Origin of the sequence: Mucilaginibacter sp. RCC_168, assembly GCF_041355315.1 — a bacterium.
Taxonomy (GTDB): Bacteria; Bacteroidota; Bacteroidia; order Sphingobacteriales; family Sphingobacteriaceae; genus Mucilaginibacter.
This window is the reverse complement of the sequence record NZ_JBFUPN010000008.1, coordinates 119907-235249: the sequence shown is the minus strand read 5'-3', so window position 1 is coordinate 235249 and position 115343 is coordinate 119907. Positions and strand designations below refer to the sequence as shown.

Here is a 115343-nt window from a genome sequence, read left to right as displayed (position 1 = left end):
TCACCGGAAGCGAAAGAGGGAGTTGATTTTTTACCCCTTTCGGTTGACTACCAGGAAAAATACGCTGCCACTGGTCGTATACCAGGTGGTTTTTTACGCCGCGAAGCCCGTTTATCAGACTATGAGGTATTGATCTCCCGTTTGGTTGACCGTGCTTTGCGCCCTATGTTTCCCGAAGATTATCACGCTGATACACAAGTGATGATCTCTTTAATATCTGCCGATAAAGATATTATGCCTGATTGCCTTGCCGGTTTGGCAGCATCTGCAGCCTTGTCGGTTTCTGATATCCCTTTTAACGGCCCTATCTCTGAAGTTCGTGTAGCTAAAATTGATGGTCAGTTAGTGATTAACCCAACCCTGAGCCAGCTGGAGAATGCAACTTTAGAATTTATTGTTGCAGGTTCTGAGCATGACATCAACATGGTTGAAGGTGAATCAAAAGAAATTCAGGAAGCTGAATTGGTTGAAGCTATTAAATTCGCGCACACTGCTATTAAATTACAGTGTTTAGCTCAAAAAGAGTTAACCGCCGAAGTTGGTAAAACTCAAAAACGTGTTTACAGCCATGAGAACAGCAACGAAGAGCTGAAAAAAGCTATCTACGCTGCTACTTACGACCAGGTTTACGCTATCGCTTCTTCTGCATCGGCAAAAGACGAGCGCAGCGCTAAATTTAAAGAAGTACGTGACGCTTATATCGAAACTTTAGGTGAGATAGATGATGTGACTAAATTCCTGGCCAAAAAATATTACCACGATGTGGAGTATGACGCTATCCGTAACCTGGTATTAGACGAAGGCAAACGTTTAGACGGTCGTACAACTACTCAGATTCGCCCGATATGGAGCGAAGTTGGTTATTTACCATCTGCTCATGGTTCGGCAGTATTTACCCGTGGCGAAACACAATCATTAACAACAGTTACCTTAGGTGCTAAGGATGATGAGCAAATGATTGATGGCGCTTTCATCAACGGATACCAGAAATTCCTGTTACACTACAATTTCCCTGGTTTCTCAACAGGCGAGGTTCGTCCTAACCGTGGTGCTGGTCGCCGCGAAATTGGTCACGGTAACCTGGCTATGCGTTCATTGAAGCAAGTATTGCCTTCTGAGGACGAAAATCCATATACCATTCGTATTGTTTCTGATATTCTGGAGTCAAACGGTTCATCATCAATGGCAACAGTTTGTGCCGGTACATTGGCACTAATGGATGCAGGTGTAAAAATTAAAGAGCCAGTATCAGGCATCGCGATGGGATTAATCACCAACGAAATGGGTACCAAATATGCTATCCTTTCTGATATTTTGGGTGATGAGGATCACTTAGGTGATATGGACTTTAAAGTAACTGGTACCAAAAACGGTATTGTTGCTGTACAAATGGACTTGAAGATCAACGGCCTTTCATACGAAGTGTTAACCAACGCTTTGAACCAGGCTAAAGATGGTCGTTTACATATCCTTGGCGAAATGGCTAAAACCATTACTCAGCCACGTGAAGATTACAAACCACACGCTCCGCGTATTGTTACCATCAAGATCGACAAAGAATTTATCGGCGCGGTTATCGGGCCCGGTGGTAAAATTATCCAGGAAATGCAGCGCGAAACAGGTGCTACCATTTCTATTGAAGAAAAAGACAACCAGGGTATTGTTCAGGTATTTGCCGATAACAAGGCTTCTATCGATGCAGCTTTAACCCGTATCCGTAACATCGCTTCTAAACCAGAAGTTGGTGAGATATACGAAGGTAAAGTAAAATCAATTATGCCGTTTGGCGCATTTGTTGAAATTATGCCTGGTAAAGATGGTTTATTGCACATTTCTGAAATTGATCACCGTCGTATTGAAACGATGGATGGCATATTCCAGATTGGTGACGAGGTAAGGGTTAAATTGCTTGATGTAGATAAGCAAGGAAAACTAAAACTTTCAAGAAAAGTTTTATTGCCAAAACCAGAAGCCCCAAAGGCTAATTAATTATTGAATTTAGCATGCAAAACCCTCGTAAAGAGGGTTTTGTTATTTAGCCTGTTTTGTTGACGTTTTTTTGAAAAAAAATTAAAACAAAACAGGCTTATTTGAACTTTAGTAAAGTTGAGAGATAGTTGATAAAACCATACAGTCCGATCCTGCTTGATAAAAAACATGACTTCTTCTGCTAATGATCCTTTAGATTTTCTAAATAACAATCCGCATGGGATACAGTCGGGGGCGCAAACCGACCTTGTGCAGTTGTTGTTATATGAGATCATCAGGGTCAAAGATCTCATTGTATATTACGACTCCATCCCCAACGGAGGCGGTCAATTGGGCTCATCTATCCTGAACGAACTGGTATCCGAAGCATACAGCTCCCTGGTCAATTATGATACCGTGCTCATGAAAAAATACTACGACTTGTTGCTTAACTGCGATTAAGCCTCCCCGAGCCCCTAAAGAGGGAGGATTGATTATCCTTTGAATTTTCTTGTTCTATATTATTTGTCATTCCTCTCCACGCGTCATTGCGAGCGAAGAGTGGCAATCCCCAATTAGTAGGGGGCGCTCTGTAAGTAGGGGATTGCCACGCTTCGCTCGTGACGAATTAGTATACGAAATATCATAAATCGTAAAACTTTACATAAATTTTATAACTCAGCCTTCAGAGCCCCGGAGGGATTATTATATTTGCATATGAACCATCTGATAGCACCATCAATATTAGCTGCCGACTTTGCTAACCTGCAACGCGATCTGGAATTGATCAATAGCAGCGATGCTGATTGGGTGCATGTTGATATTATGGACGGTATGTTTGTGCCCAACATATCATTTGGTTTCCCGGTAGTTAGTGCCACAAAAAAACACGCCACTAAACCACTGGATGTTCATTTAATGATTGTTGATCCCGATCGGTACCTAAAAGCTTTTAAAGATGCCGGTGCCGATGGTATGACGGTACATTATGAGGCTTGTCCGCATTTACACCGCACCATACAGGCCATTAAGGAGCTGGGATGCAGGGCAGGAGTGGCCCTTAATCCGCATACCCCGGTTACATTGCTACAAGACATTATTGCCGATCTTGACCTGGTGCTGATCATGTCTGTAAACCCCGGTTTTGGCGGGCAAAAGTTTATTGACAATACTTATAAAAAGCTGCATGACCTTAAAGAGCTGAGCTGCGACAAAAATCCGAACCTGTTTATTGAGGTTGATGGCGGCGTTGATCAGCATAATATCCAAAAATTGGTTGATGCCGGCGCCAATGTGTTGGTTGCAGGCAGTTCTGTGTTTTCGTCGGCCAGTCCCTCGGCCGCCATATCTCACCTTAAATACCCCGAAAAGTTATTACAATTGTAATAAATTCTACGAAGTCAGTAGGATAAATTACAAATTTGCAATCAAAGGGCCTTTTGTTGATTAATTGTATATTTTTTCAAAAAATGCAAATAATCTCTATAAATTTTGTCAAATTAATTAACTTCGGCCCAACTAAATACGAAGTTCCTAATCGTGTATTCAGAACCTACAATTTGTTAACTATATGAAACATAATTTTGGTGCCGGACCAGGCATTTTACCTCAGGAAGTTTTAAAACAAGCTGCTGAGGCGGTAATTGATTTGAATGGTATAGGATTGTCATTATTGGAGATCTCACACCGTTCAAAAGAATTTGAGGCAGTTTTAGATGAAGCTGTTAGTTTGGTGAAGGAGTTATTCAGCGTTCCTGAGGGTTATTCGGTACTGTTTTTACAAGGCGGCGCCAGCACACAGTTTGCTTTGGCTCCTTATAACCTGTTGCCATCAACCGGTAAAGCCGCGTACCTGGAAACAGGCGTATGGGCCAACAAAGCTTTAAAAGAAGCTAAATACTTTGGCGAGGTTGAAATTGTGGCTACTTCAAAAGAGAGCAATTTTACTTACATTCCTAAGGATTATACTATTCCTGCGGATGCCGCTTATTTCCACATCACTTCCAACAATACTATTTACGGTACGCAATTACAGGAATTCCCTAAATCGCCAATACCGGTGGTTTGTGATATGTCCTCAGATATTTTCAGCCGTAAAGTTAACGTGGCCGATTTTGGTTTGATCTACGCCGGTGCTCAGAAAAACATGGGTCCTGCCGGTGTAACCCTGGTTATTGTTAAGGATGATATTTTAGGCAAAGTTGACCGTAAGATCCCGTCTATGTTTAACTACCAGACTCAAATTGAAGGTGGTTCCATGTACAATACCCCTCCATGTTTCGCTATTTACGTATCTATGTTAACGCTTAGATGGTTAAAAGCAAAAGGTGGTGTGGCTGCTATTGAGCAGGAAAACATTACCAAAGCACGCGTATTATATGATGCTATCGACGCTAATCCGTTATTCAAGGCGGTAGCTGCTCCGGAAGATCGTTCAAACATGAATGTATGCTTTGTAATGGAAAACCCTGAGCTGGAAAAACCTTTCCTTAAACTATGCGACGAAAGAGGCATAATAGGTATAAAAGGTCACCGCAGCGTAGGTGGTTTCCGTGCCTCAATTTATAACGCATTGCCTTTAAGCAGCATTTTAGTGCTGATTGATGTAATGAACGAGTTTGCAGAAAGTAATAAATAATTTAGTGAATAGTGAGTTGAGAATGGTGAGTAGTTTACTGCTATTTAACCATTCACTACTCACCACTCACCACTCACACAAAAGACATGATCAAAATATTAGCTAACGATGGTATAGATCCAATTGGAAAGAAACTTTTGGAAGATGCCGGATTTTTTGTTGATACCAACAATATACCTCAGGATGAATTGCCTGAAAAATTAAAAGAATATGATGCCATCACCGTGCGCAGCGCAACCAAAGTTCGCAAGGCTTTAATTGACGCTGTACCTAATTTAAAAGTAATAGGTCGTGGTGGTGTTGGTATGGATAATATCGATGTAGAATACGCCCGGGAGAAAGGTTTAAGCGTTTATAACACACCTGCCTCTTCTTCATTATCTGTTGCCGAACTGGTATTTGCCAGTTTATTTGGCGCTGTACGTTTTTTGCATGACAGCAACCGCAAAATGCCGGTTGAAGGTGCTGCAAAATTCAACGATCTGAAAAAAGCTTATGCCAAAGGTATCGAGCTGCGTGGTAAAACATTAGGTATTGTAGGTTTTGGCCGTATTGGCAGAGAGGTAGCAAAAATTGCTATCGGCGTTGGTATGGATGTGTTGGCTTATGATCTTTTTGAATTTAACCCTGAGCTGGATATCGTTTTAGGTGGCGGTACTACTGTAAAAGCAGCCGTAAAAAAAGCAACGCTTGATGAAGTGATTAAAACAGCCGACTTTATTACACTGCACACACCGTTCATCGATAAAGCTCTTTTAGGCGCCGAAGAATTGGCTCAAACCAAAAAAGGTGTAGGCCTGGTAAACATTTCACGCGGCGGCTTAATTGACGAACTGGCCCTGATTGACGCTTTAAACAGCGGACAGATTTCATTCGCGGCTCTTGACGTATTTGATAACGAACCAACTCCTCGCGAAGAAATATTAAAACATCCTAAAATTTCCCTTACCCCGCATATTGGCGCTGCCACTAACGAGGCCCAGGAACGTATAGGTGTTGAACTGGCCAATCTGATCATTGACCATTTCAAAAAATAAAAAGTAAATACGAGGTTTACAATTAACACAAATAGCCGGGATCTGTAAATGATTCTGGCTATTTTGTTTTATAAGGTATGATTTTAGCTTTCTGAAGCAGCATATGTGGGTAAGCCACATTCTGTCAAATGAAAGGGCGAATCAATATTAATAATGAAACTTGGCTTATAGTTGATAGGTTACATCCTTCTCTGGAATAGTAACCGTATAGCCACTCTGCTTTAGGTCGTTAGCCAGTAACTGCATGCTCTGGGTTTCGCCATGTACCAGAAAAACGCTTTTGAGTTTTGATTTGTCCTGCTGCTTTACGTTCTCCATCAGGTCGTTATGATCGCCATGGGCACTCAGTACGTCGGTCTGTTTAATGGTGGCATAAACGGCCAGTTCGCGATCTTTAATGTGCACAATGGAGTCGCCTCGTAATAAACGGTGACCTAAAGTACCTTTGGCACAATAGCCTATAAAGAGGATGGTGCAGTAGTAATTTTGGATATTATAAAAAAGATGATCCTGGATACGGCCACCCTCCAACATTCCTGCCGAAGAAATAATAATGCAAGGCTCATAATAATTGGAGATCTGGCGGCTATCCTTTAAATTCTCTACATACGTAAGGTTTTCGAATTCAAATTCATCGCCTTTATTCTTGTAAAAATCCTGGGCATCCTGGTTTACCAGGCTATGGTATTTCCTGAAAATGCCGGTGGCCATAGTAGCCATTGGGCTATCTACAAATACTTTAACCGGAGGGAGAAGTCCTTCACTGAAGATTTTATTGAGCGAATAAACCAATGATTGGGTACGACCGATACTAAACGCTGGTATAATTAACCGCCCTTGTTCTTTGACACAAGCCTTATCAATAACCTCTATCAGGGTTTGCTCAACAGACTTATCTTTGGTATGATAGCGACCGCCATAGGTTGATTCAGAAACCAGGTAATCAACTGGAGGTAATTCCTGCGGATCGTTTAACACTGGGTAGTTTTTGCGGCCGATGTCACCGGTAAAAGCGATAGATTTTTCTTCACCATTTTCGATAACACGCAACACCGCTGATGCAGCACCCAGTAGGTGCCCAATCGGTATAAAAGTAAGCTCAATATTGCCGTTGATGCGGAAAGGCCGGTTAAAACCTATAGTAACAAAGCGGTCGACGGTATCCATTACATGCTTTTGCAGGTAAAGTGGTTGAGGACCTCCACCGCTATTAAATTTACCTTTACCGCGCTTCCTGCTGCCTTTATTGGCCTTATTCATGAAGATACTAACTGAGTCAAGCAATAAAAGCTCAGTCAGGTCGGCAGTAGGTGGAGTACATAGGATCTGTCCATTAAAACCCATTCTGATGAGTGTTGGCAAATTGCCTGAGTGATCAATATGCGCGTGCGTTAATATCACTACATCGATCTCCTCCGGGCGAAACGGAAAGTTCTCGTTATCCTGTATGCTGCGGTCTTTCTCGTAATCTAACCCGCAATCCACTAAAATCTTATATCGGTCAACTTCCAGCAAATGCATGCTGCCTGTTACCTGCCGGGCTGCCCCGTGTATGGTTAATTTCATTTTATGTTATACGTTGTACGTATGACGTTGTACATTTTTGTGTGTAATATAATAATTGAAAAGGCTATTTAAAAAGTCTAACGTGTTATGTAAAACGTCTAACCTTTACCATACCAAATAAGTGGTCTGTTAGCCGTTCTGTGCATCAAACTGCAACTGATTTAAATAGCGGTATAGGCCCTGTTCATTGCTAATCAATTCCAGGTGATTACCACATTCAATGATCTCGCCTTTTTCCAGCACAATGATCTTATCGGCTTCGCGAATAGTTGACAGGCGGTGTGCTATAATGATGGATGTTCTGTCTTTCATCAATTCTTCCAAAGCCTCCTGTACCAGCCGTTCCGACTCGGAGTCTAATGATGAAGTAGCTTCATCCAGAATCAATACTGAAGGGTTTTTAAGTAATGCGCGGGCTATAGCTATACGCTGGCGCTGACCACCAGATAGTTTAACACCACGTTCGCCTACAATGGTTTCATAACCATCAGGAAAGGAAGTAATAAACTGGTGAGCGTTGGCGCGTTTGGCAGCTTGTATAATATCTTCTTTGGATGCGCTTAAGCTACCATAGGCAATATTCTCGGATATGGTTCCTCCAAAAAGCATCACATCTTGAGGTACAATGGCTACCTGGTTGCGGATATCGGTAATGGAAAAATCAGAGGCGGGTTTACCATCAAACAGAATGTTGCCACTTTGAGGATGATAAAATTGCAGTATCAAGGATGCCATAGTTGATTTACCCGAGCCGCTTGGGCCAACAATAGCCACTTTTTGGCCAGCCGCCGCATCAAACGAAATACCCTTTAAAACGGTGAGTTCTGAACGAGAAGGGTAGGCGAATACTACATTTTCAAAAGCCAGATTACCTTTGATCTTTTGATCTACCTGGTTGTTGTTTTCAACCATATGTATGTCTTCACCTTGCTCAGCCAGTATTTCCAACACGCGTTCGCTGGCACCAACTGCTTTTTGCAGGTTGGCATACAGATCAGGGAAGGTACCCATAGCGGCTCCTACAAATATGGAGTACATGATAAAAGTGGTCAAATCGCCTACCAGGATCTCGTGGTGGCTCACCAGTACCGAACCATACCATATGACACCCACAAAGGTGCCAAACAAGCAAAATACAATGAACGATGCGAATATGCCGCGAAATTTGGCGCCCTTTACGGCTATGTTCACTACCATGCGTAAAATTTTATCATAGCGGGTAGCTTCGTAAGCTTCGTTCACAAAAGCTTTGACATTGGCAATACCCTGCAGGGTCTCTTCAACAATAGTGTTTGATTCGGCCAGCCTGTCCTGCGCCTGACGTGATAGTTTGCGGATATATCTTCCGAAAAATACAGCGAAGCCCACCAGGAAGGGGAGGATTGCCAGCAAAGCCAGGGTTAGTTTTATAGATACTACGGCCAGCAAAATAACACTGCCCACCATGATCACCAATTGCCTGATGATCTCGGCAAAGGTGGTGGTCAACGTATCCTGGATCTGTGACAGATCGGCCGATATGCGGCTGTTTAACTCACCAACACGGCGGTTGGCAAAAAAGTTCATAGGTAGAGTGATCAGCTTAAAATAAGTATCGCGACGGATATCGGCCAGTGATTTTTCGGCCACCTGTACAAACCAAACCACCCGGAAAAAGGAAACAAAAGCCTGGCCAAATAATAACATGAAGCCGGCAAGAGCTATAGCATTAAGGCTGTGCGGTAAATAGCTGTTAGGATATTTGCCTTGCGCGGCATCTATCAAAGCACCTAATATTTTAGGAAAAGCAAGTCCTACAAGGCTGGATACAAACAAAAATACCAATCCGGCTATAAATTTACCCCGGTAAGGTTTGATGTAATTAAGCAGCTTACGGATGTTTTGTATACTCTGTCTGTTAATTTTTGCCTTGGGTAATTCTGCTTCTGCTTTAGCGCCACTATTCAGTCGTCCTCTTGCCATGTATATATTAAAATTCTAAACTCTAAATTCTAAATCCGAAGTGAAGCACCTGGATCTAACTGCGCAAAATTACACCTTAACTTTACTTTTTCTGCTTATCAGAAATAAAATTGACGCAAACATGAAAACAATGATCAAAATATAGATGTATTGCATGGTGTGGGCCTTTTGAACGCTGGTCTTTAATGCAGCATTTTGCTGCCTTAATTTGCTGATCAGATTGACATAGTTTTGATTGATAGCTTCGGCCTCTTTAGAGTGGCTTTGGATCTGCCTTTGCTGAAATGCCCTGTATTCCAGCAGGATTTTAAGTTCCTTGTAAATATTATCGTCTGTTTTAACAATATCCATCAAAATATCGTTCGACCGGCGGATATCACCTTTGGTTTGAAATCCAAATATCCCTGTATGCTCATTGAGGCTTTGGCTATACTGGCCAAAACGTACTTTGCGCATATCCAGCATACTGTTTATTTTTTTTCGCTGTAGCTGATAAGCGATGGAATCGGCACTTACCTGCGCATTTGTTTGCGCTTGTAGGTTTGCAGCCATAAAAAAGATGAAACAAAATAATATAGTTGTCTTCATAGCATTATTGAAATTCAATAATCACCTTATCATTTAAATTTAAACCCAATAAACCACTGGCGTTACCTTTATTAATGGCTATCTCCAGATGGTCGCTTATACCAAACAGGCATAGCTTTTCTCCAACGGGCACTTCATTATAATGCCAGCTCAGGTGATTAATAGTTTCGTTCCGTTTAAAGTTCAAAACAAATTTACGACCCTGCTGTACGCTGTTGAAAAATTCCTTGGTAATATTGGTGATCACGTTTTGAAACGAATCGATATAAATAACTACGCCCTTGATCAGGTTTTTTTCGATAACTGGTTGCAGGTTCATCTTGTTTTCGATATCTTGTACAGGGAGGCCTATTTCGCTAAGCTTACCGCCTTTAGCCAAATGGCATGCCGCCTTTACAAAAATATCGGCCAGTGGAAAGTGTAAAAACTTGAGATCCTGCATAATGTTTATTTCAACGATCTCCTCGGGCGTTTCCTTAAACATCAGCGAAAAAATGCCATTGTCGGCACCAACAAAGTAGTGATTTTTATATTTTACAGCCAAAAATTTGGTGTGGTCATTATAAACGGTGTCAATACCAATAAGGTGTACGGTACCATCGGGGAAGTAGTAAAAACTGTTTTTTAGGATGAAGGCCGCCTGCTGTACATCAAAGGCGGCAACGTTATTAGTAATATCAACAATATTCACTGTGGGCAACAATTTGTAGATGCTGCCTTTTAATGCAGCCTGGTAAATATCTTTATCGCCCAAATCAGTAGTTAATGTTATTATTGCCATTAATTTTATAATATTTATTGCTAATCTTGTAGTAGCATTTGAAGCTACAAATATTCAATTTTTAATTCATAAAAATCCGTAACTAAAAATCAAATTAGTATTGAACGAGCTAAAGCTATCTATTGAAAATGTAAATCCGGCAGTATTGTGGGGGCCAAATAATGATCATTTTGAGATCATTAAGAAACAATATCCTAAGCTTAAAATAGTTGCACGTGGCAGCGAAGTTAAAATTCTGGGTGATGATCACGAACTGAATATCTTTCAGGAAAAATTCGATCATCTGCTACAACATGTAGAGAAGTTCGAAAACCTGAATATTACCGACCTGGAGCGTATCCTCGGTTCAAAAAATATAAACGCACCATCTGCTGATCCATCGGCTGATAAATTTGCCAGCGGCGAAGTGATTGTTTTTGGGCCAAACGGTGTAATGGTGAAGGCGCGCACAGCCAATCAGCGTAAAATGGTTGACTGTATTAATAAAAGCGATATACTTTTTGCCATAGGACCTGCAGGTACCGGTAAAACTTATACAGCAGTAGCTTTGGCGGTAAGGGCGCTTAAAAACAAGGAGATCAAAAGGATAATCCTGACCAGACCGGCGGTTGAAGCAGGGGAGAACCTCGGCTTTTTACCTGGCGACCTGAAAGAAAAGATTGATCCGTACCTAAGGCCCTTGTATGATGCGCTTGATGATATGATCCCTGCAGAGAAACTGAAGTTTTACCTGGAGAACCGTACTATTGAGATAGCACCATTAGCATTTATGCGTGGCCGTACATTGGATAATTGTTTTGTGATATTGGATGAGGCACAAAACGCCACCGACATGCAGCTCAAAATGTTTTTAACCCGCATGGGGCCATCGGCCAAGTTTATTGTAACCGGTGACGTTACCCAGATCGATCTACCTAAAAAACAACAATCGGGCCTACATACCGCCCTGCGCATATTAACAGATATAAAAGGAATTGAAATTGTTTACCTGAGCGGCGAGGACGTGGTGAGACATAAACTGGTACGTAAAATACTGGAAGCCTACGGTGATATACAATAGTAGATATGAGATATTAGATGTTAGATATGAGACACTTTGCTATGCGTCTTGCCTCTCACATAAAGTATCAAATTGATAGATTGAGATTATAGATTTTTGACCGATTTTGGTCTCACATCTCATTATCTCACATCTCAAATCTAAATCAAAGAATGAACGCAATAAAAGAAACTCATTTTAACTTACCTGGCCAAACAAACTATTATAAAGGCAAGGTACGTGATGTTTATACTATCGATAATAAATACCTGGCCATGGTTGTTACCGACCGCATCTCGGCTTTTGATGTGGTATTACCAGAGCCTATTCCATACAAAGGACAAGTACTTAATCAAATAGCAGCCCGCTTTTTAGAAGCTACCGCTGATATTGTACCAAACTGGGTAATATCTGTGCCTGATCCGAGTGTTACCATTGGTCGTATCTGTGAACCTTTTAAGGTCGAGATGGTAATTCGTGGATATTTGGCCGGTCATGCCTGGCGGGAATATAGCGCCGGTAAAAGACAAGTTTGCGGGGAAAGCTTACCCGAAGGTTTAAAGGAGAACGACATACTGCCCGAACCCATCATAACACCAACCACAAAAGCATCTGTTGGACATGATGAAGATATATCCAAAGCCGAAATATTGAAACAAAATATAGTATCGGCTGATGATTATGCTAAACTGGAAACCTACACCCAAGCCTTGTATAAACGCGGAACAGAAATAGCAGCCAAACAAGGCTTGATCCTGGTTGATACCAAATATGAATTTGGAAAGGTCGGCGACCAGATCTATCTGATTGACGAAATACATACGCCCGATTCATCGAGATATTTTTATAAAGAAGGTTATGAAGAGCGCCAACAAAAAGGTGAGCCACAGAAACAGCTTTCGAAAGAGTTTGTTAGAAAATGGCTGATTGAGAACGGTTTCCAGGGGAAAGATGGTCAGGTAGTACCCGTTATGACCCCGGAAATTGTACAATCCATTTCTGAGCGTTATATAGAGTTATACGAGCAGATTATCGGTGAGCCTTTTGTAAAACCAGATAATGAAAGCGTGCTTAACCGGGTTGAAACCGGCATAAAAGCAGCCTTAACAAATTTGTAGTTTTTAATTACCCGTAAAATTATCATATCTTAGCTTTCTAATTATTAATAAGAATGAAATTTACTGTCGATAAGCACGAGAAATATATCTTAGTGAAACTTAATGAGTCAAAATTAAACTCATTGGTTACGCCTCAATTAAAGTCTGAGTTGATATTGATCAATACTGAAGGTCAGCGAAATATAATTCTTGATCTTTCACAGGTAAAATTTGCAGATTCTTCTGGTTTAAGCAGTCTACTGGTAGGTCACCGTTTATGTAAAAATGCTACCGGATTATTTATCCTGGCAGGCTTAAATGATGCGGTAGCCCGTTTGGTAACTATATCACAATTGGATAATGTACTGAACATTGTACCCACAGCCGAAGAAGGTATCGATCTTATTTTTATGGAAGAGATTGAAAAAGAGCTGAAAAAAGAAGCAAGATAAGCCTTATGATTGTTTACCCTATATGAAATTTGAGGTAACAATATTGGGGAGCAGCTCCGCGACACCCATTTTTAACAGAAATCCCACATCACAGGCGCTCAATATCAATGAGCGCCTATATTTAATTGATTGCGGCGAGGGTACCCAGCAGCAAATGCTGCGTTTCGATATTAAAGCCAGCCGTATCGATCATATATTTATCAGTCATCTTCATGGTGATCATTATCTGGGACTAATAGGCTTATTATCGTCTATGCATCTTAACGGACGCAAAAAAGCGCTTTATCTTTTTGGCCCGGCTCCTTTGAAGGAAATTATTGATCTGCAGTTCAAATATTCGGAAACAACCCTGCAGTTTCCGTTAGAATTTACAGCCATTGACGCTCAAAAACCAGAAGTGATTATCAATAACAGCGATGTCATTGTGGAGACTATTCCGCTTGATCACCGTATTGCCTGTACTGGTTTCTTATTTAAAGAAAAGAAGCGTTTACGCAAGCTGATAAAGGAAAAACTGGAAGATCTGAATGTGCCTGTAGAGTACTATACAGCTTTAAAAAGGGGAAATGATTATACTTCGGCAAGTGGCGAGGTGTATAAGAATGATACCTTAACTATCGATTCTCAAACCCCGAAATCGTATGCCTATTGTTCAGATACGTTGTATAACGAGCAATATTTTGACCAGATCAGTAACGCTACGCTGCTTTATCACGAAGCTACATTTTTAAATGATATGCTTGACAGGGCAAATGACACACATCATACCACTGCATTGCAAGCCGGGAAGATTGCCTTAAAAACCCATGCCAAAAAACTGTTGATCGGTCATTTTTCTGCCCGATATAAAACCTTAAACGAGTTGCTCGATGAAGCCAGAAGTGTTTTTCCAGATACGGAATTAGCTATTGAGGGAAAAACATTCGCTATAGAATAGAATCAAGATATTAGAGTCAAGGATTAGGGCGACTCAGTGGGTTTACATGTAAACCCACTTTTTATGTAAAAGGCTATTTAATCACTTGATTCTAATGATATTCTTCTATCTCGATTCTTGACTCTAATCTCTTGATTCTAAAAGTTAATCTTTTTTGCCGCCAAAAACCGAGAAGCTTACATAGCGTTTTGGATGTGCTTTCAGATCAATGAACAGGTTATTGAGGTTATTGGATGCATCAGTAAGGTTTTTGTACATCTTATCGTCATTCATCAATAAGCCTAATGACCCCTGACCGTTGTTGATCTTGGCAATGGTTGCCTGCAGATCAGCCATGGCTTTATTGGCATTGTCTAAAGTTTGTTTAATGTTTGAGGCTGCTATATCGTTGCTAACTTTTTCAAAGTTGGCAGTCACACCGTTTAAATGAGCAGTACTGGTTTTTAAACTGCCTGATACTACCTCGGCATTGGTCAAAATGCCATTGATATGTCCTGATTGAGAAGCTACCAGGTTATCGATCTTTTTAGTAGTACCCTCCAGGGTTTGCAATGAGTTAGCAATACTTACAAAGCTGCGATCCACATTTTTTTGAAAGTTCGGATTCAAAATTTTATTGATAGCCGCCAATGAGGAATCCATTTTTGTTATTAGCATCTCGGCCTTTTTCTGGATTGGTTGCAAGCTTTCGGCCAGGCTTCCCTGTATGTCGGCTTTTAGCGTATCTTTATCTTCAGCAGCAATTTTACTGTTGCCCAGCTCAAAAACAATGGCCTTACTGCCTAAAAGATCGGTACTTGATAATTTAGCGAGTGTATTATTAGGTATAACATAATCCGGATCGATCTTAAACTCTACGATGGTGTGGCCATCAGGCTGCAATTTCATGCTGGAAACGCGCCCTATCTGAAACCCGTTAACCAATACCGGTTTTGCTAAGGCAAGACCTTCCACACTTCTGTAAACCGCATAATATTTATTGGAGCCCGAAAAAACATCATTGCCGCGCAAAAAACTATATCCTAATATCAATATAGTAATGGCGATGGCTGTAAGGGCACCTATTTTTGTTTCGTTTGAGATTTTCATTAAGTAGTGGTTTTCAGGTTAAATTTCTTCTGTTTTGAATCGTTGGTTGTTTTGTTTTACGTTATATTATATAACAGGCAAAGCTAAGCTATATTACTTTGAAACCTGCTCAACCTCGTTTTTAAAATTTGTTAAAGCCCTTACAATAGAATTGACGATCGCGTTTTGCCCATCCTCCGAATTTAAATACGCCTCATCATCAGGGTTATTAATATATCCTGTTTCTACTAAAACAGATGGCATAGAACTATGACATAATACATAAATGCTCTGGTCTCTTATGCCTTCACTTGGCCTGCCGTCTGTTTCTACAAACTCTTTATTAAGTAACGTTGCCAGATTTATACTTTGCTGCCTGAATTTTCTTTTATACTCGTTTGTTAAAATAATAGTTATTGGATCGTTAGGGTCTAAAGCTCCTCCATCAAGTTCAGATTCACCTTCAACCTGGTTCCTTTTGATCTCATTTTCTGCCTCTCTTGTACGCTTTAATGCATAAACCAGTAACAACACACCCTTACCTGAACGATCTGGAACCAAACTTGTTTTATAAACCGGTTTATGATGTTTGGTGCCTACCCTTCTGCTTACGCGTCTATCCGATAAAGAATTACAGTGTATCGAAATAAAAACATCTCCTTTATTCTCGTTGGCTATTTCAGCACGTCTTTCAAAAGAAACATCATCTTCAGTGCTGCGCGTGAGTACGGCTTTTACACCTGCCATATCTTTTTCTACAGCTTTTTGCAATTTTAACGCAATTGCAAGCGTTACATTCCTTTCAGTAGAATATTCGCCTGATGCACCATGTGAAAAGTGACCTACATTACTGGATGGTTTGCCTCCGTGACCGGCATCAACAATAATAGTTTTGATCTTGAAACCTGTGTTATTTATAACCGTATCTTTTTTTATGAAACCATAAGATGTGACCGGAAAATATGAAAGGAGTGCCAGCAATACCGATAAACTATAAATCAATCTTTTCAATGCCCTATTTTTCATTATTTTTGAACGCTGTTAACTTTATCTGCAAAAATACTATTCATAATCAATTTTGAAATCCACAACCTTCTTTTTTCTGCTTGCGATTATTTTAACGGTGAGTGTATTTTCTGCCGAAAGCAAAAATACATATAAAGGCTATAGCAGCAAACCTGTTAGAGATACTATTATTAAATTGGATACTATTAAGGACAAGAAACTGCTTAAAGGCAAAAAAAACACGCGTAACCCATCGCCCAAAAATTCCCCTGCTACAAAAACTGATACTACACAAAAGAAGGGTGATATCGAATCCGAAATAAAAGCTGTTGCCGAAGACTCTACCCATGTAGATAATGAACATGATATTTTATATTTATATGGTCGTGCCCGCGTTACTTATGAAGATTTCGAACTTGATGCCGACTATATTCGCGTTGATCGGAAAAATCACGTGATGTTCGCCCGTGGGAGCATTGATCCGCGTACACATCGTTATATAGGTAGGCCAATATCCAAACAAAAGAGTGAGAAACCGGTATCTTCTGATTCGCTGCTGTTTAATTATGAAACCAAGAAGGGAAAACTATATAACCCAGCATCAGAACAGGAGGGGAATTTTATATCCGGTGGGCAGGCAAAAAAACTCAATGAAACCGAAGTCGCCTATCGCAATGTCATATTCAGTACTTGTGATCTCCCATATCCGGAAACCCATTTTGGTGTTGTGATAACCCGTGGTATTGGCGAAAAAAACAGGATCATATCCGGCCCTGCATACCTGGAGATAGAGGGAATACCTTTACCGCTGGCAATACCATTTGGCTTTTTTCCGAAACCCAACCAACGAACATCCGGTGTTATACTACCCACTTTTGGTGAAGATCAACAACTTGGATTTAAACTCTCCAATTTTGGATATTATTTAGGGTTTAACGACTATATAGATCTGACGACCACAGCTACTGTATACTCCAAAGGATCATATGAATTAAATAGCGTTATGCGTTATTTAAAACGATATAAATATACCGGTAACCTGGCACTAAGCTTTGGATCGCACAATTATGGCCTGCCCGGTGATCCATCTACAAAAGACGTTCACATTGACTGGACACACTCCCAGGATCCGAACGCTAATCCCGGATCTACTTTTAGCGCATCGGTAAATGCCGGTACATCAGGGTTTTTCAGAAATACAAGGGGAACAGTCAACGTAAATACTATAGCTACAAGTAGTTTACGTTCGAGTATATCTTATGGCAAAACATGGGCGGGTACACCATTTAATTTAAGTGTGGGTTTGTCTCATAGCCAGCAGATAGACACAAAAACCATTACTATAGAATTACCAACAGTGGCCTTTGGTATGTCGTCTATAAACCCGTTTGATTCTAAGGACAGAGTTGGCGAGCAAAAATGGTATCAGAAAATTACCGTAAGCTACAACATGACAGCCACCAATAAAGTAAACAATATTCCGGAGGCTGAACTTTTTAAAAGCGAGACCCTTTCAAAACGTTTACAAAATGGTTTCCAGCATCAAATACCGGTGAGCTTAGGCCTTAACGTGCTGAAATACTTTCAGTTTAACAGTAGCATTAACTATACCGAGCGTTGGTATTTTCAAAGTATAACTAAAAGATTTGAACGCGGGAGTATCAGCAACTCCGATCAGTTGATCACGGACACTATCCCTGGTTTTAAACGTGCCGGTGAATACAGTGTAAGTACAGGCCTATCTACCAAATTGTATGGGCAGATCAACTTTAAGCATGGTAATTTAAAGGCTATCCGGCATGTGATGACACCATCCATAAGCTTTGGTTACCGCCCGGATTTTTCTGATCCAAGTTTTGGATATTATAAAACAGCGGTAAGCAATGCTACCATACCGTATCCTTACTCATCACAAAAATATTCTATTTTTGACGGGGCGGTTTACGGGGGGCCTTCACCAGGCAAGCAAGCCGGGCTTAATTTTAGCTTAGATAATACCATTGAAGCCAAGGTAAAAGCGAAGAGTACGGATACATCCGGTACCGATCGAAAGATAACCATTTTGCAGGGTCTGTCGTTTTCAACCTTTTACAACTTTGCTGCCGATACCATGAAGCTTTCGCCGATTACGTTTTCGGGGCATACCGCTATTTTTAATCAAAAATTAAGTATTAGCTTTCAGGGCAGTTTTAATCCATATGTGACGGTTGTTCGTGACTCTATCCAAAATAATAATATTGTAAGATATAGCCAGCCTATCAACCGCTATACATGGCAAGATGGTAAGTTTCCGCAATTGTCAAATGTAGGCATATCTATGAGTGGTAGTTTAAATTCAACAAAGGCGGCTGCACGCGGTACCCCAGGTGCGGTAAACGGCCTGGCTAACCTTACACCAACCCAATCCCAGCGTTTGGCCCTGGTGAACAGCGATCCAAATGCTTATGTCGATTTTAACGTGCCATGGAACATTAACTTTAACTACAGCTACAGTTATACCAACTCGTTAAACACGATTAGTACGAGTAATACGGTACAGATAAGCGGAGACGTGAATGTTTCGCCTAAGTGGAAGGTGCAATATTCCACTAACTATGACATCAAAGCGGGGAAACTGGGAAGCGCCACGTCGTTTTCTATTTATCGTGACCTGCACTGCTGGGATCTTTCCATTCAATGGATCCCTTTTGGTTATTTGAAATCATATAATGTTACCCTGAAGGTAAAATCGACTATATTGCAGGATCTGAAACTGAGTAAGCGAAATGATTATACCAATAGTGGAACTTTTTATTAATTGAAATGCTGGCAGAAATTATAACTATAGGCGACGAAATACTTATAGGCCAAATTGTTGATACCAATTCAGCCTGGATGGCTACCGAATTAAATCAAATTGGTATACGGGTAAAGCAAATATCTTCGGTATCTGATGATCGGGAACATATTTTGAAAGCTTTAGCGGAGGCTGCTAACCGTGTGGATATTGTTTTTATCACCGGAGGCCTTGGGCCAACAAAGGATGATATTACCAAAAAAACATTAGCAGAATATTTTAATGTTGAACTGGTTGAAGATCCTGATACGCTTGAACATGTAAAGGGGATTTTTGCCCGTTTTAATCGTCCTTTGCTTGAGGTTAATCGTTTACAGGCTTCAGTACCTGCTAATTGTAAAGTGATCTTTAATCAAAATGGTACAGCGCCAGGTATGTGGTTTTATGAAAATAATGTCACCTATATATCTATGCCGGGAGTGCCCTTCGAGATGATGTATATGATGACCGAGCAAGTACTGCCGAAAATTAAAGAGTTATTCAAGCTGCCTGTTATTATTCATAAAACCATTTTAACCGTTGGCGAGGGTGAGTCTTTTTTGGCGGAACGCATAGCTGATATCGAAGACGATCTTCCTGCACATATCAAATTGGCTTATTTGCCCAAATTGGGAATGGTACGTTTACGCTTAAGCGCGTTTGGTGAACATGAAGCGGATTTGCAGGAGCAAGTTGATCAATTTGCCAAAAGAATAATTGAAAGGATAGGAGCAGTTTTTGTAATAGATGAAGATATAGCCCTTGAAAAAGCTATACTGGATAAAATGGAGGCACAGGGTTTTACTTTATCTGTAGCCGAAAGTTGCACTGGCGGTTATCTGTCTCATTTATTTACCCAGCATCCAGGTTCTTCAACAGTGTTTTTAGGTGGCGGAGTAACTTATGCTTATGAATTAAAGGAGAGTGTTTTGGGAGTAAAACACCAAACACTACTGGATTTTGGAGCTGTAAGTGAACAAACTGTAAAAGAAATGGTGGAGGGCGCATTGAAAAATTTTAAATCGGATTTTGCCATAGCCATAACCGGTATTGCCGGCCCTGATGGAAGTACTGAAACTAAACCTGTTGGTACTGTGTGGATTGCAGTTGCTAACAAGCAAAAAATGTTAATAAAGAAATACACATTCGGTAATAAACGTCGTCAAAACATTGAAAGGAGCGCGGTAGCTGCATTATCAATGTTGAATACTTTACTCACATAAATTGTAAAGTACTGATCGAAATTCCTAATTTTGGGAGAGAAACTATAATTTTAGAATGGCCAAATACCAACTATTATTGCCAAAAATGGGTGAGAGTGTTGCAGAAGCAACTATAATTAAATGGACAAAAAATCCAGGAGATCATATAGACGCAGATGAAGCAGTAATGGAGATAGCAACAGATAAAGTTGATTCTGATGTTCCATCTCCCGTGGCTGGTAAACTTGTAGAACAGCTTTACAAAGAGAACGATGTTGTTCAGGTAGGATCGGTTATCGCTATTATTGAAACCGGTGAACCTGATTCAAACGAAGCCGAAACACCAGCAGCTGTACAACCTGTAGAAGAACAAAAAGCCGCCGAAGAACCGGCTCATATACTAACACCAGATCCTGTTGCAGAAACAGTGCAAAATGAAGAGTCATCTGTTTCGCCTGAATCCATAGCCATACCAGGCCTGGATCAACTGGAGAAAAAGAATATTTCTGCTGATGCCCCTGCATTTAAAAGTGAAGGACGTTTTTACTCACCATTAGTACGAAACATAGCCAGTCAGGAGGGAATCAGTACCGACGAACTGGATAAGATACCTGGAAGTGGTTCCGATGGACGCTTGACCAAAGATGATCTTTTAAGCTATCTTCAACATAAACAGAAGCCAGCTGCTGCTCAAAAAACAGAAGAGCCGATACAGCAACAAGCTCCGGTATCATTTAATGCTCCTGTCACTGCTTCTACAGGTACTTATACACCTCCTCCGGTTGTAGCTCCAATTGCTGAACCAGCTAAAGCGGAAGAAGCGCCGCCAAAGCCCGCTGCTTCAGTATCCGGTGCTGATGAAGTTATTGAAATGGACAGAATGCGTCGTTTAATAGCCGATCATATGGTGATGAGCAAGCAAACCTCGCCACACGTGACTTCATTTGTAGAGGCGGATGTGACCAACCTGGTATTATGGCGCGAGAAGGTGAAGAGCAGCTTTGAAAAACGCGAAGGCGAGAAAATAACCTTCACACCGATATTTATCGAGGCCGTTGTAAAAGCTATCAAAGATTTTCCGATGATCAATATTACCGTAAACGGTACCCAGATCATTAAAAAAGCAGCTATTAACATTAGCATGGCTACCGCTTTACCCAGCGGTAACCTGATAGTTCCTGTGATTAAAAAAGCCGATGAATTAAATTTATTGGGAATTACGAAAGCGGTAAACGATCTGGCCAACAGGGCCCGTATTGGTAAGTTGCAACCTGATGATGTAAAAGATGGCACTTTTACAATAACCAACGTTGGTTCATTTGGAAATGTAATGGGCACGCCTATTATTAATCAGCCACAGGTCGCTATTCTGGCTGTTGGGGCTATCAGAAAAAAACCTGCGGTAATTGAAACTAAAGAAGGGGACATGATCGCTATTCGCCACATGATGTTCCTGTCATTGTCGTATGATCACCGTGTGGTTGATGGCGCTTTAGGCGGATCATTTGTGCGCCGCGTTGCCGATTACCTCGAACAGTGGGATCCAAACAGAGCAATATAATTTAACTCATATATTATAACAAAGAAGCCGGGCAGTACCTGGCTTCTTCGTTTCGGTTAAGATTCGATTTATTCAGCGTTATATATTTACTTTATCAATTCAAAACCCCAGTCTTTTCCTTTATCAACGGCGGGCACCCCTTTAGCCATCCAAACGGGCATTGGTGCGCCTTTTAAAAAGTGGTCAAAAAACTGTTGCTCACGTATGGTAATATCCTTGCGATTTTGCCTTAGCACCAGGTTATGTGCTTCGCCATTGTATTGCAAAAGCCAAACCGGTTTACCCAGGCGGCGCAAAGCGGTAAACATTTCTATACCCTGGTACCATGGTACAGCGCCATCGGCATCGTTGCTCATGATCATTACCGGTGTTTGTACTTTAGGCAGCTGAAATAAAGGTGAGTTTTCTATATACAGCTCTGGTTTTTCCCATAAAGTCGCGCCAATACGGCTTTGTGTTTTTTCATATTGAAACTGCCTGTTTAAACCCGATTCCCAGCGGATACCACCATAAGCCGATGTCATGTTGGCTACTGGTGCACCCGCCCAGGCGGCAGCATACATATTGGTTTGTGTTATCAGATAAGCCACCTGGTAACCTCCCCAGCTTTGCCCCTGAATGCCGATGTGGGCTGCATCAACCCATGAGTTCTTTTTAAGCGATTCTACACCCGAATTGATATATTCTACCGCAGAAGCACCCGGATGCCCGGTTTGATAGCTGATATCTGGTGCAAAAACCAAATAGCCATTACTTACAAAAAATGATATAGGCAAACGGGAGGGAGTGGGAGCCGGAGCGATGTAATTAAAAAGCCCTTCGGATAGTTTTTCATAAAAGTACACGATCATCGGATACTTTTTACCCGGGTCAAAATCTTCTGGTTTATACAAAATACCTTCTGAATGATAGCCTTTAGGGGTTGTCCATTTTACCAGCGAGGCTGTTCCCCAGTTGTATTCGGCTTGCTGAGGATTGATATCGCTTAGTTTAGTCTCTTTCTTCAGATCAGTTGATACATACAGATCGGGAGGCAACTCATAGCTACCTTTAGTGTAAATGTAGGTATTGGCATTTTTAGCTTTTAACAGATCACCATAGCTCATCGGGATCATATTTACCTTTTCCGGAACTGAACTGCTCTCCGGATACTTGGTGTAATACCCCCATTGCTTATTTACCTCATTTTGTACTTGTAACCACATTTGCTGTTTTAGCGGAATAAACTTCTGTTCCGGATCAGTAATATCATAACGGATGATAAATTTGTTCTTGCGGCCTATGTCATTGGTAAAGTTGGTAACAGCACCTGTGGCCGGATCGATCTTCCAGATATCATAGCGGTCGTATATTAAAACTGCCTTGTCGCCTTGTAGCCAGCCTGCAAGTCCATAATCAGGGGCAAAATCCGGAACATCATTCAGCTCGTCACCCATTTTTGTTCCGATAGTAGCTGTAAGATTGCTTTTTTGACCATTGGCAATAGTATAACAAAACCAATTCTGCTGCTCCATATCAAACCAGATCACATATTTGCCATCGGGAGATATCCGGTACCTTGCCCTTGAGCTTGCATTAATAAGTCGTTTATTGCCACTTTTGGTATCTATCAGAATAGCCTGTTGCTTGGTGCCGCCTTGCCATTGGGCTTGTATGCGGGCACCTGTATCAGTTACCCCTAAAACGTAACGGGCGTCTTTGTTTTCGGCAACAAATACTTCCTGTATAGCCTTACTGCCCAATTGTAATGGTTTCGGTTCAATTTCATTCGGTTTTATAACGGCCAAGTAACTGCGTTTTAATTCCGTTTGCAGGTTTTTTAGTTGCTGAGGTTGCAGATAATCATCTTTGTAATTCCAGATATCCAGTTTAGCCACTTCAAAATCTACAATAGTAGTATCAGCCGGTTTTGGGATAGGAGCGGTTCCAAAAAACAGGTTGCTCCCGCTTTTACTAAAATAAACCTTGCCATCGCCGCTTATTGTCCAACGCTCCGGAATACCTTTTGATCCGGCTTCCGCTATAATTACCGCGCTGTCGCGGCTATTGGTATAATAATAAAGTTTAAAAGGCTTAACCAGCGCTTTTTCAGGGTTCTTCTCGGCTGTGAAAGCCAGTTGTTTACTGTCATCGTCGATGGTGATATTGCGGTAATTGCCGCGACCGGTACTAATAGTCTTGACAGTGTTTTTATCAATATCATAAACGTACATGCCCGATTTGACGTCTTTTTGCTTTGTTGGAGCTGTCACGGCAAACGCTAATAACTTTCCGTTTTTACTCAACTGATAATCGGTAGCGTATTTGAATGTGCGGGTTGTGTTTGTACCTAACTTGCTTACAGTTAAGTTGGAACCCTCATGTGTTGTGGGAGCTATGGTTGCACTTACGGCTTTTTTTGAAGTATCATTAGGTAGTGGTTTTTTTATGGTATCAGCAGCGGCGAGGTAGGCTACAACGGGTGCATTCGCTGAGAGCTTGAACGACCGGATAGCGGGCACTTTTGTAACGGATTGTGAGCCGAGTGTAATGATGCCCAGCGTATCTTTGGGGAAATCGGCCTGTTTTTTCTTTTTAATTTTAGCTTCACGAATGGCTTTATAAAAAGGCCTGATCAGGAACGTAACAAATTTGGAGTCGTTACTGAAACTGGCAGTATCAGCACGGGGGATCCTTACTTTAGTAGTATTAGTGGCATTGGTAATCACCAGCTCAGCATCTCCTTGCTGTGGTTTTACTACATAAAATATCCATTTACCATTATTGCTGATGTGTTGATTGCTGATACTTTGCCATCCGTCAAAAACGGTATTATCTAAAGGTTTTTTGGCTGTTTTTTGAGCGGATACATTAAGAAAAATGAAAATCGAAAATAGCAGGAGTAGGGTTTTGTGCATAAGTAACTTAAGTAAGAGTTAAATATGCTAAAAACAGGGCATTTATAAAAATTAAGCCACAGGAAAGTTACAATAAAGCTGAAAGCAGAAGGCCCAAAGCGTAAAGTGATAGACAATTATCCCCTCCGGGTCCCTTTCAGGAGTTCCGGTGAGTGATAAGGCCAATATTTCAGCGTTCTATGCGAGAGACCCTGAGGGAACTGTGAAAATTTAGATCATCGCTTTATTCAAGGCTTTAATAGCTTCTTTAAAATCTTCGCGAGCTATCAGGAACTGGATGTTAACCTTGCGTAGGGCGAAACCACAGCTTTTGATGTTGATGCCTTTCTGAGCCAAAGCCGTTGCAGATTTAGCCAGCAAACCGGGTTGATCCATATTGGAGCCTATAAGACAAACCATCGCCATTTTTTCCACAGTTACTTTCTCATAATCGTTTTCAAGCTCCTGTATTAGCTTTTTATTAAAATCCTTATCCCATATCACAATCGAGATACTATTGGCGCTGGTAGCTTTAAAAGTATAGCTTACACCGAATTTATAGAACAGCTGCATAATGTGGAAATCAGTGCCTACGTTACCTACCATGGATGGATCGTAAATGTCGATCATCATAACACGTTCTGTGCCTGTAATCACCTCAACCCGTTTTTTGTCGCAGATATATTCGCGGGTTATCAATGTACCCGGGTGCTCCGGCTGAAAGGTGTTTTTGATGCGAAGATCGATGTCATGGATCTCCAATGGTTTTGATGCTTTGGGATGGATAGCTTCCATGCCCACGTCTGCCAGCTGATCGGCCACATCATAATTGGTATTACCTACCGGGAAGCAGTTTTCGACCCCAACCAATTCCGGATCGGCTGTGCACAAGTGATATTCTTTATGGATGATGGCTTCCTCCGGTTTAACGGCTACCGCTATCTTACTAAAAGTAACCTCCGAATAACCCCGGTCAAATTCCCGCATAATACCTTCTGTACCTTTGGTATAGCCGGTTACAATAGTTATAGTGTTCTCAAAATCAATATGCTGCAGATCTTTCTTAATGCGTTGGTCGATGGTGAAGGAGCGATGGTCATGAAAGCCGCTCAGGTCAACAAACGTAGCATTGATACCCATGTTTTGCAGGATATTGGTAAAGTTAAAAGCTGAATGGCTTTCGCCGATAGATGCCAGGATCTCGCGGGCGGCCAGCAAAACATCGTCTTTATTTACATAACCCGAAGCCAGGATATTAGCTATGTTTTCCAGATAGGTTTGTGCATCCTTAAGGCGTTGCTCAATAAATTTATCGGCCTCGGCGATATTCAGTCCCAGGCTCTCGTAACTTTTATTGATCTGTTTTAGTTTTACGATCAGGGCCTTAAGTGGTTTGTGAAAATCTTTATAAGTAGCCAGTTTATGATAAACGCCCGGCGCACCGGTTTTTTTGTTTTCGAGCAGGAGATTGGTTACCCCCGAAAAGGCCGATACAACAAAGATGCGGTTATACAATTGCTGTCCGGAACGTTCAAATAGGATGATGTTTTTGATCACATCATTTAAGGCGGTCATAGAAGTGCCGCCGATTTTTTCGACTGTTAACATTTTTAAAAATAAACGCTTTTAGCGCACGAGTGCCAAAACTGTACCACCCATAAAATAATGGCTTTTTAGTTTGATATGGCGCGTTTAAGGAATTGGTTTTTAGGTTATTATATTTATGTAAGTTATTTAAGCAGGTATATCAATATGATATACCTGTTATCAAAATAAAATATGTTTTATGAGGGGCTATTCGTCCTTCTTGTAAAGATCGCCAGCTTTTTCGGCCGAAAGTTTAATACCCTTGATCATGGCTGAACTGAAGCCATTATGCTCCATTTCATTTAAACCTGCAATAGTACAGCCACTTGGTGAGGTTACCTTATCAATTTCCTGCTCGGGGTGGGAAGCCAATTGCAGCAGCAGATCGGCAGCGCCTTTGGCGGTCTGAGCTGCCATTTTTAAGGCGTCATGAGCATGGAAACCTATCTCGGTACCGCCTTGCGAGGCCGCACGGATAGAGCGCAGGAAGAACGCTATACCACAGGCGCAGAGTGCGGTTGCTGATGTCATGAGCTCTTCATTGATCTGGATACTCATGCCCACCGTATCAAAAAGGGATTTTACCAGGTTTATATTTTTATTGGTGCCGTTATCCGTAGCAATGCAGGTCATAGAATGACCAATAGCAATAGCCGTATTAGGCATTGCCCTGATTACCTGTACATTCAGATCAAGCTGTTGACGGATATCGTTACAAGTAACCCCGGATATTACAGAGATGATCAACTGCTTTTCGGCTTTTATAACGGGCCTTATTTCATCCAGCAGTTTATTGAGCTGTTGAGGTAATACCGCTAAAACAATAATATCGGCTTTTTTAACGGCCTTGGAATTATTATCGGTAGTGTGGTACCCTAATTGGGTGTACTCTGCCAGGGCCGATACATTCCGGCGTGTGAGGGAAATTTGCTGGGGCTTGCAAATATTTGCTTTTACCAACCCTTTGGCTAATGACAGCCCGATGTTACCAGAGCCTAAAATGGCTAAATGCTGTGATGAATTCATGCGTTTTTACTTAAACGTGTTCCAAATGGTTTATTTTCTTTTAATTGTCCCAGGTCGTCTGATTTGCCTATGATCACTGCCTTTACGCCACATGCAATGGCGGTAAAAGCATTATCAAGCTTAGGCAACATGCCACTATGTATAATACGCTGGATCTTTAGTTCTTCATAACGTACCGGGTCGATCTCCCTGATCAGTGAGTCCTCATCGTTAATATCCTGAAGCACACCCTTTTTCTCAAAGCAATAAATAAGTGTGGTTTCATACAATGATGATAATGACACGGCCAATGCCGAGGCAATAGTATCTGCATTGGTATTTAATAATTGCCCCTCACCATCATGCGTCAATGCGCAAAAAACTGGGGTGAAGCCCGCCTGCATCAAACGACTTATATTTTCTGGGTTGATGGAGTTTTCATCAATATCGCCAACAAAGCCATAATCAATAGTTTTTACCGGGCGCTTTTTGGCCAGGATAAAATTGCCGTCAGCCCCGGTAAGGCCAATAGCGTTATTACCAAAACGCTGTAATTGCGCTACTATATTTTTATTGATCAGACCTCCATATACCATGGTCACAACCCTTAGTGTTTCAATATCGGTAATGCGCCTGCCATCAACCATCTTTGCTTCGATGCCTAATTCTTCGGCAATTTGAGTAGCAACCTTGCCTCCGCCATGTACTAATATTTTAAAACCATTCAGTCCTTCAAAATCTTTTAGAAAATGATACAGATTTTCCGAGTTATCAATTACGTTTCCTCCGATTTTTATGATGTACAAGCTTTTATTTTCTTGTAACTGTGTAGAATTTGCTGAATCCGTATCAGTTTTACCCATTATTAATAGTAATATAGCCGTCTTGATGTTAATTTCCTATTAAATTAAACAGGAATCTGCTAAAAATATGAATTTATAGTGTATTTTATTCAAAAAATGTTAAAAAATGATTAAAGTATTATCTGCGTAACTTTACAATTTGATTATGAAATAATTAGTAATATTGAAATTTTAAGGCATTAAACTTGTAACAAAGTTTTCCTATGGATCAAAAAAAAGGTACAAAACCCCGTGTAGTTATTATAGGTGGAGGATTTGGCGGACTGGAATTAGCCAAAAACCTTAAAAAGGCACCCGTAGATGTGCTTTTATTAGACAAACATAATTATCACACTTTTCAGCCTTTGCTGTATCAGGTGGCAGCTGGTGGTATTGCTGCCGATTCGATTGGCTTCCCTATCCGGAGAATATTTACCAAACAGGACAATTTTAGGTTTGCCCTGGCCGAAGTGGAGCGCGTAAATCCGGAAAATAATACACTCACTACTAACATAGGTACTATCTATTTTGATTACCTGATCATAGCAACAGGATCAAACACTAACTTTTTTGGAAATAAGGAAATAGAGCACTTTGCTATGCCTATGAAAAACATCCCAGAGGCATTAAATCTGCGCAGCCTGATCTTGCAAAATCTGGAAATGTCGTTAATTGCCAAAGATCCTGAGGAGAAGGCAGCTTTAATGACTTTTGTTGTGGTAGGGGGCGGCCCAACCGGTGTGGAACTTTCAGGCGCTTTGGCCGAAATGCGCCAGTTGATACTCATGAAAGATTATCACGGCCTGCGTAAACACAATATGAAAGTTTACCTGGTGGAGGGTAAACCAGAATTGCTTGCAGCGTTTTCGCCCGGCGCATCTGCAAAAGCCAAAAAGTTTCTGCTGGATATGGATGTAACCATATTTAATAGCGTGCATGTACAAAGTTATAATGGCACCGAACTTAAAATAGATGATGGTACTATCATACTAACCCGTAACGTTTTGTGGGCAGCAGGTGTAAAAGGAGAAGTGCCCGGCGGAATGCCTGAGACTTCCATCACCAAAGGCAACCGTATTCAAACGGATGGCATTGGCCGGGTAAATGGCTATGCCAATATTTTTGCGATTGGCGATGTATCAGCAGTAATTACCGCCGATACACCAAATGGACATCCTGGGGTGGCGCAGGTGGCCATACAGCAAGGAAGACATCTGGCAAAAAATCTGGTTCGTATAATTAATGGTGAAGGTACAATTCCGTTTAAGTATAACGATAAAGGATCATTGGCTACCATCGGCAGAAACAAGGCCGTTGCGGATATTGGCCGGATTCATCTGCAGGGATTTATTGCCTGGGTTATATGGGGAGCGGTTCACATTATGTCACTGGCAGGTTTTACCAATAAAGGAACTATATTTTTTAGCTGGGCCATATCCTACTTTACTAAAAATAGTGATAACCGCTTGATCATCCGTTATTTTGATATTAAAACCAGGGCGATAGATCCGGAGCCAAAGTAAGATTGGTTAAAAAGGGAATTTATCTGTATAAGCCTTTACGTGATGTGGGAATTCTTCCTGGTAAAATGGATAGGAAATCCCTTCAATTGAAATATCAAATTGATCATTATCCATTCCGGAAATAGAGGATGCCAACCCTTTTATCTCATAACCGCTTTTATCACATACACTTAAATCGGGTATCATCCGGATAGATATCAATTTATCTTCAGGACAATCTGTAAAATCTACCTTGTTTTGTAAACAATAGTTCTTGAAAAACTGGTATCCTAATGTTGGGTCGATAAATTCAACGCGCCCAAATACCACACCCATAGGAGCGTCCGCGTTTTCGAGCCGAGAGGTACCTATTTTAACTTTATCAAGCAATATATCATAAACCTTACCCATATCGAGTTAAAGTTAAAGACTTTCCAGCATCTGCTTCAGCACTGCTTGCGCCGCCCAAACACGATTCCCTGCCTCATGAACTACTACCGAGTTTGGCCCGTCCAGTATCTCATCTGAGAGCTCCAGATTGCGGCGTACAGGTAAGCAATGCATTACCTTGGCATCGTTAGTAAGTTTTAGCTTTTCATTGGTCAGCATCCATTCCTCATTCTTACCAAGGATATTACCGTAAGGCTCATAGGCCGACCAGTTTTTTACATAGATAAAATCAGCACCGGTTAATGCTTCGTCCTGATCACAAGTAATATTTGCGCCCTGAGTAAAATCGGCACAAAGCTCATAGCCTTTAGGTTGGGCAATGGTAAAATCAACATCGGCCTTACACATCCATTCCGCGAAGGAATTTGGTACAGCCTGCGGCAACGGTTTGATATGCGGAGCCCAGGTTAATACTACCTTTGGCCGAGCTGTTGTTTTTAATTCTTCAATAGTGATCAGGTCGGCCAGGCTCTGTAATGGATGACGGGTAGCTGATTCCAGACTTACAACCGGTACTTTACAAAACTGAACGAACTTATTGAAAATCATCTCGCTATAATCCTCTTCGCGGTTCCTTAAGCCAGGAAACGAGCGTACGCCAATGATGTCTGCATACTGTCCCATAACGCCCGCGGCTTCGCGGATATGCTCTACTGTGCTGCCATCCATAATTACGCCGTCACGAAGCTCTAAAGCCCATCCTTCTTTATCAATATTAAGCACCATCACATTCATCCCCAGGTTAAGGGCTGCTTTTTGAGTGCTCATACGGGTGCGCAGACTTGGGTTTAAAAATATCAATGCCAGAGTTTTGTTTTTACCCAGATCCTGGTTAGCATACGGATCTTGTTTAAGCGTCAAGGCTTCCTTTACAAGAGCATTGATATCGGCAACATCGTTTACAGAAGAGAATAGTTTCATGGACTTTACTTAATATAATTTAATATAAAGTCTCCCCTTTAGGGGAGATTATTACATGAGAGCTTCGCCGTTTAGAGGGCGCTCAATTATTGGTTTAAAACATTTACAAAAGCCTCTAAAAATCTGTCGGCATGTGCTTTGGTCAAATTTAAAGCAGGTAGCAACCTTACCACGTTTGGTTTGGCTTCACCAGTAAAAATACGGTGTTTAAATAAAAGATCTTTACGCACGTTTGACAGCTCCTCTGGTAGTTCAATACCGATCATCAGGCCCCGACCGCGTACTTCTTTAACCTGTTCAAGCTTATTAAGCTCCTTGATCAGGTATTCGCCAATGGTTGCCGCGTTTTGCATCAGGTTGTCCTGCTCCATCACTTCCAATACAGCTAACCCAGCGGCACAGGCCAAATGGTTGCCACCGAAAGTAGTACCCAGCATACCATAAGCGGGCTGTATTTTTGGTGAGATAATAATGCCACCAACCGGGAAACCATTACCCATGCCTTTAGCCATGCTATAGATATCGGCATTAACACCGGCAAAATCCTGGGAGAAGAATTTACCGGTACGCCCATAACCACATTGAACAGAATCGGCTATAAAAACGGCATTATGCTGGTCGCACAAGGAACGGATCTTTTGCAAAAAGCTCTCAGGCGCCACTTGTATACCGCCAACGCCTTGTATACCTTCGATAATTACCGATGATATTTCGTTCCCATGATCGGCAAAGGCTTGTTCTAACGCAGTATCATCCGCCCATGGTAAAAATATTACGTTATCGGTTTCATTGATAGGTGCTACGATCTTAGGATTGTCGGTAACAGCGACGGCTAAAGAGGTACGACCGTGAAATGCTTTTGTAAAAGCGATCACCCTTTTTTTGCCGTTATAGAATGAGGCCAGCTTTAAAGCATTCTCGTTGGCCTCGGCACCTGAATTACACATAAACAGCTGGTAATCATCCTTACCAGATACTTTACCTAATTTGGTTGCCAGTTCTTTTTGAATAGGGATTTCGATAGAGTTAGAATAAAAACCCAACTGATGTAACTGATCCTCCAAACGTTTTACATAGTGAGGGTGGGTATGGCCGATGGATATTACCGCGTGTCCCCCGTACATATCCAGGTACTCGTTTTCGTGATTGTCATAAACCAGGCTGCCCTGGCCTCTTACTATATTTATTGGATTAACAGGATATACGTCGAATAAATTCATATTATTTAAGCTAAAAGCAGAAGGCTGAAAGCAAAAAGCTTTTTACTTCCGTAGTGTTTTAATAAGGCCGATCAGCATCGCCTTTACTTCGTTAATTATTGTATTTGTTTGCTGATACAATTGTTCGTCAATATATGATAGATCCCGGCACATTAAGCAGCAATACTCTAATTCATGTGCTGAACCCAATGCCTGGTCTAAGAAGCGTGCAAAATCAGCTTCTGTATTTCTCCCGCATCCTTCCACAATATTAAGTGGAATGGAATATGAGGCCCGCTTAGTTTGACTCATCAAATCATATTGTTCACTTTTGGGGAATTTAGGAAGTAGTGTTAAGTAGATGAACATATTAAGTTCATGCGCCTTTTTCCATACTTCATATTTTTTATAATCCCTCATATTATTTTAGTGGCAACAGCTTTTAGCTTTAAGCTTTCTGCTTTCAGCTTAAAAAGCCGTCGCCTTAAGTCGTAGCCCTGCGCGCTCATCTAAGCCAAATAACAAATTCATGTTTTGTACTGCCTGGCCAGAGGCGCCTTTAAGTAAATTATCCAGTATGCTAATAATTAATAGTTTACCCTCGTGTTTACTCACTTGAATAAAGCATTTGTTGGTATTTACAATTTGTTTCAGATCGATATTTTTATTGGTTACATGGGTAAAAGGATGACCTTCATAGTAGCTTTTATAAAGTTCCAAAGCCTTTTCTTCACTCAGATCGCTGTCTGTATAAATAGAAGCTATGATACCACGTGTAAAATCGCCGCGATAGGGTATAAAGTTGATGGCTTTATTGAAATCGCCTTGTAAGTGTCTTAATGACTGACCTATCTCGTTTAAGTGCTGGTGATTAAATGCCTTGTAAACAGATAGGTTATCATTTCGCCAGGTAAAGTGAGAAGTAGGAGCCAAACTTTGTCCCGCACCCGTTGAACCGGTTGTTGCCGCCACATGTACCTCGTTGTTCAATATGCCTTTTGAAGCCAGTGGTAATAAGCCCAATTGCAAACAGGTAGCAAAACAGCCCGGATTAGCAATATTATCAGCTGTTTTTATGGCTTCACGATTTAACTCCGGTAATCCGTATACAAAGTTTTTGTTTTTGAATTTTGAACTTTGCGTTAAACGGAAATCTTGGCTCAGGTCAATTATCTTAATATGGTCAGGTATAAATGTCGATTCCAGGAATTTCTTAGCATCGCCATGACCAACACACAAAAAAAGCACATCGATGGCAAATGACAATTCACCAGTAAAACGAAGATTGGTATCACCAAAAAGATCGGTATGAACTTCGTAAACGTAATTACCCGTATTACTATTGCTGTTTACAAAAGCTATCTCCACATCCGGGTGATTGATCAATATACGCAGCATTTCACCGCCAGTATATCCCGCACCACCTATAATTCCCGCGCGTACTTTATTTGATGTTGATCCTGTCATGATTGGTTGATGGATAAGAATATAAAATAAATTCCAGATCGCTCCGGTCGTTATTACTGATAAAGTGCTTTTGACCAGGTAAAATCTCTATTCCTTGTTCTGGCTTTAACTCGCTCACATTGCCGTCGATCGTGAAAGTGGCCCTGCCTTTTAAAATAAAGAACACCTGTGTGGCTTTTTCGTGGTAATGTAACTGCTCGGCGGTATCCGGCGGCATTAACTCCTGTTTAACAGACAATGCCTCGGTATCAATAAAAGTCCAGCCGTGGCAGTCATCGCCCCAATTATAATGCTTTAAACATTCGCCTTTTGAAAAAGCTGTATTAATCATTCTGTGATTGATTATTAACCTTATGATAGATCATGACCTGGTTGCCAAATATTTTAGAGAATCCCTTAACATCCTCACCCGACCATGAATTGTTCATTTCGCCATAGCTGCCAAATTTGTTCGACATCAGATCATGTTCCGACTCGATGCCTATCACCTGGAAACGATATGGGTGCAGTTGTACAAATACCTTGCCGCTTACGTTTTGCTGGGTATCGGTTAGAAAAGCCTCCATGTTACGCATGATAGGGTCGTGAAACTGTCCTTCGTGCAGCCAGTTACCATAGAAGGCCGACAATTGGTCTTTCCAGGTCAGCTGCCATTTGGTCAACACGTGTTTTTCTAAAGTATGGTGGGCCTTGATGATCACCATTGGAGCGGCGGCTTCAAAACCAACACGACCTTTAATGCCAATGATGGTATCGCCTACGTGAATATCCCTGCCTATGCCATAGGGCTGGGCAATAGCCTGTAAAGCCTGTATCGCTTTTGTTGGATGGTCAAATTTTTCGTTATCGATACCCACCAATTCGCCTTTTTCAAAAACAAGCTCCAGATTTTTTACTTCCGATTCGGTAACCTGGGTAGGCCATGCCTCTTCAGGTAACCCCAGGTTAGAAGTAAGGGTTTCTTTACCACCTACCGATGTTCCCCAGATACCTTTATTGATGGAATACTTTGCTTTTTCAAAGTTCATATCAACACCATGTTTTTTCAGGTACTCGATCTCTTCCTCACGGCTCAGTTTTAAGTCGCGGATAGGGGTGATGATTTGCACCTCGGGAACCAGGATGTTGAAGATCATATCAAAACGTACCTGGTCGTTACCGGCGCCGGTACTGCCATGTGCTACAAATTCGGCGCCTATTTCTTTGGCATAGTTAGCAATAGCGGTTGCCTGGCTAACACGTTCTGCACTTACCGAAAGTGGGTAGGTGTTATTTTTTAAAACATTACCATAAATCAAAAAGCGAACACAGGTATTGTAAAAGTTTTTGGTTTCGTCAACCACGTGGTGCGAAGTAACGCCCATTTTGTAGGCACGCTCTTCAACCCCTTTTAACTCTTCGTCGCTGAAGCCACCGGTATTTACAATAACCGAGTGAACTTCATAACCAAGATCCTGTGTTAAATAAATACAGCAAAATGAAGTATCTAAACCTCCGCTGTACGCTAATACTACTTTTTTCTTCATATCTTTTTAAGGTGAAAGGTAAAAGGCGAAAGGTTAAAGGTTTTCGCCTCTTAAAAATTTTATAAATCCAATTAACATAGCTTTCACTTCATTAATTGCGATGTGCACTTTGTCGTAAATTTCTTTTGGGATAAACCCAAGGTCATAAATTAAATAACAGGTATATTCTACCTCGTGGGCCGAGCCCAAAGCATTATCCAAATAATGAACAAAATCTTTGTCTGTATTCCTACCACAACCTTCCACAATATTTAACGGAATTGAATAGGTTGATCTGCGTAATTGATTTGTTAAGGCGTACTGTTCTTCACGGGGCATAATGGGCAACACATCCGCATATACTTGCTTGGTTAGCAAATGTGATCTTTTCCAAATATCCAATTTTTTATAATCTCTCATTAGTTTTGCCTTTCGCCCTTAACCTTTCGCCTTTTACCTTTTACTAATCATTATCATGATGGATCCTTTTCTTGATGGCATTTTCTATACGCTCGAGCAGGGTAGCTTTGTGGGTGATCCTTTTCATCTTTTCTTCGTCCTGCTTTTGTTTTTCGGCAGGATCAAACAGCATAGCGGTGCACATGCAGTTTTTGCGCTCCTTACTCATCAAAATATCATAGTTAACGCAGCTTTTGCAGCCTGCCCAAAAGTTCTCGTCCTGGGTAAGCTCGGAGTAGGTAACGGGTTCGTATCCCAGTTCGGAATTGATCTTCATTACAGCCAGACCTGTTGTTAAGCCGAATATTTTAGCCTCCGGATATTTAGTTCTGGAAAGCTGGAAAATACGGTGTTTAATAGCTTTTGCCAGGCCAGCTTTACGGAATTGTGGATTAACAATAAGGCCCGAGTTAGCCACAAAATCGCCATGGCTCCAGGTTTCAATATAGCAGAAACCAGCCCAGGTGCCGTCTTTATGCAGCGCTATAACGGCCTTGCCTTCCAGCATTTTATTGGCTACGTATTCTGGTGAGCGCTGTGCTATGCCAGTGCCCCTTGCTTTGGCCGATTCAGCCATTTCAACACATATTTGAGGTGCATAGTCTACGTGTTGAGCGGTAGCAACCTGAATATCAAAATCTTGTATGGTCATTAAAATAGATATTACCGTTAAATTAATTGGCTTTAAAGCCTTAATAATTAGATGGTTTATAAAAGAATAAGTTTAAAAACTTTCTTCTTTCGAGGGGTTTTGTTACAGGAAATCAATTCAAACCCTTGGCATATAGGGCCTTCGTCGGGGAGGGCAGCATAAAAAAACAGTTGAAACCAAAGCAGCGGCAGCTGGAGCAAATGTTGCTCTTATTGCGGGCTTATTTAAGCTTTGTAGATTCATTTTTTGTGGGTATTACTGTGTTTTTAATTTGGGTGCAAATTATTGCATAAATTTTTACTTATGCAAGAAAAAAATGATTTAATAACGATAAGATTATATTCCGTTTTTTGAAAGATATAAAATACTGATGATCAGATAACATAACTTCGGGCTTTTTAAACCTCAAATTTTAACACTTTTTAACAAAAAACAGGGTAAAAACGAATTGCTTTTGCTCTGTTTAACTAAAGTTTAATGCCATTTTAACACTTTTTAACAAATTTTTGATGGGTTTTGAAAGCTTTAAAAAGTATTGACCAACTAACATTTAGATAAACATACCAATCGGTTAGTTTTTGGAGACTGGGTTACTTTAACTAAACAGCCCGGTCTCTGTTTTATTGGAGAACCGGGCCGTTATGATTTAAGTATATTTGATTTTTTTCAGGTTTCAAAGTTTGGTTTCCCGATCATGCAGATGGAAGGCTTTGATGATCGGCAGTTTATTTTTTCTCTTCAAATTTATCCAGAACAAATCTCAGCTTCCTGTCTGGATCTTGTACGCTTTCGGCAAGCAAGGTAACTTTGCCACCTTTGCCTTCAATAGTGAGCACATAATCTTTCTCACCGCCACCGTCCTCATCACTGATGGTGGTATTGATTACCGATTTTCCTTCCTTAAAAGGCGTTTTCCAATCGCAGGTGTTTGATTTGATGGTTCCTTTCAGGGTTTGTTTGCCGTTCTCGATATTAACCGAAATGTTTTTATCGATGATCTCGATAACCGTTTGCTCATCGACAGCCCGATCCAGGTTGTTACTACCATCCAGATGTTCGGTTTTTGAAGTTGCCAGGCTTAATTTTTTGTCGCATTGTGCCAGACAGGCGGCGCTGCCGGCTAATAGTAGCAGCAGCGCGATAATGGTTGATTTCATGGTTTTTACTTTATTTAATTTGAAACTTAAATAAAGATAAGTGTTTTAAATAGTAATATGCAATACATAGTACTAGTTAATAAAATAAAAACAATAACTATCTGATAATGAATAGATAATTTATTCAGTGCGTGTTTATTTAAATGAGAAAACGCTGATTATCGCTTACTTACAATATCATTAATGATCATGTCGGCGTGGATACGCGAGTTTTCGATAAACCAGAGGTGAGTATCTAATCCGCCGCAAACTACACCGGCAAGGTACAGGCCTGGCAGGTTGGTCTCCATGGTGTCGGGGTTGTATTGGGGAATGAATTTATCTTCCGACAGTATAATGCCCAGTTTCCTAAGGAAATCAAAATTGGGTTTATAGCCCGTCATTGCCATTACGTAATCATTGGGGATCGTTACCAGTCCATCAGGTGTCTGGATGTCAACCTCATACTGGCGGATGGCCTGCAAATTGGAGTTAAAGTATGCCTTGATGCTGCCTTCTTTAATACGGTTGATGATATCGGGCCGTACCCAGTATTTCACCCGGTTACTTACTTCGCTGCCGCGGATCACCAGGGTAACTTCGGCGCCTTTGCGATAAGTTTCCAACGCCACATCGATAGCCGAGTTGCTGGAACCTACCACCACCACTTTTTGCAGGGTATAAAAATGCGGATCCTGGTAATAGTGCTTTACCTTGGGCAGATCTTCGCCAGGGATATCCAGGTTAACCGCGATATCATAAAAGCCTGTGGAGAGGATCACCCTTTTGGCCTCATAGGTAGCCTTGCTGGTAGTTATAGTATATGCTCCGTTTTGTGGACTAACGTTAGTAACTTCCTCAAACAGGTTGATTGGAAGGTGATTGGAAAGCGCTACACGACGATAATACTCCAAAGCATCGGCACGGGTTGGTTTATTGTGCACGGTTACAAAAGGTACCCCGCCAATCTCCAGCTTTTCTGAAGTAGAAAAGAAGGTCATGGTGGATGGATAATTATATAGCGAATTAACCAGGCAGCCTTTTTCAATAATAACAAAACTTAAACCGGCTTTTTGAGCGGCCAAACCGCAAGCCAAACCAATAGGGCCACCACCTATAATGAGTATATCGAGCATCTTGCGAAGATAGGCAGTTTAGGGTTTTGCAGAAAGTAATATCGAATAATGAATTTTGAATGACGGATGATAAAGTGATTGTAGTTATTCAGCCTATGGTCGGTGTTATCACCGAACCATAATTTATGTTAGTTTTATATGACGCTTTTATCAAATTTGGTATGGTACGGTGATAACACCGACCATAGGCTAATAATGAGAAATCTTATACGACTGGTATATTTCTCACAGAGGATCTCTCCTCGTGCCTCGTTCGAGATGACAATTTTCATTTCAGCTAAATACCCTTTGTCATGCTGAGCGGTTGAAGTATCTGTTTTATGGCTCTGATCCATGTTTAGTGAAAAACTGAGAGCATTATTGATATAAAAACTTCTGATATTCGTACTGGCTTTTGTCGAAATTATCCGCAAGTTCTTTAAAACGATTGTTTTTTTTATCGCTACCAAACATGCAAAATACACTTTTAACTTCTTTATTTTCCAATACAGGTAATAAATTTTCTGGCTCTTGGTTCTGAGCCATTACATATATAAATTCAGTTAATGATGGGGCAGTCTTCAAAGCATTCAATTTTTTTAACCCTTTCAGGTTTTCAAGATAAATCCGTCTTAGTTTATGTGCTTTATCCAAATTGGGAAATTCTTTTACGTTTGGTAGCGACTGCATAAATAGATTTTGCAAAGATGTAAGATCAGAAATAAATGAAATATCTGATAATTCTCTTACTTGCCATAGTTCCAGATATTTTAAATTGGGAAGCAGCTTTAAGGCATCAAAATCTTTAATTCCTCCTAACTTTACATCTACCGACCATAGCTGTTCTAATGAGCTCAGATAGTTAATATTGGCTGTTGATATAGACCGTAATGTTATTTTTTGCAATCTACTCAAGCTGCTGATCGATTCTATACCTTTTGATTGTGCTTCAAGGTAAAGCTCCTCAAGTTGAACAAACCGTGCAATTGCATCGATACTGGGTTTCTTAGACCGGGTTTGATATAGGTAAAGCTGTTTAAGGTTAGGATTAATTTCGTTTAGAAAATCGAAGTTGTTTAATTCAAATATACCTACGCCTAAGGTTTCAAGGTTCTTAAGCTCGGTTACAGCTTCAATACCTTTGGCATTTCCCAGGCAATCTGCCAAAAATTTTCTTAAAGAAGGTAATCTTTTGAGGAAGCTTAAATCGCATTCGCCCGTATAATGAGCATAAACTCTTAAAGCAATATCTGGCCGTTTGGAAAAGACAAACTCTTCTAATGTATCGATCTCTTGTTCAGCAAGGGGTGAAGAGAACTGGATCACGGAAGTATCAGAAGCGCTAATCAATGGTATTAGATCATCTTTTTTAAAGCCTTTTGAAACTTCGTATCGTCCGGCCATCTTATCAACGGTATGTATGGGCATATTTTAAAATAAGTGATTGTTTAGGTTATAGTCATTTGATAAGCAAATATACTATATAACAGTTACGGAGTAAAGCGTTTGTTCTATGACGGATATATTGAAGAAGATCCTTCGTCCCTCAGGATGACAAGTGGTTTAGTTGTGGTTGATGCCGAAGTAAATTTCGTTATTTAGCCTGTGGTCGGTGTTATCACCGTACCACTTATTTAACTAAATCGACATATCCCTCGTAAAAGATCTCTCCTCGTGCCTCGTTCGAGATGACAGTTAATATAGTTAGTGAGGATTGATGGCTTAATGCCAGTAATTAATAACAGATTCAGCCTATGGTCGGTGTTATCACCGAACCATAATTTATGTTAGTTTTATATGACGCTTTTATCAAATTTGGTATGGTACGGTGATAACACCGATCATAGGCTAAATGCCCGTAATTATTAACAGATTGGAGCTTTTCCAAAAATAAAGGCACAAAAAAGGGTAAGCTACTTTTATCGCGCCGCTCAACTCTCTACCCTTGCTGTGTTCCCACCCTGGGGGAGTTCAAGAGGAGCTGGCCGTAAAAGACTTACCCCGGCGCAAATATAGAAAAAGGTTTGTTTATGGTTAATAAATTGTTAAAAAAGATAATTGATTATCGTTTAGGTAATTAGCTTTCAATGTGGTATCAATTGGTATAAATGCCGCTTAAGCAGCCAGGGGATTTTTGCTAAAAGGGATCGTTTTATGCACTTTATAGTGGTCGTTTTTGTTATCGACTTCCTTTTCCAGTATGGTTAGGCAATCAGCCAAAAAGGTATCCCGGTATTCCATTTCCTGAAAATAAGGCCATAACTTATTAAACGAGGCTACCGGTATATTCCGGGCGATGGTGAGGTGTGGCGTAATTCTCCGGGTTTTCATTCTTAAGGCGCCTTTAACCTTGTTAAACCAGTCTTCGGTAGTTTTATCCAGATCTACCCGGGCATATATCGTCCTGAAGTTGGGTCCGTGCTTAAAAAAGTCGAACCCATTGATCCGGAGTTTATGCTGTGGTATGGTTCTGACCTTGAAGCCTACCATTTCATAAAAAGGGGTAAGCAACAGCGGTTTTAGTGTAAGCTGGTGCACCTCATCCCTGAATGATTCGATAGTAATATGCGCCTTTGCATACATCCCCGGAAACTTTCCTATGCGTTTTACGCATTCCTGTTTAAACAAGCCAACCTTTTTATCCACGTGCTCCGGCGCGGAAATAACGGTAAGATAATCTTTGTTGTTCATGCTGTTGGTTTAAAATATGGCCTCACCCTGCCCTCTCAGCCTCATCCGGCTTTCAGCCACCTTCTCCAAAGGAGAAGGAAAGCGATATTGGTTAGTTTGGAGAGGGTTCTAATAATATGATTTAAAGTCCTCTCTTTTGGAGAGGATTAGGTGAGGCTATATGGTTAAAATAGGTTGATCTGGTCCTGGATATGGTTATCCGCTGCTGCCTGTTTGTGAAGGATAGCCTCCGCGGTATTGGCCATCGCTTTTTTGTTCTTAAATTCAAAAACCTTAAAATGCTGCCATTGCGGTTTATGCGCAAATGTTTCGCGTTTTAGCATAATGAGCTCGTTTACCCAAAATGGTTCTACCAGTTTTTTATGGCGGAAGTTTGGCCACAAGCGTTCAAAATCAGGTCCGGCAACATCGCGGGTAACGGTTATATGCGGAACGATGGTTTTGCGGATTTTGAGTACTCTTTTGATCTGTGTAAACCATTCGTCAACAGCGGGGGTAATCCTGATATGCGCGTAAATGGTCATCCGGTTATGCAGATGCTGAAAAAATTTAAACCCATCTACATGTAATAAAACTGGCGGCAGCTCATTCAGGCTTTTCTCCATCCGGTTCAAATTGGTTTCGGCCATAAAAGGTTTCTGTCGCTCCAGGTGATGGACAGAAATGTGCGCCGGTGAATTTATACTTTTAAAATTGCCAATTAATTTAGCCGAGGCTTTTTTGTACCGGGCAATTTCCTGCTTAATGGCTTCAGGAGGCGAAAGCAGGAATAAATAGTCTTCATACATGTACATGGCTGCTGGTTTTGATGAAACAAAAATGCTAATATTTTTAGTAAAATACTAAATTTATTTTCATATTTGTGCATGGATGTTAAGCGGCATATTGTGCATATCGACCTTGATTCCTTCTTTGTATCGGTTGAGCGCAAGTTTGACCCCAGCCTGATAGGTAAGGCGGTGATCATTGGCGGCTCGGTTGACAGGGGAGTGGTATCATCATGCAGCTATGAGGCGCGTGCCTACGGTGTACACTCGGCTATGCCCACCCGGCAGGCAGTTAAGCTTTGTCCGCATGCTATTGTGCTTCATGGCAGCCATGGCCGCTATTCAGAGGCCTCGCGCGAGGTTACCCAGATCATCCATGACTCGGTGCCACTTTATCAAAAAACATCTGTTGATGAGTTTTATATAGATTTAACGGGTATGGAGCGTTTTCATGATTGTTACCAGATAGCCTCCAACCTGCGTCAGAAAGTGATCCGCGAAACCGGACTGCCCATTTCCTTTGGTATGGCATCTGGCAAAACGGTAGCCAAAATGGCTACCAACCAGGCCAAACCAAATGGACAGCTATATATTAAACATGGCGAGGAACTGGCTTTTTTAGCGCCATTGTCCATTAGTAAAATACCAGGTTTGGGAGAGAGTACCTGTCAGAAAATGTATCAATATGGCATTGAAAGGATCGGCGATCTGCAAAAAACCAACGTTCGTTTTCTGGAGGCCATTTTTGGTAAGGCCGGTAAATATTTATGGGAAAAGGCCCATGGTATCGACCCCAGCGAAGTAGTTCCGCATAGCGACCGTAAATCGATATCAACAGAGCATACTTTTTTCAGCAACGTGAATGACCCGCGTACATTGGAAAATATATTGGTATCCATGACTGAAGAGTTATCGGGTAAACTACGCCGGGAGAATAAACTTTCGTCCTGTATGGCCATCAAGATCCGGTATGCCAATTTTGAAACTCATACCCAGCAACAGAAAATACCGCTTACCGCGGCCGAGCATATCCTGATCCCCGGGGTTAAAAACCTGCTCAAAAAAGCGTGGAACCAGCACCGGCCTATCAGACTGATAGGCGTGAGGCTGAGCGACCTTTGTACCGGCAGTTATCAGATCAATTTATTTGAGGATAATGAAGAACAGATCAGGCTTTACCAGGCCATGGACAGGATCAATTTTAAATTTGGCGATAAAACCGTTTGCCGCGCCGCCGGTATGGAAATAGGCACACGCAATTTTAACCCGTTTATGAAAGGCTAACCGCTGATTTATGATGATTTCGTTGATTGCGCTGATCTTTTGCTACGAGCAATCCTCAAAGGATTGTTTTTGCCCGGCTATGCTTTACTTGTTATCTTCAATTCCCTTTCGGCCATAAAGGCGAAGGAATCGCGGTAGTCAACGGGTAGTTTGTCGCCTTTGAATTTGAAATGGTATGGTGTCCCGGTGCCAATACCTTTTATGGTTAGTTGATTATTACCCAAGTACTCGAACCAGCGGGTGGGCTGATCTGTAGGTGCTTTTTGAGCATGTACCTCCACAACTGGTTGGCTTTTGGCGGCTTTTTCTTCCATAAGCCAGGCCTGTCTTTTTTTTCCGCAGCAATTCATGTTATTCTTCTTTTTTATCAGTTAATTTAAATAGCAGGCAGGCCGCTCCCGAGAGTGCCAGCCAAATGATAATTCCCTGTAGCCATTGGTTACACAAAAGAGCAGCAAAAGGGATGGCAACCCACATGCTGAGGCAATAAAAGCAATCGAGCAGGTCTCCGAAGAAACCCTGCCCGAAAAGCTTTCTGAATTTGATCACGATATCAAATGGCCCATCTTCCTGTGAAAATAAATGCGAGATGCGCCAAATGGCCAGCGTGCAAATTATAAAACCGGTGATGTTAACACTCATCATGGATTAAGACGCTCCATCATAATTTGGGAATAGGCATTGTACGGGCCCGAATTACCGGTGTTATACCCATTGGTAACGCGTTGACTGGCGGTTAAACCAAAGGAATAAATGGTAAAGTATTCACCCGTTTTAATCCAGCCATCGCCAACAGGTCGTGGTTGTACTTGTGCACTCACCAGGCCAGGATTACTGTAATCGTCCTGTGTGCCTTTGTAACCAGGGCAGGCGTCATGAACATTTGACGGATTTGATCCTCCCGGAAACGTGTGCGATCCGGTAATAGTAAAATCGCCCTCAATGTTGGCATTCAGGTCAAGCGCTGTTCCAGGGCATCTGGTCATGTTTAAGCTGTAAGTATCCACAAAACCATAAGGATCATTGGCTTCAAATGAAAATACCATAGGTGTTTTCAACTGTGCATCGGTTAAGCGGTACAATCCGCAGCCACCGCTTACAATAGCAGGATCGTTCAATACGGCGCCGGTCATCTGGAACTGAAGTCCACGGTTATGGATATATAGCGCGATAAGATCGGTGGCGTTGCTTACATGAGCGCCCGCGGCATCATAGCCATCTACCCGTACATAAAATGTACCTGGGGTGGTTATGCCTGCTATCACATCATAAAGCGCGGTGTTCAGCTGCATATATCTGTCGAAGTTGGAAAATTCCCAATCAATGCCATCTGCAAATATTTGCCGTTGAATGTTCATATAGGCTGGAACCAGACCATTTAAGGTGCCGCCTGCAGCCGGATAAAAAGGCCCCACGTCATCGCCAATATAATTGGGCAGATTGCGTTTAGAGAACTTAGGATGCTTATAATTCTGACTTACATAAGTCCAGCCCGAAGTACCTGCCCGGTTAACACGGATAGTGTACCACCTGATCTTGTTATCAACAGCGCTTTTGGTAGCATCATACATGCAGCCGCGCATATCGATAGTGCCGTTCCACGCCGCGCATTCTACATGAAAACCGGCAAGCGAACTGTTAACCGATATTACCCCGTTTGATTCCAGGTAATTAGAATCGCCGTAACGACGTAATGAGGCGGCTGACGTTGAAGCTAAGGTGTTCTGGTTGCCGCCAATGAAAACATTGCCCAGGCTGCCGATGAGATTACCATTAAAGCAGGCTGATGAAACATGTACGGTAGATTCTGGTAAGCAGAGATCAATTCTTCTCAGGTTTTGAATATTATAGTAAGGCGCGCTTTCAAACAACACCTGGTAAGGGGAATAACCTGTTACTTTTACGATAACATCCGGATACAATACCGTGTTGATATCTTCGCCCGGGCCAACGTCCGATGCATCTTCCAAACCGGGGAAGGTCATATCAAAACTAAAACGGAAGATATAATTTCCGTTCATGTCGGTAATGGTATCGCCAAGTAGGCGCCTTTCTCCGGTTCCGGTATACGCGCCGCCGAGCAGTTCGGAACCGGTACGGTCGTACTCCTCAAAGGTGAGGGTTAAATTTGACCCAGGCCCGCTTAAGCAATACCGGTACAAGCCACCGATATTTTTAGCCAGTGAAATGTTTTCTGCCGACTGTGCCAATATTTGTTTTGAGGCTACATTGGGGGTAGAAGAGACCAATTGGAAATTACTTGCAGCAAATGCAGAAACTGTTTCATCTGCCGCTTTCAGATTCCTTTTTGTTTCCACAGGTGCACTCCGGGTATACTGCAAAGCCGTATTAGCTTGCGTCGCTTCGTTGGTGAGGTCAAAAACTATAGGCTTAAAGTATGGCGCCGGATCGGGCGGGTTAACAGATCCGGGTATGCGCTCAGGATAATACTTATTGATATAATCCTTGAGCAGCGGGTTCTTTAATGCCTGTAATAAACCTGGATAAGTATCGATCACATAAGGGAACCTGCGGCAGGGATTAAAAATGCACGAGCCGCTGTAAAGCGTTACATTACCGTAAATAATAAAATCGTTAATATTTACCGGTGATGAACAAGTGAGCACCAGATCGTTAAAATCGGTATCTCCGCCGGCATCGTTTGATTGTATATCAAACACATAGTTGCTTCCCACCTGGTGCGGAAAGGTGAGTTTGGTTTCTGATGCCTGAAACCCTGTGCCCGGATCATTTTGAATGGCAATTGACCATTGGTTCCCGGTTACAGAAACAGATGTTCCGGGTGTGCCCGGATGACTGCCATTGGCTGATGTGGCTCCCTGTACCACAAAACGCTGCGGAAAAGAAGCATTTTTTGATTTAACGGTAACTGTCCAGTTACCTTGCATTGCAATTATCATAGCTATAGGTTTTAATTGAGCTTACTCTTGGTTCGGATTTTCGGCTTACTCCACTGCTTATTACTAATTGGTACTGAAGCGACAGGGATGCCGTTAGGGCAGGCATTCGCTCACAGGTGTATTATTATAAAATATTAATACCCTTAGGCTGATGTAAAATTAGATACGCGATACATGAATCAGTTTAGTATTTACACGTGATGTGGTGAGTAGTTTTACCCGAATTGGAGTTCGGAATCAACGTTGAATGACGAGATATCCTGGCGTTTTTTACCATTGGTCAAAGGGCAAATACCATTGGTCAAACTGATTTCATTAGGTTAGACAAGGTGTGTTCTTTTGAATAAAAAAGAAAACATGATGGAAACCACACAACGTCAAACTTATTTGGATTGGTTAAGGATATTGTCCATTGCAGGAGTATTGTTTTTTCATTCGGCCATGCCTACAGAAGAAATAAGCCCAGTTGTAACACTTTCTGCCTGAAATTTATAACTTAACCGTATGAAATTTTTCCGGAGATATATTTTCCCCGCATTATATGGTCTGCTGATATATTTTACGATCAGAGTGCTGAATGATATTGTGATTGACATAGAGTTCTGGAAACGTTCCTGGGCTCTGAACACGCTGGAGATAGGCTTGAGTATATTAGTAGGGTATCTGGGGATCGCTCTTTTTAAATGGCTGTTTCGTTATTTTGATAAAAAAGGGACTGTTAAGTTAAGCTATAAAGGTTTGGTGAGGGAACTGTTCATTTTTGTAATGGCCAATCTGGTACTGATAAACCTGATATTTACTCCTATGGCTGCTTTTACTGATGACGGTCTTTCATGGGCAGATGCGGTTGATATTAACCTGATACCTACACTATATGCCATTATTTATTATGGAATAACACGTACTAACACCTGGTTAAAAGCCTATGTAAATAATAAGATGCAACTGGAAAAACTAACCAATGATCACCTGGAAACCGAACTGAAGTTTCTGAAAGCGCAATACCATCCGCATTTTTTGTTCAACGCGCTTAATACCATTTATTTTCAGATGGATGAAGACGTGGCTGGTGCTAAAAAAAGTACGGAGCTGCTTTCGAGCCTGTTGCGTTACCAGCTTTATGATCAGCAGCAACAAGTACCCATAAAGCAGGAACTTGAATATCTTCAAGACTATATCCAGCTTCAAAAGATAAGGGCCAGCCAGAAAATGCGTTTAAAGGTGGTTTTTGACGAAGGGCTTGCCGACCAGCAGGTATATCCTTTACTTTTGCTTCCGCTGGTTGAAAACGCCTTTAAGTATATTGGCGGTGATTATAGAATTGATATTTCGGCTAATATCAATGAAAAAGGAATGTTATTTAAAGTATATAATGATGTGCCGGCAACCATGAAGATAGCGGATAATTACAGCGGTATAGGACACGAAAACTTAAAAAGACGTTTAGAATTGCTTTATCCGGGTAAACACCGCCTGATAGCTGGTGGCGAAGCCGGTAGCTATGTTGCACAATTAGAATTAGAATTTTAGAACATGAGCCAGATAAGCTGTATTATTACCGATGATGAGCCCTTTGCCCGAAAAGGATTAGCGGGATACGTAAAAAAGGCGGGCTTTTTTGACCTGAAGGCCCAATGTGAGGATGCCATGGAGTTGAGTGCCGTTTTAGCCCGGCAGCCGGTTGATCTTTTGTTTTTGGATATACAAATGCCGCACCTAAGCGGGGTTGACTTTATCAAGTCATTACCCGATCCTCCGAAGGTGATCTTCACTACGGCTTTTAAGGAATATGCTACGGATGGATTTGACCTGGATGTGCTGGACTATTTACTCAAACCAATACCATTTGAACGGTTTATGAAAGCGGCTTTCAAGGCCAAAGATTATTTCGAACTGCGTAACAATAATATCAAAGAAGCGGATTATCTGTTTGTGAAAAGCGAGGGCAAATTAGAGAAAGTGGTATTTAGTGACGTATTGTACATCAAAGGAATGGAAAATTATGTGGAGATACATTTCCCGGGCCGAAGGATCATTACCCATAGTACATTAAAAGCCTTATTGGAGAAACTACCTAAATATGGTTTTTTACAAACCCATAAATCGTTTATTGTGGCTACTCAAAAAATTACGGCTATTGAGGGTAATATGCTCCACATCAATCATCACCAGGTGCCTATAAGCAGGCAGCTAAGGGAGCAGGTGATGTTTTCGCTGGTCAATCAAAGATAAAGCTATAGTTCTTTCTTCATGAGCAGGTCGGTTTGCTTGTCGCTTCCTAACATAAAAGGGTGACTTCCAAATACTTTAAAGCCATGTTTTTCATAAAAACTTAAGGCTTTTTGATTGTGTTCCCAAACACCCAGCCAAACGTATTGCAAATCCTTTTCCCTTGCCATTTGAAAGGCGAAGTTCAATAATTCATGACCTATCTTTTTGCCATGATATTCGGCCAAAACATAAATGCGCTCTACTTCAAGGGCCTTGCCGTCCTGTAGCTCGGTTTGGGCGGCATCGAGGTTTATTTTCATATATCCGGTAATATGCCCGTTAAGCATCGCAAAATAAAAGTGCGAACCGGGATTGAGCAATTCGGCCTGTATCCGTGGCAGCGTAAAAGCATTTGCAGCATAAGCCTCCATGTTTTCGGGCGTGTTCAGGTGCGCAAAGAAATCAAAAAATGTTTTTCTGCCGAAGGCTAACAGTGTCTCGGCATCAGCTATCGTGGCTTTTTGTATAATAATATTTTGGTCCGTCATCAAATTAATAAGAGCTTAATCAAATTGTTCCTTTAGCCTCACCAGCCGATCGATCATCAGGTTAAGCTTCTCTTCCTCATTTTTAAACATACGCGGTTTTAAATAAAAAGTGGTAAATAAAAACCAGATAATTATGGAACCGTAAGTGATGAGTTTAAAAAGGAGGGAGGAGGTTGATAATACTTCGGCAAAGTAGAGTGCGAGGCCGGCGCTGATGAGTAGTATGTAAATGTAGTAGAACCAGCCGATGATTTTTGTTCTTGTTTTTTGGTAGGCCTTTAGGCTGTCAAGGTACTCCGAGGGGTTTTGAGTGGCGTCGCGCTTACTCAAAATATGGTAGTGCCTTACTACGAGCGACAGGTACATGAGCATAGTGACCAGCACTATCAGAATACCCACGGTAGTAATCCACGATTTAAAGGCCAGGAAAAAGGTGACAATAAATGCAAACGCTGCTATAGCCACCATGGCCACAATGGTCCAGTATAACTTGGTAGTTATGCTTCGGATCCCCTTCTTTACCTGTTTCAGCACATCATCCACTGAAAGTTGATCTGGTTTTGGCTGTCCCTGCCAAACCGACATCAGATGATCAAAGTCTTTCATACTGGTTAAATAATTCTGTTAATTTTTGTTTTATACGATAAATCTTCACTCTCAGGTTTCCTTCTGATATGCCCGAAATGTCAGCTATTTCGGGGTACGGTACTTCATCAAGCACCATAGTTATTATAATTCTTTCCGACTCCTCCAGCTTTGAAATACACTTGTACAGCAAAGCTACCTGCTCGTTTTTATCCGATAGTTCTTCTCTTTTAGTTTCGGCTATCTGAGGGGTTAGCTCATCTTTAGCCTGTCTTTTTTCTGATCGTAAATAGGTTAAACAAGTGTTTACAGCAATGCGGTATATCCAGGTTGAAATCATGGCCTGGTTGCGAAACTTCTCTAAATTTTGCCAAACTTTTAAAAAAGTTTCCTGTAGCAGGTCGTTCGCGGCGTCATCGTCGCCGGTGTAACCATAACATAAATGGAATATCTTTTTAGAATTAGCTTCATATATTTGCTTGAATGCTGCTTCTTTGTTGGCCACGCGTTAATAGATTTTATTGTTAGATTAATGTAAAGGCTATATGTTACAACTGATAATCATTCTTTTTAAACCAAACCAGCTTTTTTTCGGCATCGTCGAGCAGGGTATTATAACTCTCCAGGCAATCAAACTGCAGGTCCTCATGCAGCTTTCCTATCAATCCGCGTATCTTTTCAACCTGCCGGGTTAATATCAGCCTGATGGGTTTGTAAGTGGTACGTCTGTCGGCATATTCCAGGTAGTTAACACAAAAATTCAGCAACAATTCAATTTCCACTTCTTTTGAGCCTGCAAATTTAGTGTATTTGCTCAGTAGCCTTAAAATTTTACGCATACCTTTTGCTGCATGGTAGCTCAGAGCCGATAACTGACTGAACATAAAACCGGCTTCGCCCTTTACTTTTTCAACAAAAGCAGCTTCGTCATAGGCCTCAAATAATAAGTAAGCCAGCAACTCCTTATTCTCCTTTTTATAACGTGCCAAACGGAGCAAAAGCTCTGCTAACTGCTCCTGCGACAAGTGTTGAGTTTCTTTTTTTATATGCTGTAAACCGTATGTGGTAATACTCATAATCGTTTGGTATCAAGTTAGTTTATTTTAGTATCAAGTAGCTGGTATCAAGTATCAAGACTTTGATTATAAGGACGTAAAACTAAGACGGCGATCAGCCTTTATTAGATCTTGATACTTGATACTGGCTACTTGATACCAACCGAACTGCTTTTAAAATTATTAATTTTTGTAGTTTAGCGCCCTGCAATAAGTTTTATGCCAAAAAATAACCTGACACTTTACATCTTTATCGCCCTTGTATTGGGTGTAATAACCGGCTACATTTACAATGTAAGCGTAATTAATGCCATCAACGTAAAAATTAATACAGCCGATGCTAATATTAAAACCATTAACACCAAATTGGTTTTATTAAACGATACTACAGCTGCCGGGCACATTGCGCTACAGGCACAAAAAGCACAACAATTAAAGATCAGTAAAGATAACAATTCTATCCGCGAGGATAAACTGGAAGGCTTTTCCATTTTAAGCGAAATATTTCTAAGGCTCATCAAGATGATTGTGGCGCCTCTGGTTTTTACCACATTGGTAGTAGGAGTGGCCAAAGTAGGCGATATCAAAGCGGTGGGACGCATTGGAGGCAAAACCATGTTATGGTTTATCAGCGCTACGCTGGTTTCCTTGTTATTAGGTATGTTGTTAGTTAACCTGTTTCAACCAGGTAAAGCCATGCACCTGCCATTGCCGGATAGTCATTTAAGTACGGGTATCAAGAAAACGACCTTGTCGTTTATTGAATTTGTAGGCCACGTTTTCCCCAGAAGTATTTTTGAGGCCATGGCCAATAATGAGATCTTACAGATAGTAGTGTTTGCCATGTTTTTTGGTGTAGCGACAGCTGCCATTGGCGAGCAGGGAAAAATCGTGATCAAAGCCATGGACGCCATAGCTCATGTGATATTAAAAATTACAGGCTATGTAATGAAAGTAGCCCCATTGGCTGTTTTTGGAGCCATCACTGCGGTGATAGCCAAGCAGGGCCTGGGCGTATTATCAACCTACGGCATTTTTATAAGTGAGTTTTATTTTTCGTTGATCATGCTTTGGCTGATCATTATTATGGTTGGCTTCATCGTATTAAAAAAGCCGGTGTTTAAATTAATAGGCCGCATAAAAGATGCTATGCTGATAGCTTTCAGTACATCAACCAGTGAGGCTGCTTATCCTAAAGTATTGCTGGAATTGGAGAACTTTGGTTGCAGTAATAAAATTGTAAGTTTTGTATTGCCTTTGGGTTACTCGTTCAATCTGGATGGCTCCATGATGTATATGACTTTTGCTTCCCTGTTTCTGGCACAATCATACGATATTCATCTATCTTTTGGTCACCAGTTATCTATGCTGCTCGTGCTCATGTTAACCAGCAAAGGCGTAGCCGGGGTTCCAAGAGCATCATTGGTGGTTATTGCCGCCACACTATCCATGTTCAATATTCCCGAAGCTGGTTTGTTTTTACTGATAGGTATCGACCCATTATTAGACATGGGCCGGTCGGCGACAAACGTTTTGGGCAATGCCATGGCCGCCGCAGTAGTAAGTAAATGGGAAGGGGAATTAGATAATTAGTGAATTATTGATTTAGTGAATTAGTGATTTTAAGTAGTTTTTAATTATTGATTGATTAAATAATAATGGAAGATAATAACAAAACGGCCTTTGCAGAGATGTTCAGACAGCGAACCAAAAAGTTTGTTGTAGATAATATTAAATTTTTTAGAACTTTGCCGCAGACGGAAGAAGCAAAAATTATAGGCAGGCAATTGTTAAGATCATCTTCATCTGTTGGAGCTAACTATCGGGCTGCCTGCAGAGCACGATCACAAGCTGAGTTTCATGCTAAACTTTCCATCGTTGTAGAGGAAGCAGATGAAGCTTTGTTTTGGATGGAGGTTCTGGTAGATGCAGGAGTAGTAACAGAATTAAGTTTATCGACATTGGCAGATGAAGCAAGCCAAATTCTTAAAATAGCTTCCGCGTCAAGAAAAACAGTATCAAAAAATAACGATGTTAAATAATTCACTAACTCGCTAATTCACTAACTCACTAATTAATTTCCATGTCTGATCGTTCCAAGAAAATATTTTTCGCTCTTACTATTATAGTGCCGTTTTTGGCCTACTGCTTTTATTATTATGGCATGATGATCAAAAACGCGCCGTATCGTTTCTCTGATTTTGAATCGATGTCGATTCAGTTCGGTCCTGTGGATAGCCTGATCAATAAATATGACTCCAAAACAGGCGATTATCAATATGTAAATAAACAAGACTCTTTAGTGAAAATGCACCTGCGTTTAACCAACGATGACTTGCTTTATTTGCATCATAAGGCTGCCGACCTGGGTTTCTGGGATTTCCCGGTAAAAGAACTGGCTGATAGCACAAAGGGCAAAAACAAGTCGATACGCTACATTATCGAGTTTAAATACAAGAAAAAAAGCAAGCGGGTAGTTTATGATAGCGGCTTCGTGGGCGACATCCGGTTAATTGATGCCAACAAAACATTGATCAAAGAAATTCAGCAAAGTTTATATACCGCTGAGGAAAGATTAAAGAAATGATGATGAAATATCTTTTAGCCTTCTTACTCTCATTTACATACGTGTGTGGCTTTGCTCAGCAAATAAGTTATGAGGAGTGGAAAAAGGAATCAAAGGATAATATAAGGCTACTCCCTGAGTACGGGCATGTGCCTAAAACAGCAGAGCAAATCGAAGCCGATCAGCGGTTAATTGACACCGAACTTAAACAAAACGGCACACATCGGAAAGCTTCTGATCAACTGATTAAACTTGGTTTTTCCTATTTATACCAGGGGGATATCAAAACAGCTATGTATCGTTTTAATCAGGCTTATTTGCTTGATCCTAAAAATGAAAATATCTATTGGGGATTTGGCGCCGTTTATAGTTCTTTTAATGACAGCAAGGCCGCTATCGCACAATATGATAAAGGTTTGGCTATGAATCCCATAAGTTCGGTGATTTTAACAGATAAAGCCACTATCTACTTTATAGACTCTCAAAAGGATGGGAGTCAGGAAAAGCTGAATACGGCAATTAAACTTTTAACAACATCATATGGTATTGATGCTGCTAATATGAATACGACTTATAAACTCTCTGTTTGCTACTTTTTGCGGAAGGATTGCGTAAATGCCTGGAAATTTTATAATGAATGTATGAAGCAGGGTGGCCAGCCAATTGTTAAAGAATATACGGAAGCATTAAAAAAACAATGTAATAAGTAAATAAGGTGTTGTTTATTTAATAACCAATCCCTATATTTGCACCTCGAATTTTAAAACAATAATTAACAAACATGTACGCAATAGTAAGTATAGCCGGACAGCAATTCAAAGTTGCAAAAGACCAGCAGATCTTTGTACACAGATTACAAGGCGATGAGGGCGCTAGTATTGAATTTGACAGTGTATTGTTAGCAGAAAACGAAGGTAAATTCAAATTAGGTTCTGATTTGAAAGGCGCTAAAGTATCGGCTAAGATCGTGTCTCATTTAAAAGGTGATAAAGTAATTATCTTCAAAAAGAAAAGAAGAAAAGGTTACAAAAAGAAAAACGGTCACCGTCAGCAATTTACCAAGATCGAGATCACTGGTATTACATTATAATTAAAGTTTAAACCTGGGGTTGTTTATCGATTCCATAAAAATATTAAGAAATGGCACACAAAAAAGGGGCCGGTAGTTCCAGAAACGGCCGTGAGTCGCATAGCAAACGTTTAGGTATCAAAATATTCGGTGGTCAGCCAGCAATTGCAGGTAACATCATCGTACGTCAGCGTGGTACTAAACACAATCCTGGCGTTAACGTAGGTATTGGTAAAGATCATACTTTATTCGCTTTAGCTGATGGACACGTAGTGTTCAGAAAAAAAGCTGATAATCGTTCATACGTTTCTGTAGTTCCGGTTGCAGCAGCACCTGTTGATGAAGTTGCAGCTCCTGCACCAAAAGTAAAAGCGGAAAAGAAAGCAGTTGAAGCACCAGTAGCTGAAGTTGAAGCTACTGAAGCAGCTCCAAAAGCAAAAAAAGCAGCGGCTCCAAAAGCAAAGAAAGCTGATACAGAAGCAACTGAAGAAGCGGCAGCTGAGTAATTAGCTAAGCTAAACAGATACAAAAAAGCCCTGATCAACTTGATCAGGGCTTTTTTTATGCTATCGCGAGATAATCCGCATAGTTTCATCTCCCTTAGTTTGCTGAGATTAGTGCCTTCAGGTTTGTTTTGATCGGCGAACTTACACAGACTTGACACCGGTGCTGGTTAAAACTTTTATTTTTATCACTAAACATCTTTAAATGAAGAATAAAAAGGGATTCGAAATCCCTGCTGTACCGGCTGTATTATTATCTATTATAAGTGTGCAGGGTGGGGCGGCAATTGCCAAGGGTATCTTCCCGGTGTTGGGTGCTGCTTCAACCTCTGCATTAAGGATTGTTTTTTCTGCTATCATCCTGGTTGTTTTTAATCGACCCAATTTAAAAAGCCTGTCCAATGCGCAATGGAAAGCTGTAGCCTGGTATGGTTTAACGTTAGGAGCGATGAATATTATTTTTTACATGGCAATAGCCCGTATACCTCTTGCGTTAGGTGTTGCTCTGGAGTTTATTGGGCCACTGGCACTCGCCTTAACCGGTTCTAAACGGGGCATAGACTTTTTATGGGTGACCCTGGCAGCGGCAGGGATAGCCCTGATAGCGCCATGGAGTAATAATGGGTTGGATGTTATTGGTGTTCTTCTGGCCTTACTTGCCGGTGCATTGTGGGCTGGCTACATTGTCCTGGGTGGGCGCATCTCCAAAATAATGGATGGTGGTAAAGCCGTGAGCATTGGTATGGTCTTCGCTTCTGCGGTAGTATTACCGGTAGCTATAGGGAATGGATTATTAAGCCATTTCAGGCCCGGCATGTTGCTGTCTGGCTTTCTGTTAGCCTTACTTTCGAGTGCCATTCCTTTTACGCTGGAGATGAGTGCTTTGCGGAGGATCCCTGCAAAAACATTCAGTATCTTAATGAGCCTTGAACCCGCTGTTGCAGCGTTTTCAGGTCTTATTTTTCTTCACGAATACCTTTCTTTAAATGAATGGATAGCAGTAGCACTGATCATTATAGCAAGTGCGGGTGCAACTATGAAGATGAAAAACCCTGTACCGGAATCCTGATTTAAAAAGCCCCATCAATTTGATCCGGGCCTTTTGAGATGAATTTCATGTACACCTTATTGATGGGGTGCCGAAATAAATTCGGTATGACTCAAAGTGGTGATCAAATTAAATTAAAACTCCCTTACCAATAAGCTATCGGCAAACTGGCGCAGGTATTGGCGACGCTCTTCAGGCAGGTTAATGTTATCCAGGGCCTTAAATGCCTTGTCGGCATAAGTGTGCATGGCTTCTTCGGCGTATTTTCTTATTTGCAGCTCATTGTAGATATCGGTAACGGCGGTTACTTTCTCTGGCACATCAAACAGTTGTATGGTGAGCCAGTTGTTCAGCTCCTGAGCCCGGTGATCTTTGGCCAGTTCAAGAGCTTTGATAAGCAGGTACGTTTTTTTGTTGGAGATAATATCGCCGCCAACCTGTTTCCCAAATTTATCGGGATCACCATACACATCCAGTATATCATCCTGCAGTTGGAATGCAATACCCAGATTCACTCCAAAATCATATAGTAATTGTGCATCTGCCAGTTTTGCACCCCCTATAATGGCACCTATTTTAAGTGTGCCACCTAATAATACAGCGGTTTTAAGGCGTATCATATTCAGGTATTCATCAATAATCACATTGCCGCGCTGTTCAAAGCTCATATCAATCTGCTGGCCCTCGCATACACCGGTGGCGGTTTCATTAAAAACATTCATTACCTGGCGTAAAATAGCATCAGGAACCCGCATTATCAGCTTGTTCGACTCCACCATCATGGCATCACCTGAAAGTATGGCTACATTGGCATTCCATTTTTCATGTACAGTTACCTGGCCGCGGCGTAGAGGAGCGTTATCCATGATGTCATCATGCATCAGCGTGAAGTTATGGAAAACCTCGATAGCAAGCGCTGGTTGTACTGCACTCTCCACATCGCCATCAAAAAGATCGCAGGCCATGAGTAAAAGCGCTGGTCTGAGGCGTTTACCGCCAAGAGCCAGTATATAACTTATAGGTTCATATAAGTCGGCAGGTTGCTGGGGGAAGGCGAGTTTATCGATAGCCTCGCTTATCAACATCTGCAGATCTGTAAGTTGCTTCATTCTTTATTTGGTTCACACGTTCATTAGTTCATTAGTTCACCGGTATTTTATAGTGGATAGATATTGAACAAACCACCAATGAACCAGTTAACTAACGAACGGATGAACTAATCTTGTACTAATGAAAAGTCAATTTGTTTTTTGGTAAGGTCAACATTCTTCACCCTGATCTGTACCTCATCACCAAGCTGGTAGATCTTCTTTTTACGTTGACCGATAATGGCATAGTTTTTCTCATCCAGCGTATAAAAATCATCAGATATATCGCGTAAGCGGATCATACCCTCGCACTTATTCTCGATGATCTCTACATACATACCCCATTCCGTAACACCCGATATGATACCGGTAAACATATTGCCAACCTGATCTTTCAAATATTCTGCCTGTTTGTATTTAATGGAGGCACGTTCGGCATCGGCAGCTTTTTTCTCCATTTGCGAACTGTGGGAACATAGCTTTTCATAATGCTCGGCATTGGCGGATTGACCGCCGTGCAAATAATGAAACAAAAGCCGGTGCACCATCACGTCAGGGTAGCGGCGGATAGGAGAGGTGAAATGTGTATAATGATCAAAGGCCAGTCCGTAATGGCTGCTGGTTTTGGTGGTATAAATAGCTTTAGCCATTGACCTGATGGCCAATTGGGTAAGCACGTTTTGCTCTTTTTTGCCCTCCACATCTTCCATCAGGAAGTTAAGTGATTTAGCCGTTTCCTTATCTGATTTGGTATTTACCTTGTAACCAAAACGCGCGGCAAACTGCGCAAAATTAGCCAGGGCATCGGGTTTAGGTGAGTCGTGTGCACGGTATACAAAAGTATATTTATGCTTGCCTTTGCCCAGTTTGCTTACATATTCGGCTACTTTGCGGTTGGCCAGGAGCATAAAGTCTTCGATAAGTTTATGGGCATCTTTACGTTCCTTTACATAAACGCCGGTTGGTTTACCATGCTCATCCAGCTTAAATTTAATTTCGGTAGCTTCAAAACTGATAGCCCCATTCTTGAATTTGCGCTCACGTAATTTGTAAGCCAATGCATTGAGTTTTAAAATCTCCTCTACAAAGTCGCCCGCTTTGTTTTCTATCACTTCCTGTACTTCCTCATAGGTGAAACGCCTGTCTGAATAGATGATAGTTTTACCATACCACTCGTTTATGATATAGGCATTTTCGTCCAGTTCAAATACAGCCGAAAAACATAGTTTTTCTTCTTTGGGCCGTAACGAGCATAGCCCGTTTGATAAGCGTTCGGGTAGCATGGGTATTACCCGGTCGACCAGGTAAACTGAGGTTGCACGTTCCAGCGCTTCTTTATCTAAGGCAGAATCAGGAGCGATATAATGGGATACGTCAGCAATGTGAACACCTACTTCATAATTGCCATTATCCAATTTTTTGAATGACAAAGCATCATCAAAATCCTTGGCATCAAAAGGGTCGATGGTGAATGTAGTGATATTTCTAAAGTCGCGTCGTTTGGATATTTCATGTTCTGAGATAACATCCGAGATCGCTTCTGCTTCATGTTCCACTTCGGCAGGAAAAGAAAGAGGGAAACCATACTCAGCCAATATGGCGTTCATTTCCGTATCATTTTCGCCCTGAGCACCCAGCACGTGTTTGATGCGGCCTATAGGGTTTTTAGCGTCAGTTGGCCAATCGGTAATTTCAGCAACCGCTTTTATTCCATTCTTAGCTCCGTTCAGTTCGCTGATGGGGATAAAGATGTCATGCATCATTTTACGATCATCAGGAATAAAAAACGCGAAGCGCTCTGATAGCTTTACGATACCGGTAAACTCCATTTTAGCCCTTTGGATGATCTCAATTACTTCACCCTCTTTGCGTTTACCTTTGCTTTTGGCATATACGTATACCTTAACACGGTCGCCATTTAAGGCGTTGCGCAGTTTACGGGGAGCTATGAATATATCGCTTTCAAATTCATCATCAGTAACAATAAAGGCCGAGCCATCATTGGTGAGATCAACCTTACCTTCAACAAATGTTTTTAACTCCAGCAATTGAAATTTGCCGGGCGAAAGTTCTTTTAATACCGATTTTTTGGCTTCGTCTTTTAATATATCAAATATGATCTCGCGTGCTTCCGGATCACGAACGTTTAGTTTAGCAGAAACTTGTTTGTAGTTTAACGGTGTATTACCGTTTTGTTCAAATATGTCAAGCACCATTTGGGTGAGCACCTGAACTATAGAAGAGTTATTTTTCTTTTTAGACATACATAAGTATTTGGTCAAAGATACGGAATTTGGAGATTAGGAGATGGAGGGGGAATAAGGATTTAGGGAACAAGGAGCAAGGATTTTTTTCTTTGTTCTTCCTGTCCTTGTTCTTTACCTCTAAAAATCTTTGCTCCCAAAAATCAGCCTTGCGGAATGGATGCTATCAAACGTTTGGTATAATCCTGTTGTGGACGGTAATATATATCGTCGGGGTAACCGGTTTCAACGATCTCGCCTTTGTTCATCACCACCATTCGATCAGATATATGTTTGATAACGGCCAGATCATGCGAAATAAAGATGTAGGTAAGCTTAAATTCTTCCTGAAGCTCACGGATCAGGTTAAGCACCTGTGCCTGTACAGATACATCCAGCGCGGATACCGATTCATCGCAGATAATAAATTTGGGTTGCAGGGCCAGCGCACGGGCTATAACGATACGCTGTCTTTGGCCACCTGAAAACTCATGCGGATAGCGGTTAAAATGTTCGGGCAGGAGATTTACTCGTTGCAGTAATTCCAGCACTCTTTGTTTACGTTTGGTGTCGTTACTATAAAACCGGTGCACTTGTAAAGGTTCCATTAAGGACTGCCCAACGGTTAACCGTGGATTTAAGGAGGAGTAGGGATCCTGAAAAATGATCTGGATATCTCTGCGGATCTCGCGTAAGGCATCCCTTTTTAAACTGCTGAGATCCGTCCCTTCAAAACTTACTGTACCATGAGTAGGCTCAATAAGGCGCAAAATAGTTCGGCCAAGGGTGGTTTTACCACAACCGGATTCACCAACCAGCCCAAGTGTTTCGCCTGGATACACCTCCAGGCTCACATTATTTACCGCCTTTACCACCTGACCAGATGGCCCCAGTAACCCCGGATTGATAGGGAACCAGGTAGAAAGTTTATCAATTTTTAATAAAGGTTGCTGCTGATAGAGTGCTTTTTTACGATCAGCAACTTCTGTTTCGGCATAACTGTATTTTGCGCGGATGCTTTCGATAGTTGTCGATTGGATATCCGGGGAACCATCAGCATCAAAAAAATCGGCGATGACCGGCAATTTTTTCAAATGCTGATCGGGTGATGGCCTGCAAGCCAGCAAACCCTTGGTATAAGCATGTTGGGGATTGTTAAACAGATCGTTTACGTTAGCTTCTTCCACAATTTGCCCTTTGTACATCACCAAAACCCGATCGGCAATTTCTCTAATCACACCCAGATCATGCGATATAAATATGAGGCTGCGGCAGCGTGTACTTTTAAGATTCAGCAACAGGTCGATAATGGCTTTTTGAACTGTCACATCAAGTGCCGTTGTTGGCTCATCAGCTATCAGTATTTCGGGGTTGCAGGAAAGGGCCATGGCTATCATTACCCTTTGCTTTTGTCCGCCGGATATTTGATGCGGATAGCTGTCAAATATGGCTTCAGGTCGCGGAAGTTGCACTTCATTAAACAGTTCGATGGTTTTCTGTTTAGCTTCTGCATTACTCAACCCCAGGTGTAGTTTTATAGCTTCGGTAAGCTGAAAGCCGCAGGTAAGCACCGGGTTAAGCGAGGTCATGGGTTCCTGGAAGATCATGGCCATACGATTACCCCTGATGTGGCGCATATCTGCTTCAGGTAAGTCAAACAACCGGGTATCGTTTAGTAATACATCGCCGTTAACTACAGTTTGATGGGTATTCAGCAAACGCATCAGTGCCAGCGATGTTACCGATTTTCCTGACCCGGACTCGCCCACAATACCAATAGTCTCACCTTTTTGTAAACTGAATGATATGTTTTTTACTGCTTTGAATAAGCCATTGGCTGTTTTAAAACTAACAGAAAGATCATTTACCTGCAGCATTTATTGACCTATTATGGTAATCAATTCATCTTTTATCAATTCTTCGCCGCGATAGCGCCTCAATAATTGCGCTGTAGCCACTACATCTTTCTGGCAATAAGTACATATGCGGTCAAGCTGGTTCAGGTTCCAATAAACATCACCAACCATACTGCCATCAATGTCGTCTTTTGGAGTGGGGATATCAAAAATAGCGGTAAGCAGGTTGAGTGAAGTATAGTTTTTATAATCTCCAAATTTCCAAAGCTCCATAGTATCAATATGAACAACTTCCCACGGTTTCTTACCGGCTATTTGTAACTGGGGTGGAAACGGCAGACCATTGATCAGCAATCTGCGGCAGATGTAAGGAAAATCAAATTCTTTACCGTTATGAGCGCATAAAACCAGGTTTGGTGACTGACCGAACAATAGTGCTGAAAATTCAGTGAGCAGGTCTTTTTCAGTATGACCGGCAAATGATTTTATTCTTAAGCCGGTATCTTTACCACCTGTAAATATGCCTACCGATATACAAATGATCTTACCAAACTCAGCCCAGATACCGGCACTTTTATAAAAGCTCTCGGCACTTTCATCTTTGCGTAGGTTTTGACTCTTCAGTTCCCAGAGCTTCTGCAGATGTTCGGGTACCTGATCATGTGAACTATACTGGGGTACGGTTTCAATATCAATTACCATTAAGTTATGCAGATCATACAGTTCAAGCATTGCTATTAAAATTGATCTGCCAATATAATAAATGTTGTACTTGTATTTAACCTAAATCAGGTGTCTTCGCTTATAATAATGTAATTTTATTATAGCTGTTTTTTAGGTTTGTTAAGCTGGAAACCAATAGAAATTTGAACCGAACCTGGGTTTGTGTTGTAACTACCCAAGTCGGATGATACATGATAGCCCTTAAAGCTTTTATTATAGGTAGCTTCAAACATCCAACGCTGGTATTGCAGGCCAATACCTCCTGAAAATCCAAAATCAAGCTTTTGATCATATTTTGTGGCGTTAAGTTTGTCCGAAACTGTGTTGTAATAACCCAGCGTGTCTTTTTTAGCTCCTGATGTTTGATAATTGCTACTGCCATTAATCTGTTTCACCGGAATATTGATAACAGGCCCGCCTTTAATATGTACGTTGGGCGTAATAGTGTAAACAAAATAGATGGGAATATTTACAAAGTAGGCTTTTCGTGAATCGTTTATACTCAATGTTTGATTGGTATCTATTTTACTTTCATTACGGTGTGTGTACGATCCGTTAAAACGCAAGGGGTTTAAGCCTTTCAACTGGATATTGATAGCGAATTTACTGTTGAAATTGTAGGTGCTATATAAACCAGCATATAAATCAACAGGAAAGCTTCCGTAAAAGTTACTGTTTTGGGCTTTAGGGGTAAAGCTATTGGACGCATTTACACCCATCAGGACCCCATAGTCAATATTGGACGGCATGGAGATGTTAATTCCGTTTTTTGCAGATTTTGTCTTTGGGCTTTTATCCTTTATACGCGTATCGGAAGAAGTTGTTTTCTTATGATCTTTTGCTATCATATTTACAACGGCACTATACTGCGCATTATTACCAAGTATTGTTGATGTGTAATTTGCGGAGTTTGACGTCAAAAAGCCGTTGCGATCGTTGAAGACACCATTAATGACCAGGTGTTGCATGATATAGCTACTTGAAGACAGTACGTGTGTGTTTTTATTGCTTATATTCATTGGGTTAATACCCTGATTATAAAAGGGATCGCCCGACGTACCCAAATTGGTTTTATTTGACTGATTATGATTGGTCGTTTGTCTGACGGCACTGCCAGATGCCGAATGAATGCCACCTACAAAGGAAGTTCCCTTGTTGTGATTATTCATAACGGCGTTAGCATTATGAGTATTTATGCGAGTGTTTGATAATAATGCTACGTTAGGCTTGCTTTTTGATGGATCACGTGGATCTGACTTTCCGGTATTTGTTAGTTCATTTTTATTATCCGTGGTATCAGATGATGATCCTTTAGTATCAGATGTACTGTCATTTTTAAATAATACGGAATCCACTTTATTTGAAGAATCTGGATTAGGATTCAGCAAACTATCTTTATAGATCCGCACATTCTCTTTCTTGTGTTTTTTGGGCGGAACTGTATGTTTAGGTTTGATGATATATACATAAGCTAAAACACCCACCAATACAGCTGCCGGTAGCGCTATGGATAGGATAGACCACGTTTTTGACGCTTTTATAGCTTTAACTATTTTTGATGCAGCATTATGTTTGATGACCGGATTAGGCAAATGAGTATCTAATAATGCCTGCATAGCCAGCCAGTCCTGTTTTGGTTCATCACTAACAGGCAATTCATTTCTTTTTTTCTGCCAAAGGTTAAGGTAGTTCAATGAATTTTTCATTTTGCTTTTTCACTCCTTTCTTTGGACTGATCACTGCTTGTAGTCAATGCTTCCAGCAGCTCTCTTAGTTTTCGTTTTGCTTCGGCTAAATGCCAGCGCGAGGTTCCTTCACTTATATTTAATTGTTCGCCTATTTCTTTGTGAGTAAAACCATCCAGTACGGATAAGTTAAAAACCGTTTGTGTAGCAAAAGGTAAGGTCCTGATATTTTTTAGAATATCTTCAAAATACAGTTTCTCTAACACGGAGGGACTGATAAAATAGTCGTCCGTATTCTGATCGCTTAAGCTCGTTCCATTAAATTTTAATTCTTTACGGCAAAGATCAATGGCGGTATAGATCATGATCTTCCTGATCCAACCACCTAATTCGCCTTTTTCGATATCAAAGTTTTTTATAGACTGGAATACTTTTAAAAAGCCTGTGTTAAAAGCTTCTTTAGCCAACTCTTTATCGGGCAGGTAACTATAACATACACGCAACATTTCGGCATGGAAAAGCTTGTACAGAGCTTCCTGAGCCGTGCGGTTGTTATTGATGCAGCCTTTTACCAGCTTTTCAGCCTGCTTTTTAGAAAGATTCATTCAAGAAATTCACACAGTAGGTGATTTTAACAGGCTCTTCGTAAGTAGTAACTTAAACGTTGGGTAAAAATGAAAATAAATTTTCAACTTTTTCGAATGTCTATCTTTTTAAGGAGAGATCATTTGCCATAAGCGGATTGATCTCTCCTGTTTTTGAGTTAAAATTAACGGGTTAAAACCTTTGGTGATATGACCACCCCTGAAGTATAATTCCAATTGAAAGTTATATTGATTGCAGATACTACAATGGTACCGCTATAAACAATTCCGTTTAAGGTTGTTTTAAGCGAATAACTACCATTTGCCAGGTTTACATATCTCATAGCAACAGGACTTGCTATCATGGGTATATCAGTTGTTCCCCGGCAAACTTTTGGTTCCCTAACGTTCACAAAATCGATACTAAAGTTTTTATTATAGTCAACAATGGCCTGATACTGCAATATCCCGTTTGAGCAATACAGCTTTGTTGTTTTGGCATTAAAGCTAATGGATACGCTATCGCGGGCCGCGTTTTGCGAAAAACCGGGTGACAATGTGATTTTATCGCCAGTGAGCGGAACTAATTTAATTGTGTCAGAAGGGTTTCCTACAGTATCTATAGGGTGTGAAGGATTAGAAACGGAATCGGTAAGTACTTTGATTTTTATACTGCCAGGTGTTCCACCAATTTTACTCGCGGTAACGGTGTAATTACCAGCCTTTGTAAAAACAACACGTGCTTTGCCTCCTTGATGAGCGAGTGCACTGAACCCAGCCGGTACAACACTCCAGTTAACAGAATCTGTTAATGTTGCACCTACTAATATAAGGGAGTCCGGTTCATTTATTTTCACTTCGGTTTTACTGGCTATCAGTTTGCCTATCAAGCCTGGGTTGTTAATTTTGTTACATGCTGAAATAATGATGACAACCAGCATTAACGTTGACATAGCGTAGATTAATTTTTTCATTTCCGTAATTGTTTAAAAGGTTTTTTATACCTCATCGAAACAATTATTGAAAACGTTGGGTAAGGCAGCAAGATTTATTCTTTTTCCTTACTCAGTATCTCAAAGCCAATGTTGATTGTATTACCGTTTCCATCAACCAGGGTAAGGATGTGTTTGCCAGGTGAGGGATTCAATGACATTTGGTGAAAATCCTGCGTTTCGCCAACATACTGGTCATCAAGGTGCCAGAATATTTTCATACCGGGAACGCGATGAGCTGCATTGCAGATCATCCGGCCCCTGCTGCCATCAGCCTCGAGGGGTACATATATTTTAGCATCATCTTTAGGATAAATTACCTCCATGGCATTACTATTCTCAGCTTGGGTACAACCAGGGCGAAAAGGTGGTAATACATGATATTGATAATCTCTGGCTTTATAGTAGTATTCCATGGAAGGCGGCAGCACAAACCATTTCTTGTTTACCATATTATCCGGCGATTCACAGTTACCATTCACCTGGTATTGGCCGTCAGCAGATAGATGTATGAGTTTGTGATAAGGGCAAACCGGTGCTTTGAGCCCTGCTTTGGGCACCAGCATATCATCGGTATTATCACAATACTGACCAGCCCGGTAACCGCTTTGATGGCATACCTTTATTTTTACCATTTCGCTGGTTGGCATTTCAAACCAATCGCGCGATACGGGTAACAATCTGAAAATCTCGAACAGGGCAGGGGCAGCTGTATTGATACCCGTTAATCCGGGTCTACCTTCGCCATCTGTATTACCTACCCATACACCAACTACATACCGCGGAGTGATGCCTATTGCCCATCCATCACGAAAACCAAAGCTGGTACCGGTTTTCCATGCTACACGCTGGGTAGAGCTGAATTGTTGCCACAGCATTTCTTCGCCAGGCCGCATTACTTCTTCCATTGCCTGAAAAGTATAATATATAGATGCCGCATCCAATAAACCGTTTTTTTCCAGATTGGGTTTTATAGCTTTTTCAGGCATGCTATAAACGGGACTGTGATAATCAGCCGGGTTATATTGACCATGGTATCTGTTGTAATGATTAAGCACCCGGGCCATATCGGCATAAGCCCCGCTCAATTCCCACAGGGTATTTTCACCACCGCCCAGTATCAGCGACAAGCCATAATGATCGGCCGGTTTGGTTAAGGTAGTAATACCTGATTTTTGCAAAAAATCATAAAAACGTTCGTATTTAAATTGCTGCAGCATTTTTACAGCAGGAACATTTAACGACCGGGATAACGCGCGCGATGCCGGTACAGCACCATCATATCCCAGGTCAAAATTTTCCGGGTGATAACCCGCTATCAGCGTAGGTACATCAGGTAGCAGGCTATTGGGTAATATTAAGCCACTGTGTAGCATCGAGGCATATAACAGGGGTTTCAGTGTGCTGCCGGGGCTGCGCGGGGCGTCAATTACATCTACGTCACTTTCCATCTGCGGATCTTCGCGGTGCGCTATATTACCGGCATAAGCCAGTGTGGCTCCTGTTTCTACATCTAAAACAATTGCTGCTATGTTGTTAATATCATTGGCTTTTAGAAGCTGATGGTGCTGTTCCAGAATATCATTAACCTGCTGTTGCAACGCCGAATTTATACTCGTTTGTAACCGTGTATCACCATCGGGATGATGTTGATGGTCGTTTTTAAAACGTTGAAGCAGGTGCGGAGCTTGTTGCGGTAAGGGCACCGGGCGATCAGGCACGGGTTCCAGTTCTGCCAAAGCTCTGGTAGTACTATCAATAATGCCTTCCTTATAGAGACGCTGAAGTAGTAAATTTCGCTTCCTGAGCAATATAAGCCTGTTTCTGCCGGGATGCACCAATGATGGGGAATTTGGCAGAACGGCCATCGCTGCCATTTCTCCCCATGATAATTTATCAGGTCCCCGCCCATAGTATCGCCATGAGGCGGCATCCAAGCCTATTACATTGGTACCAAATGGAGCATTGCTGGTATATAATGCCAATACTTTATTCTTACTTTGGGTAAGCTCCAATCGCAGGGCCATAAATATTTCTAAAAGTTTATTCCAGATATTACGCTTATGTCGGGTTGCCAGTCTGATAACCTGCATGGTAATAGTGCTGCCACCACTGGTAACTTTTTTTGATAAGATATTTTGTTTTAAGGCTCGTCCAAAGGCTAAAGGGTCAAATCCGGGGTGATGTTCAAAGCGTTTATCTTCAAAAGCTATGATACATTGCTTAAATTTATAGGGCACGCTGTCGTTATAGGGAAAGCGCCATTGACCATCGGTGGCAATAGATGCAGCTAATAATTGCCCGTTATTATCATCAATAACATACGACGTAGGACTTTTAAATAGTGGATTTGGCAAACAAAACCAAAACAACAGGGTTAAAACAGTCAGAAATATGAGTATTAATATTACTTTTGCTTTTTTTAAGTAAATTTTGACTCGTTTTAGTACGGCTTGCATTAAAATATTTTCAATAAAGATATAATAAGCTTATACCGAAGTATAAATATATAACAAAGCAAAGTTTGATCACAAAAACAATAATGACCATACAAAAACTATCAATTATCATCCCCGCTTATAACGAAGGTAACACGATACATTTGATTTTGGATAAAATTAAAGAGGTAAAACTTGTAAATGATATTCAGAAAGAGATCATTATTGTGAATGATTGTTCAAAGGATAATACCGAGCTGGCCATAGCTGCCTATCAGCAAACGAATCCCGACCTTGATATACAATACTTTAAGCATGAAGTAAACAAAGGCAAAGGAGCCGCATTGCATACAGGGATCTCAAAAGCAACTGGCGATTATCTCATTATTCAGGATGCTGACCTTGAATATGATCCTGCGGAGTATAATGACTTGTTAAAACCTGTAGTTTCTGGTTTTGCTGATGTGGTTTATGGTTCGAGGTTTATGGGCAGTAACCCACACCGGATATTGTTTTTCTGGCATACAATCGGCAACAGATGGCTCACCTTCGCCTCAAATATGTTTTCCAACCTCAATCTTACTGACATGGAAACCTGTTATAAGTTGTTTAACACGCAAATGATACAAGGTATTCCGCTTACCGAAAAACGTTTTGGTTTTGAGCCGGAGGTAACCATCAAAATTTCCCGTATTCCCAAGATCCGGATCTATGAAGTAGGTATATCTTATTATGGCCGTACCTATGAGGAAGGTAAAAAGATAGGCTGGAAAGATGGAGTAAGGGCTATTTTTTGTATATTAAAATACGGATTGTTTAAAGCCAGGTAAATAGTTTTCAAAGTTAACATCCCAATACATCGTATGCCCGGCTGTTATTTCGGTGGCCAGGCTGGCCAGATTATTTTCGTCGGTTTTAAAGCTGTTCATTTTCCAATTGCCGCATGAGGCCAGTATGCCCCCATCCAATTCATGATCACCATTTAGGCTCGGGATGTGTTTCAGGTTGTTGTCTAAACCAATAGCGGTTGCTTTGGTTAAGGCTTCTTTACGTGTCCAGAGTAAAAAAAAGCTGTTAATTGAGCCCTGGTGGGCTATATAATTAATCTCATCTTTACTAAAATAATCAGCAAGGATCTCTTTATAACTAAAAGAGGAATCTATCTCTTCGGTATCAATACCAACCTCTGTGTTTGATATGGCAATTAAAACCCAATCACCGGCATGAGATACATTATATTTTAAATCTTGTTGATGTATATAAGGTTTCTTGTTAGCGCTGACAATGAATTTAATGGTGGTGGCTGGTTGATTGGTATATTTACTTAGCAAGCAGCGCAATGCACCACGACTCACTACAAACCGGAGCTTGTCTTTTTTTTGCACATAACGATTGGCCCTTATTATTTCATCCGGTAACAATACTTTAAAAAAATCATCGATAAATGCCAGGTTTGAACTGATCCTGATGCGCCAGACATCAACCTGGCCATCTCTTAATTTATAATCACAATCTGCTCCGTTTTGCCAATTAATGTCATCCTCGTATTTGATATGAACTTTAATTAAACACATAACTACAGTTGTTTAGGTTCGGCTTTGTTTAGGCAGTTTTGTAATATACTTGCAAATATTTTATCATTAGGCGCTTTAAAAATGGTATTATGTCCACCTGGTATTTTATGGATGCTAACCCCTTTTAAGGCATACGGCTTCCAACCAAGGTATTCAAAATCATCCAAATAAAAAGTACGATCCTCCGCTCTGAATAATTCAATTGAAATATTCCGGGCCTCTAATTTATAATGTTTTTCGGCAAGTATGTTCATTTCATCTATTTTATTGGCGTAACCAAAAAAACCTTCCTGCTTTTCATCCTTAAATAGCTTCCAAAATACCTTGGTTAATCCTCGTTTGGTAACGTTACCGGCATGTACTAAGGTATTCACAAAACCATTTGGAAACGTAAGATTGTATAACAATTTACGCGCGAAAAACTTGCCTCTTTTTACCTGCATGGTTAACCAGGGATCAAAACGTGGAGAACGGTAGGCATAAGTATCAAACATGGCCAGCATTTTTACCTGCTTGCCTTGTTCTTCCAGCTGTTTAGCCATTTCAAAAGCTATGATTCCCCCGAATGAATACCCAGCGAGGGCATAAGGCCCGTTTTGGTTTTGTGCAATAATAGCCGCATTATAATGCGCGGCGATATCAACAATATTGCTTAAGGGTTCGTCAACACCATTAAGACCTTTAGCTTGCAGACCATACACAGGCTGGTCAGCATCCATGCCCGACGCCAGGGTGTTAAATAATAATACATTAAGACCGGCTCCATGCACGATATACAATGGCATTTTATTACCCGAAGGTTTAATAGGTACTAACGAATCCCATACGATGGATTTACCATCCATTTCCAGCATTAATGCCATTTTTTCAACTGTGGAATTTTCAAAAAGTGCCGCAAGAGGCAGGCGTTTACCGGTGAGCTTTTCTATCCGGGTCATTACCTGTACCGCTATAAGTGAATGACCACCTAACTCAAAGAAATTATCGTATATACTGATATTTTTAATCCCCAGAAATTCCGACCAAACATCAGCCACCAGTTTCTCTATGTCTGTTCTGGGCGCTATAAACAGATGGATACTTTCGGCCAGCTTGTGGTGTTTATCGGCCAGCGCTTTTTTATCTACCTTACCGTTGGGGGTTAAAGGCATAGCGGGAATAATGATCAGGTTATCTGGTACCATATAATCTGGAAGCACTGATCTTAAAGCAGTTTTCCAATCTTTTACCTGATCTGTTTCAGACCCGACCTTGTAGTTGTCTTTAATAATCACATAAGCCACCAGTTTATCGATCCCATTTTTATCGGGCTGGGCCAAAACTACAGCTTCTTTGATGTTATATTGATTAACCAGGTGATATTCGATCTCACCTGTCTCAATACGATAACCCCGTATTTTTATCTGCGAATCAATCCGGCCAAGGCATTCTATTTCTCCATTTTCAAGGAATTTACCCAGATCACCGGTTCGGTACATTTTATTGCCAGCGATTTTGGAAAAAGGATCGGTAATGAATTTTTCGGCGGTTAATACAGGCTGATTTATATAACCTTTGGCCACACCATCACCACTAATGTATATCTCGCCGGCTGTTCCGGCGGGTAATGGATTCAGATACTTATCTAAAATATAAATGGCTGTATTATCAATAGGCCGGCCAATGGTAATAATGCCGTCATCAGCCTTAATTTGTTTTATGGTTGACCATATAGTGGTTTCGGTAGGCCCATAAACGTTCCATAAGCTTTCTGCCCGTGCGGTTATTTTTTCAGCCAGTTCTTTCGGCAATGCCTCGCCACCGCAAATAACTTTAAATGGGGTTGAACTATCCCAGCCGGCTTCGAGCATAATACGCCAGGTATATGGCGTAGCTTGCATAATGGTAATGCCTTCTTTCCTGATCATATTCAGTAAAGCCCGTCCGTCTTTGGCTTCTGCGTTATCGGCAATGATCACCTGTGCACCGCTGATGAGTGGTAAAAATAATTCCAGGCCCGAAATATCAAAGCTTACCGTGGTTACTGCCAGCAGTTTATCTGCAGCAGTAATGCCCGGTGCTTTTTGCATGCTATACAAAAAATTAACCAGGTTATGATGGGCAATCTGTACGCCCTTGGGTAACCCTGTTGAGCCGGAGGTATATAGTATATAAACCAGGTCTTCACCATTTACTTCCACATCGACATCACTTACCGGGTATTGATCAAGCAAAGACCATATATTATCAACCAGTAGTTCTTTTGCGGATGATTGGTATCGTTCTTTATAATCTTCGGAGGTAATAAGCAACACAGCATCAGAGTCGGTCAGCATGTGGTTAATGCGGTTTAAAGGAAACTGCGGATCTACCGGAACGTATACGGCGCCGGTTTTCATGATACCCAACATAACCACAACCAATTGTGCCGAACGATCAAGCACAAATGCTACTTTATCTCCCTTTTTAACTCCTTCATTAATCAGTAATGCCGCCAGTTGGTTGGCCTTTTTATTCAACTGTTTATAGGTAAGCGACTGCTCTGCGAACTTTATAGCTATTTGATCACCAGATTCTTGTGAACGTTGGCTAATCAAATCGTGAAGACCTTTATCTTTTGGATAAACAGCAAACGTATTATTCCAGGTATTTAACTGGTTAATGAGTTTCTGCGAATTTTTAAGAGGAATATCGGCAATGAGTATATCAGGATTGTTTACCAGTTGCTCCAGCAAAAATTCAAAATCATCCATCATATTAGCGATGGTTGATGATTTGAATAACTGCGTATTGTATGACCACTCTAAGGTAAGCGATTCATCGCGCCCGGAAATATTGACAAATAGCTCGAAGCTTTCGTATTCTCGCGGGTTACTTATCAACAGATGTTGTAAGCCATCAAAGTTTACATCATCGTCGAGCCCCATGTCAATGTTAAACATTACCGGTACCAGGGGTATCCGGGAAGCATCACGCGCAATATTCAAGTTTTTGAGCAGGCTGCCAAATGTATATTGCTGATGCTCATAGGCATCTAAAATAGCTGACGTACGTTGTTTTAAATAGCTTTTAAATGAAAGTTCACCTTTTGGGAAGCTTCTTAACGCAAGCAGATTAACACAATGACCAACTAAACCATAATGGCCGGTAGCCGACTGCCCTGCGGCAGGCAAACCTAAAATGATCTCCTCTTGTCCGGTTAAACGTTGCAGAAAAATTTCAAATGCTGCCAACAAGGTGGTTACAAAGCTGCTGCCATGATTTTTAGCCAACTTTTTGAGGGATGAAGCTAATCCACTATGTAGGCTAAAATCATCCCGGTGACTTTTATAGGTACGTAGAGTCGGGCGTGGCAGATCGGTAGGGATATTTAGTATATAGCTGCTGTCTTTAAATTGATTCAGCCAATAAGCTTCAGTGCTTCTATATTCAGGAGTTTGCTCAAATAGTAATTGCTCTGCCGCGTAATTACTAAAAAGGGGTGCCGGCGGCAATTGCGGATATTCATTGTTGATAAAGGCATTATAAAGTTTACCAAGATCCTGCATCAGGATACCTATAGACCATCCGTCACAAATGATGTGATGGGCGATGAAGGTTAAAAGATATTTGTCGCTGGCTAACTTGATCAGTGTTGTTTTAAACAGTGGGCCTGTTACCAGGTTAAATGGCGTTAATGCGTTTTGCTGATTTTGATCCTCAATAAAAAGCTGTTGTTTTTCGGTTGACCGGTCAGATACATCCTGGTAATCAATCTCAAGGGGTAACTCCTTATAAATGCAAATGTATTTACCATCAGCGCTAAAGCAGGAGCGGAGAGCTTCATGCCGGTTGGTGAGTTCCTGGAGTGCCTGGAGCATGGCATCCCGATTAAGTGTACCTGAAAATAATAACGAAAACGATTCATTATAAGCACAGTTAGCTTCATCGCCGCCAATAAGGCATGATGTCCAGATCTCCAGCTGTGATTCCGTTGAATGGGCTAAACTCAGTAACTCAGGCCCGGCAAAGGGATCAAATTCAACGGGAATAGCATCGTATGTATAGATATTGTCCAAATCAGTTGTTGCTAACTTTTACCTGTAAATACTTTCCTGGATTTTCTTCGTCATTGATAAACCAGCCCGGATTTCCATCTTTATCCCGACCAAGTTTTGCACCTGGAACAGGAGAGGTTGTTGGCAATCCATTTTGTGCAATAATGGTTTGCCGAGGTTTTTCTGAGGGCATAAATCCTGCTTTTATCAATTCTACAACGCTTTCGCCAAATTTATTGATGATCTGATCTACCTCTTCATCAGTATGAGCCGTAGTTAAAAAACAAGGAAAAAGATCCCAGATATGGATTCCTTTTAAGCGCATCAGGGTAAATAACAACTCACCATAAGCCAGTTCATATTTGAATTTTATTTTCCACAACGAACCAAAATAAGGTACATATAATGGAATGGCATACTGCTCGCAAATGGCATTTAAAGCATCGGCCAATCGTTTAGTACGAGTATTAAGACCCTCTTGAAGTGCCGGACCTTGTTCCTTCATGTGCAATAATGAAGCCCTGCCTGCTGACAATGCCAAAGGGTGGCGAACGAATGTACCAGCAAAGTAAGTAACACCAGCTTCTGGGGTAGAGTCATCCCCATATTGCCAGTTTCCGCCATCTAAAGCATCCATATACTTGCTGATACCCGCTATTGCGCCGATGGGCATGCCGCCACCAATTACTTTTCCGTAAGTACCCAGATCGGCCTTGATTCCAAACAAAGCCTGTGCACCACCCGGATGCATCCGGAAACCGGTTATCACTTCGTCAAATATTAAAACAGTTTCTGATTGATGCGTTATCTCCCGTACTTTTTTTAAGAAAGCAATGGGCTGAAATTCCGGTCTCCGGCTTTGGACAGGTTCTACCAGTACCGCTGCCAATTCGTGTGCCCGTTCGGCTATTATTTTTAAAGATTCTTCTGTGCCATAATCCAGTATCAGCATATTTTGTACTACTTCGGGCATAATGCCTGGTGCAGCCGGCACTGTTTTTAGTTTTTTGGTTCCACGGACAATCACTTCATCGTTAATACCATGATAAGACCCGCTAAAAGCTACAATTAGCGACCGCCCAGTAACGGTACGGGCTATACGCATAGCACCCAGAACAGCCTCGGAACCCGTATTACAAAGTGCTGCACGGTCAAAATTGGTAAATTCAGTGATCAGTTTGCAAACTTCGCCGGCAAGTTCATGCTGCGGACCTATTTCATAGCCTTTTTCAACCTGCTCCAAAACAGCTTTTTTTAGAAAATCTGTTTGATAACCTAAAAAGTTCGACCCAAAACCATTCAATGCATCAATATATTCATTACCATCAATGTCCCATACATGGCTGCCTTTGGAACGATTAACCACCAAAGGGTATACAATTTCTTTGGTTAAAGGCCTAAAGCCACTAACCACCCGTGGATCGGCCATATATGGACGGTCTTTTTGTGTTTGCGCTTTGCTGGCTTTGGTTTTAGTATTGTATTGTATAGTTAGTTCCCTTAAAAAGGTCGCTTGTTTATCATCCAATCCCAGCGTTTGCTTTTCAATGCGGGCGGTGGCACCAAAAGGTTTTTTTAGCTCTATCTGTTCTTCCGGTGTAAGCTCGTACGTCACCTGCTGCGGTTTTGCAGGAGTTATGGCAGGTGTATTATGGTTTTGAATAGCCGCCGACGGCTGAATACTACCACCATTTTGTATCAGTGCCAGCTGATTAGTAAGTAACTGTAATTGCTGTGATATTAAACCGATGATCAGATCATTACTTCCTGTGCCGTTATTTACGGGCAAAGGAGTAAATGTTTGTTGTTGCGATGCTGCTACGGGCGCAACAACTTCTGATTGTAATACCTCAGCAGCCAGGTTTGCATCAAGGTAAGATGCCAACAGGTTTAAACTATTATACTCTTCAAATAACTTTCTGAAAGTGATTGGTATATTAAATGTCTTTTTAAGGTTCGTAGCGATTTGCGTCAGCGAAAGAGAATCGAATCCAAGTTCAATAAAACTCAAACCCGTATTGGCCGTATCAATTTCGATGCCTGCCGCATCTTCAAATATTTCTTTTAGTTGATGAATTAAAATATCTTTTCTCATCGGTGTGGTTTGAATGATGATGTTTTCTGTTTGTTGTACTAAGACATTGGCGGCTGTTTCAACCTTATTGATAGCGATAGCCGGTTCGAGCCAATATTGTTTATGGTCAAACGCGTACGTTGGCAAGTCGATCTTTTTTCTATTCTGGCCTTGATAAACTGCTTCCCAGTTAAGTTCTACTCCGTTTAACCAAAACTGCCCCTGGGCCTTAAGCAGGGAATACTCTTCACTTAGGGTCTCCGTTTTTTCAAATCCGGATATGGCAGTGACATTCCTGCCGGCTGTATGCTGGCGCGTTAATGCAGCCAATATATTTCCCGGCCCAACTTCCAGGAAAAGTCTGTTTTCATCTTCCAGCAAGGTATCCAAACCATTGGCAAAGCGAACAGTTTTACGTAGATGTTGTGCCCAATAATTTAGGTCGGTGGCTTCGGCAGCGCTCATCCAATAACCGGTTACAGTTGATACTATGGGTTTTACAGGAGCGTTTAATTTTATTGATCTTACTACTGCTTCAAACGGGGCAATAACTTCATCCATCATAGATGAATGGAAGGCATGGCTGGTTACCAGCAAGCGGCTTGGAATACCTTTTTTAGATAAATTATCGGCAAATTTATTGATCAGTTCATCCGGGCCTGCTACCACGCATAATTTACGGCTGTTAATGGCAGCTATGGATAAGCCTTCGGGCAACAGTTCGTTAAGTTGATCAGCTGTTAATCTTACAGATAACATGCTGCCTTTCAACACGTCATTTACTAACCTCGCCCTTTCAGATATCATGGTCAAAGCATCCTTAAGGCTAAAGATCCCTGCTAAATGCGCCGCTACAAATTCACCAATACTATGGCCAATTAAAACCTCGGGTTGTATACCCCAGTTCATCCATAATCTGGCCATGGCATATTCCAGGATAAATATGGCTGGCTGGGCGTTTAGTGTTTGTTTTATTTTTTCGAGCGATTGACTACCAGGCGTTTCAGGATACATAACCTGTAACAGGTTTTCATGTATCGTTCCTTGTAGCAAGACTATGCATTCATTAACCGCGTTAGCAAAAACGGGCTCGTTCTGATAAAGATCCATACCCATTTCAGCATACTGCGAGCCTTGTCCCGGAAACATAAATACAATGCCGCTTATCCCTGCTTTTAAGTTTTTGTAAGCCGAAGGATCAACTTGCAGTGTGTCCAGTTTAGCCAGTAATTCATCATTATCAGCCACGACCATAAACCTGCGGAAATTAAACCTGGCTCTTGTGGTTTGCAGTGTATAGGCAACATCATTCAAATCGATATTTGCCTGGTGTGAAATATACTTGCTTATCCTTTGAGCATAATTATTAAGACTATTCTCCGTTTTTGCCGACCAACAGAATAGTTTCCATGGTTTTTCTTTGCCTTGAGGTACTGTCCTGGATTTGAATTCTTCTATGACCACATGAACATTGGTTCCGCCTACTCCGAATGAACTTACACCTGCGCGCCTGATGGCGTTACTATTCCAGGGTTTTAGCTTCGCATTTACATAGAAAGGGGTATCGTCAATATCAATATTAGGGTTAATGTGCTGATAAAACAGGGAAGGAGGGATTTGCTTATTGCGAAGCGATAATACCGTTTTAATAAGACCGGCTATACCAGAAGCCGCTGTAAGATGCCCCATATTGCTTTTTACGGAACCAATAGCGCAAAACTGCTTTTTATCCTGTTCGCCAAAAGCAAGATTTAAACCTTGTATTTCAATGGGATCACCCAGGGGAGTGGCAGTTCCGTGAGCTTCGATATAACTGATGGAAGAAGCTTCAACTCCAGCATCATCAATAGCTGTGGCAATAGCGCCAGCTTGTCCTTGTGCGCTTGGGCCACTGAAACTACTTTTTACAGCGCCATCATTATTAACACCGACGCCTTTTATAACGCCGTAGATAGTATCGCCGTCATGCAGCGCATCTTCGAGATTTTTTAAAAGAACAACACCTGCGCCATCACTGAAAACCGTACCAGTTGCTGATGAGTCAAACGGACGGCAATGACCATCGCTGCTCATGATCGATCCTTCTTCATAAAGATGCCCGCTTTTTATAGGCGATGTGATGGATGCCGCACCGGCAATAGCTACATCACATTGTCCGTTACGTATACTGTTTACCGCTTGTACCACTGCTAATAAAGAGGTAGAACAAGCTGCGTAGACCGCTACTGCCGGGCCTTGTAAGTTTAACTGATAGGCGGTACGAGTGGCTATATAGTCTTTTTCGTTTAGCAATCTCACCTGGAAATGCCCCGTCTTTTCTACTATGTCGGGATTGGTTAAAACATTATTATCATAATAGGTATTGTACCCGCATCCTGCAAAAACGCCAATCGTTCCAATGTATCTTTCCGGTAGATGCCCGGTTTTTTCCAACACTTCCCAGGCTATCTCTAAAAATACGCGATGTTGGGGATCCATCAACTCAGCCGACCGGGGATTGAAACCAAAAAATTCGGCGTCAAATTTGTCAGCTCCACCAATAATGCCACGGGCTTTTACATAGGCAGGGTTGGTTTTTACAGCAGATGGAATATGTTTATCTATTTCATCAACATTAAAAAAACTGGTTGTTTCGCGGCCTTCGGCTAATAACTCCCAAAATTCATCGATCGTATTAGCTCCAGGAAACCTGCCGGCCATACCTATGATCGCGACATCCCGGTTGGTATTGTTATCCTTATCTTTCTTACGTATTGAAAGAGGTTTTGTCTTATTTGTACCATTTAGTAAATCCGCTAAACCAGCCACAGTAGGGTATTGGTAAAGCTTGGTTACAGCAATGGCGTAATTATACTGTTGTTTTAATTCGGCAATTGTTTTTAAGGCCAGTAAGGAATTACCGCCAAGCTCAAAAAAATTATCATCTGTACCAATTCTGTCCAGTTGCAATAAGCTTGTCCAAACAGAAGTAATATTTCTCTCGATTGCCGTAGCTGGTGATCTGTACAATGTGGAAAGCTCCGGTCTTTGCAGGTTAGCTTTTGGCAATGCTTTCCGATCTACTTTACCACTGGTGGTTTTGGGTAACTCATTTAGCCAAACATAAGCCGAAGGAAGCATAAAATCCGGCAGATGCTTCTCCAAATGCTGGCGTACTTTATTTGTGCTTTGCAATTCATCAGAAGCCACCAGATAAGCCAGAAGGCGTTTTTGCCCTGCAGTATCTTCACCAGCTATAACTACCGCCTGTTTGATGTTTTCAAGCTGGTTTAGCAATACTTCTATCTCGCCTAATTCAACGCGGTTTCCCCTGATCTTTACCTGGGTGTCTTTTCTTCCTAAGTATTCAATAGTGCCATCTGGTAAATAACGGGCAAGATCCCCGGTACGGTAAATACGGGTTGTTTTGTCTGTCGATCCTTGCCAGTTGATGAACTTTTCGGTTGTTAGTTCAAGGTTATTTAAATAGCCTTCCGCCAAACTGAAACCGGCAACGCAAAGTTCGCCGGTTTCCCCGTCAGGCAGCCTGGTAAAATTTTCATCAAGTATAATGATGTCTGTATGGTTGATAGGGGTTCCAATGGTTGGCAAAAATGGCCATAGCGAAGCATCACCATTTAACTTTAGTTGTGTTACCACATGAGTCTCTGTGGGGCCGTATTGATTATATAATATACAGCCTGGCAGAGACTTAAAAAAGTTGATGATCTGAGGGGTTATTTTCAATTGTTCGCCAGCAGTCATGATCTCTTGCAAACAAGCAGGGACAAGATTATTGGCAATAGCGGCTTCTGTTAAATACTGAAGCACTACAAAAGGTAAAAAGATGCGATTTACGGAATGTGTTTCAATATACTGTAGTAATTGAACCGGATCAATTCTCAGGTCGTCATTTACAAGTACCAGCGTACCGCCGGTGGTTAATGTGGCGAAGATCTCCTGAAAGGATACATCGAAAGTAAGCGGAGCAAATTGCAGGGTACGTGAATCTGACGCGGATGTAGAATTATCTTTTTGCCACAATAAAAGATTTACCAAAGCTGCATGTCCCATTAACACGCCTTTTGGTTTGCCGGTCGACCCGGAAGTATACAACACATAAGCTCCGGCAGGATTTGTTATTGGAGGTAATGCACCAACTTCAGGGTAAATTTTATCGCTTAACAGTATACTAATGGGTAGTTCTTCAAAGAAACGTTCCTGGTTTTTGGTAACTATACAGGTATCGATGCCAGCGTCTGCTATGATCTGCTCAAGTCTGTCTTTTGGATAATCGGGATCAAGAGGTAAGTATGCTTTACCGGCTTTAAGTATAGCCAATACACTAATTATCGTTTCAATACAACGATGAGTGCTTACACCAATTATTGCAGAAGCTGAGGTTTGAGCTAAAATTACAGACGCAAGATTATTTGATACCTGATTTAAACGGGCATAGGTGATACTTTCGCCATTATAAACAACAGCGGTGGCATCAGGTGTTTTATTTAGCTGACGCTCAAATAACTCGTTAACCAGAAGTGTATGATCTGTATCCTCTGATGCGTTGCCGTTGTAATTATTCATGAGTTGACAAGGATAGCTATCTGCGCTGGTCAAACCATTTATTTATTGGATTTTAAAGTTAGTTGCAGGAACTTTAAACCAGATCAGGATAGCTATTTTATGCTTTTATATATTTAATATTTTAATTGTATCTAAACATCTACTATTGTTTACGTTGTGCCTTTTCCCACACCGCGCTTTGTTTGCTGGTAAAATACCTGATAATACCGGCCAAAACCGCATAATTCATCACACAAAAATAATATGGTATAAATAATACTTTTATTCGCAGTTGTTTCTTTTCCATGATAAAGCCTAACAGGGCAAGTACATAAAACAATATTTGAGCCAATAAAAGCATTTGGTACCCGGTTGCCCCTGGTTTAAGGGCCAATATGCTGTTGAGTACAAATGACAATATCAATAAAAAAGGGGTTATAGTCCATCGTAAAACACGGTGGCTGATATATTGAAATGAAAGTATTGGGTAAAGAAAAGGGTTAAACAGGCTTTTTAAACGCAAAATAGATTGTATTCCTCCGGCAGCTATTCTAATCTTTCTTTTTAACTCTTCAGTTACATTTTCTGATGCCGTTTCGGTGGCATAAGCCTCAGGCTCATATATAATCCGGTATCCTTTTTGGGCTATCAGCATAGAAATCATAAAATCATCTAAGACCGTATCAGCTGGAACCGGTTGATAAAGTGACCGCCTTACACTAAACAATTCGCCGGCTGCGCCTACAACAGAATAAAGTTCAGAATCCCATTTTTTTAATGCTGATTCATACTTCCAATAAAAGCCTTCGCCTGCAGCGCTGGCGTCAGCATTTTCATCAAAGTGTACACGTTTTTCCCCGGCTACCGCCCCAACTGTGGCATTACTGTAATGCCTGCATATTTTTATTAAGGCATCTTTATTTAAAAAAGTATTAGCATCGGTAAACACAACGGCATCGGTATGTACAAATTCCATTGCGCGATGGATGGCTGCTATTTTACCGGCCCGTTGTGGTTGATGCAATAATTGGATCCGTGGATATTGGGCTATGATGTTTGGTGTATCGTCCGACGAACCATCTGTTATAAAAAGCAGGTTTAGCTTTCCTGCCGGGTAATTTAATAAAAGGGTATTGGCTATTTTATCTTTTATAAATCCCTCCTCATTATAAGCAGCAACTACTAATGTACATGTAGGCAGGTTGTCTAAATCTTCGACTACCGTTTTAATACCCTTAAATATCCGTTTAACACGAATGATAAAATATAAAAGGAACCCATACCCGGCAAAGGTGTAAAATACGATAAGGAGGCTTAGGGATAATATAACTTTCATTTAATAGTATTAATAGGATAACCTAAATCGGTACTGTTTTTTGAATGGGTAAAATTCCACCAAACGGCTTTAAAAAGTACAGGAATAAAGTGACTGTCACCAGCTTTGAGATAAGCTATTAAATTGCGGGGTACTACAAGAAGTGAAAAGTAAATATAAAAGATCAGCGTTTTGAAAAAAGGTGCGTTCCGGCGTATAAAAAGTATGCGGTTACGGTTCATGAAATACTCCTTCAGTTTACTTTTCTTGCCTACAGAAACTGATTCTTTATGGTAGATTACTGCATCGGTACAAACCCAGGCTTTGTATCCAGCCTTGATGATATGCTCACTCCAGTCCACTTCTTCGTAGTATAAAAAATAGTTCTCGCTCATTAGCCCGGCTTTATCTACGGCTTCTTTCCTGATCATCATAGCAGCGCCATGGCAATAGGCAGTTGGGCCAGTAATGTGATCGTATTGACCCAGATCTTTTTGTTTTAATCCAATGCAACTATTACGACAGGTATAATAATTCATTGGCGTATAACCGGCATATTGTATCAGCTGCTTATCACTGTAATATTTGATCATGGGCGATATCATACCCACTTCAGTGTTTGCATCCATGGCTTGCACCAATTTTTCTACCAACCCGGAAGTAAATTCAGTATCGTTGTTGACTAAAAAAAGATAATCACCTGTTGCTTCTTTAATGCCCAGATTATTTCCCCCTGCAAAACCCAGGTTAATTTCTGAACGTATAAAAATTACGTGAGGATATTTTAAAGACCACTCTGGTAAGGGATTTGCTATACTTGCATTGTCAACTACAATAATTTCGATGTTTTTGTAGCTGTTCAACTTTTCTATTGATTCAAGCAAATCTTCAGTTACAGCCGGCTGATTAAAATTTACAGTAACAATAGAAATTTTTTTCATGTATAATGATTAATACCGACTGTGATACGTTTACGAATTAATATTATCAAAAGTTAAGCCATAGCTATATGAAGCGTATAACCAGGAGCTTGTCGGGAATTAGGGAGTACGTTATAACATAAGGTCGTATTGATACAGAAGTATTTATAGTGTTATTTCTTAATCAGAAAAGATTATCTAAAAATTAAAATCGTAATATAAAATAACTATGGATGATGGAACGAAGCAGGTTTCATTGAGTAAAAATCGCCCCAAATTACACTTCCCCAATTTAAACGGGATAAGAGCTTTGGCTGCCCTTATGGTAGTTATAGCACATATTGAATTACACAAGGCTAATTTCAACATACCTCGTATTCCGCATTTTAACGTGCTTAATTTAGGAAAGATCGGAGTAACCGTTTTCTTTTCATTAAGTGGGTTCTTAATAACCTATTTATTACTGGAAGAAAAGAAAAACTTTAAGGCAGTTAACTTTAAAGCATTCTACATGCGAAGGCTTTTGAGGATATGGCCCTTATATTTCCTGGTAGTTTTGTTTGGCTTTTTCATTTATCCGGGTGGATCAAATAAAGCATTATGGCTCTCTGTATTGTTTTTACCTAATCTTGCTTTTTGTTTGAACTTGTTGCCTGCTATTATGGATCCTATATGGTCAATAGGTACAGAAGAGCAGTTTTATATTTTTCATCCACACTTTTTCAGAATTAAAAAGCTGAAGCATGTTCTTTATGCCTTGTTATTTTTTATTGTCCTTATTATAACCATTCAATTAGTATTTGGAAAGTTGGCTGATGAAAATCGGGTTTACCAAATCCTGCATTTGGTTTTGTATTACGCCCGGTATGATAATATGATGATAGGGGCAGTCATCGCGGTTATTTACTACAATAGCAAACACCCTGAATTTGAATTTAAATTTCAGGTCTTATTTGATGTCATCTTTAAAAAATGGTTCCAGGTTTTATTGCTGGTGGCCTACTTTATTTACCTGGGATTGTATATTAATTATGATATCCCTCATGGTGATGTTTTGATAGCTTTTATGTCATCGTTGCTTATTGTAAACCTTTGCGAAGCCAAAACAAGTATCTATTCCTTAAATCACCTATACCTGGATTACATTGGCCAAATTTCATACGGCATATATCTGCTGCACAAGTTTGTGTTGTTCCTGGTTTTGTATCTGGTTAAAAAGTATTTACCTTCCGGAGGTATGGTTGTCGAAAATATAATGATCTATTTAGCAACTATAGGGGGGACTATTGCTTTGGCCTCAGCCTCTTATTATTGGTACGAAAAGCCATTCTTAAAGATCAAAAAACGATTTCAAAAAATTACCCAGTAATAATTAATATCACCGGGTAACAGATTAGTTAATAGTATAGTTGATTTTTAATTTTTTGATACTTGATCAAGGCAATTTTGTAATACTACGGCAAATTCCTTGTCGTTTGGTGGAGCAAATATGGTATTATGTTCACCGGGTATTTCATGTACATGAACGCCTTTTTGTGCAAATGGCCGCCATCCCAGGAAATTAAAATCAGCCATATAAAAAGTTCGTTTTTTGGCTCTGAATAACTCAATGGCTATAGGCAATGGTGTTAAAACATAATTCCGCAAAGCTTTCTCACTGGCTTCGTCTATTTCGTTATCATAAGCGAAAAAGCCTTCCTTTTTCTCGTCTTTACCGGGAGCTATTTTCCAGAAAAGCTTAATGAACTTTCGTTTAATGATCAGGCTCTTATACTCAATGGTGCGTTTAGGATCTTCTGCAAGTAACACCAGGCTATAGCCAATCTGCTTTAACACTAACGTAGCTTTATTAAATACCTTTTTCAATAAAGGGTCATTAACCGTTGACAGATCAGCATAAGTATCAAACATGGCCAGCATTTTTACTTCTTTACCGGTAGCCATGAGTTGTTTTGCCATTTCATAGGCTATAATGCCACCTAAGGAGTAACCCGCAAGTGCATATGGGCCATCAGGGTTTTTGGCCACAATCTCCGCAATGTAATTAGCGGCTATGTCTTCCATCACATCCAATGGTTCATCAATACCGTTAAGTCCTTTAGCTTGAAGGCCATAAACCGGTTGCTCTGCATCCATATTCATGGCGAGCGCATTAAATAACAACACATTTAAACCGGCACCATGTACAATATACAGCGGCATTTTTGTACCATTGGGCTTTATCGGCACCAATGACTCCCAGGTGATTGATGTAGCATCAAGCTCCAATCTGGCGGCCAGTTTTTCCACCGTGGAATGTTCAAATAACGTGGCAAGCGGCAGACGTTTACCTGTTTCCTGTTCCAGGCGAGCCATGATCTTAACAGCCACCAGCGAACGGCCACCCAGTTCAAAGAAATTATCGAAAATGCTAATGGTTTCCAATCCCATTAACTCAGTCCAGATATCGGCTACAAGCTTTTCGTTACTGGTGCGTGGCGCAACTATTTCGCCGCTGCGTTGTATATTACTATAATTGGGTTTTGGTAAAGCCTTACGGTCTATCTTCCCATTGGGAGTGATCGGTATGGTTTCCATGATCACAAAGTCATCCGGTACCATATATTCGGGTAATACTTCCAGCAAGCCCCGTTGCCAGGTATCAAATTGCGCACGCAGATCATTGTCGCTTTTTTGATCGTTGATGATGACATAACCTACTAACCGGGGATTGCCGGGGGTATCTTCACGGGCGATAACCACGGCCTGTTTTACATTGTCCTGTTTTAAAAGGTTTTGTTCAATCTCTTCCAGTTCAATCCGGTAACCGCGTACTTTTACCTGGTGATCAATGCGACCGAGACAAACGATCTCTCCATCTTCGCGTATCTTCCCCAAATCGCCGGTACGGTACATTTTGCTGCCTGGGATACCAGAGAAAACATCATCAACAAAACGCTCATCTGTAAGTTCCGGACGATTTAAATAACCCTTTGCAACACCATCGCCACCAATGTATATTTCGCCAATGCTGCCGTCTGCAAAGTTATTCAGCTTCTCATCAAGGATATAAACCTGAGTATTGTCGATAGGCCTACCAATCGAAATATCTTCATCATTAATGATGTGCTTTACAGTTGACCATACCGTAGTTTCAGTTGGGCCATACATATTCCAAAGTTCAGAACAGCGGGCAAGGAGTTTGTTGATCAGATCTTTTGGGAGCGCTTCGCCTCCGCAGAGTATCCTGAGCGGGAACTTAGTTTCCCAGCCGGCCTCCAGCATTACCCGCCATGTATAAGGGGTGGCCTGCATTACGGTTATCTGATGATCAGCAACCAGGTCTATCAACGCACGGCCATCTTTTGCGGTAATGGCATCTGTGATAATGAGCCTGGCACCCGTTAATAATGGCAGAAACATTTCGAGCCCAGCGATATCAAATGAGATAGTTGTAACGGCAAGCAAATTATCGCCGGCTTTTAGTCCGGGTTCTTTCTGCATGCTGAGTAGAAAGTTTACCAGGTTATGATGTTTGATCTGTACTCCTTTAGGTTTACCGGTTGATCCTGATGTAAACAGCACATAGGCCAAATCGTCTCCGGTAACTATAGTTTCAGGCTCATCTGCACTGTAGCTATCGAACTTACTGATGGCATCTTCAATCAAAACTTCCTGGGCTCGTGAAACAAAATGTCCTTTAAATTTTTTAGAGGTGAGCAGTATTTTAGCTGATGAATCATCCATCATAAACTCAACCCGGTCTTTTGGATATTCAGGATCAAGCGGTACATAAGCTGCGCCGGTTTTAAGAATAGCCAGCAAGGCGATAATCATTTCGGGCGAGCGATCAATGGATAAACCAATAATATCGCCGGTTTGCATATTGAAGGTAAGTAAATGCGCGGCCAGTTTATTTGCGGCTTCGTTTACCTGTTTAAAAGTAAGCGAACGATTTTCAAACACCACAGCAACATGATCTGGTATTTGCGCCGCCCGATCAGCAATAAGATGGTGGAGCGCTTTATCTTTTGGATAAGGGGCCTGGGTATTGTTTAGTGTATTTATAGCGTCTGGGTTTACTGAAGCGGCCATCGTGAGACATTTAATTATTTACCCGGTTAATTCAACTTCAAATATTATATACGTAATTAAGCGGCAGTATGATCGTGAGGTGTATGTATAAATTTTTTATTGGCACCTTTTAATTTAAATAACAACAATAGCATAGTAAAAAATATCATCGGTAGTTTTAAAGCTGCTTTGAATAATTGCTTGTTAAAGTATTCTCCCGGTATAGCAACAACAATACCAATATAGCAGCAGCATGTTGCGATAAGCCATAGGTACCAGTGAGGACCTATGCCCGGAAGCAGGAAGGAAATCAGCAGCATAAAAGGCATCAGTCCCAACATTAGTACCCGTGGCAATATGGACATCTGATATATTTCATTGAAGTAATCAAAATTTCCGTGTAAAAACAGTTCACCAAAGCCGCTGCTACCATATTTACGCAGCAGATTAAATTGGGCCGATAACCACCTTTTGCGTTGCTTTTTAAATACTTCTGGATTACTTACCTTTTCATCATAAACCAAAGCTTTTTCGGCGTAGGCTACGCTTATTTTTTGCCTGGTGAGTATTAATCCCATTTCCTTGTCAAAACCGCCCACGGCATCTATTTTACTCATGGTTTCTTTAAATAGCTTGTATTCCAATGCCATTCCGGAACCAATTATAGCTGCTGAGAGTTTAAATACCCATTGTGCCTTTCTGAAAATATGATTGTTAACTTCTTCGCTGATGCCATCAAGTACAGCTACCTGAGTGTTAGTGTTTTTGGCTACGCGATGTCCTTGTATCACCCGTTCGCCGGTTTGCAGCCAGTTATTCATCTGGTGCAGATAATCAGGTGCAGCCACATTATCTATATCAAAAACTATGGCAGCATCAAAACCTTCGGCTGTATTTTCAATGGCCTTGTTAAGAGCCTTAGACTTAGTGCTGTTCTCAAAAAAAACCTCTAATACCTGTAAGGGCATTTGCTTTAATTTTGTAATGGTTTCGGCTTGTAATGAATCGGCAATGATACAAACATGAAACAGATCTTTAGGATAATCAATAGTTAAGGCGCTTGCGGCAGAGTTTAATAAAATCGCATCTTCTTTATATGCACAGATATAAATTACAAACCTGCTTAACGAAGAAGCAACTGGTGGCTGCTTAATGGGTATTAATTTCCCCGCAACTGAGAAAATAAATAGATAAATGCAGTATACACACAGGTATATAAAAAGCACATCCATCATTATTGTTGCTATCAGTTTTACAATATCCATGTGTATTGACTCATGAGGAGTTATATATAAGTTTAACTATTTAGATACTCTATCTAAATTTAATGCCAATAGGTTTTTGATCTCAGAAATCCGGTGCTCCCAGGTGTTTTCTGCAGCTACGGCAAGTCTTTTTTGCTGCAGATCAGGTGTATCATTCAGCGCTGCGTTCATAGCGGTCGAAAACTCAGCAGCATTGCTGCAATAGGCCACAGTATCTCCTGTAAATTCACGTAAATCAGTATTAAAGTCAGTTGATACAACCGGTCGACCAGAGCCCAGATACTCAAATAGTTTTAGTGGGAATATAGCATTACTTACTTCATCCTTTTTGAATGGAATAATAGCCACATCAAAACCTTTTAAAACGGCTGGCATCTCCTCATAAGGTACCGCGCCCTTTAAAGATATGTTAGGTGCTTTGAAGATGGGATGGTTTAAATAGTCGATATCAACAGGGCCCACAAAAACAAAGTTCTTATCTGGGTTTTGCTGTAGCACTTCGGCAAGCAGATCGTAATCAATACGTCGCTCTATATTTCCAAAATACCCGATAACCGGCTTTTTGATGACAGATAGGATATCAGCCACGGGCAATTGTGAATCAAGCGCTTTTTGGCTGTGCGCTATGTTTGCCGCGTTGGGAATAAAAAAGGAGTTACCGTTTAGTTTCTTCTTGCTGTCCCTTAATTGTTTGCTGGTGCAAATTACCAGATCTACACTTTTTACTACCATATCTTCAGATATCAGTCCATGCCTGATCTGGTATTCTTCAACCAAAGGATCAACGCAGTGATAAACAGTTAATACAGGTTTTATCAATTGATGAAAGGTGGGGTAGGTGTAGTTGTAAGAATTGATGTAGATATAATCCTTAATATTAAGATGCTTGATTACCTTTTTGAGCCTTTTGGCTACAATGCCTTCATTAAATTTGACCGCCGCACGATAAAACGGTCCTTCTGGCAGCATATTAATTGAGGGTACCGGCGGCGAAATAATGATTTTAAGGTTCGGGATGTCGGTTTGAATATAACTGTTGGTCGATGAAAAAAAATGTGGCTTACGTATCTTGTATTCTTGGGTATCTCTAAACTTAATATAATCCTTCCAGGTAAAAGGCCGGTCTACATAATACACATAGTTGTCTTTAGCTAGGTACTTAGCCATGGTATAATTAGTCGACTCCAGGCGTCCGTCAAACTGCATTTGCGAAAATATAATGATATGCCTGTTCTTTAATTCCATATCAATTCTGTTTGGGTTCCTTTTTTAGTAGCCTTTGATATAATAATCCCAATAATTCCATGAGCTCGATATAACCGAGTTTAAATATATCCCCGATCTTAAATTCCAAATGTTTTTTAAGTGCCCAGTAACCAAATATCGCGCCTGAAAAAAACGTGAATATAGAAGCAATAGCAACCCCATAAAGATTATGGAAAATGAATATACCTGCAAAATCCCCAGCTATATTTACGGCAAGCATAATAAACACTTTGATCATGTTTAACTGTGGCTTGCCGATGATATCGAGCGTAATCCCGAAAAATCTGTCGATAGGCAATAGCATCACGAAACACATGAAAATGCGAAAGATATTGCCGGCGTCTGAATGCTGGTATTTACCACCAAACAACAAGCCTATGATGAGATCGGCAGCTATAAACGAAACTATTGCAATAGGTATCAGCGCTATTGTAAGCATACCTGCATACTTTTTCATGATATAAGATACATATCTTTTATCCTCACGGTGAACTGCTGCTGACATTACAGGTAAAGCCGTAGCAATAAAAGCCCTGAGTGGTATCTCAAATATCTCCATGAGTCGTTGAGGGATGTAATAAACAGCCAGCAACTCAGATGGAAACATCATTTTAATGATGAAGGTATCCGAACTACGCAACAGGTAGGAACTGATGGATGTGCCAACGCTGAATTTGCCAAAATGGGCCAGCTCCCTGATGGCTGCCCAGCTTTTGCTACTGATGGTTTTTACCTTTGACCAACCTATAATCATGGTGATCACACTGCTCACTATATTGTTGATAAGATAACTATATAGGGCGTTTTGAAAGCTGGCTTTCTGGAAAATGGTCAATAATAATATACATATAAAAAATCCACCCTGGTTTAAGAGTTGCAAGATGAACAGTTTGTCAAAACGTTCTTCGGCCTGTAATATCCACATGGCTATAGCAGCCGGTAGCGTACAAAAAAATATAGCACTAAACCATTTGATGATCATAAACATATTCGGATTATTACCGAAGTAGAAAAAGTACATCAGCAGGTTACCTATACCAAATACCAGCACGATCATAAAACCCAGGTACCATGCCGAGCCTGCTATGTTTGCTGCCCGTTTTTTGTCGGTGCCCGCATAAAACTTGATGAGGGATGTTTGCATAAACCCCGTACGAAAGGTATCAGCCAGGGTAAATACGATCAGGAAAAAGATATAATCGCCAAAATCAGGTTTGGAAAGATAACGAGCCATCAGCGAAAGTATGGCCATACCCAATACCGGCATAATAGCATTACTGGCTAAAGAAAGCGTGTGTTTATTGATCACTTTTTTAAGAAGGCCCATGCATCATTTGTTACGCTTTTTCCCAGCTATTGGTTGTGAAATTATATTGCTTGATCACTCTTGCCGGGTTGCCAACTGCTACACTGTATTCGGGTATATTTTTAGTAACCACACTGCCGGCGCCAATTATGGCATGTTTACCAATGGTAACACCAGCTGTTACCACGCTATTGGCGCCTATCCAAACATTGTCGGCAATGGTGATTTGTTTGGTGGTTACTTTTTGCAGGCGTGGGGGAGTGGTTATATCCTCGTAACCATGGTTAAGGCCAGAAAGTACAATGTTTTGAGCGAGCATCACGTAGTTGCCCAGGCTCACCGGGCCTATTAATACATTACTGATGCCAATACCGCAATTATTACCAATAATAACATCCCCAACTCCATTATTAATAGTAGCAAAATCTTCAATAATGCTGTTGCTGCCCAAAGAAAAATTGTTGAAAGGAAATATATCCATCCGGGCTTTAAACCTAACGACCGATCTTTTGCCTCGCTTATGAAAAAACGGATTAACAAACCAGCGAACCCATAACCTGGGTTTAGCTTCGCCACTGCGCACAATTAACCAATGTACAAAGCGTTTTAAACCCGGGTTTGACTTTATTGTTGATACTAACTCCATTTCTGTATTTTATGTTCATTCAGAACTGGTTGGGCGATGGCTGTTGCCTGTTCCTCAGTATCCAAACGCATACATGCTACAATGATGGCTATAGCCAAATAAAACAAGACATTACTTGGATATTGTACCAATGCCTGCTGCGGGAAATTACCTATATTGAAGGCAAAAATGACCAGTATCATGCCCATACAGTAGTTTTTAAGTTCTGGATTTTTGATCCTGTAATAGTAATTAATACCATTATAAAGAGCGATGAATATTAATGTGCAAAAAAGGATCAACCCGATCCAGCCCATCTCAACCGCTACACGCACGTAGCCACTATCCGGAGGGAATTTTGATAATTCAGAATTTGGTGAGAACCGGCGCCCCCAAACACCAACAGAACCAAGTCCACCACCAATAGGGTGTGATAAAATATATGGTTTTATCCGTTTTTGATTTTCTGCCCGAACATTGTATGATGCATCTTCGGTTGGGTTAAATGCTGTCTGGAAGCGTTTGATCAATGGGTTTGAGGTAGGCATTACTATTAAAAAGCCAAGCATTAAACCTGCTGTAACAGCAAATAACATCACCTTCTTATTGAAATTTAGTACGGCGAGCATCAGGAGTGATGCTGGTACAAGCACATAAGCGGCTCTGGTGCCCGAATAAAGCATCACAAAAAGAAAAAATGCGGCCATAAAGCCCAGTATTATTTTTTTACGTAAACTATGGTTACCCATAATTAAAGCGATGCAAAGCAAAGCGGCAACAACCATGTTATATGAAAAAGTAACTGGATCTGCGAAAATACCGAATTTACGCATATGCCCGTTGATAAAAAGCAGGCTCACCCGTAAAGGATCCGCGTACAAATATTTTTTTTCGAATCCAAAAAAACCAAAGTTTTCCTGTTGAAATGCTGATATCGCAGCAATACAGGAAAAAGCAAGCCATAGTTTCAGCAAAAACTTTATAAAATCAACCGATCTGATGTGATAAACAAATACAAAGTACATCATCATGATGAAACCAACAGTACGTACAGTATATACCCAGGCAAGCCTTGATGTAGCCCAGGGGTTTATTACCTCAATAAAATTATATGCCAGCCAGATGAGAATAATATAACTAATAGGATTCTTAAAGCGCGACCAATCATGCTCTTTCTTTTGTTTGATGAAAAATCCAAGGATCAACAAATACGTTATTGCATCCAGCAGTATGCCTATAGGAGCTGTTTCCGGAACTATCTCTGAAACATAATTTATAAAAAATGAGACGAAAATAAGGATCGCTATTCCGAATTTAGGATAGGCTACAATGCCATATAATATGGGAATGCCAACAAGTAGTATTAAAACTATGCCGCCGCCAATTATCCCGAATTTATAAACTATACCACTAAAAATTAATGAAATCAACAACAAAAATAATATCACCACTTTATTGGATAGCTTTTGCGTTAACACGCTTTTCCAAAGTGATAGCTTTATTTCGTTATTATTAATGTTATTCAGCATGTGCTGTTGTGCCTGTTTTAAAAAAATAAAATTTTAATAACCCAAACAAACGAACCAATAAATGCAACTATGATTGCGGCTTTACGTGATTTCTTTTGAATAGAACTTAAATTTTCAAATGGGTCAAGTTCCTTTTTCCTGGCTTCCAACCTCATGATTACAGTTTTAATTAATATAAATCTTTACCGGGACGATCCAACCCTATGATGCCGATTCTTTTTTCTGATTAAAATCGGCTTTGTTAAGTATCCAACCAGCAAATTTGGTATTAAGACCGCGTAAGTAGGCTATATCTGGTTTTTGTGTGTTGGTGATACTTTTACCCGATTCAAAAACGGCAATGATCTTATTGGCAAATAATAACCACTCCTTTGATTTATTTAAAGACGTTAGCGGAGCTGTATCAATAATAACCATATCATACTTTGTTTTGAGATCATCAAAACGGTTTTTTAAGAATGCTTCGTCGCCAATTTCAAATAAGGTTACATCCCCGCCATGATTTCCGAGCACAGTTGCGGTACTGCTGTTTACTACCTGGGTATTAATTGGGCTGTTTTTAAAATAATCTTCCAGATAAACACCGGGCATAGCTGTTTTACTAATAGTAGGGTTATCAAAATTGCCATCAATTAATAATACCTTTTTGTTGATCATGGAATAGGAGTAGGCCAAACTGATGGCCAGTAATGTTTTACCTTCTGCGGCATCTAAACTGGTTATGGCAATAATTTTATCCCCTTGTAGTTCCTGATCTATCTCGAATCGCACAGATCTGATCAACTCCTTGAATTGCTTCATTTTATCCCGGTGCTCCACGTCCCAAAGTTTTTTCAGGTCAAGATTTTCCCCTTTGATCTGGTTCAGATAGCCCAGTAAGGGTAATTGTGTTTTATTAACCAGATCCGATGGGTCCTGAATGCTTCTATCCAGATAAAACAGTACAAATAACACAAACAGACAGGCAAATACACTTAATATAACACTCAGCGCAATAAGCAGGATTTTTTTTGATGGTTGAGCCACATCAGGCGTAGCAACTTCAACTTGCCTTAAGTTGATCGAGAAATTTGATTTCAGATTGGTTTCATTATACCGGTTTAAAACATCCAGATATTCTTTACCGGCAATGTCGATATCAAAATCATAGGTTTTTACGGTAGCATCAAACGGTACAAGGCGAGAGAATTTGCCATTCAGGCTGCCAAGCTCCTTGTCAATTGATTTTACGCTGTATTTGGCCAGGTCCCTTGAAATTTCGAGTGTTAGTTTTTGATGGATCAGGTCGTCTTTAGCCACTAACGGATTGGTTACGTATTTATCTGATGATTGATTTATTTGCGTCGTAAGAACATTTTGAACGGAATCTATCGTGTTTTTATACCGTGGGTTAAATCCGCTACGAACATATCTATCCTCCAAAATGTGAAGCTGATCTTGGGTTGTAGTAATGGCCTGGTTATATTTACTTACTGAGGCCTCCACATACTTCCTGTCGCCTGGTTCAAATTTACTGTTGATAGCGTTAATGGCCCCATCATAAGAAACGATGTCTTTTTCTGCTTGTAACTTTTTATCGTTATAAACCATAATCTGGCCAAAAATGGCTTTTGATTGTTCATCAAGACTCAATACACCGTTTTGTATTTTGTATTTCTGAAGCTCTTCGGTTTTTTTACTTAAAGCGTTCTTTTTTTCTTCGAGTAACTTGGATAAGAAATTCACTGCATTGGTTTCATTCTGCCTTACATTTTGGGTGTAATAAGCTATGAACTGGTTACATAAAGTATTAACTATAAATGCCGATAACTGTGGATTTTCCGAATCAAAACTTACCGAAATAAAATCGCTATCCTCATCACGTGCTATGGTAAGCTCTTTCATGATGGAACGCTCATCATATTTCATGGATATAAGGATGTCATTCAGCTTATCTTCCTCTTTGTCATAAAGTGATAAAGGTTCCATGCTTTGGAACTTGTTTTTAAATACCAGTAAAGCTCTATCGCGCTCATAAGGATGTAATGCCAATAGTTCCTTACTGAATTTACGAAACGGGGCAGGGTTACTCAGATCGTGGATCATAAGCTGATAGGAAACCTGATTGATCAGTTTCTTGAGCTTCATGATAGCTATCAGGTTACTAAATTCCCGAAAAACCTGCTGCTCCTGGGCATTTACATTATCATCTTTGTCCAACAAGTGCCTGGAAGCATCAACAATACCGGTAGCTATCTGAGCATGGGATATATAATTGTTAGGTAGATTTTTAACAAGAAAAAATGAACCAATTACCGTTACCAGCGGAATGATGATGAGGGTGTTTCTATATTTACGTAGAAGTTTTAAAAACTTAGCTATCTCCATTATTTATTTAATCTCTTCTAATTTAGTACCCAATAACTCTTCCAGATTGGTTTTTGCTGTAAATGTTGCCAATTCAGCTTGTACTTTAAATGAGTTTTGATTGTAAAGACTGTTTAGCTGTTCGTTATAGATCTGAAAAGTAGTTTCGCCTTTCTGAAAAGCGTATTTTAATTGTTTAACAGCACCTTCGGCATCAACTACGGCATTTGATCGCAACCTGAGTTCGGCCTGGGCTTCCAGATAGGCGAAATAAAAGCGTTTTACCTGGGCCTCAAGGCTTAGTAAATATTCACTTTGCTGATATTCTGCTACTTTATACGTTTCTCTTGCTGCATTGGTTGTAGCCGGATTTTTTAGCAATTGACCAATGTTCAGGGATACAGCTAATTGATAGCCCTTAAAAATAGTTGGAGTAGAAAGGTTAATAGAATTTTGAGGACTGTAGATATAAGAAGCAGTTAAACCATCGAGCCAGGCAAATTTGGTTGCATTGTAATTACTTTTAGCCGCGTTGACCTGGCTTTGCCTTAATTTAACTTCCGGATAATTTTTCTTTGCTGTAGCTATCAGTTTTTCGAGATACGGATAGGAGATATCTTTAATAAAAGACTCTTGAGCATAGGTGTTATTTGTAAAAACGATAAAAATTAATAGAAGAGAAAACTTTATAATATTCTTACTCATTAGCTTTATACTTTTTCTTTTTGAAACAGTGCAGGTATAGTTCCTATAATAATTCTTAAATCTAACCAAATAGAATATTTTTGGGCATAAAAATTATCTAATTTTTTTCGTTCACGCTCAGACATGTCTTCTTTTCCTCTTTTGCTGATCTGCCAAAGGCCGGTTAAACCGGCTGGGCCTAAGAAACGCATTGACCATTCGTTTGAAGTTAACATTTCTGCCTCGTAAACCGGTAATGGGCGGTTGCCGACTACAGACATGTCGCCAACAAGGATGTTAAACAACTGCGGTAATTCATCAAGACTTGAATTGCGTAAAAATTGCCCCAATTTTGTAATGCGCGGATCGTTTTTGATTTTTACAAACGCGACTTTATCGGTTCCTGTTTCAGATGCATATTGGTTGCTTTCTGTTGATAATTTGGCCAGTAATTGGTCGGCATCGGTGCGCATTGATCTGAATTTATAAAAATCGAATACCTTATAACCAGTGCCAACACGTTTGCTTTTATAAAATACCGGACCCTTTGAGTCTAATTTAATCAATATAGCAATGAGCAGGAATACCGGAGATAGCACAAATAACATGCTGCAGGATATAGCCAAATCAATTAAGCGTTTACCCAATGGCATTTTATAAGTAGTATCAACCTCTTTAGAAAGCTCAAGCAATCTTGGTTTGATCAATTTAAAAGTAACCAGGAAGTTAAGGCGCTCGCGCAGGTTATCAATAAGGAAGGGTACACTGTAAAAATCATGTACCTTTAACTGCATAGCTTTTTGTTTAAGACTTTTATCATCAACTGATGATAAAAGAACGATGATCGATCCATGTAATAAAAAGCTTTTTTTGATCTCATCAATCATCTTAAAACATTCTCCGTTAGCATCAACTTCCATTAAAATAATATCCGGAACAGTTAAAATGGATTGATTGCCCAGATATTCTTCCAGTTGGGCAATGGAGTCATTATAAACTATTTTGAAATTATCATTAAGACCCGCATAAACCAACTCTTTTAATGCCAGGCCCGCGTAAGCAATCTTGACATGGGAACCAGAATTTTCGTTCCAATCAGATGTTTGTTGATTCATAAACTTGTAAAAGTTGGTTAATGGCCGTTTTTAATTCGGTGGGCTTAAATGGCTTGTGAATGCAAGCATCAACCTTAAATGGCATTTTGCTTACCTGTTCATCAAGATCGTGAGCTGCTGAAAGCAATATTACAGGCAAATCACGATAAAAACCGCTGATCTTAACATTTTTTACAAATGACTGGCCATCAAAATAGGGCATTTGAAGATCGGAAATAATTAACTCGGGCATGTTGCCATCCTCAAGCCAGCCAAAGGCATCAATCCCGTTATTTTTAACAACTATATCGTAATCCTTCGAAAGGATAAAGCTGAGTAACTTTAAGATACTTAAATCGTCATCAACAATAAGTAGGGTTTTTTTCATTCCTGAAGATTTATAAAACCTGGTTAATTAAGTTGTATTATGTCTTAATTGAAAAATGATCAGTGTGATAAACTTTTATAAATTTCTTTGGGAAAAGATTATTTATTAAGATCAATAGAAACAGGTGAGTCTACATTAAAAATGGTATCCAAGGTTTGTTTTTATTGATTTGGTGCAAATTCAAACACTAATTTTCAATTTGGAATACCTATTCAATTACTATACCGAAAGTACACGAAAAAGGCCCGCCATAGTTGCAGGGGGCGTTTTATTTAATAACACACCCATATTACACCCTTAGGAGACTATATGCGCATGAATCTGTTTTCTTGATACGGCTGGTCGTTTTACCCGAAAGTGGATAATTGAGGAAATTATTCCCTGTTAGGGAATAATTTTACTATGAGTTGATGTGGCATGTAAGCAATAATTACGCTTTTGTATTAAAAAGAAATAAAGCGACGTTGCATTAAGGCTTTTCGATGATGGATAAAATATTACCGAAAGGATCATTAAACCAGGCTATAGTTGGGCCGCGATCATCACCCCGAAGTATTCCTTTTTCATCGGTTTTAAAATTATCATCATCGTAAATGATAAATTGCACACCCAATTTTGTTAGCTCATCAACCGTTTTTTCAACGTTATTAACGGTGAAATTAAGTATAGTGAAGGTAGCAGGCTGATGATTTGGCTTAGGATAGATCATGATGATGTTCTCTTCGTTCAGTTGAAGATTCAACAGGTTGGGCATTTCTTTATCATCATAAATATTCAGACCTAATGTTTTGCCATAAAACTCTTTTGCCCTGGGTAAATCGCTTACGGAAAAACTACTAAATGTGGTGTTGTACTTTAACATGATCATTTGCTTTTATTAATTAATAATTAAACTAATTGATTTTTGTTTTCAATTCCTGATATTAACCAGGTAGTACTTCTGCGAAACATCCATTGGCCTGTAAAAAACTGATCAGCGTACCTGGTTTTATGATATCTTCATTACACTGGATACGCAATATTTTATCGCAATCATCCAGGTCAAAGTTGGCACTGTATTGTTTGAATGTTTTGTGTATCTGATTTACCAGCTTATTGGCATATCTGCGGGTATTTACATTAGTTTTAAAAACTTCAACATTCATACTGCATTTTTTAATAGGTTATTGCCTGTTTAAAAGGAGCCCTGCTTTAGTAATACAAGGCTCCGGGAATATCTGTATGGAATACTTATTTTGCATTGAACAACGGTGTATAGCTTTTACGGTTTGCATAGGCCAGGAACAAAACTCCTAAAAGTAATACGATAACGGTTGGCAGTTCAGATGGCCCTAAAAACGCATGAAAAAATACAATGTTTATCATTATGGGGAATATAATAACCGTAGCAAGTGCAACAAATCTGCCGGTAATAAAGGCAATAGCACATAGCAGTTCTGTTATTTTTATAAGTGGTAACAAATAATGGGAAGCGGTGACACCATCCATAAATGTTTTAATTCCTCCTTTTAACTCCTGGGGCGGCACAAGGTTAAAAAGTACTACCACTGATGAGAATAAGAACATTAGTCCCACTAATGTCCGTACGATAATTACAGCTATTTTCATGATATCTGATTGATTTAAGAATGTTTATGCATATTATTATTATTGATCATCGGCAGAGTCAGCCATCCATTGTACACCGAACTGATCAGTTACCATACCAAAGTAACTACCGCCCCATGGAGCTTTATCAAAGGGATGAACCACTTTTCCACCATTGGCAGCAAGTGCATTAAATAGTGCCCTCGTTTCTTCAACACCGCCTCCGTTAATGGTAAGGTGACAGTTATTACCGCGCTCAAAACCTTCTCCCATTTTGCCTGTGGCGTCTGTGGCCATGAGTACATTCCCTTTTCCAACTTCGCCAATGGGCAAGGATATGTGCATTAGTTTATCTAAATCTTCTTTAGGGGTACGATCGGCTTCCGAGCTATCCTTGAAACGGATCAGCATGAAAAAGTCGCCGCCAAACACTGACTTATAGAAATTAAATGCCTCTTCGGTATTGCCCGCAAAATTCAGGTAGGGGTTGATGGTATTCATAGAGTCGGCCATCCACTGAATGCCAAACTGATCTACCAATTGGCCAAAGTAGCCACCCCATGGCGCTTTATCAAACGGATAAACAACTTTGCCTCCAACTGCCAGTGCATTGAATAACTTCCCGGTTTCCTCGGGAGTTTCGCCATTCATGCAAATATAAAAGCTATTACTTTGAACTAAGTCCTCAGCCATTTGACCTAAAACATCAGTCCCCATTAATATATTTCCTTTGCCCATGGGTAAGGCTATGTGCATTAATTTGTCCTTGTCAGCATCAGGTGTACGTTCGGCTTCAAAAGTGTCTTTGTAGCGCATTAAAGCCAAAAATTCTCCGCCAAAAACCGACCGGTAAAAGTTGAACGCCTCTTCGGTATTACCGGCAAAATTTAAATAGGGGTTAATTGTTATCATCTTCTGTTTGATTTAAGTGTTTGTTGACCTGATATTTTTTCAGAATTATTTACAGATCAAATTTACCTTCATCAAACAGGATGCGAGAGGGGGGAATACGACAATTAAGGGGTAGATTATGACATAATGTTAATTCCTGGCGATAAACCGGTACAGATAAGGGGCTTTATGTGCGCCGCCTGTCCATTTTTTGGCTACCCGTTCCAATATTCCCAGGCCAAGCATTTTACGCTGAAAGGCGGCACGGATCAGTTTTTTATTTAAAATAGTTTCATAAAGACGCTGCAAATCGCCCATGGTGAAGTTTTCTGATAAGAGATTAAAGCCAATGAGTTTATGATCAAGGTTAGCTTGCAGCGTTTGTAAAGCTTTGTCGATGATTTGCCGATGATCCTGCATCAGTGAGGGAAGATCGTCTAAACCAAACCAATCACAACTATCGGATATACTATCCGGAGTAGGGATAACCTTTGTAAAATCAACAAGGGCGTAATAACCAATGGACACAAAACGCTTTAATAGCCAGTGATCATCCGGAGGTATAAAGTCCCTTGCTTCCATAATTGTTTTAAGCGATGTACCATCATACCTGCTTTTATCGCCAAATACATAAAACTGTTCAAGAAAGATATTAGTAAGCCCTGTACGACTAAACAAAACACGCCGGGCTGCTGCATTAACATCTTCGTCAATATGTATAAAACCGCCAGGAAGTGCATATAGCCCTGTATTTTTATAGCTAAGGATCAGGACCTTAAGTTTGTCATCATGGAAGCCAAAAATAACTGTATCAATAGCGAGGCCTGGTAAAAAGCCTTCGCCTGTTACATTCGTTTCCTGTTTTATAAACTCGTTATCCATTTATTATGGTAAAAATTAAGTGGCAATTAACAAAAAAATTGATGGTTAATTAAATTTAATTTATTATTGTAACAAAATGATACAATAACGTAAATCTATTCATTTTAAGCCAATTAGCAATTATAAACGATATGAAGAAAACATTATTAGCAGTGTGGCTGCTTACACAAATTGTTACCGTAAAAGTGTTTGCCCAAACAAGCAACCAGGTAACCACACAAAACGGGATAGTAGAGGGTACAAGAGAAGCCGGATCGCCGATTTTGATATTTAAGGGTATTCCTTATGCTCAGCCACCTGTGGGTGACCTGCGATGGAAAGAACCACAACCAGTTCAAAACTGGCAGGGGGTATTAAAGGCCGACCACTTTGGTCATAACCCCATGCAAAAGCCCATATTTGGTGATATGAATTTCCGTTCGGCGGGTATGAGCGAAGATTGTTTGTACTTGAATGTTTGGACACCCGCTAAAACCGGTAAGGAAAAACTGCCTGTATTGGTTTATTTTTATGGAGGAGGATTGGCGGCTGGTGATGGATCTGAACCACGCTATGATGGGGAAAGTATGGCTAAGAAAGGTATTGTAGCGCTCACCGTAAATTACAGGTTGGGCATATTCGGTTTTTTTGCTCACCCGGAGCTAACCAAAGAATCACCCAATCATTCATCAGGAAATTATGGGTATCTTGATCAACATGCTGCTTTGCTGTGGGTTCAAAAAAATATCGCAGCATTTGGCGGCGATCCTAAACGGGTTACCATTGCCGGCGAATCAGCAGGTTCAATTTCTGTGTCGGTTCAAATGGCTTCACCCTTATCAAAAGATTTGATAGCAGGAGCTATTGGCGAAAGCGGGGCGGGTATTAAACCAACACTTTATCCGATTCCACTGGCCGAGGGCGAGAAAAAAGGAGCAGATTTAGCAGTACGACTGAAAGCTAATTCTTTAGCTGAACTGAGAGCCTTACCTGCAAAACAATTACTTGATTCTGTTTTTTCAGCCGGAGCATCGGCAACATCAGCTACTATTGACGGCTACTTGTTACCAAAATCATTACCCGAAATTTTTGAAGCGGGCGAACAGGCACATGTACCTCTGTTGGTGGGATGGAACTCTGCGGAAGTACCTTATCAATTTCTGCTCAGGGGTGATGCACCTACTCTTGAAAACTATAGCAAAGTATTAAAACAACTGTACGGCGACCATGCAGAAGAGGCCTTGAAGTTATATCCCGCATCATCAAATGATGAGGTGATCAAATCAGCAACCGCTTTGTCCAGTGATCGTTTTATAGTTTATAGTACCTGGAAATGGGCCGATCTGCAGGTGAAAACAGGCGGTAAACCAGTATATCGCTATGAGTTTGCCCGCATACGGCCGGCCATGACCGCGCAAATGGGTAATGCTACACCCGGCCTTGCCGGTGGTGTAGTAAAGGGCGATGCCTCCAAAGCAGCGGCTCCTAAGCCTGTAGCTGTAGGCGCCCCGCATGCTTCGGAAATTGAATACGCGATGGGCAACCTGGCCAGTAATAAGGTTTACGCCTGGACACCTGAGGATTACAAAGTATCCGCCACTATGGAAAACTATTTTGCGAATTTTATAAAAACGGGTAACCCGAATGGGAACGGTCAGCCTAAATGGGAAGCGATTAAGGATAATGATCATGTGAAATTTATGAATATTGACGTTACAAGTCAACTTAAAACTGAAGTGAACCGGGCTCGTTACCTGTTTCTTGATAAAGAATACATGAAATAACTATTGATTAACTGATGCTGATAGATCCCGGTTACCAATTGGTGCCGGGATTTTATTTTTTGTACCCATTCTTTTTGAATAAGTTAGTGCCCGATATGAACACCTTTGCCGATAGGATAATTGCTTTTAACCAGCAGCTTGAGTTTACCGGAGCATTGCCTCCAGGTATCAGCATTATGAACCCCTTTAAAGAAAGCGGACCTGCCATGGAGGTTTCCACCCGGTTTTACCGTAAGTATTATAGTGATGCCCATCCCCGGCATTTAATATTGGGCATTAATCCGGGCAGATTTGGTTCGGGTATGACCGGCGTATCATTCACTGATCCCAAAAGAATGATTGCTCAATGTCAGATCCCTTTTCCCGGGCCAATGACACATGAACCATCATCAGAGTATGTTTATGACATGATCAATGCTTTTGGCGGTATACCGGAGTTTTATCAGCAATTCTATATTCATTCTGTTTGTCCGCTGGGTTTTACCATTACAGGTAGCAACGGAAAAGAAACGAATTACAACTATTATGACACGCCAGTACTACAAAAGGTGGCGTATCCCTTTATTATCGAAAATATACAGAAACAAATAGATATTGGTTTTGAAACAGATGTTTGTTTTTGCTTTGGAACCGGGAAGAATGAGGCTTTTTTAAGAAAGTTAAATGATGAGAAACAGTTTTTTAAACAGATCATCGCGCTGGAACACCCGCGGTACATTATGCAATACAAGTCAAGATTAAAACAAGATTATATTGATAAATATATCCGGGAGTTTAATAAAGTTCTTTTGTAAACAGGTCGCATATCACTTGGTGGTGATATCCCGATTATGATCATCAAATTCTTTCCCGGTAGCGTGGTAATCGCGGATGAAATCTGCTAACTGTTTCAATTCAAAGTCAGTAAGCTCGGTGCCACCGGAGTACTGGTAGCTATTATCCACCCCATCCAGGGTTATGGCGCCGAGATAGCCCTTATCAAAAGTCTTGGCACTATCAGTATCCCGATATAATTTATAAGTACCAGAACTTGTGGTTTCTGATTGAGCCTTCTGTGCATTTACCGGGTCAATGGCAATGCTAACAGGAGTGCCATCTTGCTTGTTTATTCCGATTGTAACGCCGCTGGTAATCATAATATGTTGATTTAAGTCTATAGACAAAAGGTATTTGGAATTGTTTTGGGAAATTTCCTTTTAAGATATGAGGTATCTCACACTATTGTTAACCATGTAAACCAATATTTTATAACAAAATGCCCAGCATGCTGAGGGATTAGATCCGTTGACTTACATTGTAAATGAGGTTTAATATCCTGAACTGTTCAGGATATCAAACCTCATCATATATATTACTTAGCTACGTTAAAATCAAGACTTGCTTTTTCATCGGCAGAGTTACTGCCAAGTACTAATTTGTATTGGCCGGGATATATTTTCCATTGATGAGAGGCCATATCCCATTTTTGCAGATCCTGAACAGGTATTTTTAGTGTAACCGATCCTTCACTCTCTTTTGCCAGACTGATCCGTTTAAAGCTTTTTAACTCCTTAATTGGCATCCTGTTTAATTTAGGGTATTCAACATAGGCCTGAACAACCTCATCGCCATTCATTTTACCGGTATTTTTAACGTTAACTGTTATGGATAAGGTATCTGCCTTTTTGTAGGAGTTTTTTAGTTTGCTATCCAAGGTATAAGCAAATGATGTATAGCTTAAACCAAACCCAAACGGATACTGAACCGGGCCGTCATAATATCTATAGGTACGACCCTTCATATTGTAATCCTGATAAGCAGGCAGATTACTCATGTCTTTATAAAAAGTAAGCGGTAGGTGGCCCGAAGGGGAAACATCGCCAAATACCAGATCGGCCAGGGCGTTACCACCTTGTTCGCCAGGGTACCAGGCAAATATAACCGCATCAACATAAGGTTCAATAGCCGAAACATCAACATCACTGCCTGCTGTAATCACGGCAATGATGGGCTTGGTTTTAACACCTTTTCTTAACGCTTTTATAAATGCGATCTCGCTGGCAGGCAAGCTCAGGTCTTTTTTGTCGCCGCCGCTGTTTGATAAAAACGCGTCGCCGGCCTCGCCTTCTAATACCGGCGAAAGGCCAATAACCGCAACGGTAACATCGGCATTGCCCGCAGCCCAGGTGCCACCGAAATGAGTTGTATCTTTATAATCGCAGCCCAGATCATACTCAACCCGTGTCGATTTACTAACTGCAGCGGTAATACCTTCTACAAAGTTGATCACTTTGCTGCTTGTACCGTGATAATTGGCTACCATAGCATCAAGAGATGCAGCGTTAGGACCTACAACCATAATACTGGATACATTGGCTTTGCTCAATGGTAAAATATTCTTATCGTTTTTTAGTAATACCATACTTTGCTGTGCTACTTTACGGGCAAGAGCTATATGCTGCGTATTATGAATACTATCTACCCCATAGCCATGATAAGGATTGAGCGAAGGATCGTCATAAAAACCCAATTTAAATTCAGTGCGTAAAATGGGGCCCAATGCCACATCCACATCTTTCTCGGTCAATAACTTTTGCTGAATGGCTTTCAACCCATCGTTCTGCAATATAGAAGAACAATCCAAATTGACACCAGCCTTTAATGCTGCGGCTGCAACTTCAACTGCTGTTGGTAAAGTTTTATGGGTAAGGTAAACATCATCGAGCGCGCCGCAATCTGTAACTACGTGCCCTTTAAAGCCCCATTCTTTACGTAAAATATCAGTAAGCAATACTTTATTGATAGAATTGGGTACACCGTTTACCCGGTTATAAGCACTCATTACGGATTCTACGCCAGCACCTACCAACTCGTGGAAAGCATATAAATAAGTTTCGCGCAGGTCCTTTTCATCTACTTTTGCGTCAAAGCGATCACGGTCTGCTTCCGGGCCGCTATGAACGGCGAAGTGCTTGGCGGTAGCGGAGGTCTTTAGGTAGCGTGGATCATCACCCTGCAATCCCTTAACAAATGCCGAGCCCATACGACCGGTTAAAAATGGATCCTCCCCATAAGTTTCCTGCCCCCGGCCCCAGCGCGGATCACGGAAGATGTTGATATTTGGCGTCCAGAATGTTAGTCCCATGTATTGCAAGTGCCTGTCTTGAGCTATAGCCAGATTGTATTTAGCCCTTGCCTCTGTTGATATAACTGTTGATACCTGCTTTAAAAGATCATCATTAAATGTTGCGGACATACCTATGGCCTGCGGAAATATGGTAGCTTCACCAGCGCGGGCTACACCGTGCAAGGCTTCATTCCACCAGTTATAGGCTGGTATACCCAAACGGGGTACTGCCTGGCTGCGATAGCCCAGAAGTGAGATTTTCTCTTCTAATGTAAGTTTGGATAAAAGATCTTTTACTCTTATTTCAATCGATTGCGAATTGTCCTTATAAAGTAGTTTTTGCTGTGCCTGAGTTGTAATGGTAATAAGCAGCATAGCCATCATAGCGGCAGACGGTCTGATAATTTTTTTTATGGTTGTAGCCATTTTTTTGTAATTACTTTTTGAGTTTAATATTAATGTTGATTCCATATGTGTGAGTGGGGGGTAAGCTCGCGCCTTCAATACCCGCATATTTGATATCCGGCGAAAAGCCCGATTCCGGGTCGATATTGTCTGAATGTTTCATAATAGTCCAGAGATTACGACCCACTAAAGATACGGTTATGCCATCAAACGGCGAACTTCTTAATACTCCTTTTGAAAAAGTATATCCAAGGGTAACTTGTCGCAGTTTGATAAAACTGCCATCCAGCACATTTAGTGCTGATATGTTCTGCGCCAGTGCCTGGTAGTAATTTTCGGCAGGCACCGCTATTGTGTTTTTAGCCCCGGTTAATGTTACGCCATCGCCAACAACACCCCCTTCACGACCAACAAGCGTTAATTTGTTCAGCCCCCGGTAAATACTATTGTAGTTAGTGGCTGATAGGATTTTGTTCCCGTAACGGTAATCAATCAGAAAGGAAAGATTCAGGTTTTTATAAGTAAAATTATTGTTAAGGCCACCATAAATTTTAGGTACAGCGCTCCCCATAGGTACACGAGAGCCAGCCAGAGGCAATCCATTAGCATCAAATATAACCTGTCCGTTTGCGTTACGTAAGTAGTCATTGGCCATGATTTGCGGCCCGGGTAAACCTTTAACTAAGGCTGTAGTAGCATTCAATGGTCGGTAAGTTCCAAAACTGATATTTGCTGATTGGGGAGTACCATCGGTTTGAAGGATCTTATTTTGTACATAAGTAAAATTAAAAGAAGGGTTCCAAACAAAATTAATTGTTTTAAAAGGAGTTCCATTTAATTCAATCTCAATACCGTTATTTTGGGTAGACCCTGTACCAATAAACCTTGTGGTAAAGCCCGACGATATATCCAGATCACCCTTAATTATTTCATTTCTTGTTTTTCGATGAAAAAAAGCAGCATCAAAACCTAAGCGGCCATTCAAAAATTTAAGATCGATACCAACTTCAGTTTCGGTTAAGGTATAAGGTTTTAAAAACAAATTAGGAAGCGTATTAGAAAAACCAGCTGCAGGTACACCATTAACAGAATTATTGATGGTATAATATTGGGATGTAATGTAAGTGTCGGAAGGTTCTCCGCTGGTTTGAGCGTAAGAAACACGAAGTTTACCAAAATCAAGTGTTGGTATATGTGTTAATTCGGAAAACATCAGACTGGCTGATACAGATGGCGTAAATATACCGCGATAACCTGCAGGCAGGGTAGAGTAAACGTCATACCTGCCTGTATTATTAATGGTAAGGTATTTTTTGATTGAAAAGTCTGCTGTATAGTATGCAGAATGGGTTTCGCTGCTTTTGTAACTATAGCTGCTGTTTTTAACGCTTAAATTTTCATAACTATAAAAATATGGTATGATGAACGGGCCTCCAAAAAGTTTAGTATACTCATAACTGTTTTTACGTATACTGGCACCTCCGGATATATCGAAATTAAGCAGATTTTTAATAATATCGTGTTTTGCACCAATAAGGATGTCTGTGTTCAACTCAGATCGTTGTGTTTGGGATTGTTCATCAAGCGCCCCCGATCCGCCGGATATATAGGCAGTACCGGTAGGAGTAACCGTTAATCTTTTATCATATAAAACATCATCTCCCAATCTTGCCTGGGTATATAACCAATTATTAAAATTGTATTTTACCACAATAGCGGCAATAAGTCGCTGACGGCTCACATTGTTAACGAATCTATTGATAACGAAATATGGATTTGTGATGTATTGATCGTTACCCCAACGTAATTCAGAACCATCTGCATTTGTGCCCGGAGATAGCGCAGCCTGATTTTCATTAGCTGCCAGGTATTCTATATTATTTGGATTCATTGGCCCGTCGCTTAAATTTGGTTTAAGGTCAGATGACTCCAAAATATAATTGGCCACTAAATTTAAACTTAGCTTTTGTGATATATTTTGGTTGGCGGTTAGGTTTACTGTTTTACGTGATAAATCACTGCTGTGAACAATAGCATTGTTGCTAAGGTTTGAAAGGGAGAGCCTGAAACCACCGGTTTCTCCGCCGCTGCTAAATGCTACCGTATTGGTATTGGAGTACCCGGTACGATAAAATTTATTTATATTATCGTTTACAGCCGAGTAGGGGTAATATTGGCCATCAAACTGAATGGTAAGTTTACCGTCCAGCTTTTCGCCCCAGCCCAGGTTGCCTGTTGATATGGCACTGTTAATATTTTGCGGTCTTTGGCCTTGCTCACCCTGGCCGTAAACGGTTTGGAAATTAAGGGTATTAACAGCCTTTTCAATTTGATAATTACTATTAACTTCAACACCAAAGCCTGCGTTTTTTTTATTGCCTTTGGTAACTATCAAAATAACACCGTTAGCTGCCCTCGCTCCGTATAGCGCTGATGCCGATTGTCCTTTTAACACGGTTAAACTTTCCACATCGTCAGGGTTAATGTTACTTATACCGTCGCCAAAATCAGCACCACCCCATTCATTCGCACTACCTCTTTGTGTATTATCAATTGGGATGCCATTGATGATGAAAAGAGGTGATGCGGCGCCAAAACTGGTTACCCCCCTTAATAATATACGTGCAGATGAGCCCGGTCCGCCGTTGATACCACTGATACTTAAACCGGCAATCCGTCCTTCAAGAGAGTAGGCTATGTTGGTTTCTTTAGCTTTATCAAGCAGGTCACCACTAATGGTGTTTACAGAATATCCCAGTTTTCTTTCATCTTTTTTTATGCCAAGCGCTGTTACAACTACCTCGTTAAGTATATTGCTAACAGATAATTGTACAATACAGGGGGTAGTTCCTGCTACTTTTGTCTCCCTGGTTTGATAGCCTATATAACTCACTCTCAGTATGGAGTTCTCTGGCGCTTCTAATGAAAAAGAACCGTTGGCGCCAGTGGGTGTGCCCGCAGTTGAACCTTTTACCATTACGGTGGCGCCTGCCAGGGGTTCCCCTTTTTCATTAGTAACCAGGCCACTGATCTTTATTACATTGATGATCTCCGTGGTGGGAGCTATAACAACGAGGTGATTGGCAAGCTCGGTATATGCAAAGCCGGAGTTTAGTAATATCTTGTCTAATACTTTTATAACTTCTTCATCATTTACATCAATAGTTACCTTTTTCATTACAGGCACCTTGCGTTCGCTATAAACAAAGTGATAACTACTCTGGTGTTCAATGATTGATAATACCTTCCTGAAATCGGCTGATTGCAGATTAATGGTTACACGTGTTTGGGCATAAGAGCTTAGAAATAGAAAATTAAAGAATATTATTAAAGTACAAGTTAATTTCATTTATCAATAAGGACATTATAGTCAATATTTGCCTTTACACCGTCGTTGTGTTTTAAATTTACATAAATTTTAATAAGGAATAGATAGGTCTGCCAGACCCTTTACAGGTGAGGGTAATTATATAAAAAAAATGTAACAATTGTCCGCTTTTCAGAAATTTGTTACATCATTGGCAAGCTCTTAAATATTAAGTAAACTTTAATATCATAGGCAATCTAATAAATATAAATGGTTGAGTTTTTAATCTTATAATTAAAATTTTCGGTCATGCGTAGCGCGTTGAGGGCCTGGTTTACAGTTTCCTTTTCAAATACTCCACTAAACCGGTATTGCTTTAAAGCATCATTTTTAAATTTAATGTCTACTCCGTACCATCTTTCCATGCGATATGCCAGATTAGTGAAATTTTCATCCCTGAAAACGAATTTATTTTGTGTCCATGAAGTTTCAATGATCGTGCTGTCGTCCTGTGGCAATCGGGTAAAGGTAGTAAGTACGTACTGCATACCGGAATTTGTTTCGGCAGATTTAAGTTTAGCCGTATTTCGATGCACAGTTTTGAATAAACCATTTTTTACAATCAGCTTTTCACTTGGTTTCAATATGATACGATCAGAAGGCCTGTCATCAAGTGTAACTTCTATAGCTCCCCTGATGAGTGTAGTCTCACTTTGAGGATCATTGGGATATGATTTTACATTAAAAGCTGTACCCAATACCTTAATATTCATTTTCTCCGTATGAATAATGAATGGATGTTCGTGATCTTTATGCACATCAAAAAAGGCCTCGCCGCTTAAGTAAACTTCACGGGTTTTACCGGTGAATATTGCTGGATATTTAAGTGTGCTTTGCGAGTTTAAGGTAATTCGTGTACCATCTGTAAGTACAATAGTTGATTTTTCACGTTTTACCGTGTTTTTATTTTGCCATGCATTTGGAGCAGTGGTAAGTGGGTTAATCCTTTTACTAACCAATCTGGAATAAAAAAGCCAGGAACAACCTGCCAGCAAAATAATAGCTGCGGCTGCACGCCAAATATACAGGTAAGCGTTTTTTGAGGCCAAAACAGCAAGTGAATTTGTTTCCTGACCCTTGATCTTTGTTATTATTTTTTGAAATGCCAGAGCATTATCTGCAAATTCGGTATCGTTACTATTCCAGTAAATATTAAGGAACTCGAAATCGCGGCGATTTATTTCGTCGGAGTTTAAGCAATGTTGAAGCTCTTTGCTTTCTTCAGAGCTGATTTCATTGGTTAATTTTTTACTAACCAGCTCTATAAATCTATCATTGCCCATTTTTGATACTTCGTGCTTTTTATAGGTGGACAACTATTTTTGATAAAATACCTACAAGTTTATAAAAAATAGTTGCAAAATACCAATAATCACACTTAATGCCTTGAATATATTGTTGGTACGCACTTCTGGGTTGTTCAACTTATTGTAATTACACAGAACGATACTTAATTTTTTAACAGCCCTAAAAAGCTGTGTTTGTACGGTACGTGGGGATATATTTAAAATTTCGGCAACTTCTTTATATTTCATTCCATCCTCTTTGATCAGCCTGAACACGATACGGCATTGCTGAGGCAGGGCGGTAATGGCTTTATCCATTCTGAAGATCAATTCCTTATTCTCAATTTCCCTTTGGGGATTGTATGTGTTTACAAAATTAACAGAATTGGTTTCTTCGATCTGTACCAGGTGGATACTGGAATATTTTTTAATGTGATTTAAGGATTGGTTTTTTACAGCGACAAACAGGTAGGTTTCAGGGTTTAATATTTCGGTTAAGGTTTTTCGGTTTAACCAGCATTTAACAAACACATCGGATACGATCTCTTCTGCTATTTCCCGCTGATTAACATACAGGATACAAAATTTAGTAAGTGAATTATTTAATAAATGAAATAAAAGCTCAAAGGCTTTTTCGTCATCATTGTTACAAATGAGTTTCCACAAGTTCAGTGTATCAACCTTTTTGTCTTTCAAAACCCCGGATTTTAATTAATTACTTAAATTTAAATCTTAATATCAGTCTAACAATAATAAAACATTAATTGCTAAAAAGGAAATTTTATTGTTAAAGTTTCAATATTTATTAAAAAAATTTAAAAAGTGTAAGCAATACACCTATTATTGTTGTCAGTTATATTAAACTCCATTTAGCATGAAAAAAATCTTTACGTTTCTTGTTTTAAGCTTTTTTAGCGCATCTCTAATAGCGCAAAAACACAATGTATCCAAACAGTATGTCGCTCCAGGAGATCCATTGGTTGAACAAAAATTAGCCGAATGGCAGGATCTCAAATTCGGGCTTTTTATGCATTGGGGAACCTACAGTCAGTGGGGCGTGGTTGAAAGTTGGAGCATTTGCCCCGAAGATGAAGGTTGGACGCAGCGGCGCGGCCCGTACGGAGCTACATATAATGGTTATAAAACAGCTTATGAAAACCTGCAAACTACTTTTAACCCGGTAAAGTTTAATCCTGAGAAATGGGTGCAGGCAGCAAAAGACGCCGGTATGAAGTATGTGATATTTACTACAAAGCACCATGATGGTTTTTGCATGTTTGATACCAAAGAAACTGATTATAAGATTACCAGTACAAAAACACCGTTTTCAACTAATCAAAGAAGCAATGTAACTAAGGAAATATTCAATGCCTTTCGTAAAGAAAACTTTATGATAGGTGCTTATTTTTCAAAGCCTGATTGGCATACGGAGAATTATTGGTGGCCATACTTTCCACCAAAGGATCGAAATGTGAACTATGATCCTAAAAAACACCCTGAACGCTGGCAGAAATTTAAGGATTTTACCTATAATCAGATCAGCGAGTTGATGACCGGCTATGGAAAAGTAGATATTCTTTGGCTCGATGGGGGATGGGTTCGTCCTAAGAGCAGTATTGATACCTCTGTTGAGTGGCAGCGGGGTATTCAATATGACCAAGATATTGATATGCCAAAAATTGCTGCTATGGGTAGACAAAAACAGCCAGGCCTGATCGTTGTTGACCGTACGGTATCGGGTCAATATGAAAACTATACAACCCCAGAGCAGGAGGTACCCGAAGTCCCGCTTGATCATCCCTGGGAAAGCTGCATTACTATGGGTAATTCCTGGAGTTATGTACCAGGCGACCATTATAAATCAGTACAGCAAATTGTACAGCTGCTGGTTAAGATAGTTTCGCGTGGTGGCAACTTATTAATGAACATAGGCCCCGGCCCTGATGGTGATTGGGACCCTGTAGCTTATGAACGTTTAAAAGGTATAAGTGCCTGGATCAAGATTAATGGCGAGGGTATCTATAACTCCAAATCAGTTGCACCATATTCAACGGGTAATATTTTCTATACTAAGGCAAAAAATGATAAAGCAATATACGCTTTTATGTTATCTGACAGCGAGAAAGTAACGCTACCTGCAACTGTTTCGATCAAAGCCGGTAAGCCTAAGAAAGTAATGCTATTAGGAAGCAAACAGAACCTGAAATGGAAACAACAAAATGACGAAGTAGTGATCAGTATCCCTGCCAGTTTACAACAAAACAGCGGTTTAAATGAGGCGGCCTGTTTTAAATTGGTATATTAAATAAAAGATAAGAAACCACATCAAATTACCAAACAAGTATAATTCTGCGTTAATCGCAGTGCTTAATTTTGAAACCATCACCCCACCTAAATAATGGAAAAAAATTGTCCGGCTATTAAATCTGTATCTTTTAAATTCCCAATAATAACATTGTTCATATTCTACGCTATTTTTCAAAGCATTACAGTAAATGCACAAAGTAAGTATGAATTAAATGAAGGTTGGAAATGCGCCCCGATAAGTAATGTAAAGGAAGCAGGAGCAGATATTTCACGTACTACCTTTAATATAAGCACATGGATGCCTGCTGTTGTCCCGGGCACGGTATTAACCAGTTTGATAGCTTCCCATAAAATGCCCGATCCATTTTATGGTATGAACAATGAACAGATCCCTGACATTTACAAAACCGGTCGCGATTACTATACTTATTGGTTTGTGAAGGATTTTAAAGAAACGAAACCCACAGGTAGTAATCAGGCTTATCTGAATTTCAGAGGTGTTAATTACAGTTGTGATGTGTTTTTAAATGGTCATAAATTAAATGGCAAACCGCATACAGGTATGTTTTTACGCCAGTCGTATAACATTACCAATTGGATGGCTAAAGATGGTAATAACAGGATCGCTGTTATTGTTTACCCTCCGGACGTAGTGGGTAACCCCAATGGAGGCCAGGGTGGTGACGGAACTATCGCCCGTAATGTTGGAATACAATATACCGCAGGTTGGGATTGGATACAGCCTATTAAGGATCGTAATACCGGCATCTGGGATAAGGTGATAATAGAAAAAACGGGCGCAGTACGCATAAAAGACCCACACATTGTAACCCTGGTGCCAGGTGTAAGGCAAACAGAGGGCCCGCAGCAATCAGCTATTATTCAGGTATCTGCAGATTTGCAAAACGCAAGTAATGTGCCTGTTAGCGGCGAACTAAAATATACTTTGGATGGCAATATTGTGTCAAAAAAAGTCACACTCAAAGCCAATTCGACACAAACGGTACAATTAAATGATTACTCCTTAAAAAATCCAAAACTCTGGTGGCCTAACGGGTATGGCGCACAGCATCTTTATCCAATGAAGCTGCAGTTTGTAACCGAGGCCAGCAAAGTATCTGACCAGGATGATATAAAAGTAGGGGTAAGGCAGATCACTACAGAGTGGAATGCGCGTACCGAGAGCAGACAAATCAATATCAATGGGCAGAAAATATTTATTAAAGGTGGTAACTGGATAGTATCTGATGAGATGTTACGCTTTTCGGATGCCCGTTATGATGCCGAGGTGCGTTTTCATCGCGATATGAACCTGAACTTGATCAGGGTTTGGGGTGGTGCCTTGATTGAACGCCCTGAATTTTATGAAGCCTGTGACCGGTACGGTATGCTGGTTTTTCAGGATATGTGGGGATCGGGAGATTGTAACGGCCGCTGGACCGATCCAATGAAGCTGGATGATCAATGGACTCGCAGAAAATACCCTGATGATCACGGCTTGTATCTTAAATCAATTGAAGATCAGGTTAAGTTAGTACGTAATTATCCTTCATTAGCCCTTTGGTGCGGCGGTAATGAGATAACTCCACCAGAGGATATGCTGATAGCTTTGCGTGATAGCATTATGCCCAAATTAGATAATACCCGTTGGTTTATTCCTTATTCCAATTCCGAGGAAATGTCACGTAATGCACTGGGCGGCAATGGTGATGGGCCATACGGAATTCAGCCTCTTTCAACTTTTTGGGCGCACAAAACCTATCCATTTAACTCAGAGGTCGGTTCAGTAGGAGTAAGTGACTATGAATCGCTCAAGAGATTTATCCCGACTAAAAATATGATATTGCCAGAGTACGATGAGGCTACTGGTAAAACCAAAACCGATTCTGTTTGGGATTATCATAAATATATTGGCTATGATGGTTTTATTGATAAATACGGCAAACCAAAAGACGTAGAAGACTTTGCCACCAAAGCGCAATTGGTTAATTATGATCAGTATCGTGGCCTGATGGAGGGTTTCAGCTCACACATGTGGGAGTGGTACACCGGTACCATTATCTGGAAAACACAAAACCCGTGGACAGCCATGCGCGGCCAGATGTATGATTATTATCTTGACCCCAACGCTTGTTTGTACGGCTTACACAACGGAAGTGAGCCCCTGCACATTATGTATGATCCTACCGATGGCATGGTGATGGTGGCCAACAATACTTTTAAAAGCCATACAAATATGATGCTGGTAGCCAAAGCTTACGATATGGATGGAAAAGAAAAAATGCTTACCCAGGTTTTTTCTGATGTTACACCAACCACGGTTAAGCGTTATTTATCGTTAAAAGGGGAAATGAGTAAGTTAGCCAAAGATAAAGGCGCCTTCCTTTGCCTGCAGTTATTGGACAAAGATAAAAAGACCCTCAGCGAAAACATTTATTGGATACCTGACGGGAATGGAAACTACTCTGGGTTACAGAACATGCCGAAAGGAAACTTAAATGCTTCAGCTAAATACTTAAGTACGGATAGAGTAGAAGTAACCTTAACCAATACAGGTAATGGCCCGCTGGCATTTTTTAACAGGTTGTCATTAACAGATGCAGATACCAAACAAAGGGTATTGCCCGCTTTTTACAGCGATAATTATATCACCGTTTTACCTGGTAAAGAGAAAAAAGTGATCATTGATTATAAAAACTCCGCTAAAAGGAATCTTACAGTAACAGTGGGTGGGTGGAACGTAACTGAACGAACTATATCTATCGACAAATAACAAACAGAAAAAATGAAAACTATCTCAAAATGTTTGTCGGCAGCGGCGTTAATGCTTGCTTGTATTGGTGCTGCGAGCGCACAGGAAACAGCAGCCCGGTTCCCCTTGATACCCTATCCAACGCAATTGGTAGCTGGAAAGGGCACTTTTAGTATTAACAATAAAACAAGCATCACAACCGCTAAAGAATTTACCGGCGAAGCTAATCAACTCAATCAGTTATTGCTAAAAGGTTTAGGCAAAAAACTGTTAATAGCGAAGGGCAATAAAGCCAATGTCATTAATTTGGTATACGATGCTTCATTAACAACGCCCGAAGCTTATAAATTGACCATTAGCAAGCAGCAGGTTGTTATTGCGGCCAAGGAGCCAGCTGGTATATTTCATGGGATTGAAACTATTCGCCAATTGTTGCCTGTTTCTATCGAAAAAGGTAAAGCAAGTAAAACTTTACTATTACCAGTTGTAACTATTCAGGATCAACCGGCCTATGCCTGGCGTGGAATGCATCTGGATGTTTCCCGGCATTTCTTTTCCGTAGCTTATCTGAAAAAGTTTATCGACAGGATGGCGCTTTACAAAATGAACAAGCTTCACTTGCATTTGACTGATGATCAAGGTTGGCGCATCGAGATCAAAAAATATCCGAAGTTAACCGAAGAGGGAGCCTGGCGTACTTTTAACAAC

The 115343-nt window shown here is 40.6% G+C and carries 96 protein-coding genes and 1 other RNA gene (2 of these 97 cut by a window edge); 31 read left to right on the top strand and 66 right to left on the bottom strand.

Translation table 11 applies throughout. The features are described 5' to 3' along the window. From pnp to AB6735_RS09585, 5 genes are all read left to right on the top strand, one after another. Positions 1–1989, top strand: partial view of a polyribonucleotide nucleotidyltransferase gene (gene pnp / locus AB6735_RS09605; protein ID WP_370995711.1) — the 3' portion only. 144 nt of this gene lie to the left of the window's left edge; the window shows 1989 of its 2133 coding nt (coding positions 145–2133); its start codon lies beyond the left edge, outside the window; the stop codon is at positions 1987–1989. 168 nt (positions 1990–2157) lie between these two features. Beyond that, a complete protein-coding gene (locus AB6735_RS09600) occupies positions 2158–2430 on the top strand; it encodes a hypothetical protein (protein ID WP_370995710.1) in 273 nt (90 codons plus the stop codon). Positions 2431–2685: 255 nt separating this feature from the next. Further along, positions 2686–3354 carry a ribulose-phosphate 3-epimerase gene (gene rpe, locus AB6735_RS09595; protein WP_370995709.1) on the top strand — a complete coding sequence of 223 codons (669 nt, stop codon included), beginning with the start codon at positions 2686–2688 and terminating at the stop codon, positions 3352–3354. 184 nt (positions 3355–3538) lie between these two features. Beyond that, positions 3539–4606 carry a 3-phosphoserine/phosphohydroxythreonine transaminase gene (gene serC / locus AB6735_RS09590; RefSeq protein WP_090468040.1) on the top strand — a complete coding sequence of 356 codons (1068 nt, stop codon included), beginning with the start codon at positions 3539–3541 and terminating at the stop codon, positions 4604–4606. Between the two features lie 86 nt (positions 4607–4692). Further along, a complete protein-coding gene (locus AB6735_RS09585; RefSeq protein ID WP_370995708.1) occupies positions 4693–5643 on the top strand; it encodes a D-2-hydroxyacid dehydrogenase in 951 nt (316 codons plus the stop codon). Between the two features lie 165 nt (positions 5644–5808). On the opposite strand, the gene AB6735_RS09580 is transcribed toward AB6735_RS09585, so the two are convergent. From AB6735_RS09580 to AB6735_RS09565, 4 genes are all read right to left on the bottom strand, one after another. After that, on the bottom strand, positions 5809–7209 hold the full coding sequence (locus AB6735_RS09580; RefSeq protein WP_370995707.1) for an MBL fold metallo-hydrolase: 1401 nt from the start codon (positions 7207–7209) through the stop codon (positions 5809–5811). 129 nt (positions 7210–7338) lie between these two features. Further along, positions 7339–9171, bottom strand: coding sequence for an ABC transporter ATP-binding protein (locus AB6735_RS09575; RefSeq protein WP_370995706.1), 1833 nt, complete (start codon positions 9169–9171; stop codon positions 7339–7341). Between the two features lie 69 nt (positions 9172–9240). Continuing rightward, complete coding sequence (locus AB6735_RS09570) at positions 9241–9723, bottom strand: hypothetical protein (protein ID WP_370995705.1); 483 nt, start codon at positions 9721–9723, stop codon at positions 9241–9243. A gap of 40 nt (positions 9724–9763) precedes the next feature. Then, complete coding sequence (locus AB6735_RS09565; RefSeq protein WP_370995704.1) at positions 9764–10540, bottom strand: S-adenosyl-l-methionine hydroxide adenosyltransferase family protein; 777 nt, start codon at positions 10538–10540, stop codon at positions 9764–9766. A gap of 100 nt (positions 10541–10640) precedes the next feature. Between AB6735_RS09565 and AB6735_RS09560 the strand changes: the two genes are divergently transcribed. The 4 genes from AB6735_RS09560 to AB6735_RS09545 all read left to right on the top strand — a co-directional run bounded on the left by AB6735_RS09560 (position 10641) and on the right by AB6735_RS09545 (position 14065). Next, positions 10641–11600, top strand: coding sequence for a PhoH family protein (locus AB6735_RS09560; protein WP_370995703.1), 960 nt, complete (start codon positions 10641–10643; stop codon positions 11598–11600). 152 nt (positions 11601–11752) lie between these two features. After that, positions 11753–12697: a phosphoribosylaminoimidazolesuccinocarboxamide synthase gene (locus tag AB6735_RS09555; protein ID WP_370995702.1), complete on the top strand. Its 945-nt coding sequence runs from the start codon at positions 11753–11755 to the stop codon at positions 12695–12697. A 53-nt stretch (positions 12698–12750) separates the two neighbouring features. After that, complete coding sequence (locus AB6735_RS09550) at positions 12751–13128, top strand: STAS domain-containing protein (protein WP_076378832.1); 378 nt, start codon at positions 12751–12753, stop codon at positions 13126–13128. Between the two features lie 22 nt (positions 13129–13150). Beyond that, complete coding sequence (locus AB6735_RS09545) at positions 13151–14065, top strand: ribonuclease Z (protein WP_370995701.1); 915 nt, start codon at positions 13151–13153, stop codon at positions 14063–14065. Between the two features lie 144 nt (positions 14066–14209). On the opposite strand, the gene AB6735_RS09540 is transcribed toward AB6735_RS09545, so the two are convergent. Both AB6735_RS09540 and AB6735_RS09535 read right to left on the bottom strand, forming a co-directional pair. Then, positions 14210–15154 (bottom strand): MlaD family protein, encoded by a 945-nt coding sequence (locus AB6735_RS09540; RefSeq protein ID WP_370995700.1) that lies wholly within the window; start codon positions 15152–15154, stop codon positions 14210–14212. A gap of 93 nt (positions 15155–15247) precedes the next feature. Then, complete coding sequence (locus AB6735_RS09535) at positions 15248–16159, bottom strand: N-acetylmuramoyl-L-alanine amidase (RefSeq protein WP_370995699.1); 912 nt, start codon at positions 16157–16159, stop codon at positions 15248–15250. Between the two features lie 52 nt (positions 16160–16211). On the opposite strand from AB6735_RS09535, the gene AB6735_RS09530 reads away from it, so the two are divergent. Genes AB6735_RS09530 through AB6735_RS09520 form a run of 3 tightly spaced genes read left to right on the top strand, consistent with a single transcriptional unit; the run spans position 16212 to position 21716 of the window. Then, on the top strand, positions 16212–18935 hold the full coding sequence (locus AB6735_RS09530) for a putative LPS assembly protein LptD (RefSeq protein WP_370995698.1): 2724 nt from the start codon (positions 16212–16214) through the stop codon (positions 18933–18935). A 5-nt stretch (positions 18936–18940) separates the two neighbouring features. After that, a complete protein-coding gene (locus AB6735_RS09525; RefSeq protein ID WP_370995697.1) occupies positions 18941–20176 on the top strand; it encodes a competence/damage-inducible protein A in 1236 nt (411 codons plus the stop codon). Positions 20177–20231: 55 nt separating this feature from the next. Beyond that, positions 20232–21716, top strand: a complete 1485-nt coding sequence (locus AB6735_RS09520) for a dihydrolipoamide acetyltransferase family protein (RefSeq protein WP_370995696.1) — start codon at positions 20232–20234, stop codon at positions 21714–21716. A gap of 86 nt (positions 21717–21802) precedes the next feature. Here the strand turns inward: AB6735_RS09520 and AB6735_RS09515 are convergent, their stop codons facing one another. The 4 genes from AB6735_RS09515 to argB all read right to left on the bottom strand — a co-directional run bounded on the left by AB6735_RS09515 (position 21803) and on the right by argB (position 28047). Continuing rightward, positions 21803–24613, bottom strand: coding sequence for a prolyl oligopeptidase family serine peptidase (locus tag AB6735_RS09515; protein WP_370995695.1), 2811 nt, complete (start codon positions 24611–24613; stop codon positions 21803–21805). Positions 24614–24823: 210 nt separating this feature from the next. Next, positions 24824–26200 carry an aspartate kinase gene (locus AB6735_RS09510; protein WP_370995694.1) on the bottom strand — a complete coding sequence of 459 codons (1377 nt, stop codon included), beginning with the start codon at positions 26198–26200 and terminating at the stop codon, positions 24824–24826. A 186-nt stretch (positions 26201–26386) separates the two neighbouring features. Further along, positions 26387–27205 carry a pyrroline-5-carboxylate reductase gene (proC, locus tag AB6735_RS09505; RefSeq protein WP_370995693.1) on the bottom strand — a complete coding sequence of 273 codons (819 nt, stop codon included), beginning with the start codon at positions 27203–27205 and terminating at the stop codon, positions 26387–26389. After that, entirely contained in the window at positions 27202–28047 is an 846-nt protein-coding gene (gene argB / locus AB6735_RS09500) for an acetylglutamate kinase (protein WP_370995692.1), read from the bottom strand. The genes proC and argB overlap by 4 nt, the downstream gene beginning before the upstream one ends. A 203-nt stretch (positions 28048–28250) precedes the next feature. On the opposite strand from argB, the gene AB6735_RS09495 reads away from it, so the two are divergent. Continuing rightward, positions 28251–29549 carry an NAD(P)/FAD-dependent oxidoreductase gene (locus tag AB6735_RS09495; protein WP_370995691.1) on the top strand — a complete coding sequence of 433 codons (1299 nt, stop codon included), beginning with the start codon at positions 28251–28253 and terminating at the stop codon, positions 29547–29549. Positions 29550–29555: 6 nt separating this feature from the next. Here AB6735_RS09495 and AB6735_RS09490 read toward each other — a convergent pair whose 3' ends face one another. From AB6735_RS09490 to AB6735_RS09420, 15 genes are all read right to left on the bottom strand, one after another. Beyond that, a complete protein-coding gene (locus tag AB6735_RS09490) occupies positions 29556–29939 on the bottom strand; it encodes a hypothetical protein (protein WP_370995690.1) in 384 nt (127 codons plus the stop codon). Between the two features lie 12 nt (positions 29940–29951). Continuing rightward, positions 29952–30899: an N-acetylornithine carbamoyltransferase gene (locus AB6735_RS09485; RefSeq protein ID WP_370995689.1), complete on the bottom strand. Its 948-nt coding sequence runs from the start codon at positions 30897–30899 to the stop codon at positions 29952–29954. Between the two features lie 86 nt (positions 30900–30985). Beyond that, a complete protein-coding gene (locus tag AB6735_RS09480; RefSeq protein WP_370995688.1) occupies positions 30986–32119 on the bottom strand; it encodes an aspartate aminotransferase family protein in 1134 nt (377 codons plus the stop codon). A 42-nt stretch (positions 32120–32161) separates the two neighbouring features. Then, a complete protein-coding gene (locus AB6735_RS09475) occupies positions 32162–32518 on the bottom strand; it encodes a four helix bundle protein (protein ID WP_370995687.1) in 357 nt (118 codons plus the stop codon). Positions 32519–32566: 48 nt separating this feature from the next. After that, on the bottom strand, positions 32567–33565 hold the full coding sequence (gene argC, locus AB6735_RS09470) for an N-acetyl-gamma-glutamyl-phosphate reductase (protein ID WP_370995686.1): 999 nt from the start codon (positions 33563–33565) through the stop codon (positions 32567–32569). After that, positions 33543–33896 (bottom strand): cupin domain-containing protein, encoded by a 354-nt coding sequence (locus tag AB6735_RS09465; protein ID WP_370995685.1) that lies wholly within the window; start codon positions 33894–33896, stop codon positions 33543–33545. The genes argC and AB6735_RS09465 overlap by 23 nt, the downstream gene beginning before the upstream one ends. Next, positions 33889–35091, bottom strand: coding sequence for an argininosuccinate synthase (argG, locus tag AB6735_RS09460; protein WP_370995684.1), 1203 nt, complete (start codon positions 35089–35091; stop codon positions 33889–33891). The genes AB6735_RS09465 and argG overlap by 8 nt, the downstream gene beginning before the upstream one ends. A gap of 33 nt (positions 35092–35124) precedes the next feature. Beyond that, complete coding sequence (locus AB6735_RS09455; protein WP_370995683.1) at positions 35125–35490, bottom strand: four helix bundle protein; 366 nt, start codon at positions 35488–35490, stop codon at positions 35125–35127. A gap of 43 nt (positions 35491–35533) precedes the next feature. Continuing rightward, on the bottom strand, positions 35534–36181 hold the full coding sequence (locus AB6735_RS09450) for a GNAT family N-acetyltransferase (RefSeq protein WP_172333664.1): 648 nt from the start codon (positions 36179–36181) through the stop codon (positions 35534–35536). Between the two features lie 725 nt (positions 36182–36906). Next, the gene (locus tag AB6735_RS09445) at positions 36907–37338 is read right to left on the bottom strand and encodes a hypothetical protein (protein ID WP_370995682.1); all 432 of its coding nucleotides are present in this window, start codon (positions 37336–37338) and stop codon (positions 36907–36909) included. Positions 37339–37496: 158 nt separating this feature from the next. Then, positions 37497–38453 carry a YpdA family putative bacillithiol disulfide reductase gene (locus AB6735_RS09440; RefSeq protein ID WP_370995681.1) on the bottom strand — a complete coding sequence of 319 codons (957 nt, stop codon included), beginning with the start codon at positions 38451–38453 and terminating at the stop codon, positions 37497–37499. A gap of 357 nt (positions 38454–38810) precedes the next feature. Then, complete coding sequence (locus tag AB6735_RS09435) at positions 38811–39860, bottom strand: hypothetical protein (protein ID WP_370995680.1); 1050 nt, start codon at positions 39858–39860, stop codon at positions 38811–38813. Between the two features lie 475 nt (positions 39861–40335). After that, an RNA gene (gene ffs / locus AB6735_RS09430) (signal recognition particle sRNA small type) lies at positions 40336–40434 on the bottom strand. 113 nt (positions 40435–40547) lie between these two features. Beyond that, positions 40548–41123: a 2'-5' RNA ligase family protein gene (locus tag AB6735_RS09425; RefSeq protein ID WP_370995679.1), complete on the bottom strand. Its 576-nt coding sequence runs from the start codon at positions 41121–41123 to the stop codon at positions 40548–40550. 164 nt (positions 41124–41287) lie between these two features. After that, entirely contained in the window at positions 41288–41917 is a 630-nt protein-coding gene (locus tag AB6735_RS09420; protein ID WP_370995678.1) for a 2'-5' RNA ligase family protein, read from the bottom strand. 72 nt (positions 41918–41989) lie between these two features. Here AB6735_RS09420 and dinB point away from each other — a divergent pair, with 72 nt between their 5' ends. Next, the gene (gene dinB / locus AB6735_RS09415) at positions 41990–43174 is read left to right on the top strand and encodes a DNA polymerase IV (protein WP_370995677.1); all 1185 of its coding nucleotides are present in this window, start codon (positions 41990–41992) and stop codon (positions 43172–43174) included. A 77-nt stretch (positions 43175–43251) separates the two neighbouring features. Here the strand turns inward: dinB and AB6735_RS09410 are convergent, their stop codons facing one another. From AB6735_RS09410 to AB6735_RS09400, 3 genes are read right to left on the bottom strand one after another with little or no spacing between them, the layout of a single operon-like run. Beyond that, the gene (locus AB6735_RS09410; protein WP_370995676.1) at positions 43252–43488 is read right to left on the bottom strand and encodes a hypothetical protein; all 237 of its coding nucleotides are present in this window, start codon (positions 43486–43488) and stop codon (positions 43252–43254) included. Positions 43489–43525: 37 nt separating this feature from the next. Continuing rightward, positions 43526–43819: a DUF1360 domain-containing protein gene (locus AB6735_RS09405; protein WP_370995675.1), complete on the bottom strand. Its 294-nt coding sequence runs from the start codon at positions 43817–43819 to the stop codon at positions 43526–43528. Next, a complete protein-coding gene (locus AB6735_RS09400; protein ID WP_370995674.1) occupies positions 43816–46095 on the bottom strand; it encodes a hypothetical protein in 2280 nt (759 codons plus the stop codon). The genes AB6735_RS09405 and AB6735_RS09400 overlap by 4 nt, the downstream gene beginning before the upstream one ends. A gap of 357 nt (positions 46096–46452) precedes the next feature. Here AB6735_RS09400 and AB6735_RS09395 point away from each other — a divergent pair, with 357 nt between their 5' ends. Genes AB6735_RS09395 through AB6735_RS09385 form a run of 3 tightly spaced genes read left to right on the top strand, consistent with a single transcriptional unit; the run spans position 46453 to position 48327 of the window. Then, positions 46453–46581, top strand: a complete 129-nt coding sequence (locus AB6735_RS09395) for a hypothetical protein (protein WP_370995673.1) — start codon at positions 46453–46455, stop codon at positions 46579–46581. Between the two features lie 18 nt (positions 46582–46599). Beyond that, the gene (locus tag AB6735_RS09390; RefSeq protein WP_370995672.1) at positions 46600–47625 is read left to right on the top strand and encodes a sensor histidine kinase; all 1026 of its coding nucleotides are present in this window, start codon (positions 46600–46602) and stop codon (positions 47623–47625) included. Between the two features lie 3 nt (positions 47626–47628). Continuing rightward, entirely contained in the window at positions 47629–48327 is a 699-nt protein-coding gene (locus AB6735_RS09385) for a LytR/AlgR family response regulator transcription factor (protein ID WP_370995671.1), read from the top strand. Between the two features lie 2 nt (positions 48328–48329). Here AB6735_RS09385 and AB6735_RS09380 read toward each other — a convergent pair whose 3' ends face one another. Genes AB6735_RS09380 through AB6735_RS09365 form a run of 4 tightly spaced genes read right to left on the bottom strand, consistent with a single transcriptional unit; the run spans position 48330 to position 50515 of the window. Beyond that, positions 48330–48854, bottom strand: a complete 525-nt coding sequence (locus AB6735_RS09380; RefSeq protein WP_370995670.1) for a GNAT family N-acetyltransferase — start codon at positions 48852–48854, stop codon at positions 48330–48332. Between the two features lie 15 nt (positions 48855–48869). Then, entirely contained in the window at positions 48870–49460 is a 591-nt protein-coding gene (locus AB6735_RS09375; RefSeq protein ID WP_076373348.1) for a hypothetical protein, read from the bottom strand. Next, positions 49447–49944 carry an RNA polymerase sigma factor gene (locus AB6735_RS09370; protein ID WP_166086900.1) on the bottom strand — a complete coding sequence of 166 codons (498 nt, stop codon included), beginning with the start codon at positions 49942–49944 and terminating at the stop codon, positions 49447–49449. Before AB6735_RS09370 ends, AB6735_RS09375 begins: the two co-directional genes overlap by 14 nt. A 43-nt stretch (positions 49945–49987) precedes the next feature. Continuing rightward, positions 49988–50515: a hypothetical protein gene (locus AB6735_RS09365; protein ID WP_370995669.1), complete on the bottom strand. Its 528-nt coding sequence runs from the start codon at positions 50513–50515 to the stop codon at positions 49988–49990. A gap of 198 nt (positions 50516–50713) precedes the next feature. On the opposite strand from AB6735_RS09365, the gene AB6735_RS09360 reads away from it, so the two are divergent. The 7 genes from AB6735_RS09360 (at position 50714) to AB6735_RS09330 (ending at position 55701) form a co-directional block, all read left to right on the top strand. Beyond that, positions 50714–52087, top strand: a complete 1374-nt coding sequence (locus AB6735_RS09360; RefSeq protein WP_370995668.1) for a dicarboxylate/amino acid:cation symporter — start codon at positions 50714–50716, stop codon at positions 52085–52087. A 65-nt stretch (positions 52088–52152) separates the two neighbouring features. Then, a complete protein-coding gene (locus AB6735_RS09355) occupies positions 52153–52536 on the top strand; it encodes a four helix bundle protein (protein WP_370995667.1) in 384 nt (127 codons plus the stop codon). Between the two features lie 41 nt (positions 52537–52577). Then, positions 52578–53081, top strand: coding sequence for a hypothetical protein (locus AB6735_RS09350; RefSeq protein ID WP_370995666.1), 504 nt, complete (start codon positions 52578–52580; stop codon positions 53079–53081). Then, complete coding sequence (locus AB6735_RS09345) at positions 53078–53770, top strand: tetratricopeptide repeat protein (RefSeq protein WP_370995665.1); 693 nt, start codon at positions 53078–53080, stop codon at positions 53768–53770. Before AB6735_RS09350 ends, AB6735_RS09345 begins: the two co-directional genes overlap by 4 nt. Positions 53771–53841: 71 nt before the next feature. Next, entirely contained in the window at positions 53842–54150 is a 309-nt protein-coding gene (rplU, locus tag AB6735_RS09340; RefSeq protein ID WP_090467954.1) for a 50S ribosomal protein L21, read from the top strand. Positions 54151–54200: 50 nt separating this feature from the next. Beyond that, on the top strand, positions 54201–54635 hold the full coding sequence (rpmA, locus tag AB6735_RS09335; RefSeq protein ID WP_370995664.1) for a 50S ribosomal protein L27: 435 nt from the start codon (positions 54201–54203) through the stop codon (positions 54633–54635). Positions 54636–54837: 202 nt separating this feature from the next. Next, a complete protein-coding gene (locus AB6735_RS09330) occupies positions 54838–55701 on the top strand; it encodes a DMT family transporter (RefSeq protein WP_370995663.1) in 864 nt (287 codons plus the stop codon). A 113-nt stretch (positions 55702–55814) separates the two neighbouring features. Here AB6735_RS09330 and AB6735_RS09325 read toward each other — a convergent pair whose 3' ends face one another. The 8 genes from AB6735_RS09325 to pbpC all read right to left on the bottom strand — a co-directional run bounded on the left by AB6735_RS09325 (position 55815) and on the right by pbpC (position 67208). Next, on the bottom strand, positions 55815–56789 hold the full coding sequence (locus AB6735_RS09325; protein WP_370995662.1) for a polyprenyl synthetase family protein: 975 nt from the start codon (positions 56787–56789) through the stop codon (positions 55815–55817). Between the two features lie 107 nt (positions 56790–56896). Beyond that, positions 56897–59032, bottom strand: coding sequence for a ribonuclease R (rnr, locus tag AB6735_RS09320; RefSeq protein ID WP_370995661.1), 2136 nt, complete (start codon positions 59030–59032; stop codon positions 56897–56899). A gap of 143 nt (positions 59033–59175) precedes the next feature. Then, positions 59176–60888 (bottom strand): ABC transporter ATP-binding protein, encoded by a 1713-nt coding sequence (locus AB6735_RS09315; protein WP_370995660.1) that lies wholly within the window; start codon positions 60886–60888, stop codon positions 59176–59178. Continuing rightward, positions 60889–61599: a 3'-5' exonuclease gene (locus AB6735_RS09310; protein WP_370995659.1), complete on the bottom strand. Its 711-nt coding sequence runs from the start codon at positions 61597–61599 to the stop codon at positions 60889–60891. It abuts the gene before it with no gap. A gap of 89 nt (positions 61600–61688) precedes the next feature. After that, positions 61689–63296, bottom strand: a complete 1608-nt coding sequence (locus AB6735_RS09305) for an outer membrane beta-barrel protein (RefSeq protein WP_370995658.1) — start codon at positions 63294–63296, stop codon at positions 61689–61691. Further along, positions 63293–63880 carry an RNA polymerase sigma factor gene (locus tag AB6735_RS09300; RefSeq protein WP_370995657.1) on the bottom strand — a complete coding sequence of 196 codons (588 nt, stop codon included), beginning with the start codon at positions 63878–63880 and terminating at the stop codon, positions 63293–63295. Before AB6735_RS09300 ends, AB6735_RS09305 begins: the two co-directional genes overlap by 4 nt. A gap of 164 nt (positions 63881–64044) precedes the next feature. Then, on the bottom strand, positions 64045–64833 hold the full coding sequence (locus tag AB6735_RS09295) for a hypothetical protein (RefSeq protein WP_370995656.1): 789 nt from the start codon (positions 64831–64833) through the stop codon (positions 64045–64047). 74 nt (positions 64834–64907) lie between these two features. After that, positions 64908–67208: a penicillin-binding protein 1C gene (pbpC, locus tag AB6735_RS09290; RefSeq protein WP_370995655.1), complete on the bottom strand. Its 2301-nt coding sequence runs from the start codon at positions 67206–67208 to the stop codon at positions 64908–64910. Between the two features lie 185 nt (positions 67209–67393). On the opposite strand from pbpC, the gene AB6735_RS09285 reads away from it, so the two are divergent. After that, positions 67394–68119 (top strand): glycosyltransferase family 2 protein, encoded by a 726-nt coding sequence (locus AB6735_RS09285; RefSeq protein WP_370995654.1) that lies wholly within the window; start codon positions 67394–67396, stop codon positions 68117–68119. Here AB6735_RS09285 and AB6735_RS09280 read toward each other — a convergent pair. The 5 genes from AB6735_RS09280 to AB6735_RS09260 form a co-directional block, all read right to left on the bottom strand. Continuing rightward, positions 68090–68863: a 4'-phosphopantetheinyl transferase superfamily protein gene (locus tag AB6735_RS09280; protein WP_370995653.1), complete on the bottom strand. Its 774-nt coding sequence runs from the start codon at positions 68861–68863 to the stop codon at positions 68090–68092. The two genes, AB6735_RS09285 and AB6735_RS09280, sit on opposite strands and share 30 nt — an antisense overlap. Positions 68864–68865: 2 nt before the next feature. Further along, complete coding sequence (locus tag AB6735_RS09275) at positions 68866–72900, bottom strand: amino acid adenylation domain-containing protein (protein ID WP_370995652.1); 4035 nt, start codon at positions 72898–72900, stop codon at positions 68866–68868. A 1-nt stretch (position 72901) separates the two neighbouring features. Continuing rightward, positions 72902–79519: an amino acid adenylation domain-containing protein gene (locus AB6735_RS09270; protein WP_370995651.1), complete on the bottom strand. Its 6618-nt coding sequence runs from the start codon at positions 79517–79519 to the stop codon at positions 72902–72904. Between the two features lie 142 nt (positions 79520–79661). Then, positions 79662–80834 (bottom strand): glycosyltransferase family 2 protein, encoded by a 1173-nt coding sequence (locus tag AB6735_RS09265; protein WP_370995650.1) that lies wholly within the window; start codon positions 80832–80834, stop codon positions 79662–79664. After that, positions 80831–81754, bottom strand: a complete 924-nt coding sequence (locus AB6735_RS09260; protein ID WP_370995649.1) for a glycosyltransferase family 2 protein — start codon at positions 81752–81754, stop codon at positions 80831–80833. The genes AB6735_RS09265 and AB6735_RS09260 overlap by 4 nt, the downstream gene beginning before the upstream one ends. 208 nt (positions 81755–81962) lie before the next feature. Between AB6735_RS09260 and AB6735_RS09255 the strand changes: the two genes are divergently transcribed. Beyond that, positions 81963–83102 (top strand): acyltransferase family protein, encoded by a 1140-nt coding sequence (locus tag AB6735_RS09255; protein WP_370995648.1) that lies wholly within the window; start codon positions 81963–81965, stop codon positions 83100–83102. A gap of 47 nt (positions 83103–83149) precedes the next feature. Here the strand turns inward: AB6735_RS09255 and AB6735_RS09250 are convergent, their stop codons facing one another. From AB6735_RS09250 to AB6735_RS09175, 16 genes are all read right to left on the bottom strand, one after another. Then, entirely contained in the window at positions 83150–85807 is a 2658-nt protein-coding gene (locus tag AB6735_RS09250; protein ID WP_370995647.1) for an amino acid adenylation domain-containing protein, read from the bottom strand. Between the two features lie 56 nt (positions 85808–85863). Continuing rightward, positions 85864–87051 carry a glycosyltransferase family 2 protein gene (locus AB6735_RS09245; protein WP_370995646.1) on the bottom strand — a complete coding sequence of 396 codons (1188 nt, stop codon included), beginning with the start codon at positions 87049–87051 and terminating at the stop codon, positions 85864–85866. Between the two features lie 36 nt (positions 87052–87087). Then, a complete protein-coding gene (locus AB6735_RS09240; RefSeq protein WP_370995645.1) occupies positions 87088–88296 on the bottom strand; it encodes a glycosyltransferase in 1209 nt (402 codons plus the stop codon). Position 88297: 1 nt separating this feature from the next. Next, positions 88298–89644 (bottom strand): oligosaccharide flippase family protein, encoded by a 1347-nt coding sequence (locus AB6735_RS09235; RefSeq protein ID WP_370995644.1) that lies wholly within the window; start codon positions 89642–89644, stop codon positions 88298–88300. Between the two features lie 10 nt (positions 89645–89654). Further along, positions 89655–90269, bottom strand: coding sequence for a DapH/DapD/GlmU-related protein (locus tag AB6735_RS09230; RefSeq protein WP_370995643.1), 615 nt, complete (start codon positions 90267–90269; stop codon positions 89655–89657). After that, entirely contained in the window at positions 90260–91777 is a 1518-nt protein-coding gene (locus AB6735_RS09225; RefSeq protein WP_370995642.1) for an O-antigen ligase family protein, read from the bottom strand. Before AB6735_RS09225 ends, AB6735_RS09230 begins: the two co-directional genes overlap by 10 nt. A gap of 17 nt (positions 91778–91794) precedes the next feature. Beyond that, positions 91795–91932 (bottom strand): hypothetical protein, encoded by a 138-nt coding sequence (locus AB6735_RS09220; protein ID WP_370995641.1) that lies wholly within the window; start codon positions 91930–91932, stop codon positions 91795–91797. A gap of 46 nt (positions 91933–91978) precedes the next feature. Then, on the bottom strand, positions 91979–94144 hold the full coding sequence (locus tag AB6735_RS09215) for an exopolysaccharide transport family protein (RefSeq protein WP_370995640.1): 2166 nt from the start codon (positions 94142–94144) through the stop codon (positions 91979–91981). Between the two features lie 3 nt (positions 94145–94147). Continuing rightward, positions 94148–94828 carry a TolC family protein gene (locus AB6735_RS09210; protein WP_370995639.1) on the bottom strand — a complete coding sequence of 227 codons (681 nt, stop codon included), beginning with the start codon at positions 94826–94828 and terminating at the stop codon, positions 94148–94150. A 5-nt stretch (positions 94829–94833) separates the two neighbouring features. Next, entirely contained in the window at positions 94834–95922 is a 1089-nt protein-coding gene (locus AB6735_RS09205; protein ID WP_370995638.1) for a sugar transferase, read from the bottom strand. Then, positions 95903–96289, bottom strand: coding sequence for a response regulator (locus AB6735_RS09200; RefSeq protein WP_370995637.1), 387 nt, complete (start codon positions 96287–96289; stop codon positions 95903–95905). Before AB6735_RS09200 ends, AB6735_RS09205 begins: the two co-directional genes overlap by 20 nt. Before the next feature lie 469 nt (positions 96290–96758). Further along, complete coding sequence (locus AB6735_RS09195) at positions 96759–97151, bottom strand: VOC family protein (RefSeq protein WP_370995636.1); 393 nt, start codon at positions 97149–97151, stop codon at positions 96759–96761. 61 nt (positions 97152–97212) lie between these two features. Then, complete coding sequence (locus AB6735_RS09190) at positions 97213–97434, bottom strand: hypothetical protein (protein ID WP_370995635.1); 222 nt, start codon at positions 97432–97434, stop codon at positions 97213–97215. Between the two features lie 85 nt (positions 97435–97519). Further along, positions 97520–97897 (bottom strand): DoxX family protein, encoded by a 378-nt coding sequence (locus AB6735_RS09185; RefSeq protein WP_370995634.1) that lies wholly within the window; start codon positions 97895–97897, stop codon positions 97520–97522. Between the two features lie 39 nt (positions 97898–97936). Then, positions 97937–98788: a VOC family protein gene (locus tag AB6735_RS09180; protein ID WP_370995633.1), complete on the bottom strand. Its 852-nt coding sequence runs from the start codon at positions 98786–98788 to the stop codon at positions 97937–97939. 129 nt (positions 98789–98917) lie between these two features. Continuing rightward, positions 98918–99649: an NUDIX domain-containing protein gene (locus AB6735_RS09175; protein ID WP_370995632.1), complete on the bottom strand. Its 732-nt coding sequence runs from the start codon at positions 99647–99649 to the stop codon at positions 98918–98920. 131 nt (positions 99650–99780) lie between these two features. Here AB6735_RS09175 and AB6735_RS09170 point away from each other — a divergent pair, with 131 nt between their 5' ends. Then, a complete protein-coding gene (locus AB6735_RS09170; protein WP_370995631.1) occupies positions 99781–101412 on the top strand; it encodes a carboxylesterase/lipase family protein in 1632 nt (543 codons plus the stop codon). A 14-nt stretch (positions 101413–101426) separates the two neighbouring features. Continuing rightward, entirely contained in the window at positions 101427–102206 is a 780-nt protein-coding gene (locus AB6735_RS09165) for a uracil-DNA glycosylase family protein (protein WP_370995630.1), read from the top strand. 12 nt (positions 102207–102218) lie between these two features. On the opposite strand, the gene AB6735_RS09160 is transcribed toward AB6735_RS09165, so the two are convergent. The 5 genes from AB6735_RS09160 to AB6735_RS09140 all read right to left on the bottom strand — a co-directional run bounded on the left by AB6735_RS09160 (position 102219) and on the right by AB6735_RS09140 (position 110272). Next, on the bottom strand, positions 102219–102548 hold the full coding sequence (locus AB6735_RS09160; RefSeq protein ID WP_370995629.1) for a hypothetical protein: 330 nt from the start codon (positions 102546–102548) through the stop codon (positions 102219–102221). A gap of 215 nt (positions 102549–102763) precedes the next feature. After that, complete coding sequence (locus AB6735_RS09155; RefSeq protein WP_370995628.1) at positions 102764–104944, bottom strand: glycoside hydrolase family 3 N-terminal domain-containing protein; 2181 nt, start codon at positions 104942–104944, stop codon at positions 102764–102766. A 10-nt stretch (positions 104945–104954) separates the two neighbouring features. Then, the gene (locus tag AB6735_RS09150; RefSeq protein ID WP_370995627.1) at positions 104955–108272 is read right to left on the bottom strand and encodes a SusC/RagA family TonB-linked outer membrane protein; all 3318 of its coding nucleotides are present in this window, start codon (positions 108270–108272) and stop codon (positions 104955–104957) included. Positions 108273–108487: 215 nt separating this feature from the next. Next, positions 108488–109573, bottom strand: coding sequence for a FecR family protein (locus tag AB6735_RS09145; RefSeq protein ID WP_370995626.1), 1086 nt, complete (start codon positions 109571–109573; stop codon positions 108488–108490). 51 nt (positions 109574–109624) lie between these two features. Continuing rightward, entirely contained in the window at positions 109625–110272 is a 648-nt protein-coding gene (locus AB6735_RS09140; protein WP_370995625.1) for an RNA polymerase sigma-70 factor, read from the bottom strand. A gap of 178 nt (positions 110273–110450) precedes the next feature. Between AB6735_RS09140 and AB6735_RS09135 the strand changes: the two genes are divergently transcribed. The 3 genes from AB6735_RS09135 to AB6735_RS09125 form a co-directional block, all read left to right on the top strand. Next, entirely contained in the window at positions 110451–111881 is a 1431-nt protein-coding gene (locus AB6735_RS09135) for an alpha-L-fucosidase (protein WP_370995624.1), read from the top strand. A 93-nt stretch (positions 111882–111974) separates the two neighbouring features. Continuing rightward, positions 111975–114656, top strand: a complete 2682-nt coding sequence (locus AB6735_RS09130; RefSeq protein WP_370995623.1) for a glycoside hydrolase family 2 TIM barrel-domain containing protein — start codon at positions 111975–111977, stop codon at positions 114654–114656. Positions 114657–114668: 12 nt separating this feature from the next. Continuing rightward, on the top strand, positions 114669–115343 hold the 5' end (the start) of the coding sequence (locus AB6735_RS09125; RefSeq protein WP_370995622.1) for a family 20 glycosylhydrolase. Its footprint extends 1620 nt past the window's final position; 675 of the gene's 2295 nt are visible here — the first part of the coding sequence; it begins with the start codon at positions 114669–114671; its stop codon lies off the right edge, out of view.

What these genes read in the sequence shown, in the direction of transcription:
- AB6735_RS09600 (WP_370995710.1), top strand. Translation starts at nt 2,158, where the DNA reads ATGACTTCTTCTGCTAATGATCCTTTAGATTTTCTAAATAACAATCCG.
- rpe (WP_370995709.1), top strand. Translation starts at nt 2,686, where the DNA reads ATGAACCATCTGATAGCACCATCAATATTAGCTGCCGACTTTGCTAAC.
- serC (WP_090468040.1), top strand. Translation starts at nt 3,539, where the DNA reads ATGAAACATAATTTTGGTGCCGGACCAGGCATTTTACCTCAGGAAGTT.
- AB6735_RS09585 (WP_370995708.1), top strand. Translation starts at nt 4,693, where the DNA reads ATGATCAAAATATTAGCTAACGATGGTATAGATCCAATTGGAAAGAAA.
- AB6735_RS09580 (WP_370995707.1), bottom strand. Translation starts at nt 7,209, where the DNA reads ATGAAATTAACCATACACGGGGCAGCCCGGCAGGTAACAGGCAGCATG.
- AB6735_RS09575 (WP_370995706.1), bottom strand. Translation starts at nt 9,171, where the DNA reads ATGGCAAGAGGACGACTGAATAGTGGCGCTAAAGCAGAAGCAGAATTA.
- AB6735_RS09570 (WP_370995705.1), bottom strand. Translation starts at nt 9,723, where the DNA reads ATGGCTGCAAACCTACAAGCGCAAACAAATGCGCAGGTAAGTGCCGAT.
- AB6735_RS09565 (WP_370995704.1), bottom strand. Translation starts at nt 10,540, where the DNA reads ATGGCAATAATAACATTAACTACTGATTTGGGCGATAAAGATATTTAC.
- AB6735_RS09555 (WP_370995702.1), top strand. Translation starts at nt 11,753, where the DNA reads ATGAACGCAATAAAAGAAACTCATTTTAACTTACCTGGCCAAACAAAC.
- AB6735_RS09550 (WP_076378832.1), top strand. Translation starts at nt 12,751, where the DNA reads ATGAAATTTACTGTCGATAAGCACGAGAAATATATCTTAGTGAAACTT.
- AB6735_RS09545 (WP_370995701.1), top strand. Translation starts at nt 13,151, where the DNA reads ATGAAATTTGAGGTAACAATATTGGGGAGCAGCTCCGCGACACCCATT.
- AB6735_RS09540 (WP_370995700.1), bottom strand. Translation starts at nt 15,154, where the DNA reads ATGAAAATCTCAAACGAAACAAAAATAGGTGCCCTTACAGCCATCGCC.
- AB6735_RS09535 (WP_370995699.1), bottom strand. Translation starts at nt 16,159, where the DNA reads ATGAAAAATAGGGCATTGAAAAGATTGATTTATAGTTTATCGGTATTG.
- AB6735_RS09525 (WP_370995697.1), top strand. Translation starts at nt 18,941, where the DNA reads ATGCTGGCAGAAATTATAACTATAGGCGACGAAATACTTATAGGCCAA.
- AB6735_RS09520 (WP_370995696.1), top strand. Translation starts at nt 20,232, where the DNA reads ATGGCCAAATACCAACTATTATTGCCAAAAATGGGTGAGAGTGTTGCA.
- AB6735_RS09515 (WP_370995695.1), bottom strand. Translation starts at nt 24,613, where the DNA reads ATGCACAAAACCCTACTCCTGCTATTTTCGATTTTCATTTTTCTTAAT.
- AB6735_RS09510 (WP_370995694.1), bottom strand. Translation starts at nt 26,200, where the DNA reads ATGTTAACAGTCGAAAAAATCGGCGGCACTTCTATGACCGCCTTAAAT.
- proC (WP_370995693.1), bottom strand. Translation starts at nt 27,205, where the DNA reads ATGAATTCATCACAGCATTTAGCCATTTTAGGCTCTGGTAACATCGGG.
- argB (WP_370995692.1), bottom strand. Translation starts at nt 28,047, where the DNA reads ATGGGTAAAACTGATACGGATTCAGCAAATTCTACACAGTTACAAGAA.
- AB6735_RS09495 (WP_370995691.1), top strand. Translation starts at nt 28,251, where the DNA reads ATGGATCAAAAAAAAGGTACAAAACCCCGTGTAGTTATTATAGGTGGA.
- AB6735_RS09490 (WP_370995690.1), bottom strand. Translation starts at nt 29,939, where the DNA reads ATGGGTAAGGTTTATGATATATTGCTTGATAAAGTTAAAATAGGTACC.
- AB6735_RS09485 (WP_370995689.1), bottom strand. Translation starts at nt 30,899, where the DNA reads ATGAAACTATTCTCTTCTGTAAACGATGTTGCCGATATCAATGCTCTT.
- AB6735_RS09480 (WP_370995688.1), bottom strand. Translation starts at nt 32,119, where the DNA reads ATGAATTTATTCGACGTATATCCTGTTAATCCAATAAATATAGTAAGA.
- AB6735_RS09475 (WP_370995687.1), bottom strand. Translation starts at nt 32,518, where the DNA reads ATGAGGGATTATAAAAAATATGAAGTATGGAAAAAGGCGCATGAACTT.
- argC (WP_370995686.1), bottom strand. Translation starts at nt 33,565, where the DNA reads ATGACAGGATCAACATCAAATAAAGTACGCGCGGGAATTATAGGTGGT.
- AB6735_RS09465 (WP_370995685.1), bottom strand. Translation starts at nt 33,896, where the DNA reads ATGATTAATACAGCTTTTTCAAAAGGCGAATGTTTAAAGCATTATAAT.
- argG (WP_370995684.1), bottom strand. Translation starts at nt 35,091, where the DNA reads ATGAAGAAAAAAGTAGTATTAGCGTACAGCGGAGGTTTAGATACTTCA.
- AB6735_RS09455 (WP_370995683.1), bottom strand. Translation starts at nt 35,490, where the DNA reads ATGAGAGATTATAAAAAATTGGATATTTGGAAAAGATCACATTTGCTA.
- AB6735_RS09450 (WP_172333664.1), bottom strand. Translation starts at nt 36,181, where the DNA reads ATGACCATACAAGATTTTGATATTCAGGTTGCTACCGCTCAACACGTA.
- AB6735_RS09445 (WP_370995682.1), bottom strand. Translation starts at nt 37,338, where the DNA reads ATGAAATCAACCATTATCGCGCTGCTGCTACTATTAGCCGGCAGCGCC.
- AB6735_RS09440 (WP_370995681.1), bottom strand. Translation starts at nt 38,453, where the DNA reads ATGCTCGATATACTCATTATAGGTGGTGGCCCTATTGGTTTGGCTTGC.
- AB6735_RS09435 (WP_370995680.1), bottom strand. Translation starts at nt 39,860, where the DNA reads ATGCCCATACATACCGTTGATAAGATGGCCGGACGATACGAAGTTTCA.
- AB6735_RS09425 (WP_370995679.1), bottom strand. Translation starts at nt 41,123, where the DNA reads ATGAACAACAAAGATTATCTTACCGTTATTTCCGCGCCGGAGCACGTG.
- AB6735_RS09420 (WP_370995678.1), bottom strand. Translation starts at nt 41,917, where the DNA reads ATGTACATGTATGAAGACTATTTATTCCTGCTTTCGCCTCCTGAAGCC.
- dinB (WP_370995677.1), top strand. Translation starts at nt 41,990, where the DNA reads ATGGATGTTAAGCGGCATATTGTGCATATCGACCTTGATTCCTTCTTT.
- AB6735_RS09410 (WP_370995676.1), bottom strand. Translation starts at nt 43,488, where the DNA reads ATGGAAGAAAAAGCCGCCAAAAGCCAACCAGTTGTGGAGGTACATGCT.
- AB6735_RS09405 (WP_370995675.1), bottom strand. Translation starts at nt 43,819, where the DNA reads ATGATGAGTGTTAACATCACCGGTTTTATAATTTGCACGCTGGCCATT.
- AB6735_RS09400 (WP_370995674.1), bottom strand. Translation starts at nt 46,095, where the DNA reads ATGATAATTGCAATGCAAGGTAACTGGACAGTTACCGTTAAATCAAAA.
- AB6735_RS09395 (WP_370995673.1), top strand. Translation starts at nt 46,453, where the DNA reads ATGATGGAAACCACACAACGTCAAACTTATTTGGATTGGTTAAGGATA.
- AB6735_RS09390 (WP_370995672.1), top strand. Translation starts at nt 46,600, where the DNA reads ATGAAATTTTTCCGGAGATATATTTTCCCCGCATTATATGGTCTGCTG.
- AB6735_RS09385 (WP_370995671.1), top strand. Translation starts at nt 47,629, where the DNA reads ATGAGCCAGATAAGCTGTATTATTACCGATGATGAGCCCTTTGCCCGA.
- AB6735_RS09380 (WP_370995670.1), bottom strand. Translation starts at nt 48,854, where the DNA reads ATGACGGACCAAAATATTATTATACAAAAAGCCACGATAGCTGATGCC.
- AB6735_RS09375 (WP_076373348.1), bottom strand. Translation starts at nt 49,460, where the DNA reads ATGAAAGACTTTGATCATCTGATGTCGGTTTGGCAGGGACAGCCAAAA.
- AB6735_RS09365 (WP_370995669.1), bottom strand. Translation starts at nt 50,515, where the DNA reads ATGAGTATTACCACATACGGTTTACAGCATATAAAAAAAGAAACTCAA.
- AB6735_RS09360 (WP_370995668.1), top strand. Translation starts at nt 50,714, where the DNA reads ATGCCAAAAAATAACCTGACACTTTACATCTTTATCGCCCTTGTATTG.
- AB6735_RS09355 (WP_370995667.1), top strand. Translation starts at nt 52,153, where the DNA reads ATGGAAGATAATAACAAAACGGCCTTTGCAGAGATGTTCAGACAGCGA.
- AB6735_RS09350 (WP_370995666.1), top strand. Translation starts at nt 52,578, where the DNA reads ATGTCTGATCGTTCCAAGAAAATATTTTTCGCTCTTACTATTATAGTG.
- AB6735_RS09345 (WP_370995665.1), top strand. Translation starts at nt 53,078, where the DNA reads ATGATGATGAAATATCTTTTAGCCTTCTTACTCTCATTTACATACGTG.
- rplU (WP_090467954.1), top strand. Translation starts at nt 53,842, where the DNA reads ATGTACGCAATAGTAAGTATAGCCGGACAGCAATTCAAAGTTGCAAAA.
- rpmA (WP_370995664.1), top strand. Translation starts at nt 54,201, where the DNA reads ATGGCACACAAAAAAGGGGCCGGTAGTTCCAGAAACGGCCGTGAGTCG.
- AB6735_RS09330 (WP_370995663.1), top strand. Translation starts at nt 54,838, where the DNA reads ATGAAGAATAAAAAGGGATTCGAAATCCCTGCTGTACCGGCTGTATTA.
- AB6735_RS09325 (WP_370995662.1), bottom strand. Translation starts at nt 56,789, where the DNA reads ATGAAGCAACTTACAGATCTGCAGATGTTGATAAGCGAGGCTATCGAT.
- rnr (WP_370995661.1), bottom strand. Translation starts at nt 59,032, where the DNA reads ATGTCTAAAAAGAAAAATAACTCTTCTATAGTTCAGGTGCTCACCCAA.
- AB6735_RS09315 (WP_370995660.1), bottom strand. Translation starts at nt 60,888, where the DNA reads ATGCTGCAGGTAAATGATCTTTCTGTTAGTTTTAAAACAGCCAATGGC.
- AB6735_RS09310 (WP_370995659.1), bottom strand. Translation starts at nt 61,599, where the DNA reads ATGCTTGAACTGTATGATCTGCATAACTTAATGGTAATTGATATTGAA.
- AB6735_RS09305 (WP_370995658.1), bottom strand. Translation starts at nt 63,296, where the DNA reads ATGAAAAATTCATTGAACTACCTTAACCTTTGGCAGAAAAAAAGAAAT.
- AB6735_RS09300 (WP_370995657.1), bottom strand. Translation starts at nt 63,880, where the DNA reads ATGAATCTTTCTAAAAAGCAGGCTGAAAAGCTGGTAAAAGGCTGCATC.
- AB6735_RS09295 (WP_370995656.1), bottom strand. Translation starts at nt 64,833, where the DNA reads ATGAAAAAATTAATCTACGCTATGTCAACGTTAATGCTGGTTGTCATC.
- AB6735_RS09285 (WP_370995654.1), top strand. Translation starts at nt 67,394, where the DNA reads ATGACCATACAAAAACTATCAATTATCATCCCCGCTTATAACGAAGGT.
- AB6735_RS09280 (WP_370995653.1), bottom strand. Translation starts at nt 68,863, where the DNA reads ATGTGTTTAATTAAAGTTCATATCAAATACGAGGATGACATTAATTGG.
- AB6735_RS09270 (WP_370995651.1), bottom strand. Translation starts at nt 79,519, where the DNA reads ATGAATAATTACAACGGCAACGCATCAGAGGATACAGATCATACACTT.
- AB6735_RS09265 (WP_370995650.1), bottom strand. Translation starts at nt 80,834, where the DNA reads ATGAAAGTTATATTATCCCTAAGCCTCCTTATCGTATTTTACACCTTT.
- AB6735_RS09260 (WP_370995649.1), bottom strand. Translation starts at nt 81,754, where the DNA reads ATGAAAAAAATTTCTATTGTTACTGTAAATTTTAATCAGCCGGCTGTA.
- AB6735_RS09255 (WP_370995648.1), top strand. Translation starts at nt 81,963, where the DNA reads ATGGATGATGGAACGAAGCAGGTTTCATTGAGTAAAAATCGCCCCAAA.
- AB6735_RS09250 (WP_370995647.1), bottom strand. Translation starts at nt 85,807, where the DNA reads ATGGCCGCTTCAGTAAACCCAGACGCTATAAATACACTAAACAATACC.
- AB6735_RS09245 (WP_370995646.1), bottom strand. Translation starts at nt 87,051, where the DNA reads ATGGATATTGTAAAACTGATAGCAACAATAATGATGGATGTGCTTTTT.
- AB6735_RS09240 (WP_370995645.1), bottom strand. Translation starts at nt 88,296, where the DNA reads ATGGAATTAAAGAACAGGCATATCATTATATTTTCGCAAATGCAGTTT.
- AB6735_RS09235 (WP_370995644.1), bottom strand. Translation starts at nt 89,644, where the DNA reads ATGGGCCTTCTTAAAAAAGTGATCAATAAACACACGCTTTCTTTAGCC.
- AB6735_RS09230 (WP_370995643.1), bottom strand. Translation starts at nt 90,269, where the DNA reads ATGGAGTTAGTATCAACAATAAAGTCAAACCCGGGTTTAAAACGCTTT.
- AB6735_RS09225 (WP_370995642.1), bottom strand. Translation starts at nt 91,777, where the DNA reads ATGCTGAATAACATTAATAATAACGAAATAAAGCTATCACTTTGGAAA.
- AB6735_RS09220 (WP_370995641.1), bottom strand. Translation starts at nt 91,932, where the DNA reads ATGAGGTTGGAAGCCAGGAAAAAGGAACTTGACCCATTTGAAAATTTA.
- AB6735_RS09215 (WP_370995640.1), bottom strand. Translation starts at nt 94,144, where the DNA reads ATGGAGATAGCTAAGTTTTTAAAACTTCTACGTAAATATAGAAACACC.
- AB6735_RS09210 (WP_370995639.1), bottom strand. Translation starts at nt 94,828, where the DNA reads ATGAGTAAGAATATTATAAAGTTTTCTCTTCTATTAATTTTTATCGTT.
- AB6735_RS09205 (WP_370995638.1), bottom strand. Translation starts at nt 95,922, where the DNA reads ATGAATCAACAAACATCTGATTGGAACGAAAATTCTGGTTCCCATGTC.
- AB6735_RS09200 (WP_370995637.1), bottom strand. Translation starts at nt 96,289, where the DNA reads ATGAAAAAAACCCTACTTATTGTTGATGACGATTTAAGTATCTTAAAG.
- AB6735_RS09195 (WP_370995636.1), bottom strand. Translation starts at nt 97,151, where the DNA reads ATGTTAAAGTACAACACCACATTTAGTAGTTTTTCCGTAAGCGATTTA.
- AB6735_RS09190 (WP_370995635.1), bottom strand. Translation starts at nt 97,434, where the DNA reads ATGAATGTTGAAGTTTTTAAAACTAATGTAAATACCCGCAGATATGCC.
- AB6735_RS09185 (WP_370995634.1), bottom strand. Translation starts at nt 97,897, where the DNA reads ATGAAAATAGCTGTAATTATCGTACGGACATTAGTGGGACTAATGTTC.
- AB6735_RS09180 (WP_370995633.1), bottom strand. Translation starts at nt 98,788, where the DNA reads ATGATAACAATTAACCCCTATTTAAATTTTGCCGGTAATACCGAAGAG.
- AB6735_RS09175 (WP_370995632.1), bottom strand. Translation starts at nt 99,649, where the DNA reads ATGGATAACGAGTTTATAAAACAGGAAACGAATGTAACAGGCGAAGGC.
- AB6735_RS09170 (WP_370995631.1), top strand. Translation starts at nt 99,781, where the DNA reads ATGAAGAAAACATTATTAGCAGTGTGGCTGCTTACACAAATTGTTACC.
- AB6735_RS09165 (WP_370995630.1), top strand. Translation starts at nt 101,427, where the DNA reads ATGCTGATAGATCCCGGTTACCAATTGGTGCCGGGATTTTATTTTTTG.
- AB6735_RS09160 (WP_370995629.1), bottom strand. Translation starts at nt 102,548, where the DNA reads ATGATTACCAGCGGCGTTACAATCGGAATAAACAAGCAAGATGGCACT.
- AB6735_RS09155 (WP_370995628.1), bottom strand. Translation starts at nt 104,944, where the DNA reads ATGGCTACAACCATAAAAAAAATTATCAGACCGTCTGCCGCTATGATG.
- AB6735_RS09150 (WP_370995627.1), bottom strand. Translation starts at nt 108,272, where the DNA reads ATGAAATTAACTTGTACTTTAATAATATTCTTTAATTTTCTATTTCTA.
- AB6735_RS09145 (WP_370995626.1), bottom strand. Translation starts at nt 109,573, where the DNA reads ATGGGCAATGATAGATTTATAGAGCTGGTTAGTAAAAAATTAACCAAT.
- AB6735_RS09135 (WP_370995624.1), top strand. Translation starts at nt 110,451, where the DNA reads ATGAAAAAAATCTTTACGTTTCTTGTTTTAAGCTTTTTTAGCGCATCT.
- AB6735_RS09130 (WP_370995623.1), top strand. Translation starts at nt 111,975, where the DNA reads ATGGAAAAAAATTGTCCGGCTATTAAATCTGTATCTTTTAAATTCCCA.